At 51.5% G+C, this 115343-nt stretch carries 115 protein-coding genes (1 of these 115 running past the window's edge); 107 read left to right on the forward strand and 8 right to left on the reverse strand.

Going from position 1 to position 115343, the window contains the following annotated elements:
• A protein-coding gene (locus MKY64_RS07945) for a toxin C-terminal domain-containing protein (protein ID WP_340952114.1) crosses the window boundary here: on the reverse strand, positions 1–106 show its start. 290 nt of this gene lie to the left of the window's left edge; 106 of the gene's 396 nt are visible here — the first part of the coding sequence; the start codon lies at positions 104–106; its stop codon lies off the left edge, out of view.
• 42 nt (positions 107–148) lie between these two features.
• Positions 149–1054 (reverse strand): hypothetical protein, encoded by a 906-nt coding sequence (locus tag MKY64_RS07950; RefSeq protein WP_340952116.1) that lies wholly within the window; start codon positions 1052–1054, stop codon positions 149–151.
• A 602-nt stretch (positions 1055–1656) separates the two neighbouring features.
• On the opposite strand from MKY64_RS07950, the gene MKY64_RS07955 reads away from it, so the two are divergent.
• The gene (locus MKY64_RS07955) at positions 1657–3162 is read left to right on the forward strand and encodes a zinc ribbon domain-containing protein (protein WP_340952118.1); all 1506 of its coding nucleotides are present in this window, start codon (positions 1657–1659) and stop codon (positions 3160–3162) included.
• Between the two features lie 173 nt (positions 3163–3335).
• On the opposite strand, the gene MKY64_RS33390 is transcribed toward MKY64_RS07955, so the two are convergent.
• Both MKY64_RS33390 and MKY64_RS07960 read right to left on the reverse strand, forming a co-directional pair.
• Positions 3336–3419 carry a putative holin-like toxin gene (locus MKY64_RS33390; protein WP_445321839.1) on the reverse strand — a complete coding sequence of 28 codons (84 nt, stop codon included), beginning with the start codon at positions 3417–3419 and terminating at the stop codon, positions 3336–3338.
• Positions 3420–3765: 346 nt separating this feature from the next.
• Complete coding sequence (locus MKY64_RS07960) at positions 3766–3960, reverse strand: hypothetical protein (RefSeq protein ID WP_036733564.1); 195 nt, start codon at positions 3958–3960, stop codon at positions 3766–3768.
• 228 nt (positions 3961–4188) lie between these two features.
• On the opposite strand from MKY64_RS07960, the gene MKY64_RS07965 reads away from it, so the two are divergent.
• Positions 4189–4446: a hypothetical protein gene (locus MKY64_RS07965; RefSeq protein ID WP_339249064.1), complete on the forward strand. Its 258-nt coding sequence runs from the start codon at positions 4189–4191 to the stop codon at positions 4444–4446.
• A gap of 75 nt (positions 4447–4521) precedes the next feature.
• Here MKY64_RS07965 and MKY64_RS07970 read toward each other — a convergent pair whose 3' ends face one another.
• On the reverse strand, positions 4522–5469 hold the full coding sequence (locus MKY64_RS07970; RefSeq protein ID WP_340952120.1) for a hypothetical protein: 948 nt from the start codon (positions 5467–5469) through the stop codon (positions 4522–4524).
• A gap of 189 nt (positions 5470–5658) precedes the next feature.
• Here MKY64_RS07970 and MKY64_RS07975 point away from each other — a divergent pair, with 189 nt between their 5' ends.
• From MKY64_RS07975 to MKY64_RS08025, 11 genes are all read left to right on the forward strand, one after another.
• The gene (locus tag MKY64_RS07975; RefSeq protein ID WP_209869367.1) at positions 5659–6042 is read left to right on the forward strand and encodes a hypothetical protein; all 384 of its coding nucleotides are present in this window, start codon (positions 5659–5661) and stop codon (positions 6040–6042) included.
• A gap of 146 nt (positions 6043–6188) precedes the next feature.
• Positions 6189–6533, forward strand: a complete 345-nt coding sequence (gene rplS, locus MKY64_RS07980) for a 50S ribosomal protein L19 (RefSeq protein ID WP_036701215.1) — start codon at positions 6189–6191, stop codon at positions 6531–6533.
• Positions 6534–6789: 256 nt separating this feature from the next.
• Positions 6790–7410: a signal peptidase I gene (gene lepB, locus MKY64_RS07985; protein ID WP_036733573.1), complete on the forward strand. Its 621-nt coding sequence runs from the start codon at positions 6790–6792 to the stop codon at positions 7408–7410.
• Between the two features lie 38 nt (positions 7411–7448).
• Positions 7449–8312 carry a ribosome biogenesis GTPase YlqF gene (ylqF, locus tag MKY64_RS07990; protein ID WP_036733575.1) on the forward strand — a complete coding sequence of 288 codons (864 nt, stop codon included), beginning with the start codon at positions 7449–7451 and terminating at the stop codon, positions 8310–8312.
• Positions 8313–8678: 366 nt separating this feature from the next.
• Positions 8679–9296 (forward strand): ribonuclease HII, encoded by a 618-nt coding sequence (locus MKY64_RS07995; protein ID WP_339314898.1) that lies wholly within the window; start codon positions 8679–8681, stop codon positions 9294–9296.
• Positions 9297–9463: 167 nt separating this feature from the next.
• Positions 9464–11764, forward strand: coding sequence for a hypothetical protein (locus tag MKY64_RS08000; RefSeq protein ID WP_340952122.1), 2301 nt, complete (start codon positions 9464–9466; stop codon positions 11762–11764).
• The gene (locus tag MKY64_RS08005; RefSeq protein ID WP_036724639.1) at positions 11761–12063 is read left to right on the forward strand and encodes an EscU/YscU/HrcU family type III secretion system export apparatus switch protein; all 303 of its coding nucleotides are present in this window, start codon (positions 11761–11763) and stop codon (positions 12061–12063) included. Before MKY64_RS08000 ends, MKY64_RS08005 begins: the two co-directional genes overlap by 4 nt.
• Positions 12060–12446 (forward strand): YraN family protein, encoded by a 387-nt coding sequence (locus tag MKY64_RS08010; RefSeq protein WP_036724640.1) that lies wholly within the window; start codon positions 12060–12062, stop codon positions 12444–12446. The genes MKY64_RS08005 and MKY64_RS08010 overlap by 4 nt, the downstream gene beginning before the upstream one ends.
• Positions 12447–12714: 268 nt before the next feature.
• Positions 12715–12996: a hypothetical protein gene (locus MKY64_RS08015; protein WP_083677976.1), complete on the forward strand. Its 282-nt coding sequence runs from the start codon at positions 12715–12717 to the stop codon at positions 12994–12996.
• Positions 12997–13030: 34 nt separating this feature from the next.
• The gene (locus MKY64_RS08020) at positions 13031–13540 is read left to right on the forward strand and encodes a metallophosphoesterase (RefSeq protein WP_036724641.1); all 510 of its coding nucleotides are present in this window, start codon (positions 13031–13033) and stop codon (positions 13538–13540) included.
• A 210-nt stretch (positions 13541–13750) separates the two neighbouring features.
• A complete protein-coding gene (locus MKY64_RS08025; protein WP_340952126.1) occupies positions 13751–15448 on the forward strand; it encodes a YifB family Mg chelatase-like AAA ATPase in 1698 nt (565 codons plus the stop codon).
• Between the two features lie 104 nt (positions 15449–15552).
• On the opposite strand, the gene MKY64_RS08030 is transcribed toward MKY64_RS08025, so the two are convergent.
• A complete protein-coding gene (locus MKY64_RS08030; RefSeq protein WP_036724643.1) occupies positions 15553–15981 on the reverse strand; it encodes an organic hydroperoxide resistance protein in 429 nt (142 codons plus the stop codon).
• A gap of 148 nt (positions 15982–16129) precedes the next feature.
• Here MKY64_RS08030 and MKY64_RS08035 point away from each other — a divergent pair, with 148 nt between their 5' ends.
• From MKY64_RS08035 to MKY64_RS08425, 79 genes are all read left to right on the forward strand, one after another.
• Positions 16130–16600, forward strand: a complete 471-nt coding sequence (locus tag MKY64_RS08035; RefSeq protein ID WP_036724645.1) for a MarR family winged helix-turn-helix transcriptional regulator — start codon at positions 16130–16132, stop codon at positions 16598–16600.
• A gap of 414 nt (positions 16601–17014) precedes the next feature.
• The gene (sucC, locus tag MKY64_RS08040) at positions 17015–18172 is read left to right on the forward strand and encodes an ADP-forming succinate--CoA ligase subunit beta (protein WP_036724647.1); all 1158 of its coding nucleotides are present in this window, start codon (positions 17015–17017) and stop codon (positions 18170–18172) included.
• A gap of 35 nt (positions 18173–18207) precedes the next feature.
• Entirely contained in the window at positions 18208–19137 is a 930-nt protein-coding gene (sucD, locus tag MKY64_RS08045) for a succinate--CoA ligase subunit alpha (protein ID WP_036692470.1), read from the forward strand.
• 251 nt (positions 19138–19388) lie between these two features.
• Positions 19389–20507 carry a DNA-processing protein DprA gene (gene dprA, locus MKY64_RS08050; RefSeq protein WP_340952130.1) on the forward strand — a complete coding sequence of 373 codons (1119 nt, stop codon included), beginning with the start codon at positions 19389–19391 and terminating at the stop codon, positions 20505–20507.
• Between the two features lie 99 nt (positions 20508–20606).
• Complete coding sequence (gene topA / locus MKY64_RS08055; protein WP_340952133.1) at positions 20607–22703, forward strand: type I DNA topoisomerase; 2097 nt, start codon at positions 20607–20609, stop codon at positions 22701–22703.
• Between the two features lie 23 nt (positions 22704–22726).
• Complete coding sequence (gene trmFO / locus MKY64_RS08060) at positions 22727–24115, forward strand: FADH(2)-oxidizing methylenetetrahydrofolate--tRNA-(uracil(54)-C(5))-methyltransferase TrmFO (RefSeq protein WP_340952134.1); 1389 nt, start codon at positions 22727–22729, stop codon at positions 24113–24115.
• A gap of 49 nt (positions 24116–24164) precedes the next feature.
• Positions 24165–24707: an ATP-dependent protease subunit HslV gene (hslV, locus tag MKY64_RS08065; RefSeq protein WP_036724650.1), complete on the forward strand. Its 543-nt coding sequence runs from the start codon at positions 24165–24167 to the stop codon at positions 24705–24707.
• Between the two features lie 33 nt (positions 24708–24740).
• A complete protein-coding gene (gene hslU, locus MKY64_RS08070) occupies positions 24741–26141 on the forward strand; it encodes an ATP-dependent protease ATPase subunit HslU (RefSeq protein ID WP_076078606.1) in 1401 nt (466 codons plus the stop codon).
• Positions 26142–26517: 376 nt separating this feature from the next.
• The gene (gene flgB, locus MKY64_RS08075) at positions 26518–26925 is read left to right on the forward strand and encodes a flagellar basal body rod protein FlgB (RefSeq protein WP_036724652.1); all 408 of its coding nucleotides are present in this window, start codon (positions 26518–26520) and stop codon (positions 26923–26925) included.
• A gap of 6 nt (positions 26926–26931) precedes the next feature.
• Complete coding sequence (flgC, locus tag MKY64_RS08080) at positions 26932–27378, forward strand: flagellar basal body rod protein FlgC (RefSeq protein WP_036692480.1); 447 nt, start codon at positions 26932–26934, stop codon at positions 27376–27378.
• Positions 27379–27407: 29 nt separating this feature from the next.
• On the forward strand, positions 27408–27716 hold the full coding sequence (gene fliE / locus MKY64_RS08085; RefSeq protein WP_036724654.1) for a flagellar hook-basal body complex protein FliE: 309 nt from the start codon (positions 27408–27410) through the stop codon (positions 27714–27716).
• A 34-nt stretch (positions 27717–27750) separates the two neighbouring features.
• Positions 27751–29340, forward strand: coding sequence for a flagellar basal-body MS-ring/collar protein FliF (fliF, locus tag MKY64_RS08090; protein WP_036724657.1), 1590 nt, complete (start codon positions 27751–27753; stop codon positions 29338–29340).
• A 4-nt stretch (positions 29341–29344) separates the two neighbouring features.
• Positions 29345–30361, forward strand: coding sequence for a flagellar motor switch protein FliG (gene fliG / locus MKY64_RS08095; protein ID WP_036692485.1), 1017 nt, complete (start codon positions 29345–29347; stop codon positions 30359–30361).
• Positions 30354–31202, forward strand: coding sequence for a FliH/SctL family protein (locus MKY64_RS08100; RefSeq protein WP_076078608.1), 849 nt, complete (start codon positions 30354–30356; stop codon positions 31200–31202). Before fliG ends, MKY64_RS08100 begins: the two co-directional genes overlap by 8 nt.
• On the forward strand, positions 31195–32508 hold the full coding sequence (fliI, locus tag MKY64_RS08105) for a flagellar protein export ATPase FliI (protein ID WP_036692488.1): 1314 nt from the start codon (positions 31195–31197) through the stop codon (positions 32506–32508). Before MKY64_RS08100 ends, fliI begins: the two co-directional genes overlap by 8 nt.
• A gap of 6 nt (positions 32509–32514) precedes the next feature.
• The gene (gene fliJ / locus MKY64_RS08110; protein WP_036724661.1) at positions 32515–32958 is read left to right on the forward strand and encodes a flagellar export protein FliJ; all 444 of its coding nucleotides are present in this window, start codon (positions 32515–32517) and stop codon (positions 32956–32958) included.
• 18 nt (positions 32959–32976) lie between these two features.
• Positions 32977–33924: a MotE family protein gene (locus MKY64_RS08115; RefSeq protein WP_340952135.1), complete on the forward strand. Its 948-nt coding sequence runs from the start codon at positions 32977–32979 to the stop codon at positions 33922–33924.
• Positions 33925–33946: 22 nt separating this feature from the next.
• Positions 33947–35419 (forward strand): flagellar hook-length control protein FliK, encoded by a 1473-nt coding sequence (locus MKY64_RS08120; protein ID WP_339310152.1) that lies wholly within the window; start codon positions 33947–33949, stop codon positions 35417–35419.
• Between the two features lie 27 nt (positions 35420–35446).
• Positions 35447–35992, forward strand: a complete 546-nt coding sequence (locus MKY64_RS08125; protein ID WP_340952137.1) for a flagellar hook capping FlgD N-terminal domain-containing protein — start codon at positions 35447–35449, stop codon at positions 35990–35992.
• Positions 35989–36372: a TIGR02530 family flagellar biosynthesis protein gene (locus tag MKY64_RS08130; protein WP_076158282.1), complete on the forward strand. Its 384-nt coding sequence runs from the start codon at positions 35989–35991 to the stop codon at positions 36370–36372. Before MKY64_RS08125 ends, MKY64_RS08130 begins: the two co-directional genes overlap by 4 nt.
• 123 nt (positions 36373–36495) lie before the next feature.
• A complete protein-coding gene (flgG, locus tag MKY64_RS08135) occupies positions 36496–37314 on the forward strand; it encodes a flagellar basal body rod protein FlgG (protein WP_340952140.1) in 819 nt (272 codons plus the stop codon).
• 112 nt (positions 37315–37426) lie between these two features.
• Positions 37427–37651: a flagellar FlbD family protein gene (locus MKY64_RS08140; protein ID WP_036724671.1), complete on the forward strand. Its 225-nt coding sequence runs from the start codon at positions 37427–37429 to the stop codon at positions 37649–37651.
• On the forward strand, positions 37648–38115 hold the full coding sequence (locus MKY64_RS08145; RefSeq protein WP_076078616.1) for a flagellar basal body-associated FliL family protein: 468 nt from the start codon (positions 37648–37650) through the stop codon (positions 38113–38115). Before MKY64_RS08140 ends, MKY64_RS08145 begins: the two co-directional genes overlap by 4 nt.
• Before the next feature lie 39 nt (positions 38116–38154).
• Positions 38155–39153 carry a flagellar motor switch protein FliM gene (fliM, locus tag MKY64_RS08150; RefSeq protein WP_036692509.1) on the forward strand — a complete coding sequence of 333 codons (999 nt, stop codon included), beginning with the start codon at positions 38155–38157 and terminating at the stop codon, positions 39151–39153.
• Positions 39143–40477: a flagellar motor switch phosphatase FliY gene (gene fliY, locus MKY64_RS08155; RefSeq protein ID WP_340952142.1), complete on the forward strand. Its 1335-nt coding sequence runs from the start codon at positions 39143–39145 to the stop codon at positions 40475–40477. Before fliM ends, fliY begins: the two co-directional genes overlap by 11 nt.
• A gap of 26 nt (positions 40478–40503) precedes the next feature.
• On the forward strand, positions 40504–40869 hold the full coding sequence (locus MKY64_RS08160; protein ID WP_036692515.1) for a response regulator: 366 nt from the start codon (positions 40504–40506) through the stop codon (positions 40867–40869).
• A 9-nt stretch (positions 40870–40878) separates the two neighbouring features.
• Complete coding sequence (locus tag MKY64_RS08165) at positions 40879–41409, forward strand: flagellar biosynthetic protein FliO (RefSeq protein ID WP_339310149.1); 531 nt, start codon at positions 40879–40881, stop codon at positions 41407–41409.
• Positions 41406–42170 (forward strand): flagellar type III secretion system pore protein FliP, encoded by a 765-nt coding sequence (gene fliP / locus MKY64_RS08170; protein WP_076078620.1) that lies wholly within the window; start codon positions 41406–41408, stop codon positions 42168–42170. Before MKY64_RS08165 ends, fliP begins: the two co-directional genes overlap by 4 nt.
• Positions 42171–42192: 22 nt before the next feature.
• Complete coding sequence (gene fliQ, locus MKY64_RS08175; RefSeq protein WP_036692523.1) at positions 42193–42462, forward strand: flagellar biosynthesis protein FliQ; 270 nt, start codon at positions 42193–42195, stop codon at positions 42460–42462.
• A 4-nt stretch (positions 42463–42466) separates the two neighbouring features.
• Positions 42467–43258, forward strand: coding sequence for a flagellar biosynthetic protein FliR (gene fliR, locus MKY64_RS08180; RefSeq protein ID WP_036724682.1), 792 nt, complete (start codon positions 42467–42469; stop codon positions 43256–43258).
• Between the two features lie 22 nt (positions 43259–43280).
• Complete coding sequence (flhB, locus tag MKY64_RS08185; protein WP_081751116.1) at positions 43281–44375, forward strand: flagellar biosynthesis protein FlhB; 1095 nt, start codon at positions 43281–43283, stop codon at positions 44373–44375.
• A gap of 20 nt (positions 44376–44395) precedes the next feature.
• Positions 44396–46429: a flagellar biosynthesis protein FlhA gene (flhA, locus tag MKY64_RS08190; protein WP_036724686.1), complete on the forward strand. Its 2034-nt coding sequence runs from the start codon at positions 44396–44398 to the stop codon at positions 46427–46429.
• Entirely contained in the window at positions 46426–47844 is a 1419-nt protein-coding gene (gene flhF, locus MKY64_RS08195; protein WP_340952145.1) for a flagellar biosynthesis protein FlhF, read from the forward strand. The genes flhA and flhF overlap by 4 nt, the downstream gene beginning before the upstream one ends.
• Positions 47841–48722 (forward strand): MinD/ParA family protein, encoded by an 882-nt coding sequence (locus MKY64_RS08200; RefSeq protein WP_036724690.1) that lies wholly within the window; start codon positions 47841–47843, stop codon positions 48720–48722. Before flhF ends, MKY64_RS08200 begins: the two co-directional genes overlap by 4 nt.
• A gap of 35 nt (positions 48723–48757) precedes the next feature.
• Complete coding sequence (locus MKY64_RS08205; RefSeq protein WP_340952147.1) at positions 48758–50149, forward strand: protein-glutamate methylesterase/protein-glutamine glutaminase; 1392 nt, start codon at positions 48758–48760, stop codon at positions 50147–50149.
• Positions 50150–50183: 34 nt separating this feature from the next.
• Positions 50184–52274, forward strand: a complete 2091-nt coding sequence (locus MKY64_RS08210; protein ID WP_076078627.1) for a chemotaxis protein CheA — start codon at positions 50184–50186, stop codon at positions 52272–52274.
• 27 nt (positions 52275–52301) lie between these two features.
• A complete protein-coding gene (locus tag MKY64_RS08215; RefSeq protein WP_036692546.1) occupies positions 52302–52763 on the forward strand; it encodes a chemotaxis protein CheW in 462 nt (153 codons plus the stop codon).
• A gap of 3 nt (positions 52764–52766) precedes the next feature.
• On the forward strand, positions 52767–53393 hold the full coding sequence (locus tag MKY64_RS08220) for a chemotaxis protein CheC (protein WP_036724698.1): 627 nt from the start codon (positions 52767–52769) through the stop codon (positions 53391–53393).
• Entirely contained in the window at positions 53386–53883 is a 498-nt protein-coding gene (locus MKY64_RS08225; RefSeq protein WP_036724701.1) for a chemotaxis protein CheD, read from the forward strand. The genes MKY64_RS08220 and MKY64_RS08225 overlap by 8 nt, the downstream gene beginning before the upstream one ends.
• 2 nt (positions 53884–53885) lie before the next feature.
• Positions 53886–54296, forward strand: a complete 411-nt coding sequence (locus tag MKY64_RS08230) for a hypothetical protein (protein ID WP_209879044.1) — start codon at positions 53886–53888, stop codon at positions 54294–54296.
• 78 nt (positions 54297–54374) lie between these two features.
• Positions 54375–55163 (forward strand): FliA/WhiG family RNA polymerase sigma factor, encoded by a 789-nt coding sequence (locus tag MKY64_RS08235; RefSeq protein ID WP_036724703.1) that lies wholly within the window; start codon positions 54375–54377, stop codon positions 55161–55163.
• A 30-nt stretch (positions 55164–55193) separates the two neighbouring features.
• Complete coding sequence (locus tag MKY64_RS08240; protein ID WP_340952153.1) at positions 55194–56597, forward strand: DUF342 domain-containing protein; 1404 nt, start codon at positions 55194–55196, stop codon at positions 56595–56597.
• A 69-nt stretch (positions 56598–56666) separates the two neighbouring features.
• On the forward strand, positions 56667–56975 hold the full coding sequence (locus MKY64_RS08245) for a hypothetical protein (protein WP_339310134.1): 309 nt from the start codon (positions 56667–56669) through the stop codon (positions 56973–56975).
• Positions 56976–57043: 68 nt separating this feature from the next.
• Positions 57044–57616 (forward strand): hypothetical protein, encoded by a 573-nt coding sequence (locus MKY64_RS08250; protein WP_339310133.1) that lies wholly within the window; start codon positions 57044–57046, stop codon positions 57614–57616.
• Positions 57613–58215, forward strand: coding sequence for a hypothetical protein (locus MKY64_RS08255; RefSeq protein WP_339310131.1), 603 nt, complete (start codon positions 57613–57615; stop codon positions 58213–58215). The genes MKY64_RS08250 and MKY64_RS08255 overlap by 4 nt, the downstream gene beginning before the upstream one ends.
• Positions 58216–58376: 161 nt before the next feature.
• Positions 58377–59078, forward strand: coding sequence for a 30S ribosomal protein S2 (gene rpsB / locus MKY64_RS08260; protein WP_036692565.1), 702 nt, complete (start codon positions 58377–58379; stop codon positions 59076–59078).
• Between the two features lie 145 nt (positions 59079–59223).
• Positions 59224–59874: a translation elongation factor Ts gene (tsf, locus tag MKY64_RS08265; RefSeq protein WP_036724710.1), complete on the forward strand. Its 651-nt coding sequence runs from the start codon at positions 59224–59226 to the stop codon at positions 59872–59874.
• Between the two features lie 102 nt (positions 59875–59976).
• Positions 59977–60705 carry a UMP kinase gene (gene pyrH, locus MKY64_RS08270; RefSeq protein WP_036692582.1) on the forward strand — a complete coding sequence of 243 codons (729 nt, stop codon included), beginning with the start codon at positions 59977–59979 and terminating at the stop codon, positions 60703–60705.
• A complete protein-coding gene (gene frr / locus MKY64_RS08275) occupies positions 60706–61260 on the forward strand; it encodes a ribosome recycling factor (protein ID WP_036724711.1) in 555 nt (184 codons plus the stop codon).
• A gap of 78 nt (positions 61261–61338) precedes the next feature.
• On the forward strand, positions 61339–62106 hold the full coding sequence (locus tag MKY64_RS08280; protein ID WP_340940097.1) for an isoprenyl transferase: 768 nt from the start codon (positions 61339–61341) through the stop codon (positions 62104–62106).
• 20 nt (positions 62107–62126) lie between these two features.
• Positions 62127–62930 (forward strand): phosphatidate cytidylyltransferase, encoded by an 804-nt coding sequence (locus tag MKY64_RS08285; RefSeq protein WP_076078640.1) that lies wholly within the window; start codon positions 62127–62129, stop codon positions 62928–62930.
• 23 nt (positions 62931–62953) lie between these two features.
• The gene (locus tag MKY64_RS08290; protein WP_340952158.1) at positions 62954–64093 is read left to right on the forward strand and encodes a 1-deoxy-D-xylulose-5-phosphate reductoisomerase; all 1140 of its coding nucleotides are present in this window, start codon (positions 62954–62956) and stop codon (positions 64091–64093) included.
• A 147-nt stretch (positions 64094–64240) separates the two neighbouring features.
• A complete protein-coding gene (rseP, locus tag MKY64_RS08295) occupies positions 64241–65515 on the forward strand; it encodes an RIP metalloprotease RseP (protein WP_076078643.1) in 1275 nt (424 codons plus the stop codon).
• A gap of 94 nt (positions 65516–65609) precedes the next feature.
• Positions 65610–67058 carry a proline--tRNA ligase gene (gene proS, locus MKY64_RS08300; RefSeq protein WP_340952161.1) on the forward strand — a complete coding sequence of 483 codons (1449 nt, stop codon included), beginning with the start codon at positions 65610–65612 and terminating at the stop codon, positions 67056–67058.
• Positions 67059–67188: 130 nt separating this feature from the next.
• Positions 67189–71520, forward strand: coding sequence for a PolC-type DNA polymerase III (locus MKY64_RS08305; RefSeq protein WP_036724720.1), 4332 nt, complete (start codon positions 67189–67191; stop codon positions 71518–71520).
• Between the two features lie 191 nt (positions 71521–71711).
• On the forward strand, positions 71712–72179 hold the full coding sequence (gene rimP, locus MKY64_RS08310) for a ribosome maturation factor RimP (RefSeq protein ID WP_340940101.1): 468 nt from the start codon (positions 71712–71714) through the stop codon (positions 72177–72179).
• A 26-nt stretch (positions 72180–72205) separates the two neighbouring features.
• The gene (nusA, locus tag MKY64_RS08315; protein ID WP_036724723.1) at positions 72206–73303 is read left to right on the forward strand and encodes a transcription termination factor NusA; all 1098 of its coding nucleotides are present in this window, start codon (positions 72206–72208) and stop codon (positions 73301–73303) included.
• Positions 73304–73333: 30 nt separating this feature from the next.
• The gene (gene rnpM / locus MKY64_RS08320; protein ID WP_036692616.1) at positions 73334–73642 is read left to right on the forward strand and encodes an RNase P modulator RnpM; all 309 of its coding nucleotides are present in this window, start codon (positions 73334–73336) and stop codon (positions 73640–73642) included.
• Positions 73635–73958, forward strand: coding sequence for a YlxQ family RNA-binding protein (locus MKY64_RS08325; RefSeq protein ID WP_036724725.1), 324 nt, complete (start codon positions 73635–73637; stop codon positions 73956–73958). The genes rnpM and MKY64_RS08325 overlap by 8 nt, the downstream gene beginning before the upstream one ends.
• Complete coding sequence (gene infB / locus MKY64_RS08330) at positions 73951–76608, forward strand: translation initiation factor IF-2 (RefSeq protein WP_209879032.1); 2658 nt, start codon at positions 73951–73953, stop codon at positions 76606–76608. Before MKY64_RS08325 ends, infB begins: the two co-directional genes overlap by 8 nt.
• An 18-nt stretch (positions 76609–76626) precedes the next feature.
• Positions 76627–76974 (forward strand): 30S ribosome-binding factor RbfA, encoded by a 348-nt coding sequence (gene rbfA / locus MKY64_RS08335; protein ID WP_036692621.1) that lies wholly within the window; start codon positions 76627–76629, stop codon positions 76972–76974.
• Positions 76975–77000: 26 nt separating this feature from the next.
• Positions 77001–77978, forward strand: a complete 978-nt coding sequence (locus MKY64_RS08340) for a DHH family phosphoesterase (protein WP_340952163.1) — start codon at positions 77001–77003, stop codon at positions 77976–77978.
• Positions 77975–78889: a tRNA pseudouridine(55) synthase TruB gene (gene truB, locus MKY64_RS08345; protein WP_036724730.1), complete on the forward strand. Its 915-nt coding sequence runs from the start codon at positions 77975–77977 to the stop codon at positions 78887–78889. The genes MKY64_RS08340 and truB overlap by 4 nt, the downstream gene beginning before the upstream one ends.
• Before the next feature lie 36 nt (positions 78890–78925).
• Positions 78926–79873, forward strand: a complete 948-nt coding sequence (locus MKY64_RS08350) for a bifunctional riboflavin kinase/FAD synthetase (protein ID WP_036724731.1) — start codon at positions 78926–78928, stop codon at positions 79871–79873.
• Positions 79874–80022: 149 nt separating this feature from the next.
• Positions 80023–80292 (forward strand): 30S ribosomal protein S15, encoded by a 270-nt coding sequence (gene rpsO / locus MKY64_RS08355; RefSeq protein WP_019910460.1) that lies wholly within the window; start codon positions 80023–80025, stop codon positions 80290–80292.
• 224 nt (positions 80293–80516) lie between these two features.
• A complete protein-coding gene (gene pnp / locus MKY64_RS08360; RefSeq protein ID WP_036724732.1) occupies positions 80517–82619 on the forward strand; it encodes a polyribonucleotide nucleotidyltransferase in 2103 nt (700 codons plus the stop codon).
• A gap of 263 nt (positions 82620–82882) precedes the next feature.
• The gene (locus MKY64_RS08365; RefSeq protein ID WP_209879023.1) at positions 82883–83869 is read left to right on the forward strand and encodes a polysaccharide deacetylase family protein; all 987 of its coding nucleotides are present in this window, start codon (positions 82883–82885) and stop codon (positions 83867–83869) included.
• A 79-nt stretch (positions 83870–83948) separates the two neighbouring features.
• Positions 83949–85214 carry a M16 family metallopeptidase gene (locus MKY64_RS08370; protein ID WP_036724735.1) on the forward strand — a complete coding sequence of 422 codons (1266 nt, stop codon included), beginning with the start codon at positions 83949–83951 and terminating at the stop codon, positions 85212–85214.
• Positions 85186–85638, forward strand: a complete 453-nt coding sequence (dut, locus tag MKY64_RS08375; RefSeq protein ID WP_036724736.1) for a dUTP diphosphatase — start codon at positions 85186–85188, stop codon at positions 85636–85638. Before MKY64_RS08370 ends, dut begins: the two co-directional genes overlap by 29 nt.
• A 199-nt stretch (positions 85639–85837) precedes the next feature.
• Positions 85838–86734 carry a dipicolinate synthase subunit DpsA gene (gene dpsA, locus MKY64_RS08380; RefSeq protein WP_036724738.1) on the forward strand — a complete coding sequence of 299 codons (897 nt, stop codon included), beginning with the start codon at positions 85838–85840 and terminating at the stop codon, positions 86732–86734.
• Positions 86735–87331 (forward strand): dipicolinate synthase subunit B, encoded by a 597-nt coding sequence (locus MKY64_RS08385; protein ID WP_036724740.1) that lies wholly within the window; start codon positions 86735–86737, stop codon positions 87329–87331.
• Between the two features lie 218 nt (positions 87332–87549).
• Positions 87550–88770 carry an aspartate kinase gene (dapG, locus tag MKY64_RS08390; protein ID WP_036692638.1) on the forward strand — a complete coding sequence of 407 codons (1221 nt, stop codon included), beginning with the start codon at positions 87550–87552 and terminating at the stop codon, positions 88768–88770.
• A gap of 16 nt (positions 88771–88786) precedes the next feature.
• Positions 88787–89662 (forward strand): 4-hydroxy-tetrahydrodipicolinate synthase, encoded by an 876-nt coding sequence (dapA, locus tag MKY64_RS08395; protein ID WP_036724741.1) that lies wholly within the window; start codon positions 88787–88789, stop codon positions 89660–89662.
• A 624-nt stretch (positions 89663–90286) separates the two neighbouring features.
• Positions 90287–91972, forward strand: coding sequence for a ribonuclease J (locus tag MKY64_RS08400; protein ID WP_036724742.1), 1686 nt, complete (start codon positions 90287–90289; stop codon positions 91970–91972).
• Between the two features lie 153 nt (positions 91973–92125).
• Positions 92126–92623 (forward strand): RNA polymerase sigma factor, encoded by a 498-nt coding sequence (locus tag MKY64_RS08405; RefSeq protein ID WP_036724743.1) that lies wholly within the window; start codon positions 92126–92128, stop codon positions 92621–92623.
• Positions 92620–93639 carry an anti-sigma factor gene (locus MKY64_RS08410; protein WP_051477966.1) on the forward strand — a complete coding sequence of 340 codons (1020 nt, stop codon included), beginning with the start codon at positions 92620–92622 and terminating at the stop codon, positions 93637–93639. Before MKY64_RS08405 ends, MKY64_RS08410 begins: the two co-directional genes overlap by 4 nt.
• Before the next feature lie 182 nt (positions 93640–93821).
• Positions 93822–94616, forward strand: coding sequence for a ClpP family protease (locus MKY64_RS08415; protein ID WP_036724744.1), 795 nt, complete (start codon positions 93822–93824; stop codon positions 94614–94616).
• Positions 94613–94828 carry a YlzJ-like family protein gene (locus tag MKY64_RS08420; protein WP_036724745.1) on the forward strand — a complete coding sequence of 72 codons (216 nt, stop codon included), beginning with the start codon at positions 94613–94615 and terminating at the stop codon, positions 94826–94828. The genes MKY64_RS08415 and MKY64_RS08420 overlap by 4 nt, the downstream gene beginning before the upstream one ends.
• Positions 94829–94925: 97 nt before the next feature.
• On the forward strand, positions 94926–97598 hold the full coding sequence (locus tag MKY64_RS08425; RefSeq protein ID WP_036724746.1) for an FtsK/SpoIIIE family DNA translocase: 2673 nt from the start codon (positions 94926–94928) through the stop codon (positions 97596–97598).
• A 139-nt stretch (positions 97599–97737) separates the two neighbouring features.
• Here MKY64_RS08425 and MKY64_RS08430 read toward each other — a convergent pair whose 3' ends face one another.
• Positions 97738–98283 carry a DUF402 domain-containing protein gene (locus tag MKY64_RS08430; protein WP_036724748.1) on the reverse strand — a complete coding sequence of 182 codons (546 nt, stop codon included), beginning with the start codon at positions 98281–98283 and terminating at the stop codon, positions 97738–97740.
• Positions 98284–98470: 187 nt separating this feature from the next.
• A complete protein-coding gene (locus MKY64_RS08435) occupies positions 98471–100447 on the reverse strand; it encodes an AraC family transcriptional regulator (protein ID WP_036724750.1) in 1977 nt (658 codons plus the stop codon).
• A 172-nt stretch (positions 100448–100619) separates the two neighbouring features.
• Between MKY64_RS08435 and sleB the strand changes: the two genes are divergently transcribed.
• The 15 genes from sleB to MKY64_RS08510 all read left to right on the forward strand — a co-directional run bounded on the left by sleB (position 100620) and on the right by MKY64_RS08510 (position 115311).
• Complete coding sequence (gene sleB / locus MKY64_RS08440; RefSeq protein ID WP_036724779.1) at positions 100620–101471, forward strand: spore cortex-lytic enzyme; 852 nt, start codon at positions 100620–100622, stop codon at positions 101469–101471.
• 145 nt (positions 101472–101616) lie between these two features.
• Positions 101617–102897 (forward strand): EF-P 5-aminopentanol modification-associated protein YfmF, encoded by a 1281-nt coding sequence (gene yfmF, locus MKY64_RS08445; RefSeq protein WP_036724751.1) that lies wholly within the window; start codon positions 101617–101619, stop codon positions 102895–102897.
• Positions 102898–102899: 2 nt separating this feature from the next.
• Entirely contained in the window at positions 102900–104180 is a 1281-nt protein-coding gene (gene yfmH / locus MKY64_RS08450) for an EF-P 5-aminopentanol modification-associated protein YfmH (RefSeq protein WP_340952182.1), read from the forward strand.
• The gene (gene ymfI, locus MKY64_RS08455; RefSeq protein ID WP_036724753.1) at positions 104180–104947 is read left to right on the forward strand and encodes an elongation factor P 5-aminopentanone reductase; all 768 of its coding nucleotides are present in this window, start codon (positions 104180–104182) and stop codon (positions 104945–104947) included. Before yfmH ends, ymfI begins: the two co-directional genes overlap by 1 nt.
• A 132-nt stretch (positions 104948–105079) precedes the next feature.
• Entirely contained in the window at positions 105080–105340 is a 261-nt protein-coding gene (locus tag MKY64_RS08460) for a DUF3243 domain-containing protein (protein WP_036692667.1), read from the forward strand.
• Positions 105341–105472: 132 nt separating this feature from the next.
• Complete coding sequence (locus tag MKY64_RS08465; protein WP_036724755.1) at positions 105473–106255, forward strand: DUF3388 domain-containing protein; 783 nt, start codon at positions 105473–105475, stop codon at positions 106253–106255.
• Between the two features lie 48 nt (positions 106256–106303).
• Positions 106304–107251 carry a RodZ domain-containing protein gene (locus MKY64_RS08470; protein WP_339249024.1) on the forward strand — a complete coding sequence of 316 codons (948 nt, stop codon included), beginning with the start codon at positions 106304–106306 and terminating at the stop codon, positions 107249–107251.
• A gap of 83 nt (positions 107252–107334) precedes the next feature.
• A complete protein-coding gene (locus tag MKY64_RS08475) occupies positions 107335–107496 on the forward strand; it encodes a hypothetical protein (RefSeq protein WP_179090467.1) in 162 nt (53 codons plus the stop codon).
• Between the two features lie 231 nt (positions 107497–107727).
• The gene (locus tag MKY64_RS08480) at positions 107728–108219 is read left to right on the forward strand and encodes a YajQ family cyclic di-GMP-binding protein (RefSeq protein WP_036724757.1); all 492 of its coding nucleotides are present in this window, start codon (positions 107728–107730) and stop codon (positions 108217–108219) included.
• 149 nt (positions 108220–108368) lie between these two features.
• Positions 108369–108956 carry a CDP-diacylglycerol--glycerol-3-phosphate 3-phosphatidyltransferase gene (pgsA, locus tag MKY64_RS08485; RefSeq protein WP_036724758.1) on the forward strand — a complete coding sequence of 196 codons (588 nt, stop codon included), beginning with the start codon at positions 108369–108371 and terminating at the stop codon, positions 108954–108956.
• A gap of 58 nt (positions 108957–109014) precedes the next feature.
• A complete protein-coding gene (locus MKY64_RS08490; RefSeq protein WP_340952183.1) occupies positions 109015–110304 on the forward strand; it encodes a competence/damage-inducible protein A in 1290 nt (429 codons plus the stop codon).
• Between the two features lie 297 nt (positions 110305–110601).
• Positions 110602–111666, forward strand: a complete 1065-nt coding sequence (recA, locus tag MKY64_RS08495) for a recombinase RecA (protein ID WP_036724761.1) — start codon at positions 110602–110604, stop codon at positions 111664–111666.
• A 115-nt stretch (positions 111667–111781) separates the two neighbouring features.
• Complete coding sequence (locus MKY64_RS08500) at positions 111782–112519, forward strand: regulatory protein RecX (RefSeq protein ID WP_340952186.1); 738 nt, start codon at positions 111782–111784, stop codon at positions 112517–112519.
• A gap of 309 nt (positions 112520–112828) precedes the next feature.
• Entirely contained in the window at positions 112829–114370 is a 1542-nt protein-coding gene (gene rny, locus MKY64_RS08505) for a ribonuclease Y (protein WP_036724766.1), read from the forward strand.
• A 146-nt stretch (positions 114371–114516) separates the two neighbouring features.
• Complete coding sequence (locus MKY64_RS08510; protein WP_036724768.1) at positions 114517–115311, forward strand: TIGR00282 family metallophosphoesterase; 795 nt, start codon at positions 114517–114519, stop codon at positions 115309–115311.
• Positions 115312–115343 lie beyond the last annotated feature (32 nt).

The following is a 115343-nucleotide window of genomic DNA, read 5'->3' on the forward strand; positions in this document are numbered from 1 at the left end:
AATTAAGTATTAAATTTACTGTAGTTTTAAATATATAACTAATTTTGGCTGGTAGAGTAAATAGCTCAAAGCATGGAGGAGACTGATTTTTTACTAAAATGGTCATAATAAGGCCTCCGCAAATTATTCTTTGTATAATTTACAATTGTTATGATTTTCTTTTATTCGAATTATTGCTTTTACTTATTTTTTTCTGCAATGTTGAAATGTCTTTCATAAATATAATCTTTTTTAGATCTTCTTTAACGCTACTTTTAGAATCAATGCTTTTTAAAAAATTCTTTAAACTATATAGTGATGTATATCTCCCTTTAAAAACCCAGACGCCATTCGCAATTTTATAGGTAATGTCATTGTCTAAATCCTGTACTTGAACCATTAAGTCGTAATTTTGTATATCCTCAATAACGCCCGCTCCAGTTAGAAATTTTACTATATTATAAATCCTCTCATCATCAATATTTTTTGATCTTTCGGTAGCTACGTTTAGTGATGTGCCGTTACTATTACCATGAACCAATAAATTGAAAATAAAGCTCTGAGTATCTTCTTTAAATTCATGAATATTATCAATGCAATACGATATTTCATTCAATTCTTTTTGAACTTCCTTTTTTGAGTACTCACAACCTTTAAGCCATTTAATAAATCCTTTAGCCGAAGAAAGGTCGATACTAGTTTCGTTCTCTCTGAGATAGTCTTGGAAGCCTTTCACGATACTATCTACAACTTTCTTACTTGATTTTTTGATATTATTTTCATGATCACTTTTCATTTTTATTAGCAATTCAACTGTGTAGTGTTTAGGTTTGCGATCTATAATTCTATGATGTTTTCTACACATAAACATAACGTTAGCCGCACCATTTCTTTCTTTGTCAGTTTGTTTCGGATTATACCTTGGCCCATCAGAACTTTCAGCTTCAATATGTGCTAGTTCACCAAGGAAAAGACCTTCTTGTTCATCGTAAATAAATTCATCACATCCTGGAAATGCACACTGATTACCGCTCTTTAAAGCCACATTTCGGGTCACTTCTTTATTTGCTGGCATTTTCAATCTCCTTGTTCCTAATATTGTAACTCCTACATTATATTATAAGGGGAATGTAACTGGTGTACAATTGCGCGAGGGAGTACTATACTCTTTTTACTACACAAAAATAATAAATAAAGCTACCGTAAAGACGGAAAATAAGACAATTTAGATATATTGAACTCGATTAAGTAAGAATATAAAGTGTGTAATACGAAAAAACGATAGGAAAGAAATTATTTTATGCTTACATGTAGACGATGTGGTGGGGTACTTACTGTTATAAGAATTGAGATTCCTCCTGAAAGCTTAACAAAGCAAGAACGATTAATTTATGATCGTCTTTGTGATGTACAATGCTTGGAATGTAAAGAAATATACTATTCACAGCCGTATGATTATGGTAAGCCTATCAATGCCGTTCGGAACATTGAATAGATTGACTCACTAAAGGTACTCTGAATAATTATATCAGAGTACTTTTTGTTTTTGGATGATACTATTTTACATAAAAATCCCCGATTTTTTAACAATTATAATTCTATATTGGAAGGAAATACGTCGTCCTATGGCGAAAATCAATACTTTAGAACCAGAATATGGACACAGGAGCTAATTTCGTGGAGCGAGCAGTAATGCTTGGTGAACTTGTAAAAGAAGTTTTAGGACCTCGGCAAGGGGCTTATGAATCTCTTCCTCTTGATATGGACCCTAGAAATGAATATATAGTGGGGGTACTTGGTCCTAAAGAAGCCAAAAACGAACGTGATATAGATGCTGAAGCAGAGTTAGTTGATAATGAAGACGGAGAAATGGGTGAGGATGAAAAAATTGATACCACTGAAGCAGTCATTTCTGGTTCTCCGTCACTTGATCCAAAATCTCTGCCAAAATCAATGGGGTTTTCCTTTATAGTTAAAACGACTGGTGATAACCCTCAATTGGATGTCTGTTTTACTTGGGCAAAGTATTATTCTAATGGGCAGGAGTGGACAAGACAGCCTTACTTTCATTATGAATTATTCAAGGTTGGTTCCTCATGTCATTCGGTAGATAAAGATAATACAAACGTTGCTTTTTTTATACGTTCTTCTTTTTTAAGAGAAAATCATTATAAGGTGTCGGTGTTTCTTGTTAACAGCCTGGTTCTGAACTCAGAGATTAAACCGTCTACCCCTGATTTTATATTTCAGCCTGAGATCAGATTAAATATTGTAGCAGATTGCGAAATTTGTCCTATTGAGGATAACCAAATAGAGTTTGATGATTCCCAAGAAAGTATAGAGGAAGCATCACTTAAACTTCTTTATAAAAATAGAAATGCTTACGCAAGAGGACACCTTGTTGGGGTTACAGTTAAAAATACAACAAACAAACATGTTGGAAATCAAAAATATCATTATTTACTGAAATCGCTCCTGAAGTGCGCACATTGTGGTCGGTCCTGGGATGCAACAACATATTCAGGACGAGCAGACAAAGACACGGGGCTCCGTGAGAAGTACAGATGTTATCGCTGTCCAAACTTAAATCCGAAAAAGTACGGACCAGAATTAAGTAAATGCCCGAGCCAAATGATACGGGCAGAACTACTCGAAGAATTTGTTTGGAGTGAAGTTACTCGATTTGTTACTGATCCAGAGTATTTTATTAAGCACATTCAAGGTAGGAATGAAAGTGGCATTGACGACATTAGGGAACGGATCAAAATCATACAACAACAGTTGGAAACAAAGGAGAAGGAAAAAGAGAAGTTGAAAATCATGTTCAAGCGGGATGTTATTACTGAAGAAGAAATGGTGCGGGAAATGAAACAAATAAACAATGAAACGATTGTCCTAAATGATGAACTCAACAGGTACAATAATCATATTGCAGCACAACAAAAAGAACAGTTAGAGACTGAACATATTTTAAATCTTGTTAACCAGATTAGCGTAAAGCTAAGCAACCCTGATGATATAGATTTTGATTTTAAACGGCATATTATCGAAATGCTGTTTGAGCAAATATTGATCAAGTGCGAAGATAACAATGAAATCAGCATCACTTCGGTAGGTACCTTCGATAAACTTCTGGGCAAGAATGACGTGCGACTTTGTTCACAACGTCAATTCAAACTGTAATACAAAGGTGTAATACATGTATTACAAAGTAAAACAAAACGTGATATACTATAGTCAACAAAAAGAGCCGTGCGGTCAACACGACTCCCCTGCGCAATAGAGCCGCTTTTAAGGGCGGTCAGCTTTAGTGGAATGACGGATACAAATAGACCGATTCCTAACCGGGGCGCGGTCTATTTGCGTTTATGGAATGAAAGTATTAGAACAACCAGAGTCGCAAATGAGATCATTAGCGTTAAAGTGTCTTTAACTTCCACAAGGCATCCCTCCCTTCTAGAGAGGTAGCCGACACGCCCCTATAAGCCTATTCTATTGCTTCTGTGATTATATCATATTTTTAGATGAGTGGCAGATATTACCACTCTTTTTTGCGTTGTTTTAAAGTCAAAAAAGGTATGAACACGTATACCACAAGACAAGTTTTCAGATGTGTTTTTAGCGACAAAAAGAGTTGAGCCGTCCAATTAACATTACAACACAAACAAACACTATTAGTATTGATGAGACGTTACAAATAACTTACATAAAAAAACACTTCCGTCAGCGTAGCACGCTCTGTAGGAAGTGTTTTTATTTTGAGGATAAGACCCATGTGCGGTTAAGCTAGAACCTGCCCCTGTCACCATCCCGGCGGGTAAGCATGATGACTCCCGTGACCAGTGAATACAAGCCAACAACCATGAGCAATACAATGGCCCAAGTATAATTGCGCACCGTGTAGGTGAGCGAAGCGAAGATGATAAACCAGGCGATCCGCAGTACTCCTTCATTAATAAAACGTCTGCCTGCTGTACTCATGATTCCTGCCTCCTTATGGATTGTAGAAGATTGTTCACAACCGTAAGCGGTTCATTGATTTTGTTACTTTAATATTACCCCTTTTTACACAAAATTGATACACAATGTTCACAAGTTCTTCAATTCACAACTATTTTACATATAGACAATTGCTGCGTGACGATAGCCGTTACCGGCTTATCCCTCCCCTCATAAGATACAGAACCACGATTAAGGAGGAAACAGCAGATGGAAGCTTATTATAATTGTCTCCATTGCAAGGATAAGCGTGTACGCATTATGACTACTGACGGCAAACGCCATGAAGGAATTATTGTAGATGTGGACCGGAATAATGTGTATCTGAAAACAAAAGGCAATGGCAGAATGCAAACTTCGGCCTTCTATCCGGGCGGTTCAGGAAACTACTATGGCGGACACTATGGTTACGGAAGTCAGATCCTTACCTTGAGCCTGTTCACGCTTCTGGCGATTGCGTTAATCTGACGATAGCCTGAACAACACAAAAAGTGGGCTCCTGGAAGTCAGGAAGGCCCACTTTTTGCGTGACTATAGGATGATCTAATTAACAGATATGGCTCCGATCTGCGTGGTTAACGATACCAGCGGACCGCCGCCGTTATAATCCTTGGGTATACCGTTGTCGGCGCCGGAGATGTGGCCGAGCTCACTGCGGGCTTTGACCGTACATGCGGTTGATGCTGACAGATCGGCGGAGATTCCTCCAATATCGCTCTTGGCCTTGAGGCTGCTGCCCTGCTTCATACTGGATACCCCAAGCTCAATACTCCCCGTATTTGACTGCACACTGGACTTGCCTGTGAACACGGTGTCTTGAAGGATGATGCTGCCGACATTGCTGTTAATCTCAAAAGTCCCCTCAAGCCCGCGGAGCTGGACGGTGCCTACATTATTATCAATCTCAAACCGGTCAACGGTCTCTGGAATCCCGATTACATAATTAATGCTGAAGTTGGAATCCCCATACTCATGCTGCGCCCATTCCCAGAGATTCCTCTTCGAATTGCCTTCACCATGAGCAGAGACGATTAGCGCGTCTCCTTTATGTTCAATAGAGACTTCCGTATGATCCAGCACTCCGGATACCAGCTTGTGGCCTGTCTGCTCATGGACAATGACGGTGGCCTGCACTGTGATCTCATCACCTGAAGCGGGTACTACTTCAACTTCCCCCACCGCATTATCTAGCTTAAGGACGGAAGCCGAAGCAATCGGCAGGGAGGTGGAGAACTCCCGGCTGACTCCGCTAGTATTCATCTGCTCTTCAATCATACCTGCTGTGTTCTGGATGGCGTCACCGACAGCAGCACTGGCATCGCTGAGACTCTGCTTCACGGCTTCTGCCGCCTCCTGCTTGAAGCTGCCGGAGATCGTCTGCTCCAGTTGGTTATCTGCCGCTTCCTTGCCGGGAAGCTCCCGGCAGCCGGTAAGTGCAATAGAAAACACGGCCATGGCTGCAATAATTGCTGTACTGTGATGTTTCTTCATTATATAGGCCCTCCTAAAGGCATGATTATTTGCTTATGTATACTCAGTATTATATATTATGGGAAAACACTGGATAACAGCCTGGCGGCGGGTTGTTCTACTGGACTATAGTCCAGGAAGCTTAGCTACTACATTTTAGAGAGGCATTATGGTACACTGTCGTTAGATGAAGGACCGGAAGAATGAAATGTGACAGCTGGAGGGCCGGCACGGAAGCAGACCCAGGAGACGGTCTGTTTACTATTTGGACTGAACAAGTCAGAGGGGCGGATGAGCCAAATGCAGTATGCAGCATTCCTGATCGTTGTGTTGGTGGGTGCAGTTGTCTATACCGTGTACCGCAGCCGGATAAGCCAAGAACAGTCTGAAGCGCCGAAGCAAGGGAAGGCCAGTAATGTGATTTCTATGGAAGGGCACCGTAAGGCCAAGCAGAATGCTGCGGATCAGCAGTGCTCCTCCTGTAAGAAGAAGAACGGCAAGCTGATTTTTTATGCCCAGGATGACGGAAGTGTGGTCGGACTCTGCAAGGATTGCAAGGTGAAGGCGAAGAAACGGGATATGCTGCCGCTTTAAATAATAAATATATGTTGCATGAGCCTGTCTTTTATGATAATATTACTTCTGTTGTGTGGAATACGGTGGTCCTCTGCGGATAATGAGGGAGAGCAATGGCTCTCCGGAAGAGGCAAGAACACCTGTACGGAAGGAGGAAGTCCTTAATGAATATCCTACAAGCAATTACACAAGAGCAACTTCGTAAAGATATCCCGAGTTTTCGCCCGGGTGACACTTTGAAGGTGCATGTAAAAGTTATCGAAGGAACTCGTGAGCGTATCCAGCTGTTCGAAGGCGTTGTAATTAAACGTCGCGGCGGCGGTATCGGTGAGACTTTTACGGTTCGTAAAATCTCTTATGGTGTTGGTGTGGAAAGAACATTCCCAGTCAACTCCCCTAAACTCGAGAAAATCGAAGTGGCTCGCCGTGGTAAAGTGCGTCGTGCGAAGCTGTATTATCTTCGTGACCTGCGCGGTAAAGCTGCAAGAATTAAAGAAATTCGTCGCTAGAATAGTGACAAAGGAAAGGGGCTTGAATTCAAGCCCCTTTCGTTTATTTCTTGTGATTAAAGAATTGTGGATCCCCGCAAAGTACCTGAGTAAGCACGAAGTTAAAGCATCACTTTGTGGGGTTTTTAGACATATGTGCCTTAGGAACAGCTTCTCCGAAAAGGCCTCCTGAAGGAGTAATCGCGGGGGAGTTTTTGGCAGGAGCTTTTTTGTATTGTATAGTGGAGATAACAACTGATGGAGAGGACGGTGAACTATGCAGCAGGATTTGCAGCAAGGGCAAGGCGAAGTGATTGATTCTAACGGCCAGAGCCCCCGGAAGCCAAAGAATGAAGTCCTGGAATGGATTAAAGCGATAGCGATTGCATTGGTTCTGGTTATTCTAATACGCTGGCTTTTGTTCAAACCGTTTATCGTAGACGGCCCTTCCATGAAGCCTAACTTCCATACCGGAGAACGTGTGATTGTTAATGAAATTCTCTACGATATCCGCAAGCCGGAGCGCGGGGAAGTCATTGTGTTCCATGTGCCCTCTGAGGGCCGGGATTTCATTAAGCGTGTCATTGGTGTGGCAGGCGATACAGTCACAGTTGAAGGGGATGTCGTTACAGTTAACGGAGAGCCTGTGAACGAGACGTATATCCAGAGCGCGATTGATGATGCGCATAATAACAACATCTTGTACAACAATAAGAACTTCCCGAATGAGCAGTTTACGGACAACAAGGTGCCGGAAGGCCATGTGTTCGTAATGGGGGATAACCGCTCTGACAGTACGGACAGCCGGATGATCGGTTATGTGCCGCTGGGGGATATTGTCGGCCGTGCAGACCTTATTTTCTGGCCGGTGAAGAATATCTCATTGATAAATCATTAATTATTTTAAGCTGACAGAAGTCAAAGGAGGTGACGGCATTGGCCATTCAATGGTTTCCTGGTCATATGACGAGGGCTAGACGGCAAATCGAGGATAAGCTGAAGCTAATTGATGTTGCAATAGAACTGCTTGATTCCCGTCTGCCGATCTCGAGCCGCAATCCGATGATTGACGATATTTTGCGGGACAAGCCAAGGCTGATTATTCTGAACAAAGCGGATCTGGCCGATCCGGAAGCTACACGCAAGTGGCTGGCTTACTTCAAGGCGCAGGGTCATGTTGCCTATCCGGTAGATGCTTCTACTGGCACCGGGATTAAAGAAATTCCGGAGCAGGTGAAGCTGCTGCTGAAGGACAAGATCGACCGGCAAATTGCCAAGGGCATGAATCCGCGTGCGATGCGGGCACTGATTGTGGGCATTCCCAACGTAGGCAAATCGACTCTCATTAACCGGATGGCTGGAAAAAATATTGCGATTACCGGTGACCGTCCGGGGGTTACCAAGGGCCAGCAATGGATTAAGACCGGCGGCAGTCTGGAACTGCTGGATACGCCAGGGATTCTCTGGCCGAAATTCGAGGACCAGACGGTAGGCTATAAGCTGGCAGTAACCGGGGCCATTAAGGAAGAGATCCTGAATATTGAGGATATCGCTTATTATGCGGTGAAGTATCTGGTGAAGGATTACGGAAGCCGGTTCCAGGAACGCTTCGATATCAGTAAGCTGCCGGAGGACTTAGAGAACCCGGACGAAATCGTGGCTGTTATGGAAGCAGTCGGGCGTAAGCGCGGTTGTCTGATGAGCGGTGGCCGAGTAGATCTGGAGAAGGCTTCACGCGCGCTGCTGCATGAGCTTCGTGCAGGGAAGCTTGGACGTTTCACGCTGGAGACACCTGAATAGTAGAATGTAATGTGGAATGGAAGAGCCATCCGTGAATGTGGGGTGGCTCTTTTTTTGCGTGTAGGTGGGGAATAGGGCGGCGTAGCAGATGTGATGTATGAAATGCAGGAATGTTCTCGTTTAGGCAGCTTGAGGGAAGAGAAATGCTGTTATTCATACAACTTTTTTGGATTTGCGCAGTATTAATGAAGGGATTGTTGTATTCAGTGCAGAATTTTAAGATTCTGAGACTGGGATTGGATGGAAATGAGTGCAAGTTCGAAGTTCTTATGGAATTCGAATTCTGTCATATATTCGTAGGAAGATCATAGATGTAGCTTACTTTATTTTTAATGGGCAGGTGGAGAGACAGTGATTGAGATCGATATGCTTGGGTATGAAAAAGAAGGCTGGGGACAATCCTTCCGTCACATCGCAGGTGTGGATGAAGTGGGGCGGGGCTGTTTGTTCGGAGATGTGGTGGCCGCAGCGGTAATTTTGCCGGCTGGGCTGATTATTGAGGGTGTGGATGACTCCAAGAAGCTGACGGCCAAAAAGCGGGATGCTCTGTATGAGACCATTATGGAGCAGGCGCTGGCGGTAAGCTTAGGGCATGTGGAGGCGGCGGTGATCGATGAAATTAATATTAAGCAGGCTTCGCGTCTGGCGATGCGCCTGGCGGTAGAGGGATTAAGCCAGCAGCCGGACTATATGTTGATTGATGCGGAGAAGGTGGACTTGCCCTTGCCGCAGCGTGCCATCATTAAAGGGGATGCCAACAGCCAGTCGATTGCTGCCGCCTCCATTGTAGCCAAGGTGACACGTGACCGGCTCTGTGAGGGCTTGTGGGAGGAATTATACCCGGATTACGGGATCAAAGTACATAAAGGATATGCTACCAAGCTGCACCGTGAACAGATCAAGGCACTGGGTGTAACTCCGATGCACCGGCGCAGCTTCATCGGCAATATTCTTGCCGAGCAGGAACAGTTGTCTTTATTCTAAAAATATAAGAATGTATGGTTTCACGTCTACATTATCCTTCTATTTCTCGCTGAAACGGTGCCGTCCTCTAAAAGGATGGCATAGCAGTTTCCACTTGGCGTATCATCCCGATAATCACAAATGAAGGCGAAATACCGATATAAATAGAAAGAAGGGAGGCGGACAACATGAACATTGGATCACTGGTTCGCGGTTTGCTTGGCGACAGCAAGGCGGGGGATGCCAAATCTGTAGAGCTTAAGGAAGGTCAGGTTGTTCGCGGCGTTGTGCTAAGCGTATCCGATTCCGGAAAAGAAGCTGTGGTGCAGATTCAGGGAACGCCGGTACGGGCTGAACTGGAAACACCGCTGGCAGCCGGTCAGACGCTGAACCTGCAGGTGGGTGCACCAGGAGAAGGCGGCTTGCCGGTGCTTAAGCCGGTCTCTCTGGGGGAGGCGGCTATGGTCTCGCCGCAGAGTATGGGCGAGGCACTGGAGTCGCTTGGACTTGCCAATTCCAAGGCGGGACGGGAGATTGTTCAAGCGATGCAGGCCGGAGGGCTAGCCTTCACCAAGGAGACTGCAGCGAAGCTGGACGCAGTCATGAATGCCAAACCTCCCGGTGTCCCTGCCTCAGAGTGGCTGGAGGCGGCTGTAATATCAGTGAAGCGCGGTTTGCCTGTAACGGCTGAGACGGTGAAGGGGCTGCAGCAGGCTGTATTCGGACCGAAGCTGCATGATCTGCTGGCGAAGCTGGAGACTGCGCTGAACGTCTGGGTGCAGCAAGGGGAAGACGGCGATGGATCAGGTCAAGCTGCGGGGAATAGCAGACCTGCGGGTGGGCTGCTGGCAGGCGGAGCCAATGCCGGTCTGGCTGGTAATACTCCAGCAGCCGGTGCTCTTCCGGGAGGAGCTGCCGGGGTGAATACTCAGGCAGGAGTAACCGGTAATGCGGGGACTTCGCAGGCTGCTGGCAGTGCCAACGGACAAGCTGCGTTAGTACCGACGGGAGATGCGGAGCCGGCAGGAAGCGGGAATGCGGTTGGAGCGCGAGAAGGTTCTGGGAATACGGCTGGATCGGGTGCTGTAGCGGGAACGCGTGGCGAAGGAGCGGGGAACGCAGCTGGAGTGCGCGAAGGAGCGGGGAACGTGGCAGGAGCGCGTGATGGTGCGGGAATTGCGGCTGGAGTGCGTGAAGGTGTGGGGAACGCAGCTGGAGTGCGAGAAAGCGCAGGGAACGCGGCAGCGGTGCGTGAAGGAGCAGGGAACGCAGCTGGAGTGCGCGAAGGAGCGGGGAACGTGACAGGAGCGCGTGATGGTGCGGGAATTGCGGCTGGAGTGCGTGAAGGTGTGGGGAACGCAGCTGGAGTGCGAGAAAGCGCAGGGAACGCGGCAGCGGTGCGTGAAGTAGCGGGGAACGCAGCTGGAGTGCGAGAAAGCGCGGGGAACGCGGCAGGAGTGCGTGAAGGTGCGGGGAACGCAGCTGGAGTGCGAGAAAGCGCAGGGAACGCGGCAGGAACGCGTGAAGGTGCGGGGAACGCAGCTGGAGTGCGAGAAAGCGCGGGGAACGCGGCAGGAGTGCGTGAAGGTGCGGGGAACGCAGCTGGAGTGCGAGAAAGCGCGGGGAACGCGGCAGGAGTGCGTGAGGGCGCGGGAGTTGCCGCGCAGGCGCAAAGCGCTGCGGGGCCGGCCCTGCTCGCGAAGCTGCAGGGCGTGCTCTCCGAGCTGCGCGGCACTCTGCCGCAGCTCGCCGAAGCGCCGCCCGCCTCCGGCGCGGCGGGCGGCAGTGCAACCCCTGCGGCGGCGCAGCCGCAGGGGGAACCCGCCGCCACCCAGGGGACAGACCCCTGGGTGGGGCGGATCTTGAAGCTGCTCGGTGCGGAGCACGAGCAGCAGATCCTGCGCGGCGGCGGGGCGCACACCGCGCAGGCAGCGTCCGGCGGCGCAGAAGATGCCGCCGGTACGCTCAAGGGCGTGCTGCTGCAGGTACTGGGCAGCAGCGAGGCCCCGCCCGCGGTGAAGGAAGCCGCGGGCCAACTGGTGCAGCAGCTTACAGGCCAGCAGCTGCTGCTGAATACAGACCGCACCGCGCCGTTCGCGCAGGTGACGATGTTCCTGCCGTTGCACGGTCCGGATGGCCGGGAGACGGCCTCTGTCCAGATCCAGTCGCGGCGCGGCAGCAAAGGGGAGCTCGACGCGGCGAATTGCCGCTTGTGGTTCGATCTGGACATGAAGCAGCTCGGCCAGACGATGGTCGATGTGCAGGTGGTCGACCGCATCGTCAGCCTGAAGCTGCATAACGATGAACCTTGGGTACTGGAGCTGCTGGAGGGCCGCCGCGAGGAGATGAAGGCAGCGGTCGAAGGCATAGGCTATCAATTGTCCAGCCTGCGTACGGAAGCATTGCCGGAACGGAGCGTGGCCGCTGCTGCGGTGAAGCCGTCCGATTATGCTCCGCAGGAGTACAAAGGAGTAGATTACCGCATATGAGTGAGTCTGAGCAGAAGGTTCCGCAGAATCTCAAGAAGGCAGTGGCGCTCAAATATATTCCGGGCCAGAGCGATGCGCCAGTGGTTGTCGCTAAGGGGCAAGGCTCGGTAGCGGACATCATCCTGCAAAAGGCAAAGGAAAACGGAGTAGCGGTGCAGGAGGATGCGGCGCTGGTAGAAGTGCTGTCGAAGCTCGATCTGGACCAGCAGATTCCGCCTCAGCTCTATCAGCTGGTGGCTGAGATTCTCAGCTATGTATACCAGAGTGACCGGACAGCTGGTGAACGGAGACAGAAGTGAGCCATAACGGAGACGGCAGAACCTACACCCGTCAGGAGAAAGGCGCTGCTGCCGAGCAGGCGGCCCGAATGTATCTGACTTCGCGGGGCTACCTCATCCGGGATTATAACTGGCGCTGCCGTAGCGGAGAGCTGGATATTATCGCGGAGTATGAAGGCGCTCTGGTCTTCATTGAGGTGCGCAGCCGGAGCGGCTCAGCCGTGCAGGGCACTGCGGAGGAATCGGTCGATGCACGCAAAATCCGTCAGGTGAGAGAGACAGCCCGGGTCTACCTGCACATGCAGGGACTGCAGCCGGCTGCAATTGCTTTCGATGTGATTGCTGTACAGCTTCAGCCGGATTTAAGCATCGCCTCCCTGCGGCATCTCCGGGAAGTCTTTTAGCTGTCTCTGTTTTGCAAAAACCGTGTAAAATTTAACAATTATCCTTGACAGATGCCGGACTTCATGGGTCATTTCTCAAAAGAAGTGGGTAAACATTAGTGTAACTTTTAATGCCACCATGAGGAGGGCTGCCGGAATGAGGAATCAATCAATGAATATACAGGTAAGCTTTACTTGCCAAAATTGTGAGCATAATATAGTAGCGGAACTTGGCGCAGAGCCCTTATCCGTTGTATGCTGCAGTAATTGTAATAAGACATTTACCGTTATGCGGCCTGCAATAGCGGAAGAGATATTGATTGACTGGGAGAATGAAGCGTTATTCCACAAGATGCGTGCTGAGAAAACCCAAGACAGCAATAGCAGCCTCTTGTCACTGGTCATCAATGTGATTGAGCTGCTGACCTGGCGTGACAAGGGTAACGGCCAAGTGGAGGCCATTAAGGAAATGCGTAAATGGCTGATCGAACACGAGGAAGCTCCGCCGGTGGCGGAATTAATACAAATGGATGTGAACCGGCGCGGAGCCAAACGGAAGTGGAATGAATAAGCAATCCAGCACTTAGCGAAAGCGGGGAGCGATCTTGTCCAACGTATTTTTTACCTCAGATCATCATTTTGGCCACAAGCTGATCATTGATTTTGAATCGCGGCCTTTTGCCAGTGTGGAAGAGATGGACAAGGTGATGGTAGCGAACTGGAATGCAGTCGTAAGAGAGGAGGACACGATTTTTCATCTGGGTGACTTTTCTTTCAGGAATCAAGAGGATACCCGTAGCATTGTGTCTGCCCTGAACGGGTACAAAATACTGATTCTTGGCAATCATGACCGTGGACGCGGACGAGGCTGGTGGCTGGAAGCCGGATTTGATGAGGTCAGTGAGTATCCGCTGATATACAAGGAGTTTTTTCTGCTCTCGCATGAGCCGATGTATATGAACAAGCATATGCCTTACGTGAATGTGCATGGTCATATTCATGGACAGAAATATGAGGGCAATCATCACTTTAATATTTGTGTGGAGCACTGGAATTACACCCCGCTGTCCTTTGAACAGATAAGGGATTCGGTGGTAGCCAGCGAAGAAGGCTGAATAAAATGATTCTTTGGTCATAGTTGCATATTTATGCAAGACGATTAAAAGCTGATTTTTGTGCAGCACTATATGCGCAATAACCTTGCATGTTGTGTAGGGTTTTAGTTATACTGAGTGTAATTGAGCTTACGGAAAAAGAGGAAGCACCTTTTTTCCTGGAAACGAACGCCCGTTGCGGGTGTATTTCTGGAGAAGAGGTGCTTATTTGTGTACGGAAAAATGCATAGCGCATGCCTGTATGGCATTGAAGGTGTAGTGATCGGAGTGGAGGTGGATCTGGCTAACGGCTTGCCGCAGACCCATATTATCGGCCTGCCGGATTCGGCAGTCAGGGAAGCGGTGGAGCGAGTACGGTCCGCCGTCAAGAATTGCGGTTACAGCTATCCCCAACAGCGGGTGACGATTAATCTGGCCCCGGCGGACCTGCGCAAGGAGGGCTCGGCGTTTGATCTGGCGATTGCCCTGGGGATACTGACGACCAGCGGCCAGCTTGTTATGCCGGAAGCCGGGCAGATGCTGCTGATTGGTGAGCTTGCGCTCGACGGAAGTCTGCGGCCGGTAAATGGGGTATTATCCATGGCCCAGGCTGCGCGGCAAGCCGGGATTCATGCTGTTCTGGTACCGCCCGGCAATGCGGCTGAAGCTGCGTTGATCGCAGGAATGAAGGTGTACACTGCCGGGCATTTGCGGGAGCTGCCTCAGCCTGGTCAGCTTCCTCCGCCGAATCCGATTGAACAGTCTGAAGCAGCCGGATCAGACTTGCCCTTGCCGCAGGCTGATTTACCGTTTCCGGTATCGGTATCTGTAAGCGCTGAAGCGACCTCCAGGAAGCGTCCGCCCGTTCTGGCGCTGTCCCTGGACCATTTGAGATACCATTCTGAGCCAGCGCAGAATATTCCCTCCCTGCTTGCGGTGAAGCAGCCAATGAATGAAGATTACAGCGATGTTATCGGCCAGAATCATGTGAAGCGTGCCCTTACGATTGCGGCAGCGGGAATGCACAATATTATTCTGATCGGCCCTCCAGGTACGGGGAAGACTATGCTGATTAAGCGGTTACCCGGAATTCTTCCCGATCTTAACGATCAAGAATCGCTTGAGGTGATGAAGATATTCAGTGCTGCCGGGAAGCTTAGGGACGGAGGGAGCGGGTTGCTGCGTGACCGCCCGTTTCGTTCACCGCATCATACCATCTCGGCAGCCGGATTGATCGGCGGGGGCGGAATTCCGAAGCCGGGGGAGGTTAGTCTCGCACACCGCGGTATTCTCTTCCTGGACGAGCTGCCCGAGTTCTCCCGGACTGTGCTTGAAGTGCTCCGCCAGCCGCTGGAGGATGGGGTTGTCACCATCAGCCGGGCTCGGGCATCCTTCACCTTCCCTGCCCAGTTCCTGCTCGCTTGCTCCATGAATCCCTGCATGTGCGGATTTCTTGGTAGTGGCAACACGCATCAGCGGTGCAGCTGCAGTCCGGCCAAAATCGCCCAGTACCGGCGCAAAATCTCGGGCCCGCTGCTGGACCGGATGGATATGCAGGTTGATGTGCCGCATCCAAGAGAAGGCGACAGGAGTGTACCTCCGGTCTCGACGGCACAGATGTGCTCTCAGGTTCTGCGGGCTCAGGCGATTCAGGCGGAGCGGTATAGCATCCTGCCGATCTCCTGGAACAGCGAGCTGTCCGGGGCGGCGCTTCGCCGTTATGCTGCACTGCGGCCGGAAGAGGAGATGCTGCTGGACAGTATTCTCGAGAGTCTCGGGCTCAGCATGCGGGCGCATGACCGGATTATTAAGCTGGCCCGCACGATTGCCGATCTGGAAGCGGCGGAGGAGATTGGCGCTGCGCATCTGGCCGAAGCGGTCCAATACCGCAATCTGGACAGGCAGGTCATGGTGGAGGAGGAAGCCTGACACGCCAAAACCCCCGTCCGGGGCCGCCGGGCAGGGGAGGGCATGCTGAAACGGTATCGTCCTTTAAAAGGACGGCAATGCCGTTTCCACTTGTGAAGCTATTCTTACAGCACGTTCAATTCTACTTCGATGTTACCACGGGTAGCACGGGAGTAAGGACATGCGCCATGAGCTTCTTGTACCAGCCGTTCAGCGGTCTCACGGTCAACACCCTTGACCAGAACATCCATCTTCACGGCAATGCCGAAGCCGCCGTCTTCCACTTTACCGAAGCTGACGGTAGCCGTTACTTCAGAGCCTTCGATCTTTACCTTGCCCATACGTGCAACCATGTTCAGTGCGCTGTCGAAGCAAGCGGAATATCCGGCTGCGAAGAGTTGCTCAGGATTCGTGCCTTCACCGCCGGAGCCGCCCATTTCGCGTGGTGTGCTGATCGCAAGATTCAGCTTAGGGCTGTCGGATTCAATAGAACCCTGTCTGCCGCCTACGGCTTTTACTGTTGTTTCGTACATTTTCTGTTGGATGGTCATCATATTAAATCGCTCCCGTTCGTTTTCAAATTGTATTGTACACAACTTAATTTAACACAATTAAAATAAAAGTCAATCTATTTCCCGCTATTAACATGATATTATGGATGAATTGTGATAAACTAATGTCACAAAGGCAGGTGAAGAAGAAATGCAAAAAGAATCCACTACAACCCCTGAGCTTATGCTGGAGAACCAGCTCTGCTTTACGATTTATGCCTGTTCACGTGAATTTACGAAGCTATACCAGCCTCATCTGGATAAGATCGGATTAACGTATTCGCAGTATCTGGTTATGCTGGTCCTGTGGGAGAGACAGCAATGTACAGTCAAGGAGCTGGGAGAAGCTTTGTTCCTCGATTCAGGCACGCTGACTCCGCTGCTCAAGCGGCTGCAGGCTGCAGGACTAATTTTGCGTGAACGTTCTTTGCAGGATGAGCGGAAGGTGCTGATTTCATTAACACCCCAAGGCTTGGCGCTGCGGCAGGATGCTATGGGCATTCCCGGCAAAATGGCAGAAGGCACGATGCTCTCTCCGGTAGAGTTCATAGATTTGCTGGGACAGTTCAAAAATCTCCTGAACCGGGTGCATGAAGCTAACGTTAGCAATTCGAAATCGTAGTCTCGCTCCCATATAAGAGTATAGGTTTCACCGTCCTGAATAAGGGCGGTAAAGCCGTTTTACGCATGAATGTCAATGCAATCGTTCGCATTCCGGCATGAAACCGAGCGAAAATGTATGTATAAATAGTGAAAGTTTTTAAGGAAAGCGCTTATAAAACATGTTACAATATTCTGGGTTTCACATTCTGGCATATAGGTAATTATAGATATCACTATTGTGATAGGTTCTATATGCTACTTGCAGAGAACTGTACCGGTTGCAGCGTATGCTTCAGGTGCCGGCGCTCTGCTTGTACCGGGATATTGCCGGTTAACAACCGGTCTGGCCCCGGCTTTGGACAATCAAAACGGAATGCGGAATGACCGCAGGCTGCCTGCACAGGTCACCGCAACACTTTAGGAGGCTTCCGGAATGAATATCCACGAGTATCAGGGAAAAGAAGTACTTAAGAAGTATGGCGTAGCCGTACCGAACGGAAAAGTTGCTTATACAGTGGACGAAGCCGTAGAAGCTGCCGCAGCGCTGGGTACACCTGTGGTTGTAGTCAAAGCGCAGATTCATGCTGGCGGACGCGGCAAAGCCGGCGGCGTCAAGGTGGCGAAGAACAGTGATGAGGTTCGCGCGTATGCGTCCGAGATCCTCGGCAAGACACTGGTGACCCACCAGACGGGACCCGAAGGCAAGGTAGTAAAGCGGCTGCTGATTGAAGAGGGCTGTCAGATTGTCAAAGAATATTATATCGGTCTGGTTGTGGACCGCGCTTCCGGACGGGTCGTCATGATGGCATCCGAGGAGGGCGGTACGGAGATTGAAGAGGTGGCAGCTACACATCCCGAGAAGATTTTCAAGGAAATCGTTGATCCAGCGGTTGGGCTTCAGACCTTCCAGGCGCGTAAACTGGCTTACAGCATTGCCATTCCTCCCGAATTGGTGAACAAAGCGGTCAAGTTCATGCAAGCGCTATATCTGGCTTTTGTGGATAAAGATTGCTCAATTGCAGAGATCAACCCGCTGGTCGTTACTGCAGACGGTAATGTGATGGCGCTTGATGCCAAGCTTAACTTCGATTCCAACAGTTTGTTCCGCCACAAGGATATCCTGGAGCTGCGTGATCTGGACGAAGAGGATGCCAAAGAAATCGAAGCGTCCAAATTCGACCTTAGCTACATCGCACTTGACGGCAACATCGGCTGTATGGTGAACGGGGCGGGCCTGGCGATGGCGACTATGGATATCATTAAATATTATGGCGGCGAACCGGCCAACTTCCTCGATGTAGGGGGCGGTGCGACGACTGAGAAGGTAACGGAAGCTTTCAAAATCATCCTGTCCGATGACAAGGTGAACGGTATCTTTGTTAATATTTTTGGCGGCATTATGCGTTGTGATGTCATCGCTACCGGTGTAGTCGAAGCGGCAAGACAGCTTGGCTTAACCAAGCCGCTGGTCGTACGTCTTGAGGGCACGAATGTGGCACTGGGCAAGGAGATTCTCGCCGGCTCCGGACTGAATATCGTTGCTGCTGATTCCATGGCGGATGGTGCCCGCAAAATCGTTGCTCTTGTGTAATATTCGACAATAAAAGTGAGGATGTGACCTATCGCATGAGCATTCTTGTAGATAAAAATACGAAAGTCATTACCCAGGGAATTACCGGTGCTACGGGTTTATTTCATACAAAAGGCGCGCTGGACTACGGTACTCAGATGGTTGGCGGTGTAACACCGGGCAAGGGGGGCACTACGGTTCAGATTACCCTGGACAACGGTACCGAGAAGAGTCTGCCTGTCTTCGACACGGTTGTTGCCGCCAAAGCAGCCACTGGTGCAACTGCAAGTGTCATTTACGTTCCGCCTGCTTTTGCCGCAGATTCGATTATGGAAGCGGTGGATGCGGAGATGGACCTGGTCATTTGTATCACAGAAGGCATTCCGGTGCTGGATATGGTCAAAGTGTCCAGATACATGGAGGGCCGCTCCACAGTGCTGATCGGTCCCAACTGTCCGGGTGTCATCACGCCTGGAGAATGCAAAATCGGCATTATGCCGGGTTATATTCATAAGCCGGGATATGTCGGTGTAGTCTCCCGGAGCGGGACCTTGACCTATGAAGCTGTGCATCAGCTGACGGAGCGCGGAATCGGCCAATCCTCAGCGGTAGGCATCGGGGGCGACCCGGTGAAGGGCTCGGAGTTCATCGACATCCTGAAGCTTTTCAATGAAGATCCGGGTACCAAGGCTGTCATTATGATCGGTGAGATCGGCGGGACGGCAGAGGAAGAAGCTGCACTGTGGATCAAAGAGAACATGACCAAGCCTGTAGTGGGCTTCATCGGCGGGGTTACGGCACCTCCGGGCAAACGGATGGGTCACGCCGGGGCAATTATTTCAGGCGGTAAAGGGACGGCGAGCGAGAAGATCGCTGTGCTGGAGTCCTGCGGCATTAAGGTAGCGCCAACGCCTGCTGAAATGGGCTCTACCCTCGTCAGTGTGCTTGAGGAACGCGGCATCCTGAATGCCTTCACCACCCACTAGGGCGCTTCTTACGCTAGTTCGAAATGTTTTGGGGTCCCCGCAAAGTACCTGAGTTATCATCGAAGCTAAATCTCCACTTTGTGGGGTTGTTTTGTCACAGCTTTTCCTGCCGAAGCAGGTATAATGAATGTTGAAGGTAAGCAACCTTTTGTCCCGGATTACGCGGATGAAAGGTTGCTTTTTTTGGTTTAAGTCAATTTGGTTTAAGACAATAAGGAAGGCTGGCCCTTCCGCACGGGGAGAGAATACATATGGAAATTCGGGAGCTGTTGTTCGGTCTGCATGAGATGGAAGGGATTGGCTGGAAAAGTATCGACAAGATCCGCCGGGCAGGTCTTTTGACGAATGCTGTCTTCTCCTGTTCTGCCGAGGAGTGGGAACGGGCTGGAATCAGCGGTGTAATATCCGCCCGGCTGGCGGCAGACTTCAATGAAGCATGGGTGCTGAAGCGCCGCTCTTTAATGGAAGAAAGCGGTGTAGCGATGGTCACTATTCTGGATGATCACTACCCAGTACAACTGAGGGAAACCCCTCAGCCGCCTTGGGTATTGTACTATCGTGGCCGTCTGGATTTGGCTTCCCGTCCCTCTGTTGCTATGGTGGGGACCCGGGTGCCTACCGCTTATGGGCGCAGGGTGGGGGAGATGCTGGCGGGACAGCTAAGTGCAGCCGGTCTCACGGTTGTAAGCGGCCTGGCGAGGGGGATTGACAGTGTCTGTCATGAAGCGGCGTTAGGCGGAGCAGGAGGGACCATTGCGGTGGTGGCAACCGGCTTGGACAAAGTCTATCCTCCGGATAACCGTGAGCTGGAGCGGCAGATTTCTCGGGAAGGGCTGGTTCTTAGCGAATATCCTATCGGAACTCCGAGTCATCCCGGATTATTCCCGCAGCGCAACCGGATTATCGCTGGCTTGTCGCTGGGAACACTGGTGGTGGAGGCAGACAGCCGCAGCGGGTCCCTGATCACCGCCGATGCTGCGCTTGAAGCAGGCCGGGATGTGTTTGCCGTGCCGGGGCCGCTGACCTCTCCCAAGAGCAGAGGGGCACTGGAGCTGATTAAGCAAGGTGCGAAGCTGGTAACCTGTGCCTCAGATATTGTGGAAGAATACGTCTCCAGCCTGCCTTCCAAGGGGGCTGCATCAGCTTCAGCAGGCGCTGTAGAGCGGGAGAGTCCAGCCGATCTGATGGAAAAGAAATTGACAAGTGAGGAGCTGCACCTTTACCATATACTGCATCAAGGCCCGTTTACACTCGATGAGCTGCTCGCGTCAACGAGGTGGGATTTTGGACATTTGCATTCAGTTCTGTTATCTTTAATCATAAAAAAAGCGGTAACACAATTACCGGGTGCAATTTATAAGGTAATTTAATATAGAAGTAACTGTGGTAAGCATAGACTTCCTGGTACAGCCGGGTCCGATGACTGGTTCAGGAGGTGATCTGCTTACGAACTTTTGGGAGGAAAACCTATGGCAGATGCGTTGGTTATTGTAGAATCACCATCAAAAGCGAAAACGATTGGTAAATATCTGGGCAGCAAATATATTGTTAAGGCATCAATGGGGCATATCATAGATTTGCCAAAAAGCCAGATCGGTGTGGATGTGGAGAATCAGTTCAATCCCAAATATATAACGATCCGCGGCAAGGGCTCTATCTTGAAGGAACTTAAGGATGCCAGCAAAAAAGTGAAAAAAGTCTATCTCGCAGCTGACCCGGACCGCGAAGGGGAAGCTATTGCCTGGCATTTGGCAAATGCGCTGAATTTGGACAACACACAGGAATGCCGCGTGGTCTTCAATGAAATTACCAAGCAGGCGGTGAAGGATGCCTTCAAGACACCGCGCAAGATTAATATGGATCTGGTGAACGCCCAGCAGGCGCGGCGGATTCTGGACCGGCTTGTCGGTTACAAGATTAGCCCTCTATTATGGAAGAAAGTCAAAAAAGGCCTCTCCGCCGGACGGGTACAATCGGTAGCGGTTAAGATTGTTATGGACCGGGAGAATGAAATTTCTGAATTCATTCCTACAGAATACTGGAGCATTACTGCCCGGCTAGCGATTCGGGATTCTGAATTCGAAGCCAAGTTCCACCGCCTGAACGGCGAGAAGAAGGAACTGGGTCAAGAGAGCGATGTGCAGGAAGTGCTGGAAGCGATTAAGAACGCGGCCTTCCAGGTCAAAGAAGTGAAAGAGAAGGAGAGACAGCGGCATCCATCCGCTCCGTTCACGACAAGCTCACTGCAGCAGGAGGCTGCCCGTAAGCTGGGCTTCCGCGCGTCCAAGACGATGTCTGTTGCACAGCAGCTCTATGAGGGAGTGGAGCTGGGCAAGGAAGGCACTGTCGGGTTAATCACTTATATGCGTACAGATTCCACGCGTATATCCACTACGGCCCAGGATGAAGCCAAGGAGCTGATCCAATCCAAATACGGTGAGAAGTTCATTCCCGAGACGCCGCGTCAATATTCCAAGAAGGCTGCGGGCGCCCAGGACGCGCATGAAGCGATCCGTCCGACCTCTGCGCTGCGTGAGCCGGATACGGTCAAGGAATTCATGAGCCGTGATCAATTCCGGCTGTATAAGCTGGTATGGGAGCGTTTTGTGTCCAGTCAGATGTCTTCCGCGCTGCTGGATACGTTGTCGGTAGATATTACAGCCGGTACAGCGATATTCAGAGCGGTAGGGTCCAAGGTCTCGTTCCCGGGCTTCATGAAGGTGTATGTGGAAGGCAATGACGACGGCACAACAGACGAAGAGAAGTTCCTGCCGCAGCTGAAGGCGGGCGATGAGCTGGAGAAGCGCGAGATTGAGCCGAAGCAGCATTTCACCCAGCCGCCGCCAAGATATACAGAAGCCCGTCTCGTCAAGACGCTTGAGGAATTGGGTATAGGCCGTCCAAGTACGTATGCGCCGACCTTAGAGACGATCCAGAAGCGCGGGTATGTGGCGATTGAAGAGAAGAAGTTCATGCCGACTGAGCTTGGAGAACTAATCATAGAGCAAATGGAAGAGTTCTTCCCGGAAATTCTCAATGTGGAATTCACCGCCCATATGGAAGGGGACCTTGACCATGTGGAGGAAGGTGCAGAGGATTGGGTGAAGGTGCTGGCCGAGTTCTATGAATCCTTTGAGAAAAGACTCCTATATGCGGAAGAAGAAATGAAGGAAATCGAGATTGAAGATGAGGTCTCTGATGAGCTGTGTGAGAAATGCGGCAAGCCGATGGTCTATAAGCTGGGCCGGTTCGGCAAATTCCTGGCCTGCTCCGGATTTCCGGAATGCCGCAACACCAAGCCGATCATTAAGGATATCGGTGTAAGCTGTCCGAAATGCCATGAAGGCAAGGTAGTGGAGCGGCGCAGCAAGAAGGGGCGTGTCTTCTACGGCTGCGACCAATATCCGGGCTGTGACTTTGTCTCCTGGGATAAGCCGTCAGTGAAGCCGTGTCCGGCTTGCGGCTCCTGGATGATCGAGAAGCGCAACAAGCAGGGAACCAAGCTGCAGTGCACCTCATGCGATCATACAGAGGCTGTAATCGAGAGCGATGAGTTAGCAGAATAATAGGGTCACAGGAGGAACGGAAATTGACAGAAAAAGCACAAGTAACCGTTATCGGAGCAGGTCTGGCCGGAAGTGAAGCCGCCTGGCAGATCGCTTCGCTCGGAGTTCCGGTCAGATTGTATGAGATGCGTCCGGTCGTAAAGACACCGGCGCATCATACAGATCAGTTCGCCGAGCTGGTCTGCAGCAACTCACTGCGGGCGAATGGCCTCGGAAATGCAGTGGGTGTACTTAAGGAAGAAATGCGGCGTCTGGGCTCTCTGGTACTGGGTGCAGCCGACAGGCATGCCGTTCCGGCGGGAGGCGCTCTTGCTGTGGACCGGGACGGATTCTCCGGTGAAATCACCTCCATGCTGCATAACCACCCTTTGGTGGAAGTCATAAACGAAGAACTTACGCATATACCGGAGGAAGGGATTGTTGTTATTGCCACCGGGCCGCTGACTTCACCCTCCCTGTCCTCGGAGATCAAGGGACTGCTTGGCGAAGAGTATTTTTATTTCTATGATGCAGCGGCTCCGATTGTAGAGAAAGACAGCATCGATATGAGCAAGGTCTATCTGGCCTCCCGCTATGATAAAGGCGAAGCCGCCTATCTGAACTGTCCGATGACGGAAGAGGAATTCGATATTTTTTATGATGCGCTGATCTCGGCTGAGACGGCTGCACTCAAAGATTTTGAGAAAGAGATTTACTTTGAAGGCTGTATGCCGATTGAAATTATGATGAGACGCGGCAAGCAGACGGCATTGTTCGGCCCTATGAAGCCTGTAGGACTGCTCAATCCTCACACGGGCAAGCTCCCTTACGCGGTTGTGCAACTGCGCCAGGACAATGCTGCCGGTACGCTGTATAATCTGGTCGGCTTCCAGACCCATCTGAAGTGGGGCGAGCAAAAACGGGTATTCTCACTCATTCCTGGCCTGGAGCAGGCGGAATATGTGCGTTATGGGGTCATGCATCGCAATACCTTTATTAATTCCCCTAAGCTGCTGCAGCCCACTTACCAGATGAAGGGCCGGGAGAGACTGTATTTTGCCGGCCAGATGACCGGGGTGGAAGGGTATGTAGAATCTGCGGCTTCCGGTATGATCGCCGGTATGAATGCAGCGAGAGCAGCGCTTGGCGAAGAGAGCCTGATCTTCCCCGAGGACACGGTGCTGGGCAGCATGCCCGCCTATATTACTTCGGCAGATCCTGAACACTTCCAGCCGATGAATGCCAACTTTGGCCTGCTGCCGAAGCTTGAGACACGGTTCCGCAGCAAAAAAGAAAAGAACGAACGTCTGGCTTACCGGGCGCTTGACAGCCTTGCTGCTTATGCTGCAGCCCATGAATTGAAGTATGCTGAGCCGGAGCCGGTGGATGCTGATCCGGCAGAAGCGGATAGTCCTGCACAACCGGCACAATAGGCACAATTGGTTCAGACCTGTATTACCTAATCTGAGGAGGGTGCTCATCATGTTACCCAGCTTTCATGCAACTACGATTTGTGCGGTAAGACATAACGGCCATGCGGCGATTGCCGGTGACGGCCAGGTTACATTCGGAGAGAGTGTCATTATGAAGACGACGGCCAAGAAGGTCCGCCGCCTGTACAGAGGTCAGGTCATTGCCGGTTTTGCAGGCTCTGTAGCTGATGCGATTACGCTGTTCGAGAAGTTCGAGGGGAAGCTTGAGGAGCACCACGGCAATCTGCAGCGGGCAGCGGTGGAGCTGGCCAAGGATTGGCGCCAGGACCGCATTCTGCGCAAGCTGGAAGCGCTCATGATCGTAATGGATAAGGAAGGCATGCTGCTGATCTCCGGCAATGGTGAAATTATCGAGCCGGATGATGATGTACTGGCGATCGGCTCCGGCGGTAACTTTGCGCTGGCTTCCGGGCGGGCGCTCAAGCGCCATGCCTCCCATCTGGGTGCCGGTGACATTGCCAGAGAAGCGCTGCAAATTGCCTCCGAGATCTGTGTATATACCAATTCCAATATTATTGTCGAAGAGTTATAGGCAAGGTGCCATATATAAAGGGAGGAAGTCACAATGGTGAATCAATCGCTTACGCCACGCCAGATCGTAACAGAGCTTGACAAATATATCGTAGGTCAAAAGCAGGCCAAGAAATCAGTGGCCGTTGCCCTCCGCAACCGGTATCGGCGCAGTCTGTTGTCCGAGGAGCTGCGGGATGAGGTTGTGCCGAAGAATATCCTGATGATCGGCCCTACCGGTGTAGGTAAAACAGAGATCGCCCGGCGTCTGGCTAAGCTTGTTAATGCCCCGTTTATCAAAGTCGAAGCGACCAAATTTACGGAAGTCGGCTACGTGGGGCGTGATGTGGAGTCGATGGTCCGGGATCTGGTAGAGACCTCTATCCGTATGGTGAAGCTGGAGCGCACCGAAAAGGTGAAGGACCGCGCAGAAGAGCTGGCGAATGACCGGATTGTGGCAATTCTGGTCCCTTCCTCCTCGAAGGGGAAATCGCAGCGCAATCCGTTTGAGATGATTTTTGGCGGAAACACCGGCGGGGCGGAGGAATCCAAGGAAGAGCCGGAGGATGGAAGTCTGAGCGAACGCCGCAGAGGGATCAAGTTCAAGCTGCTTGCAGGCCAGTTAGAGGATGACGTCATTGAGATTGATGTCGAGGACACGACGCCTTCGATGATGGATATGTTCGCTGGGCAGGGCAATGACCAGATGGGCATGAACATGCAGGAGATGTTCGGGAACCTGCTGCCGAAGCGTACGAAGAAGCGCAAGCTGCCGATCCGTGAAGCCCGCAAGGTGCTGATTCAGGATGAAGCGGCCAAGCTGATTGACACAGACGACATGATTCAGGAGTCGGTAGCCCGCGCAGAGCAATCCGGGATTATTTTCATCGATGAGATCGACAAGGTGGCCAGCCAGGGCAAGGGCTCCGGTCCCGATGTATCCCGTGAAGGCGTGCAGCGTGATATTCTGCCCATCGTCGAGGGATCGACAGTCATGACCAAATACGGGCCTGTGAAGACAGACTACGTGCTGTTCATCGCCGCAGGCGCTTTTCACATTGCCAAGCCTTCAGATCTGATCCCTGAGCTTCAGGGGCGCTTCCCGATCCGTGTAGAACTGAGCAGTCTAACACTTGAGGACTTTGTATCTATTCTTACGGAGCCTGAGAACGCACTTACGAAACAATATGTGCATTTGCTGCAGACGGAGAACATTGAAATCCAGTTCCAGAAGGAAGCTATTCAGGAAATTGCCAAGATCGCGGCCTCCGTGAATCAGAATATGGAGAACATCGGGGCACGGCGTCTTCATACGATCCTGGAAAAGCTGCTGGAGGATCTATCGTTCGAGGCACCTGAGCTGACGCTCGACACAATGGTTATCACTCCGGAGTATGTTCGCGAAAAACTGGCAGGAATCGCGCAGGACCGCGACTTAAGCCAATATATTCTGTGAGAAGGCAGAGCTATAAAATCATCAATATAGGTAATTCGAATTATGGTTATACAAATTTGAATCTAAATTCATGCATGAAAAGTTAAAAAATTCTATAATAAAGCAGAAAATGTAATTTAAAAGGAAAATAATTGTAAAAACATGCTTTAAGCCCTCTCTTTTCTGAAAAGATAGGGCTTATTTCTTATTGTAATAATATACAAATTCTAAGAGAATCAATGTATGTGAGATTGACATAAGAATCATTCATCGACATGGTTCGACTTTAAGACGAATATGTTGTGAAAAAAATGACTTTATTTGTCGAAAATAAGCAGGGATTTGAACAAAGTTGTGGAATTCTTTTCATTATGATAGGTTTGGAAGGGGGATTACTATGGGTTTGCTGAACAGTGTCAGTTTTCAAAGATTACAAGGAGGCCTAGATGCCGCCACCAAACGACAAAGTGTTCTGGCTAATAATGTAGCAAATAATGATACACCAAATTTTAAACGTTCAGATGTTAGTTTTGAGAGCTTCCTGAGAGATCAGGAGAGCGGACTTAAAGCCACACTGGGTGCGAAAGTATCAGACTCCCGTCATTTCCGCTTCGGGACAGTGACCGGCATGCCGGCCGCTGTGGTCAGTACCGATGAGACTACATCTATGAATAACAACGGCAATAATGTGGATATGGATCGAGAACAGGCGCTGAGCGCCGAGAACCAGCTGAGATACAACTCTTATGTTGAACAGCTGAACAGTCAGATCACAATGATGCGTACAGTTGTACAGGGAGGGTAATCAATAATGAACTTTGGCAGCAGCTTTGGTATTAGCGCATCAGCTTTAACCGCCCAGCGTCTGCGGATGGATGTGATCTCCTCCAATATCGCCAACGCCGAGACCACAAGAGCCTCCGTGGTGGACGGCAAAGCCGTACCTTACCGCCGTAAGCTCACAGTTCTGGAAACTACCCAGGCTGACAGCTTCGCGAATATACTAGGCTCCAAGATGAGCGGCGGCAATGATGGCGTCAAGGTAAAATCGATTATCGAGGATTCTTCTCCGCTCAAGCCGGTGTATAATCCGAGCCACCCTGATGCAGACGCTGACGGTTATGTATATATGCCGAATGTGGATGTGACCAAGGAAATGGTGGACATGCTGTCTGCCTCGCGTTCTTACGAAGCGAATGTAACGATGCTGAACGCATCCAAATCCATGGTGACCAAGGCGCTTGAAATCGGCCGGTAGAATGAATTGACTGTCTAGGAGGAGAAGAATTGATACAGAATTTATTGATCGGGAACCAGGCGGTTCAGCCGCTGGCTATGAAGTCCGTAGCTGCAGAATCCTCAGCCGTGCAAGAGCCGGGACAGAGCTTCGGTTCATACCTGGAGAATGCGCTTAACCAGGTAGCAGATCAGGAACAGCAGGCGAAGGACATGAGTAACAAATTTGTACTGGGAGAGGTCAACATTGATGAGGCTATGATTTCGTCCCAACAGGCATTGCTGAGTTTGCAGCTGACTACACAAGTCCGGAACAAAGTGATTGAAGCCTATCAGGAAATTATGAGAACTCAAATCTAAATAATCCTAGCTACGTTTCGGATGGGGTGACACTGTGAATGAAAGATTGGCCCAGTACCGGGAGAAGATAACCCAGTATTGGAACAGATTCAGCGGTAAACAGAAGATAATGTTTTTCTCCACTCTGTTTATTATCATTATAATAATCGTAGTTACGACCATGCAGTTATCGAAGGTGGAATACGAGGTTGCTTTTCAGGACCTGGACAGTACCGATTCAGCGGGAGTTATGAGTTATTTGGATACATCAGGGGTGTCTTACCGTTTAAGCCCGGATGGCAAAAGTATCTCAGTCCCCAGCACGGATGCTGCACGTATCAAGATAGCTGTTGGTTCTCAGGGAATCGTTCAGCAGGGCTCGATCGGATACAAGGTATTCAATGAATCCTCGTCCATGATCGGTACTACAGACAGTGAATTCAATGTTAAATACAACAATGCGCTTAATGGTGAAGTTGAACAGCTGATGAGAAGGATGCAGGGGATTAAAGACGCCAAGGTTCTCATTACCCTGCCAAAGGAGACGGTATTCGCCTCACAGGAGGATCAGGAGAAAGCGCAAGCTTCCGTGGTGATGAGCTTCAATCCGGGATTCAGACCTTCCCAGGAGAATATTGATGGCTACTTCAATCTCGTGAAGACCGCTGTCCCGAATCTTCCCATCGACAACATTACAATCACCAACAACGAGGTGGAGCTGAAACCGACGGCCAAGGGCGGCCAGGCGGGAATCTCCAGCCAGGTTGAAGAGAACTTCGCACTCAAGAAGAAATTCGAAGACGATGTCAAGAAAGATGTCAAGCAATTCCTGAGTACCCTCACAGGTCCCGATAAGGTTGATGTCCTGGTGTTCTCCAAGCTTAATTTCGATAAGGAGAACAGAAAGGAAGATGTTGTAGTACCGGTGGATGCTGAGAATATGAAGGGGATTGAGATCAGCTCGCAGATTATCAGCAAAACATTCTCGGGCCAAGGGAACACTTCCGGAGGAGTCGCAGGTACAGGATCTGAAGATGTTGCAGGTTATCCTGCGGGGGCTGACACAGGTGCTTCTTCTTCTGAGGAATCATCGGAGACAAGGAACTATGAAGTTACTAGAATCACTAAAGATATCATCGCAAGTCCATATACTGTAAAAGATTTAACCATAAATGTCGCGGTTGAACCACCTGCAGGACAAACAACTTTGGACGAGGCTACTTCAGGAGCGATACAGAACATTCTGGTGAACATTGTCCGTGCGTCCCTGGCAGATTCAGGTATCACTTATACAGACGCAGACCTGACCAAAAAAGTTTCGGTATTCTCGCAACAATTTGGAGGTGCTACTGCCGAGAACGCATCAGGCGGACTGGCAACCTGGATGATCTGGGCCATCGGTGCGGCTGCTCTGCTGGTCGGTGCAGGCGGAGGTTATCTGATCTACCGCAGCCGCAAGAACAAGCAGGAGGAAGAGGTCGAAGAAGATATTCCGCTGCAGGTTCCTACCGAGTTCCCTTCAATTAATATGGATAGCGTGACGAATGAAAGTCAGGTCCGTAAGCAGCTGGAAAGTCTGGCGAAGAAGAAGCCGGATGAATTCGTAAATCTGCTCCGCACCTGGCTTGCTGAAGAACAGAGGTGAAGAGATGGCAAAAGCTAGCCAGCAGGGACTCAGCGGCCGTCAAAAGGCGGCGATCCTGCTTATCACACTAGGGCCTGAAGTATCGGCACAAATATTTAAGCATCTGCGGGATGAGGAAATCGAACAGCTGACGCTGGAGATTGCGAATGTACGCAAAGTGGACAGCGGGGAAAAAGAGTCGATCATGTCCGAATTCCACCAGATCTGTCTCGCACAGGAATATATCTCGCAGGGCGGTATCAATTACGCCAAGGAGATTCTTGAGAAAGCTCTCGGCTCGGCCAAGGCGCTCGAAGTCATCAACCGCCTGACAGCAACGCTGCAGGTAAGACCTTTCGATTTTGCCCGCAAGGCAGATCCGAACCAGATTCTCAACTTCATCCAGAACGAGAATGTACAGACCATTGCACTTGTACTCTCTTATCTGCAATTTGAACAGGCGGCCTCCATTCTGTCTTCCCTGCCTCAGGAGAAGCAGGCGGAGGTAGCCAGAAGAATAGCGATTATGGACAGCACCTCTCCAGAGGTGGTCACCCAGATCGAACGTGTCCTGGAACAGAAGCTGTCTGCTACAGTAACACAGGATTACACGAATGCAGGCGGTATTGAATCGATTGTGCAGATTCTGAACGGCGTAGACCGCGGTACAGAGCGTACTATTCTCGATTCCCTGGAGATTCAGGACCCGGAGCTGGCCGAAGAAATCAAGAAGCGGATGTTCGTCTTCGAGGATATCGTCAATGTGGACAACCGTTCCATTCAGCGGATTATCAAGGATATCGACAACGCGGACTTGCAGCTTGCGCTCAAGGTGGCCAGCGAGGAAGTACGGGATGTGATCTTCCGCAATATGTCCAAGCGTATGGCCGAGACCTTCCGCGAGGAAATGGAGTACATGGGACCCGTGCGGCTGCGTGATGTGGAAGAAGCACAGACCCGCATCGTAGGCACGATCCGCAGACTCGAAGAGTCTGGTGAAATTATCATCGCCCGTGGCGGAGGAGATGACATTATTGTCTAAGCTGATCAAGCATTCTCAATATATTCCGGTAGATGTGCTGAAGCGTCTTGAACAGGCCAGACATCATGCAGGCCTGACTGAAGAGCCGGCTCCAGAAGAGCCTCCGGGTGAAGTCCACTACCAGGACCCCGCCAGGGAGGCAGCGGAGCAGTCCCGCAAGCAAATGCTGAAGGATGCTCAGGAGTTCGCGGAGAGTCAGGTCCGCAGCGCCTCCGAGGAAGCGGAGAATATTGTGGAATCAGCACGGACTGAAGCTGAAGAATGGTGGCGTGAGCGCAGGGAACAGGATGAGCTGTTGATCGAAGCCGTCAAATCCGAGGGCTATCAGCAGGGGTATCAGGAAGGTCTGGCTCAAGCAGAGCAGGAGATGTCCCTGCGTCTTGCCGAGATGATGGAAGAAGCGCGGACCGTGCTTCAGGAAGCATACCGGGCAAGAGATGTAATTATACAGGAGGCGGAACCGTTTCTTGTAGAGCTAAGCTGCGATATTGCTGAGAAAATCGTGGACAAGCAGTTGACCGTTGAACCGAAATTTGCGATGGATCTGATCCGTAAAAACCTGGCCCGCAAACGCGAGCAGGGGCTGATCTCACTCTGTGTGTCTCCTGCACAGTTTGCTTTTGTGAATGCGGCCCGGGAAGAGCTCTCGCTTGCTGTGGACTCACAGGCTGAGCTGCAGATTCTGCCGGATTCAACGGTCAGAGATCTGGGGTGTGTAATCCGGTCTTCCTTCGGCAGTATCGATGCCCGTGTCGATACCCAGCTTGCCGAAATTAAAAAAGAACTGCTAAGAATCGCTCTGGACTCGGATGAACACAGAAATGGGGACGACGATGCTTGACAGCAGAAGATACAAAGATCAGCTGCGTAACTTCGATCCGGTAAGGATTAATGGCAAGGTTACGCAGGTTATCGGGCTGATGGTGGAGTCGGAAGGGCCTGACGCCAGCATCGGTGATGTGTGCTATATCTATCCTGCCAAAGGAAGTAAGCCGCTTCAGGCAGAGGTTGTCGGGTTTCGTGATAACAAGGTACTGTTAATGCCGCTTGGCGAACTGCAGGCCATCGGGCCTGGCTGTGATGTGGTGGGCACCGGCAAGCCGCTGAGCGTTCAAGTCGGCTCGGAGCTGCTCGGGAAGGTTCTCGACGGTCTGGGACAGCCGCTGGATGGTTCACTGATACCGGCCAGAATGCCGCATAGCTCTACCTTCAACATTCCGTCCAATCCGCTTAACCGCCCGCGGGTCGCCGAGCCGATCAGCATTGGAGTCCGGGCTATCGATGGACTTTTGACGATCGGCAAGGGGCAGCGCGTAGGGATTTTTGCCGGCTCGGGTGTGGGGAAGAGTACCCTGATGGGGATGATTGCCCGCAACACCTCGGCAGATGTCAATGTGATTGCGCTGATCGGTGAACGGGGCAGAGAGGTGCTTGATTTCATTGAGCGCGATCTGGGGCCGGAAGGCCTTCAGCGTTCGGTAGTCATTGTGGCCACTTCCGATCAGCCTGCGCTGATCCGGATTAAGGGGGCACTGATCGCTACTACGATTGCCGAGTACTTCCGCGACCGTGGTCTGAATGTCATGCTGATGATGGACTCGGTAACACGTTATGCGATGGCGCAGCGTGAGGTAGGGCTGGCAGTCGGCGAGCCTCCGGCGATGAGAGGGTATACACCTTCTGTATTCGCCAGTCTGCCTAAGCTGCTGGAACGGGCCGGAACGGGGCCTACAGGCTCAATCACCGCGTTCTACACGGTGCTGGTTGACGGTGACGATATGAACGAGCCGATAGCAGACGCTGTACGCGGTATTTTGGACGGGCATATTGTTCTGAACCGGAATATAGCCAACAAAGGACATTTTCCGGCGATCGATGTTCTCGCAAGCATCAGCCGGGTGATGAAGGATATCGCCCCGGAGGAGCAGATTGCAGCAGCCGAGAATGTGAAGCGCCTGATGGCGGTGTATAAGGATTCCGAGGATCTGATTAACATCGGAGCTTACCAGAGGGGCTCTAACGCGCAAATCGATGAGTCGATGCATTACATCGACAGCATCTGGGATTTCACCAAGCAAAAAGTGAACGAGAAGGTAACCCTTAGCGAAGTGCAGCAGACTTTAATTTCACAGTTCTCGAGGAGTTGATTGATCATGAGATTCCATTATACTTTTCAAAAAGTGGTGGACTTGAAGGGTAACGAAAAAACACAGGCAGAGTGGATGCTCTCAAGCGCGCTCGGAGAACTGCAGGCACAGGAAAAAAGCCTTGATGAATTAATCGGCCAGCGCAGTACGCTGATGTTGTCCCTGCAAAGTGCAGCACAGCAGAAGACACCGATGGCTAAGCTTCGCGAAATGCAGGATTACGTAGATTATCTCGACAAATGCATTGCCCGCAAGCATTCCGATATCAGTCTTGCACATGTTGAGGTTCAGAATAAGCAGGATCACCTGAGTACTAAGGTTCTGGATGAGAAGGTATGGCTTAAGGCCAAAGACAAAGCACAAACCGCATTTCTGCAGAATATGAGTTTACGGGAACAAAACGAACTGGATGAGATGGCTACCGTCCGCTTCGCGATGAAATCCCTCTAACCCGGGAGGTTTCCGCTAGTGGCAAATAATCAGATGGAACTTGAAGATGAAGGGTCGGCAGGCAAATTAGAGCGTTTTTTGTTCTTGATGATTCCAATCATTTTCACGCTTGTACTGCTTGGGGTACTGCTCACCCTATTTAATATGGATATCCGTAACAACGTGCTGGCGATTGCCAACAAAATTCCTGTTATAGAGAAATGGGTGCCTGATCCCCCGCCGGACCCGGCAGCGCCAGGTGAAGCCGCAGAGAATCCGCCGGCTGAGAGCAAGGAGCAAGCCGCCAGCTCCGCGAGCACGATCAAAGAACTCAAAGCACAGCTTACCGCTCAGGAGGAGAAGCTGAAGAAGGCTGAGGAAGACAAGGCGGCGGAGACCACCAAGGCCGAAGCGCTTCAAAAGCAGGTTGAAGAGTTAAAGACTGCCGCTGAAACGGCCGCAGCCACCGAGGAAGAGGAAGATCCTTATCTGAAGAAAGTGACGGATCTGGCCAAACTCTACGCCGGCATGAAGGCCTCCAAAGCGGCACCGATTATGGAGAATTTGACTACCGATGAGATGGTTCAAATCTTCAGTGTCATGAGTAATGCCAGCAAAACGGCCATCCTGGAAAAAATGGATGCCAAAAAAGCGGCAGATGTCTCCATAAAGCTAAAAGAAACCACAAATTCAACCGATATGGCTATTGCAGCCCTGCAATCCCGGCTGAAGCAGGAGGCGGGTACCGCTACTCCCAAGCCTTCAGCTAATCTGGATCAGGAGAAGCTAGGCCAGACCTTTACCAGTATGCCCGCTGCGGATGCGGCAGTGCTGCTTGGCTCCATGTACAGCCTTAGTCCGGATAAGGTTATCACGGTGCTGAATACGGTCAGTGATTCGGTCCGCTCCTCGATTCTGGGGGAGATGACCAAGAAAGACAGCAAACAGACAGCCAAAATTGTCAACCGTCTGATGGGCGGGAAATAACCTTTGAAGGGAGGTGAAAAAGATGAGTATTATTCTACAAACCTTAACCGCAGGCAATCTGGCTGCTTCCGGCGGCACAACGCAGGGAACAACCGGAACGGTTAATCCGGCGACGCCATTTGCCCAGACGCTTGTGCAGAGCATGGTGGGAGTTACCGCTGTCAAAGGCACTGAGACTCCTGCAGCCGGTAATTTGGCTTCATTATTGCAGGGACTCCTGAGTGCTGTTCAGGCTAAGGGAGAAGAGACAGGCAGCGCAGATGTCAAGCAAACGAATCTGCTGGAAGGTCTTGTGCAGGATATTGAGAAGCTGGACACCAGCCTTGCGGCTGATCCGGCGCTGATTGCAGCGCTTCAAGGCTGGCTGCTTCAAGTATCTGCTTTTGTGTCCGGCAATCCCTCTACAGGTTCACAGGATGCCTCGGCTACTGCTGCTGATACATCCATCAGCTTGTCGCCGCTTGCCAAGAACCCTGAAACCCTGCGCTTTGCCGTTCAAGATGAACTGAACAGCCTGCTTCAACAGGTTCAGACGGCAGCTGTCAGCGGGGATCAGGAGACTGCTGCCAAAGGAGCGGCGCTGCTGAATCAATTCTCGGCTATTATGGCGGAGAGTGCGCCTGTTAATCACAAGTCCATGGCTAACAAGGCTCCAGCAGTTGTGGATGCTCCAGCGGTGTCGCTTAAGCAGGCAACGGAAAGCGAGCCCAAGGTGGAAATGTATAGCAAAGCAGATTTGGCAACGGATGTCCGTAGGTTGTTAGGGGCTTCAGCTAGCACTCGTTCCATGTTGGATGCAGCAGCAGCCGGTACCGCCGAAGCTGTAATTGCAGATGAGGGCTCCACTCCTGTTCTTGCAGGAATGGCAGCTTCGATGAAGAAGACCGTATCAGCCGAGGAGGCTTTGCCCGCTGGCGAAGCAGCGACCGCAGAGCCGGAGGTTGTAACGGCCGGCCAATTATCCCTGCGGCACGGAATTACTGCACCGCTCAAGGCGGAAGCCGCGCCAGTGCCGGTTCAGCAATTCGCCCAGGAGATGAACACCTTCATCAGCGGCAAGCTTGAGATTGTCAAGAAGGGTGGAGTGGCTGAAGCTACGATTACCTTATTCCCGGAGAATCTGGGACAAGTGGATGTGAAGATTTCCATGCAAAACGGTAATCTGGTGGCACAGTTCATGACCCAGCATGCCGGAACCAAGGATATGCTTGAGCAGCAGATGAGTCAGCTTCGATTGGCCTTGCAGTCCCAGGGACTTCAAGTAGAGCGCCTCGAAGTGACGCAGAACAACAGCTCCCCTCAGTCACAGTGGACCGGAGGTCAGGGTCAGCAGACAGGCGCGGGCGGACAGCAGCAAGGCAGACGTTCACGGGAACGCCAGGAAGAATCGGCAGATGCCGTGCTTGCCGCAGAGCTTAATGGAGAATGGAAAGACTGGGTATCAGCAGCTCAGCAGGACAGTAACCAGAGCGGCGGATTCTCAACCAAGATTTGATCGATAGGATAAGCGAGGTGAAATGATATGGCAACAACTCCCGTGTCTAACAGCAACCAATGGAATTATGTAGCGAATGATAAGACACCCAAGACCACAGGCACCTCTACACTGGGCAAGGATCAGTTCTTGAAAATACTGATTACCCAGCTGCAGAATCAGGACCCGATGCAGCCGATGGAGGATAAGGAATTCATCGCTCAAATGGCTCAGTTCTCATCTGTAGAGCAGCTTATGAACATATCCACCCAGCTTACAGCACTGAATCAGTCCCTTGGCTCTGTGTCAGGATTGATCGGGAAGGATATTACCTGGACGGATGCCGAGACGAAATTGCCGAAATCAGGCAATGTTGAATCGATTGTTGTCAGCAGCGGTGTGCAATATGCAGTGGTAGGCAAGGAGCGGATTGCTCTGACGGATATTACGCAAATTCAGAATGCCGGCACTACACCTGCAGCGGGTAGCGAGACTCCAGCGGGTAGCGAGACTCCAGCCGGTAGCGAGACACCAGCGGCCAGTGAGACTCCGGCAGCCAGCGAGTCTGAAACAAGCGGCGGGGAGACATCATGAGTGACAGAATAACTATCGGACAATTATATCCGGCAGCTGTACATCCTTCCGCCTTGCAGCGTCAGCAATCTGTTAAGGGCTCATCAAGTCCTGAGGCGTCGTTCGAGAGTGTGCTGCAGAAGAATATGCTGAAGTTCAGCAATCATGCAGCCAAGCGTCTGGAGCAGCGGGGAATTGAGCTTGGCAGCCGCCAGTTGGATCAGATCTCCTCTGCGGTAGATAAAGCAGCCGCTAAGGGCAGCAAAGAATCTCTGATTCTTATGAAGGACATGGCATTGATTGTAAGTGTAAAGAACCGGACAGTGGTTACAGCGATGGACGGCAATTCAATGAAAGACAATGTATTCACGCAGATTGACAGTGCGGTAATTATATCTTGACCTCGGCTGGTCCTTACTGGAGAGCCGAATGTGGCTGCCGACCGACTGACGCGGCCACCGCTCCAGCTTCATCTTTCAATTCTTAAGAGTCAGAAGACTCTATAACCGGGAGGACGATTAATAATGTTAAGATCTATGTACTCAGGGGTTTCAGGTATGCGCGGATTCCAAACCAAGCTCGATGTTATTGGTAATAATATTGCGAATGTCAATACCATCGGCTTCAAGTCAGGACGCGTGATGTTCAAGGATATTATGAGCCAGACTGTCTCCGGGGTTACAGCACCCGGAGAAGAGGGACAAGGCGGTGTCAATGCCAAGCAAATCGGTCTTGGGGTATCCATTGGTTCCGTTGACACTTTGCACACAGCTGGTAGTGCGATGACAACGAATAACCCTACAGATCTGCGAATCGATGGAGACGGATTCTTTCTGGTGAAGCTTTCGGGTGATCAGGAGGTTCCATTCCTGACCCGTGCCGGAGATTTTCATGTGGATGCGGGCCGCAATCTGATTACATCGGATGGTCTGCATGTCGTTGACTCCGGAGGCGGACCCATTCAGATCGCTGACGATGTTACGGCATTCTCCATCTCCAGTGACGGAACGATTGTGCAGACAATGGCAGACGGCACTACTGAGGCTGGTGTACAGATTGGCATGGCTAAAGTCAGCAATCCGCAGGGGCTTGAGAAAATCGGCGGAAATCTGTACCGGGTGACCTTAAATGCAAATGATGGAGGTGCACTGGAGCCGACAACTGCCAATGATCCAGAAGCCGGGACAGGTACTATCGTTACCGGCCAGCTGGAAATGTCCAATGTGGATTTGACCGGCGAGTTCACAGAAATGATTGTTACCCAGCGTGGATTCCAGGCGAATTCGCGGATTATCACCACTTCCGATGAAGTATTACAGGAAGTAGTTAATCTGAAGCGTTAAGCCTGAACCGTAATATGTAACTTGCTGAATAATAACGTTTTGCCTGCAGCGGAAATGTTATTGCAGTCGTGGGGGAGGAGCTCCTCCCCCTATTTAGGTTAGGAGGCCTGTCATGATTTCGGTAACAAGATTGAACGGGGCGGGGATGTGGCTGAATGCCCTGCTGGTTGAAATGGTTGAAGAATCACCGGACACGTATATTACGCTGGTTACCGGCAAAAGGCTGATCGTGCTTGAGAAGGCCGATGAAGTCATTAGCAAGATCAAGGAATATAACAGGGACATTGGCACACACGCTGCCACCATTAAAGTCCAGTCAATGGAGGAGCTTTCATGAAAAAGATGCTGCCATGGCTCATCACGATATTGCTGGCCGTTACACTTATCGTAGTTGCTGCATTCTTGCTGATGGACAGATTTTTCCCGGGTGACGGGAATGAAGTGAACAAGGCTGTCCAGAACGTGGAGACGAAGAAGATGACTGCTGATGAAATTGTTAAGATGACGGCCGAAATCCAGGATATCAAAACTAATCTCGCCGATCCCGATTACATCCTTTCAGTTGACATCGCGCTTCAATTAGATTCAGCGGCGTCCAAGGAAGAATTCGAAAAGATAAAATCGATTAAAATAACACCGCTGATTATCAAAGCGATTGCCGATGCCAAACCCGAGGAGCTGAATGGGGCCAGCGGCAAAGATCAGTTCAGCAGCAAACTGGTGAACATCATCAACAAAAACCTGACAGAAGGTTCGATTACCCAGATTGAATTCACCAAATTCATAATGGCACCAATGTAGCTGCAGGCGGGTCAATTCTTTGATGGGGGGGTGATTGAATTGGTTGATGTACTATCACAAAACGAAATTGATGCTCTGCTTGCTGCACTTTCATCCGGTGAAATGGATGCCGACGAACTTAAAAAAGAAGAAACTACTAAAAAGATCCGCTCTTATGATTTCAAACGGGCCGTACGCTTCTCCAAAGATCATATCCGCAGCTTAACCCGGATTCATGATAACTTTGCCCGCTACCTTACAACGTACTTTTCGGCCCAATTGCGCACCTTCGTGCAGATCAATGTCGTTCAAGTAGAGCAGCTCCCTTATGACGAGTTTATCCGCTCCATTCCCAAAATGACGATATTGAATATTTTTGAGGCCGAGCCGCTGGAGGGCCGGATGGTGATGGAGGTGCATCCGAATATTGCTTTTGCCATGCTGGACCGTCTGCTTGGCGGCTTCGGAACGGCACCCTCCAAAATCAACGCATTGACTGAAATCGAAACGACCATTATGGAGAGGATTTTCAGCAGATGCTTTGAAAGTCTGCAGGAAGCCTGGAAGACGGTGCTTGATATCCATCCCCGGATGGAGGCGCTGGAAACGAATCCGCAGTTTATGCAAATTGTATCGCCTAATGAAACGATTGCCCTGATCTCCCTCAGTACCAAAATAGGAGACACAACGGGGATGATCAATCTCTGTATCCCGCACGTTGTGCTGGAGCCGATTATGTCAAGACTCTCGGTGCACCAGTGGTTTGTCTCTGAGAAAAAGGTGCGGGATGAGGTAGAGCTCGAAGCCATCCGGGCAAGAGTGCACCGGGCGCAGCTTCCCATCGTGGCTGAGCTGGGCGAATCGAATTTATCCATTGCTGAATTTCTCGGGCTCAGCATCGGCGACGTGATTTCTCTTAACAAGACGGTGGATTCCGGTCTGTCGATTAAGGTGGGGGACAAGCTGAAATTCATTGGAAGTCCGGGGATGATCAAAGAACGTGTGGCTGTGCAAATAGACGAGATTGTCAGCGAAGGGGTTGAAGAGTTTGACGAGTAAAGATTATTTGTCCCAGGAAGAGATAGATGCTCTTCTTAGACAGTCTGCGGAAGGCAATTTGGCTCCTTCACCGAAGACCGTGGATGATTACTTAACACCTTTTGAACAGGATGCATTGGGAGAGATCGGCAATATCACCTTCGGAAGTGCGGCAACCGCACTCTCCACCTTGCTGGGTAAGAAGGTAGACATTACTACCCCTAAGGTATCCATTATTACACGCGGAGAGTTCGAGGAAGCCTTTCCCAAACCTCATGTAGCTGTTCACGTACAGTATGTTGACGGTTTCCAGGGAATTAATTCTCTGGTGATCAAGATCCGGGATGCACAGGTCATTGCCGACTTGATGCTTGGCGGGGAAGGAGATCCCAAAGACGAGGAACTGAACGAGATTCATATCAGTGCCGTGCAGGAAGCGATGAACCAGATGATGGGCTCGTCCGCTACCTCAATGTCAACGATCTTCAACAGATTCGTCAACATTTCTCCGCCTGGCATTGATATTCTTAACATGTCCAGCGGAGAAGGTGTAGGCAGCCTGCCGGATGATGAGACTCTGATCCAGATTTCCTTCCGCCTCAAGATCGGTGATCTGATTGATTCCACGATCATGCAGCTGCTGCCTGTACAATTTGCCAAGGATATGGTGACCATGCTGCTAGGCGATGTCAGTCAGGCTGACCAGGAAGCGGCAGTCTCCTCTGCGGAAGCTACACCGCCTCCGGCTGCGGCAGCCTCACCAGCACCTGCACCGGAACCAGCGCAGGCGCCGCCTGCAGCTCAGCAGCAGATGCCAGCGCCGGAGGCGGGAGGGTACCCGCCGCAATATCCGCCGCAGGGTCAGGGCATGCCGCCTTATCCGGGAATGCCGGAAGGGGGATATTATTATCCTCCGGCAGGGATGCCGGCGTATGGGATGCAGGGCATGCCGCCTTACGGAATGCCGCCGCAAGGCACGCCCTATCCGCAGGCTCAGCCGCAGAATCCGGCACAGGGCCGTAATGTAAATGTGCAGCCTGTGCAATTTGCGAATCTGAGTGCAGGGGCTTTTGGCAATATTGACGAAAATAATTTAAATTTATTAATGGACATACCACTGAAGGTAACCGTAGAATTAGGAAGGACCCAGAAGCAGATCAAAGATATTCTGGAAATGTCGCAAGGTTCAATTATTGAACTGGACAAGCTGGCAGGTGAGCCTGTTGACATTCTGGTTAACAACAAGCTCATTGCCAAGGGGGAAGTCGTAGTTATCGACGAGAACTTCGGTGTCCGCGTTACGGATATCGTCAGCCAGTGGGACCGTATACAAAAATTACAATAAGCATACTTAGGGAGGATTTTGTAAAAATGGCTAACCGAATTCTAATCGTGGACGATGCAGCATTTATGAGAATGATGATCCGGGACATTTTGTCGAAGAACGGATTTGAGGTAGTGGGTGAAGCCCAGGACGGTTCACAGGCTATAGAGAAATTTAAGGAACTGCGCCCGGATCTGATCACGATGGATATCACCATGCCTGAAATGGACGGAATCGCCGCCCTTAAGGAGATCAAAAAAGTAGATGCCAATGCCAAAGTCATTATGTGTTCAGCCATGGGTCAGCAGGCTATGGTTATTGATGCAATCCAGGCCGGTGCCAAGGACTTTATTGTGAAGCCTTTCCAGGCAGACCGTGTCATTGAAGCCATCAATAAAACGCTGGGTATATAGGAACGAGGTATGTTATTTGCTTCCGGAACGCTCGGAGACAGTAGTAATGCCCTGCTGAATTTATTGAAGGTTGTTTTTTTTCTGGCAGTCATTGTTATTCTTATCGTGCTGCTGATCCGTTTTCTGGGACGCCGCAATCAGACTCTGATGAGCGGCCGTTCCATCCGTACGCTGGGTGCGCTGGGGCTGGGTCCGAATAAGTCAGTTCAGGTCATTGAGCTGGGCGGCAGCCTCTATCTGATCGGAGTGGGCGAGGACATCACCATGATGGATAAGATCACCGATCCGGCAGAGGTGGCGCTGATTATATCCGCTTTTGAAGACCAGGCCTCAGGAACGGACAACTTCATGGCACCGCTTATCGCCAAAATCAAGTCCAAGCTGCGCGGTGAAGTGCCGTCCCAGGAAATTGAGATTCATGAGACTTCGTCTTTCTATGAGACGCTGCAATCCAAGCTAGCCCTGGCGCCAGAGCGCAAAGAGAAGCTGGAGGAACTGCGCAGGGATGAGGATCTCAGGAAAGAGTCGGAGGATTTATGAAAAAAAAGCTGATTCTTTCTTTTATGCTGCTTGGTATTTTCAGTGTGCTGCTCCTGCATCCGGTTCATGCTGACCCGATTCCTAATATCAATATCTCGGTGGGGGACAACGATGCCTCAAGCGGGGGGACAAGCTCCATCTCCATCCTGCTGCTGGTAACGGTGCTTAGCATTGCTCCTTCATTCCTGGTGCTGATGACCAGCTTCACGCGGATCGTGATCGTACTTGGGTTCGTAAGAACCTCACTGGGTACACAGCAGATGCCACCGAATCAGGTGCTTGTAGGACTGGCTCTATTCTTAACCCTGTTCATTATGTCGCCGACGCTGGCAACCGTGAACGAGACGGCCTTACAGCCCTATATGAAGGGGACTCTGACCCAGAGTGAAGCACTGAACAAAGCGCAGGAGCCGATTAAGGAATTTATGTTCAAGCAGACGAACACGAAGGACCTGCTGCTGTTCATGAACTATACCGGCAATAACGCTACAGTAAAGCCAGCCAGCTATAATGATATTCCTTTAACAGTAATGGTACCTGCTTTTGCAATCGGCGAGATGAAGAAGGCGTTTACCATGGGCTTTATGATTTTTATTCCTTTTCTTATTATTGATATTGTGGTGTCCAGCACCCTGATGGCCATGGGGATGATGATGCTGCCGCCGGTCATGATATCTTTGCCTTTCAAAATTATGCTCTTTGTGCTGGTGGACGGCTGGTACCTAGTAGTCAAATCACTGCTGCTGAGTTTTAACACCTGACTTGTAAGAGGAGGCACATGGGATGAATGCGGAGTTTATTATCGGTCTGGCCGGCCAAGCCGTATATTTAGTGCTGGAGACCAGCGCCCCCATGCTGATTCTTGGTCTGGTGGTAGGACTGATCGTCAGTATTTTTCAAGCCACAACCCAGATTCAGGAGCAGACCCTGGCGTTTGTTCCCAAAATCGTTGCCGTACTGCTTGCTTTACTGCTGTTCGGTCCGTGGATTATAACGAAGCTGGTGGATTTCACCAGCCAAATTCTGGGCAGTCTCTATATGTATATCGGTTGAGACTATGAATATAGAGACCCTGCTGCAAAGTTTTCCTGTCTTTCTGTTGATTTTTTGTCGAATTACCGCCTTTTTTGTTGTCGTTCCTGTCTTTTCGTCGCAAAGCGTGCCGACAACGTTCAAAATTGGTTTGTCTTTTTTTGTGTCCATGGTCATCTTCAGCTCAGGCAGCATGAATATTACGGTTCCGCAGGATCTGGGGTTTATCCTCCTGATTATCAGGGAGGCATTAATCGGGCTGTTGCTTGGGTTTATCGCCTACCTGATGTTTATGACGATTCAGACTGCGGGCTCTTTTATCGATATTCAGATCGGGTTCGGGATTGCGAACGTCATTGACCCGATGACCGGGGCCTCGGCGCCGATTATCGGTAACTTCAAGTATATGATTGCACTGCTGCTGTTCCTGAGCATGAATGGCCACCACTACCTGCTGGATGCTATTGTATACAGCTATAAATGGGTGCCGATAGATAATGATCTGTTCCTCAAAATGATCGGCGGAAGCTTGTCTGAGTTTCTGATCCGCACCTTTGCACAATCCTTTATGCTGGCCTTCCAAATGTCGGCTCCGCTGGTCGCTGCTCTGTTCCTGACGGATGTAGGCCTGGCCTTCCTGGCCAGAACGGCTCCGCAATATAATGTGTTTGTCATCGGTGTTCCGCTCAAAATCATTATCGGTCTGGCGCTGCTTCTGATACTGATGCCGGGGCTGGCTGCGCTGTTCCAGAATCTCTTCGAGATTATGTTCGAGTCCATGCACAATCTGCTTGGCCTCATTGGGAAGAGTCCTTAGGCTTCGGTAAGGAGAGATTGTCTTGGCAAAACAGGCAAGATACAAACTGAACCTTCAGCTGTTCGGGGGAGATAAGACAGAGAAGGCTACTCCGAAGAAACGGCAGGATGCCCGCAAGAAGGGGCAGGTTGCCAAAAGTGCTGAAATGTCAGGTGCAGTGGTCCTCTTCTCGGCGCTGCTGTCACTGAGCGTCTTCGGCGGCTTCATGAAAGAACGGTTTATCAAGCTGTATACAGATGTGTTCCAGAACCGGATGATGCTTGAGGTAACACCAGAGAATATCTCGGCGCTGTTCAACCAGTACGGGCTGCAGATCCTCATTCTGCTCGCTCCGCTGCTGGGCATCACCTTCCTGCTGGCGCTTGTGTCCAACTTCGCACAGGTAGGCTTTATGGCTTCAGGCGAAGGAATTACGCCTAAGTTCAGCAAGATCAACCCCATCAAAGGCTTCAAAAATATTTTTTCCATGCGTTCCGTAGTAGAGTTCCTCAAATCTGTCTTCAAGCTCATCCTGATTGCCTATCTGGTCTACAGTACGCTTTGGGGACAGAAGGAGAGCTTTGCACGCCTCTCGCATGTCGATGCGGAAGGGACATACAGCTTCGTTGCGAAGCTGACCATGAGCCTGGGCATCAAGATTGCAGCGGCTCTTTTTATAATGGCTGTACTGGACTATATCTATCAGAAATACGAGCATGAGAAGAGTCTCAAGATGTCCAAGCAGGACATTAAGGATGAGTACAAAAAGATGGAGGGCGACCCCATCATCAAAGGCAAGATCAGGGAACGTCAGCGCAGAATGGCGATGCAGCGGATGATGCAGGAGGTCCCCAAGGCCGATGTTATCATCACGAACCCGACCCACTTTGCAGTCGCCCTGAAGTATGACGGTTCCACAATGGAGGCTCCTCAGATTATAGCCAAGGGTCAGGATTATGTGGCACTCCGCATTAGGGAACTGGCCAAGGAGCATGGTGTTGTAACGATGGAGAATAAGCCGCTGGCACGGGCATTGTTCCAGAGAGCGGAGATCGGTGATGTAGTGCCGGCCGATCTGTTCCAGGCAGTTGCCGAAGTGCTGGCCTATGTATACAAGCTTAAAGGCAAGAGGAGATAAGCCGGGGGAGGTTAAGGACATTGAAAGCTAAAGATCTAACAGTTCTACTGGGCATTATCGGTATCGTGCTGATGATGATTCTGCCCATCCCTGTCTGGCTTTTGGATGTACTGTTAATTGTCAATATCTCGATAGCCCTGACCATTATATTGGTCGCTATGAATACCAGAGATCCGCTGCAGTTCTCAATATTTCCTTCACTGCTCCTGATCACAACGCTGTTCCGCTTAGCGCTGAACCTGTCAACAACCAAGCTGATTCTGGCTGATGGCCATGCCGGGGAGGTCGTAGCGACCTTCGGAAGCTGGATTGCCAGGGGACAGATCGCGATCGGGTTCATTGTCTTCCTGATCCTGGTGGTGGTTCAGTTCATTGTTATCACCAAGGGTTCTGAGCGCGTGGCCGAGGTAGGCGCCCGTTTCACACTGGATGCGATGCCCGGTAAGCAGATGAGTATTGATGCGGATCTGAATGCGGGGATGATCAATGAGCAGCAGGCACGGGAACGCCGCCGTAATGTCGAACGCGAGGCGGATTTCTTCGGAGCTATGGATGGTGCGAGTAAGTTCGTCAAAGGTGACGCCATTGCCAGTATCATCATCCTCATTATCAACCTGATCGGCGGCTTCATTATCGGTATGACCGTTCACGGTATGTCGTTCCAGACAGCACTCTCAACCTACTCTGTATTGACCATCGGTGACGGTCTGGTCAGCCAGATTCCGGCCCTTCTGATCTCCACGGCTTCCGGCCTGATCGTTACCCGGGCAGCTTCGGAAGGCAATCTGGCCGAGGATCTGACCGGACAATTGCTGTCTTATCCGAAGCTTCTATACATAGTGGCTGCGACAATTGCGTTTCTGGGTTTCTTCACCCCGATTACGATTATGTCCACGCTTCCTTTGGCAGGGCTGATGGCTTACGCGGCTTACAGTATGGGGCAGAAGGCCAGCAGGCAGCAGATTGCCGATGAACAACTGGTCGAGGAGAAGCAGATTGAAGAGGTACGAAGTCCCGAAAGTGTCATCAATTTGCTTACGGTGGACCCGATCGAATTCGAATTTGGTTATGGTCTGATTCCTTTGGCGGATACGGGGCAGGGCGGCGATCTGCTCGACCGTATCATCATGATTCGACGGCAATGTGCGCTGGAGATGGGTCTTGTCGTGCCGGTTATTCGCATACGCGACAATATTCAACTAAAACCGAATGAATATGTCATCAAAATTAAAGGAAATAACGTTGGCGGCGGTGAATTATTACTTAATCACTATCTCGCCATGAGCCCCGGTTATGATGATGAGTCGATTAGCGGGATTGAGACTATTGAACCATCCTTCGGGCTGCCTGCCCTATGGATCGATGAGTCGGTGAAAGAGCGGGCTGAATTATCCGGTTATACCGTGGTTGACCCGCCTTCCGTTGTAGCCACACATCTGACCGAGCTGATCAAACGGTATGGACACGAATTGCTGGGCCGTCAGGAGACGAAGCAACTGGTCGACAACCTCAGGGAGAATTACCCTGTGCTGGTGGACGAGCTGATCCCTTCCATTCTTGCTGTCGGGGATATTCAGAAGGTGCTGGGCAAGCTGCTGCGGGAGAAAATATCCATCCGCGATCTGGTCACCATCTTCGAGACGCTTGCCGATTACGGCACGTATACCAAGGACCCTGACATTCTGACTGAATATGTGCGGCAATCCCTCTCCAGACAGATTACCCAGCAGTTCTCTCAGACGGGGGAGACCCTGCGTGTCATTACTGTAGGCCCCGGACTTGAGAAAAAAATTTCCGAGAGCGTGCAGCAGACGGAGCAGGGCAGCTACTTGGCGCTTGATCCGGTGTCTACCCAAACCGTCTATCAGCGGCTTACGGAGCAGATCAACCGTCTCCTGCAATCTGGCCAGCAGCCGATTGTACTAACCTCTCCAACGATTCGCATGTATTTGCGCCAGGTGATTGAGCGAACCATGCAGGATATCCCGGTGCTCTCCTACAGCGAGCTGGAGCCAAACATTGAAATTCAAAGCGTCGGGGTGGTGAACTTATGAGAGTGAAGCGTTATGTGGTCGATACGATGCCTGACGCCATGCATTCGATCCGCAGCGAGCTTGGAAGCGATGCCGTTATTTTAAGCACCAAAGAAATAAAGGTTGGCGGATTCATGGGCATGTTCTCTAAAAAGAAGATTGAGGTTGTGGCTGCTGTGGAGAACGGTGCAAAGGCAGCCGCGCAGGAGAAGATTCCTGCACCGCCAATGAATGTACCACGAAATGCAGTGCCCGAGGCCTATCAAAAGGCTGCCTCAGCCGCTGCTCCTCCTCTCCCGCCGCCTGTGACGGTAAGAGATGCGGCAGCAGCCAAGTCGTTTGCCGAGATTGCCGCAGCGCTGGCTGATCCGCTGGAGCAGGGTGGGGGTGTCGCTGTGATGCCGCCTTTAGTCAAGACGGAGCCGCCGGATATCCGCACTGAGGATATTGCAGCAGGCCAGCCGGCTGTACCGCAGCCGGAGGAGAGCCGGAAGAAACTTGCTGCCATCTATGAATCGCTTGCTGCAGAACAGCCTGAACCTGATACTGCCGCTGCAACTGAGAGTGATGTCCTGCGGGAGATCCGGGATATGAAGCAATGGATGGAACGTATCGCACGTTATTCCTCAGGGGCAGCCGAGCTGCCTGATGCGCTGGAATCCTTACGCAGCCGCCTGATTGACCAGGAGACTGACGCTGTTCTCGTAGAGGAATGGATCGGACATGTTCTGGAGCGTTACCGTGAGGAAGGAAGCAGCTGGGGGCCGGAACAATTCGAGGCTGTGCTCAGAGAGCAGATTGATGAATTTCTGTCAGGACGCATTGCCGGCGGTATTGCCCCGGATACCCGGATTGTATATATTGCCGGGCCGACTGGGGTCGGCAAGACGACAACGATTGCCAAGCTGGCAGCGGAGCAGCTGTTCAAGCAGGGCCGTAAGGTTGGGCTGATTACCTCGGATACTTACCGGATATCTGCCGTTGAACAGCTCAGAACCTACGCTTCCATTCTCAACATGCCGCTGGAGGTGGTCCAGTCGCCGGGAGACCTGCAGCGGGCGATGTTCCGGCTGGAGAGCTGTGATCTGGTGCTAATGGATACCGCCGGACGGAATTACCGCAATGAAATGCTGGTGGCTGAACTGCAGAGCCTGCTGGCCAAGGAGCTTAAGAGCGAGACCCTGCTGGTGCTGAGCCTCACCTCGAAGAGCCGTGATATGAAAAAAATCGCGGAGCACTTCGGCAGATACCAGTTGGATAAGGTTGTATTCACGAAGCTGGATGAAACGGGGAGCTACGGCCCGCTGTTCAATGTCCTGAATGATTATCCGCTGAAGCTCTCTTATATTACCAACGGACAGAATGTTCCTGATGATCTTCTTATGGCCACAGGGGAGCAGATTGGCGACATGCTGCTGGGAACAGGGGGCGGGTGATGGACCAGGCGCAGGCATTAAGACGGCTGGTCTCCAGCCAGGATACAAGGCAGGCTCCCGGAAGCGGTGCCTCCGCCCGGATCATCACGGTATGCAGCGGTAAGGGGGGAGTCGGAAAGTCGAATTTCACCCTTAACTTCGCGCTTGCACTGAAGGCCATGGGACGGAGAGTTCTTCTGTTCGATGCCGATATCGGCATGGCCAATATTGATGTCCTTATGGGTGTCTCCTCCAGATACAATCTGTACCACCTGCTCAAGCGGGAAGCGGATATCGGACAGATCATTCAGCTCGGACCGGAGGCGCTGCCCTTCATTGCAGGGGGCTCCGGGATGGACGAGCTGTTCACACTCTCGGAGGCGGATCTGAATTACTTTACCACACAGATTGCAAGCATTGCCGATACCATGGATTTCATCCTGTTCGACACAGGGGCGGGGCTGTCCAAGGAAACGATGAAATTCATCACTTCTGCTGATGACTGCCTGGTGGTGACCACGCCTGAGCCTACCGCAATTACAGATGCATATGCGCTGATGAAGGTTGTTCATAATTCGCATCCTGAGGTTTCGTTCAGGCTGATTGTCAATCAGGCAGGGGATGAACGGGAGGCACGGGCCACCAGTGACAAAATCCGGATGGCGGCCAGCCGGTTCCTGCAGCTTGAGCTTCCCTTTCTCGGTTACATCAGCAGTGATCCGCATGTAGTACAGGCCGTTAAGAAACAAATTCCATTCTCAGTGGCTTTTCCGAACAGTATTGCAGCCAGGGATGTGCAGAGGCTTGCGCAGAGCTATCTGGCTGTGGATTCAGTAGAAACCGCTAAAGTTCAAGGCATCAAGGGATTCATCAGCAAGTGGTTGAAACGAAACAGATAATTGTTCTGAATTTGAGGGACAGAGGTGGAAAAGCTATGAGGCCATATAAAGTTCTGGTTGTTGATGATTCAGCATTCATGCGCAAGATTATTTCCGATTTAATAGAGAATGATGCCGACTTTCAAGTCACAGCGACAGCTGCCAACGGACGCGAGGCGATTGAGAAGGTTAACGAGCTTCGTCCGGATCTCGTAACCATGGATGTGGAGATGCCTGAGATGAATGGCCTGGAGGCGCTCAAAAGTATCATGGCCCAGCGTCCGCTCCCGGTGATTATGCTGTCCGGTATTAATGAAGAGGGTATGAAGGAGACGATTCTGGCCTTGGAGTGGGGGGCTTTCGATTTCATCCGAAAGCCGTCCATTTCAAACTCCCAGGATATCATCGCTGTCGGAGAGTCCCTCCGGGAGCAAATGAAGGAAGCGATGCTGGCGCGCGAGCGCCGTGAAGCCCGCGCTTCCGCCGTCAAATCGCCTGAGCCTCCTCCTCCCGCTGCTGAACCGCCTGCTCCGCGGGCTGTTGTGGAACCGGTAAGAAGGAAGCTGGAGCCGTCCAAGAAAGAAGCGGATAAAGCGCCGCTTCAAGGCACGGAGAAGCCAAGGGTCAGGGCGCCGCTTGAACCTCCCGCTGACAAACGGAAGCCGGAGACCGGCACTGAGCCGGCGGCTGCGAAGCGGGTAGCCAAGCCTGCGCCGGCAGTGCATAAACCGGCTCCCGACAGGTTGAAAGGCCGCTCCCAGGAGGCGCAGGGCGCCGGAAGGGCTGTACAACGTGCGGCTTCTGAAATTGCTGCAGGCTCGTTCGTTGAACCTCCTGCAGCAACAGGAGGCCAGGCAAGCGGAAGCCGGAGCGTGCGTAAGCTGGTTGCTGTAGGCTGCTCAACCGGAGGTCCGAGAGCGCTGAAGGCATTCCTGGAGAACATCCCCGGTGACTTCCCGGCACCGATTGTCATTGTCCAGCATATGCCGCCTAACTTCACCAAATCGCTGGCCCAGCGTCTGAATACCTTCAGCGCGCTGGAGGTCGCGGAAGCGGAGCACGGTATGATTCTCCGGCAGGGTGCGGCGTATATTGCCCCCGGGGGTTATCACCTGACAGTGGTTCCTGCGCCTGGCGGCCAATACATGATAGAGCTTACTAAGGAAGAGGTCCGTAATGGACATCGTCCTTCTGTAGATACACTGTTTGAATCGGTATTGCAGCTTACCTCGCTGGAACGTCATGCCGTCATTATGACGGGGATGGGCAGCGACGGGGCCCGTATGATGAAAGCACTCTATGATTCGGGGGTGACATCAACCTTTGCAGAGAGTGAAGAAACCTGTGTGGTATACGGAATGCCGAGGTCTGCAGTAGAGTTGAAGTGTGTAAGACACATCCTGCCTTTGCAAGAAATTGCTCCAAGGCTGGTACAAGCCGTTAAATAATGGAATAGCGAACTCGAAGGGGAGGTACCCGCTCATGGACATGAACCAATACTTATCCATGTTTATTGATGAGTCAAATGATCATCTGCAGTCTTTGAACGAGAGCATGATGGGGCTGGAAGCGAATCCGGAGGATCTGAGTATTGTTCAGGTGATTTTCCGCTCCGCCCATACCTTGAAAGGTATGGCGGCTACAATGGGGTTTGAAGATTTGGCTTCGCTTACGCACCAAATGGAGAATGTGCTCGATCTGGTGCGCAATAACAAACTGCGGATGCAGGACTTCATTTTTGATACCCTGTTCAAAAGTATTGACGCTCTGGAATCCATGGTGGAGGATATCACCGGCGGGGGAGCGGGCAAGGCCGATGTAACAGAGATTGTCTCTTCCCTGCAGGCCATCGTACGCGGAGAGGTTCCTTCTGCCGGCAATGCTTCTGCTGAAGTCACTGCTGCTGCGTCCGGCAATGCCAGCGCGGCCCAGGTGTTCCTGGATGAATTCCAGTACTCAGTGCTGGAGCAATCCCTTCAGGAAGGCCATCAGGTGTTGTATGTGGATGTGGCGATCCGCAAGGACTGTCAGCTCAAGGCTGTACGTGCCTACATGGTCTTCGACCTTCTGGAGCGTTCAGGAGAAGTCGTGAAATCCTTCCCTTCGGTTCAGGACATAGAGCAGGAGAAATTCGATTACGGATTCTCCCTCTACTACATAACCCAAAAGGATGCCAGCGAGATTCAGAAGATGATTCTGAATCTGTCAGAGATCGAAGCGGTTACTGCTGTGGCGCTTGATCAGGAGTCACTTCGCCAAATGGGGCAAGACACTGCGGCAGCTACAGCCGAAGCGCCCGCTCCGGCTCCGGTGCAGGAAGCTGCTCCCGTTGCTGCCGGTAATGCTTCCCCTGCGGCTTCTCTGCATCCCAAGGAAGAGAACGGCAAAGCAGCCCCGGCCCGGGCAGGAGGGTCGCCGTCACCTTCCCGGACCATCCGTGTGGATATTGAGCGGCTGGATGTGCTGATGAATCTGTTCAGCGAGCTGCTTATTGACCGTGTCCGGCTGGAGCAGCTGGCCTCCGAGGTCCAGAACGGGGATCTTACCGAAACGGTCGAGCATATGGGCCGGGTGAGCGGAGATTTGCAAAATATCGTAATGAAGCTCCGCATGGTTCCGGTAGACACCGTATTTAACCGGTTCCCGCGGATGATCCGCGATCTGGCGAAATCGCTGGACAAGAAGGTGGATTTAATCATCACTGGAGCAGATACAGAGCTTGACCGTACCGTGATTGATGAGATTGGCGATCCGCTGGTCCATCTGCTGCGCAATGCGGTTGACCACGGGATTGAATCTATTGCAGACCGGATTGCGGCTGGAAAGCCGGAGACCGGAACCGTCCAGCTCCGGGCCTTCCATAGCGGCAATCATGTGTTCATCGAGATTGAAGAGGATGGCAAGGGCATCTATCCGAAGAATGTCTTAGCCTCTGCTGTCAAAAAGGGTGTGATTACCCAAGAGCAGGCGGGCACGATGACAGATGACGAAGCGTACCAGCTGCTCTTCGCGCCTGGATTCAGTACAGCTGAGGTCATCTCTGACGTATCGGGCCGGGGCGTGGGTCTCGATGTGGTCAAATCCAAAATCTCTTCCCTGGGCGGTAACGTCACCATCTACTCTACACCAGGCAAGGGCACGAATTTCTCCGTTCAGCTTCCGCTGACCCTGTCGATCATTGCAGCGATGCTGGTTCGGCTTGGCTCAGAGAAATATGCCATTCCGCTCTCTTCCATCGTGGAGACTGGAATTGTGAAGCAATCCCAGATCCGCACCATTCACGGCAACCGGATGCTGGAGTTCCGGGGCAGCCATATTCCGCTGGTCTCCCTGAGCAAGATCTTCTCCATTCCGGACTATGATGAAAGCACGGAAGAGGAGACGGAGATCGTGGTTGTCCGCAAGGGAGAACGGCTGGTTGCCTTGGCTGTGCAGGACTTCATTGGCCAGAACGAAATTGTAATCAAGAACCTAGGCAAGTATCTCCCAGAGGTGCAGGGAATTTCCGGAGCCACGATTCTTGGAGACGGACAGGTAGCGCTTATTATCGATCCGAATGCTTTTATCAAATAATCAGGTTAGAACAGGGAGGGTCATTCCATGGCTGAAGATATCAAAGTAATTGTATTCAAGCTTGGCACTGAAGAATACGGCATTGAAGTAGAGAAGGTCCAGACGATTGAACGTATGATGCCGATTACCCGCGTACCGAAGACCTATTCCTTTATCAAAGGTGTGATCAATCTGCGCGGTGTCGTGATTCCGGTTATCGATCTGCGCGGACGGTTCGGCATCGAGGAAGCGGAGCACACCGACCAGACCCGGATCATCATCGTCAATGTGAATGAGATGGAAGTGGGCTTCATTGTTGATTCAGCCAACGATGTCATTGATCTGAACCGTGACATTATTGATGTACCGCCGGATGTCGTGGGCGGAATCAAGGCGAAGTATCTGGACGGGGTGGCCAAAATTGGTGATGACCGCCTGCTGATTATGCTTAACCTGTCTGAAGTGCTGAACAAGAGTGAAATCGTGCAGCTGGAAAGCCTGGAGGGCTAGCCTATGGAGCTATTCAAGAACTTCAAAGACTTCAAAATGGATGTGCTTAAGGAAGTCGGAAATATCGGGGCCGGCAATGCTGCCACCGCCTTATCTCAACTGCTTAATAAGCCGATTGATATGGCGGTTCCGAAGGTACAGCTGCTCAGCTTCGAGGAGATCACTGATAAGGTGGGCGGAGCGGAGGAACTGGTATATGCGGTATTCCTGCGTGTGGAAGGTGAAGCCCCGGGCAACCTGTTCTTCATTCTTACCCCGGAGGCGGCAAGCAACCTGCTCAGCCGGATTGCCGGTATTGAAGTCTCCGGCGGCGATGAGCTGAGTGAGATGGAGTTATCCGCACTAAGCGAGATCGGCAATATTCTGGCCGGCTCTTATCTCTCTTCCCTGGCGGACTTCACCTCCCTGACCATGTATCCGACAGTGCCGGCGCTTGCAATGGATATGGCCGGAGCCATTCTTGGCTACGGGCTGCTGCAGTTCGGTCAGATGGGCGATGATGCGCTGCTGATCGATACGACTTTTTTAGAAGGCCAAAATGAAATTGAAGGACAATTCTTCCTTATTCCCGATCCGGAATCGTTCCCCAAAATATTCAAGGCTTTAGGAGTACCGTTCGACAATGATTGAAGAGCAGAGCATCATTAAAGTAGGTATGGCGGATCTGAACGTAGGCAGCCAGGACAGCCTTATTCGTACGACCGGTCTTGGCTCCTGCGTAGGTCTGACTCTGTTTGATCCCGGTAAAAAGCTGGCGGGGATGGCTCATGTCATGCTGCCCTCTTCAGAGATTGCCAGGGAGGGACAGCTGAATATCGCCAAGTTCGCAGATACTGCTGTGCCTGAGCTATTGGCCCGCCTGCTGGGGCTGGGGGCGGTTAGAAGCCGGATTGTGGCCAAGATGGCCGGAGGCTCGCAGATGTTTGCTTTTGCCGGAGGGAGTGACACCATGAGGATCGGGCCTCGGAATGTGGAATCCTGCAAGCTTGCTCTTGAGAGCCTTCATATTCCGCTTATCGCGGAGGACACGGGCGGCAATTATGGGCGCACGATAGAAATCTCCTGCAATACCGGAGTGATTTTTATCCGCAGCGTTCAAAAAGGCCCGAAGGAAATTTAGCCATGAGCAGGAAACTATTGCTGAATATTGTGGCCGGACTGATCGGATTTGTACTAACCTTCCTTGCGAACAACGGACAGAACCTGCTGGGTACCAGCCTGATCCGGGGCATGTACGGATTTATTATCTGGTTTGTGCTTGCTTTCTTCCTGAGATGGGTATTGGGTTTTATTATCGGAAAAGAAGCCTCAGACCCGGAAGCCGGTTTGTTCGATAACGGAGAGTCTCTTGGCGGGAAGCTTGATATTAGTACACCTGAAGAGGATCAGGAGCTCAAAGACTTGTTAACCCCAAAACGGGAGGCGGTCAGTGAAGAGCCCGGGGGGTTCACGCCTTTGCAGCCTCCGAAGCTAGTCTCTATGAAAGATCCTGAAGAATTGGCCAAGGCCGTTCGTCACCTGAAAGAAGAATAAGCGAGTACTGCGGCGAAAGTCCGTCATCTTGCGCCGCATGTTTGCCCGCTGACTAAACTTTGGGAAGGGTGAAAGCCGTTGAACGAGCGTAAAGCAGCTCAGTCGGAAACAGACCTGCTTTGGGAGCAGTGGAAAGAGCACGGCGATCCTGAAGCTAAAAAAAAGCTGATTGAGAGTTATCTCCATATTGTTGATTACGTGTCCAGCCGTCTGGCAGTAGGGTTGCCCAAAAACGTCTCCAAGGACGATTTGGCCAGCAACGGTGTCATGGGACTCATTGATGCGATCGAAAAATTCGACTACAAGCGGGGGCTTCAATTCCAGACCTATGCTTCGTGGCGGGTTCGGGGAGCAATCCTTGATTCTCTGCGGCAAAGTGACTGGGTTCCCAGATCCGTACGCGAAAAAGCGAAAAAAATCGAGGATGCCTACCAGCAGCTGGAGCAGAAGTATTTGAGATCGGTAAGTGACGATGAAATGAGCAAGTATCTGAATATTTCGGAAACGGAGTTTCAGACGATGCTGCAGGATGTCGCAGTAATGTCGCTCTGTTCATTGGAAGATCCTATACGTGAAGAAGAATCAGAGACACGAATGTCCATATTGGTAGATGACAAGGCCAAGAATCCGGACCGTAAAGTGAATGAGTTCTACCTGCGGGATACGCTAACCAAAGGCATCGAGAAACTAACAGTGAAAGAACGGACCGTCGTGTCCCTTTTATATTATGAGGATTTATCTTTAAGCGAGATTGCGGAAGTGATGTCACTGTCTCCTTCGCGAATCTCCCAGCTTCATTCCAAAGCTATTTTGCGGCTAAGAGGAACACTTGAGAAGAACCGGGACCTTCTGATGCAAAATGATTAACCGGGTGACGGTGACAAGGGGGAGCAGAAATTGATCGGTCAATATGTATTGAGCCAATACCTGAGCATTACTTTTTCGGAGGATAAGGGGATTGCTTACCTTCAGTTCACCAAGAAGGATGAGAATTTCACTTGTTCGGTCGAGGACCTTGAGAGCTTCCTGTCCAGTCACAATATTCGTTTCGGTATCCAGCATGATATTGTGCAGCGGATTAGCAGCAACCCGGAAGAATACTTCTGGAACCGGGTGCCGATCGCGATTGGACAGCCTGCTGTCAACGGTAAGGATGGCCGTATTGTGCTGACCGTTGATATGGAGGAGGACCGCAAGCCTCTGGAGAAAGAGGATGGCAAGGTGGATTACAAAGAGCTGGTCCGGCTGCATAACGTAAGGAAGGGCCAGCTTATTGCCAAGGTTATTCCGGCAGAGAACGGTGTGAGCGGCAAAACGGTAACCGGGGAGGAGCTTCCGTTCCGGGCAGGGAAGGAGGCTCATTTCAAGGTAGGCAAGAATGTGGTGGTGGATCAGGAAGAGACCTCCATGTATTCGGCGATTGACGGATTGGTCACGCTGACAGACAAGGGCAAGATCAATGTATTTCCGGTGTATGAAATCAATGGGGATGTGGATTACAGCACGGGCAATATTGATTTCGTGGGCACGGTGGTCATCCGCGGCAATGTGCTTACCGGCTTTACCGTCAAATCCGCAGGAGATATCCGGGTGGTCGGCGGTGTAGAGGGGGCCGAGCTGATATCGGGCGGGTCCATCGAGATTACGGGCGGCATCATCGGATATAATAAAGGGCTCGTTCATGCCGGTAAAAATGTTAAGGTCTCGTTCATCCAGGATGGCAATGTTGTGGCCGGGGAGGATGTTATAGTCTCACAAAGCATCATGCATTCCAGCATACGGGCAGGCCGCGACGTGTTGTGCAACGGCGCCAAAGGCTTAATTGTTGGCGGTATTGTGCAGGCGGGTGAACACGTGATTGCCCGCACCATCGGCAATACCATGTCTACAGCTACAGCGATTGAAGTGGGCGTTGTTCCCGAGCTGAGAAATGAGATCAACGAACTGCGCCAGGAGCTTCGTCAGCTTCTTGAGAATGAGGACAAGACCAATAAGGCGCTGTATCTGCTTAATCAGCTGGCGAACAATGGCCAGCTATCGCCCGATAAGGTGGCGCTTCGCGTCAAGCTTAATGCAACCAAGCAATCCCATATGCGTGATGAAAAGAGAATTAAAGAGCGTGTGCTGGAGATCGAGCGCATGCTGGAGGACACCGGCAGAGCTAAGGTTGATGTCGTCAAGACGATCTATGGAGGCTCTAAGATCGTAATCGGCAGATATACCAGGTTCGTCAAGGACCCGACGGAGCGGGTATCCTTCATTTACAGTGAAGGGGATATATCCATAATACCGTATGTATAATCAGGCAGGCAGCTGAGGCGGCCTGCTATTCCTTGATTCTGTAACCAATGAGTGGAGAAGAGGGATCTTATGAGTCTGAAACCGGTGGAACTGCAAATTGCGTTGCCCCGTACCCATGATGCGGGCAAAGTTCAGAACAACCTTCAGCAGCGTCCTGCACTCGACCAGCAGCAATTGGCAGGCCAGAATATCAAGCATAGCCAGGAAATCTCGCTGCGCAGCACTGAGGTTGACGAGTCTGCCGAATCGGCGCTGCGGGATGGCGGCAAGGGGAGCGGCTCTGGCAGTCAGCCTCATCCGCGCAAGCCGGATAAGTTGGAGAACACCCATGCTGCCGAACATCCTTATAAAGGGCACCGTATAGATTTCAGTCTCTGATTGGGACAGAATAACCGCAAATGCAGTTAAGGCATCCTATGAATTAAACGCAGAAGGAGATTACACACTTGGAACCATGGGTATACATCGTGCTGGTAGGCGCAGTTGCTATTGTTTATGCCCTGCGGCTGCCGGCCAGAACGGGTAAGGAAGACTCGGAGAAGAAGAGCCTGAAGGAGACGGAGGCGGCTCTGGAGCTCTACATGGCCGATATCGAGCATGAGAACTCCGAGCTGCTGAAGCTGGTGGGCAGTATTAAGACACAGTCACAGAGCAATAAGGCGGCCCTGCAGGAAGAGATCGGTGTACTGCGGGAGCAGGTGGGCGAGCTGCAGAAGAGCCTGCTGCTGATGGATGCGCGGCTGACCGCAGAAGAGAAGGGACTGCTTCAGCTGTCAGCAACCTTCTCGCGGGAAGCCTCGTCCGGACACGCGGAGAAGCCCCAGGGCAGGGAGCAAGCTGCCGAGGCAGTGCCTCCTGTTAAGCCAAGACCCGTCAGCTCCATCAAGCTGCGGTATCCCCGGCTGTTCGAGCTGCATGAGCAAGGGAAATCAATTGATTCTATCGCCAAGACCGCCGGTCTGCAGCGGGGCGAGGTGCAGCTGATCCTGCAGCTTGCGCAGCAGGAGGAATCCGTATGATGAAGAACCGGTTCTTTATGCTGGGACTAGGGATCGGGCTGATCGCCGGCGCGCTGCTGCTGCAGCTGATGATAGCCGGACGGACGGCGCCTCTGACCAAAGAAGAGCTGATCCGGCAAGCGGCTAGCCTGAACCTGACTGTTGTAGATCCGGCAGAAGCTGGTGCAACAGCAACGCCGTCCCCGGAGGAAGCGGCCGAGGCCCAGGCTTCCGGGACGCCAGCAGTAACACCGGCAGCTACGCCTGCTGTCCCGCCCAAGCCGGCTGCAACGCCAAACGCCGCAGCGACACCGGGCAAGCCTTCGGCACCTGTGCAGCCGCAGAACACTGCGGAGCCTGTTACCCAAGCTCCGGCTACGCCTGAAGCGCCTGTGGCTGCGGTGGACGGGGTAATCTCTCTTAAGATTCCCACTGGAATTACGCTCACCCAGACGGCAGCTCTGCTTGCGGAAGCCGGGGTTATCGAGGATAAGAACAAGTTCCTCCAGACGGCAAACAGCCGTAAGGTGAACACTATCATTCAATACGGCAGCTACAGCTTCACCAAGGGAGAGAGCATCAACTCCATTATTGACAAGCTGATTACCGTAAAAAAGTAATCGTTGCATAGGCTGTTTTAATATGATATATTAATTGACGGTGTTAAAACACACGCCGGTTGATTTCGACAAGGGGTGCTTTCTTCTGAAGAAAGTCTTGCTGAAAGATGACGCGCGGCGGAGGAGACACACAATAAACCAAACTTAGGAGGTGTGTGAAGATGGCAGTAATCTCCATGAAGCAGCTTCTCGAAGCTGGGGTACACTTCGGTCACCAGACTCGTCGTTGGAACCCAAAGATGGATCGTTATATCTTCACTGAAAGAAACGGAATTTACATTATTGACTTGCAAAAGACAGTCAAGAAGGTAGAGGAAGCTTACAACTTTGTAAAGAGCGTCGCTGGCGACAACGGCACAATCCTATTCGTAGGAACAAAGAAGCAGGCACAGGATTCCGTAAAAGAAGAAGCTGAACGTTCGGGTATGTTCTTCATTAACCAGCGTTGGCTCGGCGGTACCCTGACTAACTTCCAGACTATTCAGAAGCGTATTGACCGCCTGAAGAAATTGGAAGCTTGGGAAGAAGACGGTACCTTTGCAGTATTGCCTAAGAAAGAAGTTATCCTTCTCCGCAAAGAGAAAGATCGTCTTGAGAAATTCCTGGGCGGTATCAAGAACATGAAAGGTCTTCCAAGCGCGCTGTTCATCATTGACCCGCGTAAAGAGCGCATTGCAGTAGCAGAAGCTCGCAAATTGGGTATTCCTATCGTAGCTATCGTTGATACTAACTGCGATCCGGATGAAATTGACTACGTAATCCCAGGCAATGACGACGCAATCCGCGCCGTGAAGCTCTTGACTGGTAAGATGGCTGATGCTGTTGTTGAAGCTCATCAGGGCGAAGACACAACTACAGCTTAAGTAGTAACCGGAACATAAAACATAAACTCAAATGAAAAGGGTGGTTGGCAGGTGGATAACCTCTCACTGCCCTTTTTTTAAAATGCAAGCAAGTATCGCTTTATGCCCGCGTATGACAACGACTATGACCCTGGAGGGAATAACAATGGCAGTAGATGCAAAAGCAGTGAAGGAACTTCGTGAAAGAACAGGGGCAGGAATGCTCGATTGTAAGAAAGCGCTGGAAGAAGCAAACAACGACATCACCAAAGCAGCAGAATTGCTTCGTGAAAAAGGTCTGTCCGCAGCAGCGAACAAGGCCGGACGTATTGCTACTGAAGGTACTGTAGAATCCTATATCCACGCTGGCGGCCGTATTGGCGTTCTGGTGGAAATCAACTGCGAAACTGACTTCGTAGGCAAAACGGATTCCTTCAGAGAATTCGCGCGCGACATCGCTATGCAAATCGCAGCAGCAAACCCGCTGTATGTCCGCCGTGAAGAAGTACCTTCTGCAGACGTAGAGAAGGAAAAAGAAATTCTTAAGGCGCAAGCGCTGAACGAAGGCAAGCCTGAGAAGATCGTTGAAAAAATGGTGGAAGGCCGCATCAGCAAGTTCTATGAAGAATACTGCCTGATGGAGCAATCCTTCGTTAAAGACCCGGACAAGACAATCTCCCAGCTGCTGAATGAAAAAATCAGCACCATTGGCGAGAACATCACCATCCGCCGCTTTGTTCGTTTCGAACTGGGTGAAGGTCTTGAGAAGAAAGTCGACAACTTCGTAGAAGAAGTTATGGCACAAGTAAAACAATAATAACTGCATGACATTGAATAAGAACTGAATACAGGCAAGCATCAAAAGAGCGGAACACATACAAGTAGTGTTCCGTCTTTTGTAGAAAGTGAGGGTATATAATTGGAACAACCGGTATTTAAGAGAGTAGTCCTTAAGGTAAGCGGTGAATCGCTCGCCGGACAGAATGGCTATGGCATCGATGCCGATACGATCATCTCTATTGCAGAGCAGGTCAAGGAAGTCGTGGAGCTTGGAGTTCAGGTTGCGATTGTATGCGGCGGTGGCAACATCTGGCGCGGAATCGCCGGAAGTGCAAGCGGTATTGACCGGGCAACAGCCGATTATATGGGAATGCTGGCAACAGTGATGAACTCGCTGGCATTGCAGGACGCTCTGGAGCAGATCGATGTCCCTACCCGGGTTCAGACCTCTATCGCCATGCAGCAGATTGCTGAGCCCTATATCCGCCGCCGGGCGATCCGGCATCTGGAGAAGGGCCGCGTAGTTATTTTTGCCGCAGGGACAGGGAATCCGTTCTTCTCGACAGATACTACGGCAGCGCTTAGAGCAGCCGAGATTGAAGCCGAGGTTATCCTCATGGCCAAGAATAAGGTAGACGGCGTCTACTCAGCAGATCCGTTCAAGGACAGCACAGCCGTGAAATACGAGCAGCTTACTTACATGGATATTCTGAACAAAAACCTGGGGGTTATGGATTCTACCGCTTCCTCACTCTGCATGGATAATAATATACCGCTCATTGTGTTTGCTATTACAGAGCAAGGCAATATTAAACGCGTCGTTCTCGGCGAAAAGATCGGGACGATCGTTAAAGGGAGTGTAAATTAAATGCCACAATCGGTTAAGAAGAATGCCGAAGAGCGTATGGAAAAAGCGATTCTCTCGCTGAAACGCGACTTGGCAACACTGCGGGCAGGACGCGCTTCGACGTCGCTGCTGGATCGCATCCAGGTTGAGTATTACGGTGCTCCAACTCCGATCAATCAGCTGGCTAACATCAGCACACCGGATTCCCGGACCCTGCTGATCCAGCCGTGGGACAAAACTTCAATGTCAGACATCGAAAAGGCGATTATGAAATCCGACATCGGGATTACACCTGCCAATGACGGTACGATTATCCGCCTGTCGATTCCTCCGCTTACCGAAGAACGCCGCACTGAGCTGGTGAAATTCACCAAGAAGTTCGGTGAAGAAGCTAAGGTAGCGATCCGCAACATCCGCCGCGATGCCAACGATGACATCAAGAAGATGGAGAAGAACGGCATTTCAGAAGATGAATCACATGGACATCAGGAAGATATCCAGAAATCAACGGATAAGTTCATAGCTGAAGTCGACAAAGTGCTCTTGTCCAAAGAAAAAGAGATTATGGAAGTATAACGAAATTCATGAGACTTCAGGCCCCTCCGTTAATGGTGGGGTTTGTCTCTTTCTGATAAGAGCTTGGAGGAAACGGAAATGATCAAACGGATTCAAGAATGGCTGAGCCGTAAAGACAGGCAGGAGCCAGTCGAGATTTCACCGGATAATATTCCCCGGCACGTAGCGATAATTATGGATGGCAACGGGCGCTGGGCGAAACGGCGCGGTATGCCCCGGGTTGTGGGCCATCAGAACGGGATGAAGGCAGTCAAACGTGCTACCATTGCAGCGAATGACCTCGGAGTAGAATTTTTGACTCTGTACGCTTTCTCTACGGAGAACTGGACCCGGCCGAAGGATGAAGTGGATTTCCTGATGCGCCTTCCCGTAGAATTCCTGGCTATTGAACTGGATGAACTCATTGAGAAGAATGTACAGGTGCGCGTAATGGGCAACACGGAGGCTTTGCCTTCCCATACCCGCAAGGCGATGGAAGAAGCGGTCGCCCGCACACTAAGCAATACCGGACTTATACTTAATTTTGCTCTGAACTACGGCGGGCGCAAAGAGATTGAGGACTGTATGCGCGCTCTGGGCAAGGATATCCAGGCAGGAATTCTGTCACCTGAAGAGATCACTTCAGAGCTGATTGACAACAGATTGTCATCCAGCGGATTACCCGATCCTGACCTGCTCATCCGTACGAGCGGAGAGATGCGGCTCAGTAACTTTATGCTGTGGCAAATCGCCTATAGTGAATTTTGGTTTACGGATGCGTACTGGCCGGAGTTCGACAAGTCGCATCTGATGCAGGCTGTGGCTGAATATCAGCGCCGCACACGCCGTTATGGTGGATTGAAGTAGCCTGATGGGAGAGGGATTCTTTGAAGCAGCGATTGATTACCGGAATTGTTGCCGGGGCCTTGTTTTTAGGGTTATGCTATTGGGGTGGCTGGCCGTATCAGCTGATGCTGACTGCGATGGCCCTCATCGGCTATTATGAATTTGTGAAAATGACAGGTACAGCCACCTTCGGGCTGACTGCTGTATTTGGTTATGCCTCTGTAGTAGGCTTTATGATTCCTTGGGATCTCCTGGGAACGAATAAGCTATTCTCCTGGGAACAGGGGATATGGCTGGTATTGCTGCTATTCCTGCTGGTCACTGTCTTCAGTAAGAATAAGCTTGATATCAAAATCACCGCGATGATGTTCACTGGCATTGTTTACATAGGAATGGGGTTCTCGTATATGGGAATCGCCCGCGGTGCGGGAGATGGCCATGGCCTCTTCTGGACGATCCTGCTGCTGTGCTGTATATGGGGCAGTGATGCCGGAGCCTATTTTGTCGGCAGAAGCTTCGGGAAGAACAAGCTGTGGCCTGCGATCAGTCCTAACAAGACTATAGAGGGCGCGCTTGGCGGAGTATTGATTTCTGCTGTCATATCGATTGTGTTTGCTATACTGGTTCCTGATCTGCTGACTATCGGACGCGCGCTGCTGATTGGAATTGCTTGCGCTGTGCTGGGTCAGCTTGGAGATCTTGTACAATCTGCCTATAAACGGGTGTACGGTATTAAGGATTCAGGCTCACTCTTGCCGGGTCACGGTGGCATCCTGGACCGCTGCGACAGCTGGATCATCGTATTTCCTTTCGTACATATCGTAATGCTGATGCCTTACTATTAACGACAGGGAGAAGGAAAGCAACTGTGAAAAGAATTAGTATTCTCGGCTCTACGGGTTCCATCGGTACCCAGACGCTGGATGTGGTAGCTATGCATCCGGAAGCTTTTGAAGTCGATGGACTGGCGGCGGGAAGTAATACTTCACTGCTGCTGGAACAGGTCCGCCGTTTCAAGCCTCGCCGTGTATCGGTATCCACGAAGGAGCTTGCAGAGGAGATCAGATCCAGTCTGCCTGCCGGTGTAGAGCTGTATAGCGGAAGTGAAGGTCTGGTGGAGATTGCTGCCGGAGGCGATGCACAGACAGTCGTAACTGCGCTTGTAGGCAGTGTAGGACTTCAGTCTACGCTGGCGGCGATTGAAGCCGGCAGACATATTGGACTGGCTAATAAGGAGACACTGGTGACCGCCGGACATCTGGTTACAGAGCTGGCTGAACGCAAAGGCGTGAAGCTGCTTCCAGTGGACAGTGAGCATTCGGCGATTTTCCAATGCTTAAACGGGGAGAACCGTGAAGATGTGGCTTCAATTACCATTACTGCCTCGGGCGGTTCATTCCGTGATTATAAGCGTGAACAGCTTACGAATGTTACCGTAGCGGACGCACTGCGTCACCCCAATTGGAGCATGGGGGCCAAGATTACTATTGACTCGGCAACCATGGTTAACAAAGGCCTGGAGGTTATTGAAGCCCACCATTTGTTCGCCCTTCCGTATGAGCAGATTGATGTGGTGCTGCATCCGGAGAGTATCATTCACTCCTATGTGGAGTTCTGCGACAGCAGCATTATTGCTCAGCTTGGGACTCCTGATATGCGGGTTCCCATTCAATATGCGCTCACCTATCCCGACCGCTGGCCGTCTCCTGCGAAGCGTTTGTCTCTGGCTCAGGTAACCAGCCTGACCTTCCGGGAGATGGATTATGAGCGCTATCCGGCGCTGAAGATGGCTATTGACTGCGGCATAGCGGGCGGCACATTCACAACAGCCTTCAATGCAGCCAATGAGGTCGCCGTGGCCCGCTTCCTGCGCGGTGAGATTCCCTTCCTGCGGATTGATGAGATTATTGATGAAGTGCTTCAGCGTCATCAGGGTGAGGCGAACCCCGGTCTGGAACAGATTCACAGTAGCGATATAGCTTCCCGGGAGCTTGCGGCTGTCCTGTAAAGGGATAAGAGGCCTTTGGAAACGGTGAATATGGCTGTACCCTGAAAAATAGGTGTGGACTGTTGATTCTCTTGTGCCCTGCCTTGGAATAATGATAAATTAAGAGGACATACTTCGGTCTTACACCTTAAGGGGGAATGTTGCGCTATGGAGATGGTAAGAGTTGTTTTTTTAACGGTGTTTATGTTCTTTGTTTTGGTGACTGTCCATGAATGGGGACATTATTATTTTGCCAAACGCGCCGGAATTCTTGTACGGGAATTTGCGATCGGTTTCGGTCCGAAACTGTTCTCTTATAAACGCGGTGAAACCCAGTTCACGCTCCGCCTGCTGCCCTTCGGGGGATACGCCCGTATGGCCGGCGAAGACCCGGAGATGGTTGAGATCGGCCCCGGGCAGACCATTGCTGTCCGGCTGGGCCAGGATAACAAGGTAAAGAATATCTACCTCGATTCCCTGGATACGCGCAGAAATGTTATCCGCGGCGAAGCGCAGTTCACGGATCTGGAGAATGAACTGAAGATCCGCCTTGATGTAGATGGTGAAGTGACCACCTATGATGTGAATCCGCAGGCGATGATGATCAAAGGCACCCAGCAGACGCAAATTGCGCCCAAGGACCGCCAGTTCGGCAGCAAAACCGTCGGCCAGCGCGCGATAGCGATCCTGGCCGGACCGGTGATGAACTTCATTCTGGCGTTTGTGCTATTTGCACTTCATCTGCAGATGGCCGGAATCCCGGTGGAGAATCCGACCTATGTGAAGATCGGTGACGTCAGCGTAGGAATGCCTGCACAGGAAGCAGGTCTTCAGAAGGGCGACATCGTCGTCACTGTGGACGGGCAGGCCATCGGCGGAGATTACCAGAAGATGATCAAGCTGACTTCAGCCTCCAAAGGCAAAGAAATGAACTGGACGCTGAAGCGCGGCGAAGAGACCTTGAATGTGACCATGATTCCCCGTGGAATGGAAGGGGAGCAAGGCGGCAAGGTTGGAATTACGCCGGAGCTTCCTACCCGCAAGGCCGGAGTGGGGGAGACAATTACCAAGTCCGGTACAGCGATGGTCGACACCACCAAGCTGATTTTTATCGGCTTCAAGCAGCTGATCAACAAATTTAATATGGATGATATCTCCGGGCCGGTAGGCACGTTCCAATTGACCGGGCAGATTGCCCAGCAGGGGATTCAGTATTTGACCTATTGGGCGGCTATTCTCAGCCTCTATCTGGGGATCTTCAATCTTCTGCCGATTCCTGCACTGGATGGCAGCCGGCTTGTATTCCTGGGTGTTGAGGCACTGCGCGGCAAGCCGGTGGACCCGAGCAGGGAAGGCATGGTCCACTTTGTAGGCTTTGCCCTGCTGTTCCTGGTGATGATCGCTGTTACGTATAATGATATTTTACGCCTCATAAGCGGCTGACGGATGTCATATCTTTTTTATCCCGCGATGCATTTGATTGGGCTTCACACCTAATGTGCAATCTGAGGGGCGAATAATAGGAGGATTTCTTCACATGGCCAAAGACAAGCAGTTCGTTACAGAGATCACGCCGCAGGGCGAGGATTTCTCACGCTGGTATATCGATGTTATCAAAAAAGCGGACCTGATGGATTATTCGCCGGTCCGCGGCTGTATCGTGTTCAAACCGGACGGCTATGAAATCTGGGAGCATATCCAGGAGGAAATGAACCGCCGCCTGAAGGCGACCGGTCACCGGAATGCCTACTTCCCGCTGTTCATTCCCGAGAGCTTTTTCCAGAAGGAGAAGGAACATGTGGAGGGCTTCAACCCGGAGCTGCCTTGGGTCACTGAGGCCGGAGGCGATGTGCTGGAAGAACGTCTGGCGATCCGCCCTACGTCCGAGACCATGTTTGGCCATATGTATTCCAAGTGGATTCAGTCTTACCGCGACCTTCCGGTGCTGATCAACCAATGGGCCAACGTGGTCCGCTGGGAGAAACGTACCCTGCCGTTTATCCGTACGACAGAATTCCTCTGGCAGGAAGGCCATACCGCGCATGAGAATGAGACGGAAGCACGCGAAGAAACGATGAAGATGCTTGATAACTACCGCGACTTCGTGGAGACCTTTCTGGCTATTCCGGTAGTGACCGGACAGAAGACGCCATCCGAGCGGTTTGCCGGTGCTGTGGATACGTATTCCATTGAAGCGATGATGAAGGATGGACGGGCTGTACAGGCCGCTACCTCACATTATCTGGGCACCAAGTTCGCGGTTGCTTTTGATATCCAATATCTGAACCGGGAGAATGTACTGGAACATGCACATACCACCTCGTGGGGCTCTACCACGCGTCTGATCGGTTCCCTCATCATGGTGCATGGTGACGACCGTGGACTGGCTCTGCCGCCGAAGGTAGCGCCTACGCAAGTCATTATGATTCCAATCGGACCGCCTAAGACCCGCGAAGCAGTCATCGGACGTACCGACGAACTGTTTGGTGAGCTTAAGAGCGCCGGAATCCGCGTGCGTGTAGATGACCGTGCGGATGTAACCCCGGGCTGGAAGTTCAATGAATATGAAATGCGCGGCGTCCCTGTCCGTCTGGAGCTTGGACCGCGTGATATGGAGAATGGCGTCTGCGTGCTTGTATCCCGGATCAGCGGCGAGAAGAAGGTCATTCAGCAGGAGAACCTGGTTGAAGAAGTGAATGCGATGCTTGCGCAGGTCCATCAGGAAATGTACGAGCGGGCACTGAAATTCCGTGAGGATCATTTCTATTCCGTAGACACTCTTGAGCAGATGAAGGATTCTATGGAAGAGAAACGCGGCTTTGCGCTTGCAGGCTGGTGCGGCTCTGAGGATTGTGAAGATAAGGTCAAGGAAGAGACCGGCGCAGGCAGCCGTAATATTCCGTTCCACCCGTCAGAAACGAAAGAGACCTGTATTTGCTGCGGCAAGCCTGCTCAGCATACGGTTGTATTTGCCAAAGCATATTAATCGGCAACCTTATATTTGTTATTTTTTTATATCAGCTTCTGGCGAGAGGAGTCGGCGGGCCGCAAGTACCCAATGCTTTTTAAGCTGGAGGCTTTTTCTTACAAATATTGCCGAGTTAGGTGGGGAATGCATGGAGCAGAACGTGGAGAGAAGAAAGAGATTTGAGCTGTTGATGAAGCAGGGGGAGATTCCGCCTGCCATGATTGATCCTTATTTTGTAGACGGACAGATTGAACGGGTGGAGATTAGCCGCGGCAACCATGACTGGCATATCGTGATTGCGAAGACAACCCTGATTCCCGCCCAGACCTACCGGGCATTTATCCTTAGAATGCGTGAGAAGCTGCAGCATATTGCCAAGGTCAGCTTCTTGTTCCTATATGATGATACTGTAAGCAGAGCTGATATTGTACAGGAGTACTGGGGCATGTTCCTGGAGTGGGTCCAGCGTGAGATTCCGTCCGTCAACGGTTGGCTGACGCGCTCCAGCCAGGAGCTGCAGGACGGCACGCTCATCCTAAGCCTGAACGATTCCATGTCGCTCGAACTGGCCCGCAAAAAGGGTATCGAAGCCGCCATTATTAAATATTATGATAAATACTTCGCGCTCCCTCTCAAGGTCAAGCTGCAGATGTCCGAGGATGAGACCAAAAACAAAGCGGATGCCTATGAGGAATTCCAGCAGAAGCTCCAGCAGGAGCAACGTGAGCTGGTAGAGCTGATGATGATGAACAGTGAGCCGGACGAGCCTGAAGAAGCGGGGGACCCGGGCGAGGTCATTAAGCTTCAGATCGGGAATGACATTAAGGAGCAGGCCGTCTCCATTCTGGAGATTCAGGATGAAGAGAAGAAGATTACAATCCAGGGGACGATCTTCGGGCTGGACAGCAAGGAGCTGCGTAACGGGAATACGCTGTTCACCTTCTGCATCACAGACTTTACAGATTCCCTGCAGATGAAGATGTTCGCGAAGACCAAGGAAGAGCTGAAGATCATGGGTCAGCTGGCTAACGGCAAATGGGTCCGGGCGCGCGGCAAAGTGGAATATGACCGGTTCATGCAGATTCCCGAGCTGGTGATGATTCCTTCGGATCTGACCGAGGTGTCGGCACCGCCTGCACGTAAGGACAATGCTAAGGAGAAGCGCGTGGAGTTCCACCTGCATACGACCATGAGCACGATGGATGCGGTAGCACCGATTGATGCCTATGTCAAAACAGCTGCGAAATGGGGCCACCCGGCACTTGCAGTTACCGACCATGGCAATGTTCAGAGCTTCCCGGATGCGAATCATGCCGCCCATAAGCATAAGCTCAAGATGCTCTACGGTGTGGAGGCCAATGTCGTCAATGACGCGGTCAATATCGTGGAGAATGCACAGCCGCTGGAGCTCAAGACGGCAACCTATGTCGTTTTCGATATCGAGACCACGGGGCTGTCCATCACACGCAATAACATCACGGAGCTTGCGGCGATCAAGATGTGCGAAGGCAAGGAGCTGGACCGCTACACCACCTTTGTCAATCCGCATGAGAAAATTCCCTACCACATCCAGCAGCTGACGAACATTACGGATGAAATGGTCAAGGATGCCCCGGATCTGGAACCGGTACTAAAGGAATTCGTGGAGTTTGTAGGAGACAGCATTCTCGTTGCGCACAATGCGCGGTTCGATATGGGCTTCATTCAAGCTTCTCTGAAGAAGCTGGGGCAGCCGGAGCTGCCGAATCCTTCACTGGATACGCTGGAGCTGGCGCGTCTGCTCTTCCCCAAAATGAAGAACCACCGGCTCAATACGCTTGCTGACAAGTACAAGGTACTGCTGGAGAGCCATCACCGTGCGGTGGATGATACGATAGCACTGGGCGGGATTCTGAACGGTCTCTTGGCCGATGCGGAGAAGATGAAGGGGATGACCCGGCTGGACCGGCTGAATGATTATGTAGGCAATGACCTGTCGAATGTGCGGCCGTTTCACTGCGGCATCTATGCACTGAATCCCATCGGCAAAAAGAACCTCTACAAGCTGATCTCCATGTCGCATACCGAGTACTACAAGCGGGTACCCTGCATCCCCAAATCGAAGCTTGAAGAGCATCGTGACGGACTGCTCGTCATATCCGGCTGTGAGCGGGGCGAGTTCTTCGAGGCTGTGCTGAACAAGACCGTAGAAGAGGCGATTGAGGTTGCCCAGTTCTATGATGTGCTGGAAATCCAGCCGCTGACCATGTACATGCATCTGGTGGATAAAGGGTTCGTAGCGAGTCCAGAGGACCTGCGGGGAGTTGTACGCAAAATCTGTGAGATTGGCGAGCAGATAAACAAGCCGGTGATAGCCACTGGGAATGTGCACTATCTGGAGCCGCGCGATAAACTGTTCCGCGATATTACGATCCACGGGATTACCGGGTTCAGTCCGCTGAAGGACCAGAACAAGCCGGATGCCCACTTCCGTACAACCGATGAGATGCTTGCCGAGTTCGAATACCTGGGTGCAGCCAAAGCGAAGGAAGTCGTGGTAACGAATACTGTTGAGCTGGCTGAGCGGTTCGAGGAATACGATCTGTTTCCAAGCGATCTCTTCACACCTATTATTGAAGGTGCGGATGATGAGATCCGCAATACCTGCTATGACACTGCCAAATCGATCTACGGCGAGGAGCTGCCGGAGGTTGTGGTTGCCCGTCTGGAGAAGGAGCTTGCCCCGATTATTAAATACGGGTTCTCCGCCAACTATCTGATCTCGGAACGGCTGGTCAAAAAGTCGAACCAGGACGGTTATCTCGTCGGTTCCCGTGGCTCGGTAGGCTCGTCGGTAGTGGCAACATTCCTTGGAATATCGGAGGTTAATCCGCTTCCGGCCCACTATATCTGCACCAATTCCGAATGCCGGCACAGCGAATGGTTCCTGGACGGAAGTGTGCCGAGCGGCTTTGACTTGCCGGATAAGGACTGTCCGGATTGCGGCGGCAAGCTTAAGGGAGAAGGGCAGGATATTCCGTTTGAGACCTTCCTGGGCTTCAAAGGGGACAAGGTTCCCGATATCGACCTTAACTTCTCCGGGGAGTATCAGCCGAACGCCCATAATTTTACCAAAACAATGTTCGGTCCGGACAATGTATTCCGCGCGGGAACCATCGGTACAGTGGCGGAGAAGACCGCCTTCGGCTTCACTAAGAAATATGAGGAGCATCACCAGAAGCGCTGGCGCGGCGCGGAGGTTGGACGGCTTGCCGCCGGCTGTACCGGTGTGAAGCGCAGTACGGGGCAGCATCCCGGCGGTATCGTTGTTTTGCCGGACTACATGGAGATCGAAGATATCACTCCGGTGCAGTTCCCGGCGGATGATGTTACAGCCGAGTGGAAGACTACCCATTTCGACTATCACGCCTTCGATGCCAACCTGCTCAAGCTCGATATTCTCGGCCACGATGATCCGACGATGATGCGGATGCTGCAGGATCTGACTGGCGTCGACCCGACGACCATTCCAATGAATGATCCGAAGGTGATGAGTATGTTCAACTCTACGGATGCGCTCGGGGTAAGGCCGGATCAGATCCGCACCCCGGTAGCCACTTATGGAGTGCCCGAGATGGGGACGAAGTTCGTCCGCCAGATGCTTGTCGAAGCGAAGCCGTCCAGCTTTGCCGATTTGCTGCAGATTTCGGGGCTGTCCCATGGAACCGGCGTGTGGCTGGGAAATGCCCAGGAGCTGATCAAGAACAACACCTGCAACATTAAGACGGTAATCGGCTGCCGTGATGATATTATGCTCTATCTGATCTATAAGGCGGGCATGGATGCCAGTCTGGCCTTCAAAATTACGGAGAGCGTGCGTAAAGGGAAGGGCTTGCCGCCGGAGTGGATTGAAGAGATGAAGAATTGCAAGGTGCCGCAGTGGTACATTGATTCCTGTCTCAAAATCCAGTATATGTTCCCGAAGGCCCATGCCGCGGCTTATGTTATTTCAGCGGTGCGAACAGCCTTCTTCAAGCTGTATCATCCGATAGAATACTATGCGACTTACTTCTCGGTCCGCGCGGCGGATTTCGATATCGAGCTGTGCTGCAAAGGCTACGAAGCCATTGCGCGCCAGCTGGTAGAGATCGAAGCCAAGGGCTTCCAGGCGCTGCCTAAGGAAAAAGCCATGCTTCCGGTCCTGGAGATGGCCCTGGAGATGACCGCACGCGGCTTCACCTTCAAGAACATTGATCTGTACCGCTCGGACGCTACCAAATTTACGGTAGACGGTACGAGCCTGATTCCTCCATTCTCCTCGCTTGCGGGAATCGGGGATAATGCTGCGATTAATATCGCTGCTGCCAAGGACGCAGGAGAATTCCTCTCCATTGAGGATTTCCAGCAGAAATCCAAGGCCAGTAAAACGGTGATTGAGCTGCTCACGGGAATGGGCTGCTTCCGGGGATTGCCGGAGAGCAACCAGCTTTCACTGTTCTAACAACCGGCTTAAGTGATAGCATATAGAGTCCTTTAAAAAGGGGAGTCAAGGGCTGGTACTTGTCAGTGCTGCCTCACTATGGTATAATTTTTTTGGTAATAATGAGATAAGTCCGTTGTGTAAAGAGTGGGGAAACCCACTCTTTATCTTTGGTATATAGCAAAAGACAAGTTCGTGGAGGTAATCTTCTTTTGAGCACACCCAAATCCAAAATTAAACAAACGGTAGAGCAGCTGCTCGGGTCCTATCTCGAGGACAATGGTTTCGAACTGGTGGACGTTGAATACGTGAAGGAAGGCTCCAACTGGTTTCTGCGCGTATTCGTAGACAAAGAGGGCGGCATCGATATCGATGACTGCGGGTCCATCAGCGAATATATCAGCCAGAAGCTGGATGAGAATGATCCGTTCTCCGAAGCGTATTTCCTTGAAGTCTCCTCGCCGGGAGCTGAGCGTCCGCTCAAGAAAGCTGCGGATGTCGCCAAGGCAGTGGGCAAGGACGTATATGTAACGGTCTATGAGCCGATTCAAGGACTCAAAGAATTCGAAGGCCGGTTGCTCTCGTTCGAGAACGAGGAACTGCTCATCTCCGCGGGCAAAAAAGAACATGTGGTACCTTACGCCAAGGTCGCCAGTGCGAGATTGGCCATTATTTTTTAACGTCTTGAAAGGGGGACCGGAATTTCATGAGTATGGAGTTTATTGAAGCTATGAATGAACTGGAAAGGGAGAAAGGCATCAGCAAGGATGTGCTGTTCGAAGCCATCGAAGCGGCGCTGATCTCCAGCTATAAACGCAATTTCAATGCGGCGCAGAATGTGCGTGTGGATATGAACCGCAACACAGGCGTAATCAAGGTGTTTGCCCGCAAGCTGATTGTGGAGGAGGTTCTCGATGCACGGACTGAGATCTCACTCCTGGCTGCCCGGGAGATCAACCCGCATTTCCAGCTGGAGGACATCGCTGAGCAGGAAGTCACGCCGCGTGATTTCGGCCGCATTGCCGCCCAGACTGCGAAGCAGGTGGTTACCCAGCGTATCCGTGAAGCGGAACGCGGCCTGATCTATAACGCTTTTATCGACAAGGAAGATGATATTGTTACCGGCCTTGTACAGCGTCAGGATATGCGCAATATCTATGTGGATCTTGGCAAAATCGAGGCGGTTCTTCCGCTGAGCGAGCTGATGCCTGGAGAGAAGTTCAAGCAGAGCGAGCGCATCAAGGCTTATATCACCAAGGTGGAGAACACGACCAAAGGACCGCAGATCATGCTGTCCCGCAGTCATCCGGGTCTCCTGAAGCGTCTGTTCGAGCTGGAGGTGCCGGAGATTTTTGACGGGGTGGTGGAGATTCGTTCCGTTGCCCGCGAAGCCGGCTTCCGCTCCAAGATCGCCGTGTTCTCACGCAATCCTGAAGTTGACCCGGTGGGCTCCTGCGTAGGACCGAGAGGCACGCGTGTACAGACCATCGTGACTGAGCTTCGTGGTGAGAAGATTGATATCGTCAGATATTCCGAGCTGGTGCAGGAGTACGTAGCCAATGCTCTTAGCCCGTCCAAGGTGCTTGAGGTTCAGGTCTTTGAAGCTGAGAAAATGGCCCGCGTCATTGTTCCTGACTATCAGCTGTCGCTGGCTATCGGCATCAAGGGGCAGAATGCCCGTCTTGCCGCCAAGCTGACCGGCTGGAAGATCGATATCAAGAGCGAGACGCAGGCGGAGCAGGAATACGGTAGACCCAGATCGTCCAATGATGAAATGCATCAGGATTCCGTCTCCATCGATTAATGAATGCTGACTGACGGGAGGTGCTTTGTTATGAAGCAAAGAAAGGTGCCGCTGCGTAAATGCGTTGCCAGCCAGGAGATGATGCCCAAGAAAGAGCTGATTCGCGTGGTGAGAACGCCTGAAGGCGAGGTGCTGATCGACCTGACAGGCAAGAAGTCGGGCCGTGGCGCTTATATCTGCGGTAAACTGGAATACTTTAAGCTAGCACAGAAGACCAAAGCACTTGACCGGGCATTGAAATGTCAGGTCAGTCCTGAAATCTATGCCCAGCTTGCCCGGGATTTTGCATCCGTGGAGGAGCAGTTTTTGGCAGCGAAGGATAGTGAGGACAATGAGTAAGACACTTTCTTATTTAGGGCTTGCGATGAGAGCAGGCAAGATTGTCACCGGCGATGAGGCTGTGCTTAAGGCAGTGCGGTCTTCAGAGGCGAAGCTGGTCGTCCTGGCAGGTGACGCTTCAGATAATACCCAGAAGAAGTTCCGCGATAAATGCGGAACCTACGATATTCCACTAGTAATCGCATTTCACCGGGATGAACTCGGTGCAAGTATTGGTAAGGACCAGCGCGTGGTGCTGGCCGTTACGGATAAAGGATTCGCGGAAATGATCTCCAGAACGCTTGGAGATACTGTCGGAGGTGGAGTTATTGACTAAAGAAGATAATAAGGATAAGCTGCGCGTATACGAATATGCCAAGTCTTTGAACATGAGCAGTAAAGAAATTATTACCATTCTGAAGCGTTTGGATGTCCCGGTGAATAATCATATGAGTGTCATGGAGAATGGCTCCGTGAACAAAGTTGAACAATTCTTCAAGGACATCAAGTCAAACGCTGCAGCCAAGCGGGACAACGGCACCAGCAGCCGTCCGGTAGTGACTACCGGTGCGGTAACCGCCGAAGTACGCAGTGCTCAGAATACCAACAAAATTCATTCGGAAAAGCAGGTAGGTATGAACAGTAACCAAAACAACAACCAATCGACGACGTCCCCAAGGCCCCAAAGCGGACAAGATTCCCGCAGAACACAAACATCAGGCTCCGCTCAGAATTCCCGCCCGCAGGGCAGTTCAAGCAGCAGCCGTCCGCAAAGCAGTTCGACTGGCAGCCGCCCGCAAGGCAGCTCCACCGGCAGCCGCCCACAGGGCAGCTCCACTGGCGGAAGCCGTCCACAAGGCAGTTCTACTGGCGGAAGCCGCCCACAGGGCAGCTCCACTGGCAGCCGTCCGCAAGGCAGCTCTACTGGCGGAAGCCGTCCACAAGGCAGTTCTACTAGCGGAAGCCGCCCACAGGGCAGCTCTACTGGCAGCCGTCCGCAAGGACAAGGCGGCGCACCACGTACAGGTGACCGTCCGTCAGGTCAAGGCAATGCAGGCGGAGGTTTCTCACGCAATGACGGCCCTAAGAAGAATACCACTGGCGGCAGACCTGGCGGCAACAACAGCGGCCAGAAACGTTACGACGACAACAAGGGCGGCAACTATCGCGGCCGTGGCGGCAAGAACAACCGCGGCAGAAACCAGCCGACCGTATATCGTGAGAAGATTGACAACACACCTAAGAAGATCATTGTCCGTGGCAGCATGACCGTGGGTGAAACCGCGAAGCTGCTTCACAAGGATGCTTCGGAAGTGATTAAGAAGCTGATCTCGATGGGGGTTATGGCCACCATCAATCAGGAGCTTGATATCGATACGATTCTGCTGCTGGCCGGCGAATTCGGCGTAGAAGTAGAAGTGAAGATTCCGGTTGACGAAGACAGCTTCGAGACCGTTGAAGAGAATGATTCCGAAGACGATCTGATGACACGGCCACCGGTTGTAACGATCATGGGTCACGTTGACCATGGTAAAACAACCTTGCTCGATGCTATCCGTTCCACGAATGTATCCGGCGGCGAAGCAGGCGGAATTACGCAGCATATCGGTGCTTATCAGGTTGAGATTAATCATAAGAAAATCACATTCCTTGATACTCCGGGCCATGAAGCGTTCACCGCAATGCGTGCCCGTGGTGCCCAGGTTACAGATATGACGATTATCGTTGTAGCGGCAGATGACGGCGTAATGCCTCAGACTGTAGAAGCGATCAACCATGCCAAGGCAGCCGGACTTCCGATCATTGTAGCAGTTAACAAGATCGATAAGCCGGGCGCAGACCCTGACAAGGTGAAGCAGGAGCTTACAAGCTATGAGCTGGTGCCGGAAGAGTGGGGCGGCGATACAATCTTCGTCAACCTGTCGGCTAAGCAGCGCATTAACCTTGAAGAGCTGCTGGAAATGATCCTGCTCGTTGCCGAAGTGAATGAGTACAAGGCGAACCCGGACAAACGGGCACGCGGTACTGTTATAGAAGCTGAGCTTGACAAGAACCGTGGACCGGTTGCCCGTATTCTCGTACAGAACGGTACACTGAAGGTCGGAGACGCATTTGTAGCGGGTAACTGCTTCGGCCGCGTACGTGCCATGGTGAATGACAAGGGACGCAAAATCAAGGAAGCGGGACCTTCCACTCCAGTGGAAATTACCGGTCTGACCGAGGTGCCGCAGGCGGGCGATCCGTTCATGGCCTTCGAAGATGAGCGTAAAGCACGCGCAATCTCTGACAGACGTTCTACATCGCAGCGCCAGTCTGAGCTGAACACGAACACCCGCGTTACGCTGGATGATCTGTTCAAGCACATCAAGGACGGCGAGATCAAGGATCTTAACGTAATCATCAAGGGTGACGTTCAGGGTTCGGTAGAGGCGCTTAAGGGCTCCTTGGCCAAGATCGAAGTGGAAGGCGTACGCGTGAAGATCCTTCACAGCGGTGCCGGCGCGATTACAGAATCCGATATTACCCTGGCAGCAGCTTCCAATGCTATTGTGATTGGCTTCAACGTTCGTCCGGATGCCCAGACGAAAGCGGCAGCTGAGCAGGAGAAGGTGGATGTGCGTCTGCATAACATCATCTACAATGTCATTGAAGAGATTGAAAGTGCCATGAAGGGCATGCTTGATCCTATCTTTAAAGAGAACGTTATCGGCCACGCTGAAGTGCGCAACGTATTCAAAATCAGCAAAGTGGGCAGTGTCGCAGGTTGTATGGTTACCGACGGCAAAATTACCCGCAATGCTGAAATGCGCCTGATCCGCAGCGGTATCGTTGTCTTCACAGGCAAAATCGACACCTTGAAACGTTTCAAAGATGATGCAAAAGAAGTGGCACAGGGTTATGAATGTGGCATAACTTTGGAACGCTATAATGATGTCCTTGAAGGCGACATCATCGAAGCATTCATCATGGAAACGGTAGAGCGCTAAGCGAAGAGGTGAAATAAGATGTCTAAAATCAGAGCGGGACGGGTTGGCGAGCAGATTAAGAAAGAGCTGAGCCAGCTCATCCAGAGCGGACTGAAGGACCCGCGTGTCGGGTTCGTAACTGTAACTGGCGTAGATGTGACGAACGATCTGTCACAGGCCAAGGTATACCTGAGCGTATTCGGGGACGAGGAGCAGAAGTCAGACTCGCTTAGAGCGATTGAGAAAGCTAATGGCTTTCTCCGCTCGGAGCTTGGCAAAGCGATCCGCCTGCGCCATACGCCTGAGCTGATCTTCAAGATTGACGAATCCGTTGCTTACGGAAGTCATATTGAGAAGCTGCTCGGCGAAATCGGCAAAAACGAATAGGCTACGGAACATAAAGGAGACGGCGAATGCAGAGCTATGAACAAAGTCTCCAGCAGACGCGTAAGTTTCTGCTGGAACACGACGATTATCTTGTAGTGTCGCATGTTCAGCCGGACGGAGATGCAGTCAGCTCCACCCTCGCGGTGGGCTGGCTTCTCTCATGTCTGGGCAAAAAATATCTGATGCTGAATGAAGGCCAGATTCCGCAGCGGATGGAATACTTATGGCATGCCGATCAGATTGTCAATCTGTCTGAAGGTTCTTTGCCCCGCCAGTACGGCCATGTGATATGTGTTGACTGTGCGGATTTCCAGCGTGTAGGACTGACACAGCAGCATTTCACCAGTGATGCCCTGATCTTGAATATAGACCATCATCCAACGAACAACGGCTACGGCGCGGTGAATCTCATCAAGCCGGATGCGGCAGCGACAGCAGAGATTCTGTTCGATCTGCTGAAGACCTTTGAATTGGAATGGGATATTGATATTGCCACAGCCATTTATACCGGGCTGTTGACGGATACCGGCGGTTTCCGTTACAGCAATACTTCTCCTAAAGTGATGGCGGCGGTATCCGAGCTGCTGGCACTGGGTGTGAATGGACCGGACCTGGCAGAGACCCTGCTGGAAGAGATGACGCTTCCCCAGGTTAAGGTGCTCAACCGCGCACTTAGCACATTACAGCTTGGTCCTGAAGGAGATATAGCCTGGGTGTATGTTACACCTCAGGATATGCTGGACTGTGGAGCGGCCAATGAGGATCTTGAAGGGATTGTCAACTATCCCCGTAATATCCGCGGGGTAGAGGTAGGCATTCTGTTCAAGGTCATTGATGACCATGCGGTGAAGGCCAGCCTGCGTTCAGCAGGTAAGGTGGATGTGGCGCTACTTGCGCAAGCCTTCGGCGGCGGCGGACACACCCGGGCAGCGGGCGCGCGTATTAATGGAAGTCTGGAAGAAGCTGTGGCACAGGTGCTTGAGGAGGTCAAACGTCATTTATGAGTGAGCTTACAGGAGTTCTGGCTGTATATAAGCCGGCAGGGTTCACTTCACATGATGTTGTGGCCAAGGCGCGGCGCATTCTGGGCATGAAACGGATTGGACATACCGGGACACTTGATCCTCAGGTAACTGGTGTATTGCCGCTCTGTCTGGGACGGGCTACTAGAGTAGTTGAGTATATCCAGGAGCTGCCCAAGGAATATGTTGCCACACTGCGGCTGGGAATGGCCAGCGATACAGAGGACCTGACCGGCACGATTACGGAATCTGTTGAGGAGGTTCATATCACAGAAGCCGAAGTGCTGGCTGTGCTGAACTCCTTTCAGGGCGTGATCTCACAGGTACCGCCGATGTATTCCGCAGTGAAGGTGGACGGCAAGCGTCTGTACGAGCTGGCCCGGGAAGGCAAGACCGTAGAGCGCAAGAGCCGTGAAGTGGAGATTTATGAGATTGAGATGCAGGAAATGGTCTGGAACGGCAACTATCCGGAGATCACTTTCCGGGCGTTATGCTCCAAGGGAACCTATATCCGCACCCTCTGTGTAGATATCGGACGGAAGCTTGGTCTTCCCGGTGTGATGGTGAAGCTGGAGCGGACGATGTCGGCCGGGATCTCGGCCAGTCATTGCCTGACTCTGGAGCAAATCGCTGAATACAAGGAAGGCGGCACACTGGATGAGCATCTGATTGCTGCCGACGAGGCGATTTCACATTTACCCAGACATACCGTTGCGGCAGAGAAGAAGAAATCAGCCCTGCAGGGGCAGCGTCTGTCGTCCCGTTTTGTAATGCCGGAAGTGAAGCAGGCCGGAGATTTCCGTCTCTATGATCAGCAAGGGGAGTTCCTCGGTATTTATGCTTTGGAGGCTACCGGAGCTATTGCACCTGTCAAGGTGTTTGCCCAGGTCTAAACTTTAATTTATTTGCGAATGTAGGTGAGAAACAGCGTGAGAACCGTAACGTTAAGCTATCCGATGCTGCCTGAGGCGGCAGCACAGTACGCGCAGCCTCAAGTAGTTGCTCTGGGACAGTTCGATGGACTGCACCTCGGGCATGCCAGTGTCATCACATCAGCTGTTGCTCTTGCCCGCGAGGCAGGTGTACCCGCTGCGGTGATGACCTTCTACCCCCATCCCAAGGATGTTATGGGCAAGGGGGATTATGAGGGATATTTAACCCCTTCTAAGGATAAGCAGGAGCTGCTTGCCGGGATGGGTGTTGAGCTTTTATATATAATTGAATTTAATGAAGAGCTCTCCCGGGTGAGTCCGGCGGATTTTGTCTCTGTAATGCTGCTTCCGCTGCAGATTATAACTGCAGTTGTTGGGTTCGACTTCCGCTTCGGCTACATGGGCGGGGGAGATGCGGACACGCTTGCGGAGCTGGGACAGGGTGCGATGAAGGTAGAGACGGTCGCCCCGTTCCTGCTTGAAGGAGAGAAGGTCAGCAGCTCGGGTATCCGCAAGAGCTTGCTGAGCGGGGAACTGGATAAGGCCAATGCCTGGTTTGGACGTTGTTATCACCTGCGCGGTATCGTCGGTCACGGGGAGAAGCGGGGCCGGACCATCGGCTTTCCGACCGCGAACCTGCAGCTCGAAGACCGCTATGTGATTCCGGCCAAGGGCGTTTACGCCGTCAAGGTCTTTTACCGGGACGAGGTCTTGTACGGGGTGATGAATGTCGGCGTGAAGCCAACATTTCACGAAGGCGTGACCACTCCGAGCTTTGAGGTTCACCTGTTTGATTTTGCCTCAGATATCTATGGGCAGGAGCTTAAGGTGGAGCTGGTCTCCTATATCCGCTCAGAGCGCAAATTTGAGTCTATCCAGGCCTTAATTGCACAGATCGGCGCAGATGCTGAGACGGCCAAAGGGATGCTGGGATATCATTCCTAATCTTTCCGGACAAGCCGTTTACTTTTGCCTGTGAAGGTGCTATACTGATTAACGTTGCTGGAATGACAGCATGTGAACCTTAGCTTGGTTACTTGTTCTCACCGACGGTGACGAGGCTACTGGCGATTATAATGAAGGAGGTGAACAGGATGGCATTGACTCAAGAACGTAAACATCAATTGATCGACGAGCACAAAACTCATGAATCCGATACCGGATCCCCTGAGGTGCAAGTTGCTATCCTTACGGAGAACATCGTTAATTTGACTGACCACTTGCGTACGCACAAGAAGGATCATCATTCCCGCCGCGGACTGCTGAAGATGGTTGGACAACGTCGTAAACTGCTGGCGTATTTGAAGAACAAAGACATCAGACGTTACAGCGCCCTGATCGAAAAACTGGGATTGCGTCGTTAATTTTCCATAAGCTAAGCCCAAAAGCAGCCTGGTTGTATACCGTATGTCCTTCTTACGAGCGACAGCGGGACAGCCGGGTTGCTTTTTGAAAATTTAGGGTAAACTTTTACAGTTGACAAGTTGATAGCATTCGCAAAAACGGCTATAGCACTTCTGCGGAGGACAAGCCGTTTTTGCTTGTAGAACATACAGGAACGTATTATTACCATTCAAGGAGGGGTTTTATGGAACAACGTGTGGAAATGCAGCTGGGCGGAAGACGCCTTGTGCTGGAAACAGGCCGTCTGGCCAAACAAGCGAACGCAGCCGTGATGGTGCGTTACGGAGATACTTCAGTATTGTGTACGGTTACAGCTTCCAGTGAGCCTAAAGATCTGGATTTCTTCCCGCTTACAGTGAATTATGAGGAAAGATTATATGCAGTAGGCAAAATCCCTGGCGGATTCATCAAACGTGAAGGACGTCCGAGCGAGAAAGCGATTCTGTCCAGTCGTCTGACAGACCGTCCCATTCGTCCATTGTTCCCGGAAGGATTCCGTAATGACGTTCAAGTCTTGAACCTGGTAATGAGCGTGGATCAGGACTGTGCGCCTGATATTGCTGCCATGATCGGTACTTCCGCTGCGCTCAGTATTTCCGATGTGCCGTTCAACGGACCAATCGGCGGCGTGGCTGTCGGCCGGATTAACGGAGAATTCATCATCAACCCTGATCAAGCCCAGCAGGCAATCAGCGATATTTATGTGGTTGTGGCCGGTACGAAGGATGCCATCATGATGGTGGAAGCTGAAGCCAATGAAGTGACTGAAGAAGTGATGCTTGAAGCGATCATGTTCGGTCATGACGAGGTCCGCAAGATTGTGGCTGTGATTGAACAGCTCGTAGCCGTTGCCGGTAAAGAGAAGATGGCTGTGAAGCTGCATGCGGTTAATGCGGATGTCAATACAGAGGTTCGTGCTTTTGCAGAGAGTCGTCTGGTGGAAGCCGTAAGAATTGCCGAGAAGCATGCCCGTCAGGATGCTATCGATCTGGTGAACAACGAAGCGGTGACGTATTTCGCAGAGAAATACATAGAAACCCCAGAGCTTCTTAAGGATGTTAAGGAAGCCCTGCATGATATCGTGAAGGATGAAGTTAGACGACTGATCACGCATGACAAGGTTCGTCCGGATGGACGTAAGCTGGACGAGATCCGTCCGATCGAATGTGATACAGCGCTGCTGCCGCGTACGCACGGTTCCGGTCTGTTCACACGCGGCCAGACACAGATCCTCAGCGTATGTACACTGGGTGCACTGGGCGATGTGCAGATTCTGGATGGTATTGATCCGGCTGAAACCAAGCGCTTCATGCACCATTACAACTTCCCTCCGTTCAGCGTTGGGGAAGCCCGTCCGCTAAGAGCACCGGGACGCCGCGAGATCGGCCACGGGGCACTCGGTGAACGCGCATTGTCCAAGGTGATTCCAAGTGAGACTGAATTCCCGTACACCATCCGTCTGGTATCCGAAGCGATTGAATCCAATGGCTCCACCTCCCAGGCAAGTATCTGTGCCAGCATTCTGGCGATGATGGATGCAGGGGTACCTATCAAGGCGCCTGTAGCCGGTGTAGCGATGGGTCTGATCAAGGACGGGGAGCATGTGTCCATCCTGACCGATATTCAAGGCATGGAAGATCACCTCGGCGATATGGACTTCAAGGTAGCAGGTACAGCAGAAGGAGTAACGGCGATTCAGATGGATATCAAAATCGACGGCATCGACCGCAAAATTCTGCATGAAGCGCTTGAGCAAGCCAGAGAAGGCCGGATGTTCATTTTGGGTAAAATGAATGAAGCGATTGCTGCTCCAAGACCGAGCCTGTCTAAATATGCTCCGAAGATCATTATCATCAATATCAATCCGGACAAGATCCGTGATGTGATCGGTGCTGGCGGTAAAATCATCAACAAGATCATTGAAGAAACCGGCGTGAAGATCGACATCGAACAGGATGGCCGCGTATTTATCGGTTCTTCTGACGAAGCTATGATCCAGAAGGCCCGTGGCATCATCGAAGGAATTGTGAAGGAAGTAGTGGTTGGTGAGATTTATGTGGGAACCGTTAGACGCATCGAGAAATTCGGCGCTTTCGTTGAATTGATCCCTGGTAAAGACGGCCTCGTGCATATCTCCCAGTTGTCCACTGATCGTGTAGCTAAAGTGGAAGATGTTGTAGCGATAGGCGACACCATTACCGTGAAGGTAACGGAGATCGACCAGCAAGGCCGCGTCAACCTGTCGCGCAAAGCAGTTCTGACTTCTGAGAGCGGAGCGAAGGCGTAATTCTTACGCCGCCGCTTCACCGATATTCCAACTATAGAGATGAAGAAGAGACAGAAGCAGGACGGTTCTGCCTCTTTTTTTTGGAAAAGTATACGCAGCAGTACCGTCCTGACTGACGGTTATACCATACCCGCTTGAAGGCGGCATTGACGAGTATGCATAATTTGCACCCTTCATACATAGGCTGGGACAAAGCGTCCCCGCACGGCTTGACCCTGGTGCGGAGACGGAACAGACCGTTTGTGCCGGGGAGGTATAACGTCATGAAGACGGACAAGGCGGCGCTCGTGCTGGCTTGCATCGCAGTAGTCATTGGAATTGGCAGCACGAATGGACCCGTGAAAGAGATGATTGCCGGGCTTAAGCCTCAGGCGGAGGCCACCGTGATGAGCTATGCAATGAATCAGGCGGAGGATGATCTGCGCGCGCAGATTACCCGCCGTGCCGAGGCGCTGAATGCGCAGCCGGTGAATGCTGTTGTGGACCGGGTATGGAAAGCCATACCAGGGTATAACGGGCTGGAGGTCGATGTAGAGGCAACCTACCGGAGCGCGCTTTTACGGGGACCCGAAGCAGGCCTTAAGCTATTGTACCGCCAGATTAAGCCTAAGGTATCACTGGATGATCTGGGAGCGCAGCCGATTTACCGGGGGAATCCGGCGAAGCCGATGGCCTCGCTGATGATTAATGTGGCCTGGGGGAATGAGTATATCCGTCCGATGCTGGACATTCTGGATGCAGAGAAGGTGAAGGCTACCTTTTTTCTGGACGGAAGCTGGTTAAGCCGCAACAAGGAGCTTGCAGCAGAGATGCTGAAGCGTGGGCATGAGGTGGAGAACCATGCGTATACGCATCCTAAGATGAGTAGTCTAAGCCGGACACGTGCTACTGCCGAGATTGAGAAGACGCAGAAGCTGCTGAAGGAAAGCCTGGGTGTGACGAACAAGTGGTTTGCTCCGCCGTCAGGCGACTTTAACCAGCAGACGGTGGAGATCGCCGCCTCACTGGGACTGAAGACGGTGCTGTGGACGCTGGATACGGTCGATTGGCGCAATCCGTCCCCCGAATCGGTTGTTGCCAAGATCAGCAGCCGGGTAGAGCCGGGAACGTTAATCCTGATGCATCCGACAGCATCCTCCTCGCAAGCGCTGAGAGGGATGATCCGGGGGATCAGAGCCAAGGGCCTGCAGCTGGGAACCGTCAGTCAGACACTCTCCGCTGAGCGTATCATGACTGCGGAAGTTGAGTGAACGCCCTATTTCTGATAGGATAAGAGGCGCGAATAACAAATACAGACAGAACCAGGGGCTGTGCCAGGAGGATTACACATTGGACAAAATATTATTATCGAACGGACTCCGGGTGGTGACCGAGAAGATCCCGACCGGCCGGTCCGTATCTTTCGGAATCTGGGTCAAGACGGGCTCCCGTAATGAGAACCCGCTGAACAACGGGATTTCCCATTTCATCGAGCATATGCTCTTTAAGGGGACTGACCGCTATAGCGCCAAGGATATTGCCGAACAGTTCGATGCCATTGGCGGGAACGTCAATGCGTTTACCTCGAAGGAATATACATGCTTTTATGCGAAGGTGCTGGATGAGCATCTGCCGATTGCTGTGGATGTGCTGGCAGATATGTTCTTCCGCTCACGGATGGATGCCGAGGAGCTGGCCAAGGAGAAGAATGTAATCCTGGAGGAAATCGCCATGTGCGAGGACACGCCGGATGATCTTGTCCATGAGCTGATGTGTGCTGCCGCTTACGGTGAGCACCCGCTGGCCTATACGATCCTCGGGCTGAAGGAACGCCTGCTGGAGATGACGCCGGATGATCTGCGTGCTTACATGAAGGAGCAGTACACCATCGAGAATACAGTGATCAGCGTAGCCGGTAATATTAACGACGGTCTGATTCCGCTGCTGGAGCAGCATTTCGGTTCCTTCACGAATCATGGTGAAGCGCCGGTGCTGACTGAGCCTGCATATCAGGGGGAGCTGGTGTTCCACAAAAAGAAGACCGAGCAGAATCACATCTGCATCTCCTTGCCGGGCGTCCGCAGCGGCGGGCCGCTGCAATATCCGATGGCACTCCTCAACAATGCGTTCGGCGGCGGCATGAGCTCCCGGCTGTTCCAGGAGATCCGCGAGAAGCGCGGTCTGGCCTATTCCGTCTTCTCGTACCACAGTGCCCAGGCTGACAGCGGCTTGTTCACGGTGTATGCCGGGACAGCGCCGAAGCAGACCAAGGAAGTGACAGAGCTGATCAAAGAGATGCTGCGTGATCTGGCTGTGAACGGTCTGAGCGAGGACGAACTGCGTAAAGGCAAGGAGCAGCTCAAGGGCAGCCTGATTCTCAGTCTGGAGAGCACGGGCAGCCGGATGAACCGGATGGGCAAAAATGAGCTGATGCTTGGCCGTCAGGATACGCTGGATGAAATGATAGCTAAAATCGGAGCTGTAACCATGGATGATATCAATGCTCTGCTGGACTTTATGTTCGCACAGCCGTTGTCCCTGGCGATGGTAGGCTCCACTGATAAAGCGATAGCCAATGTTAGGAGAGATGATCTTGCCTCATTACGTTCAAATTAACAAACTACCGGGGAATGAGGATGTGCTGCTGCCCTGCAAAATGTCCGAGCAGGCCTCGGGATATGACCTGTATGCCGCTGTAGGAGAGCCTGTGGTGCTTGCTCCGGGCGAGCGGACGCTGATCCCCACCGGTATATCCCTGGCGATGCCAGGCGGGCTGGAGGCGCAGATCCGTCCGCGCAGCGGGCTGGCCTTGAAGCATGGCATCACCTGCCTGAACACACCGGGCACCATCGATGCGGATTACCGGGGCGAAATTAAGGTGCTGCTGATCAATCTGGGGCAGGAGCCATTTGCGATTGCCCGTAACGAGCGGATCGCCCAGATGGTATTCCAGGCGGTGCCTGAAGTGACTCTGGTGGAAGTGGATGAGCTGTCTGACACAGCGCGCGGAGCCGGCGGCTTCGGGCATACTGGCAAATAAGCGTCCTTAACTCATAGCTGTACTATTAAGCTTGCGGAAATTGTACCTTCGGGTGCAGCCGCAAGCTTTTTTTATTAGTTTAGTTAAGTGCATAGGTATTGTTGGTAATTAGAATTCCTCTCCGCTCTTCACCCATCGGCGGCTTCCGGCATAAGATGCTCTATAGTCGAATGTGGTTGTGGAAAGGAGCGTCATCCCTATGCTTACTGGCATCAGGATCGTGTTCCTGGGCGGGGACGCGAGACAAATTGAAGTGATTCGGAAATGTGTGGAATTGGATGCGGCCGTAAGCGTTGCCGGATTCGATACATGGGATGCCCCATGCCCGGGGGTAAGCCTGGAACTGTTGTCGCCCGAGCTGCTAGGTGAAGCGGATGTGCTGGTGCTGCCGGCGGTCGGCTGCGATGATGAGGGTTACATTAATGCGCTGTATTCTTCGGAACGCCTCCAGCTGCGGGAGGAGCACATCGCGGCACTGCCGTCCCGGGCATTGGTATACACCGGCATGGCTAAAAGCTATTTGCGCGGCCTGTGTGCCGGTCATTCGCTGAAGCTGGTGGAGCTGCTGAACAGGGATGATGTGGCGATCTACAACTCTATTCCGACAGCGGAGGGAGCTTTGGTGATGGCCGTACAGAACACGGACTTTACCATACACGGCTCCACATCGATGGTGCTGGGGATGGGCCGGACCGGCTTCACCATGGCCAGAACCCTCCAGGGAATGGGGGCAACGGTCAAAGTAGGCGTCAGGAAGCAGGAGCACTTTGCAAGGGCGGAGGAAATGGGCTGGAAGCCTTTTATGACAGAGGATTTGCTGCTGCATGCGCCTGAGGCGGATCTGATCTTCAACACCATACCCGCTATGATTATCAACGCACAGGTCCTGTCCCGGCTTCAGCCGCACTGCGTGATCATCGATTTGGCGTCCGCACCGGGCGGATGCGACTTCCGTTATGCCGAGAAGCGCGGGATCAAGGCGATGCTGGCACCGGGCCTGCCCGGGATTGTTGCCCCCAAGAGCGCCGGAATCATTATGGCAGGTGCGCTGGTACAGTCGATATCGGACGAGACTTTAATCAGGGGGGATGAATGAATGGATTGGCACGGAAAAACAGTAGGTTATGCCATTACCGGCTCACACTGTACCTTCGCTGAGGTGATGCCGCAGATTCAGCGGTTCATGGACTCAGGAGCGAATGTGGTGCCGATTGTGTCTGCTTCGGTACTGAACACGGATACCCGCTTTGGAACCTCGGAAAATTGGTTAAAACAGTTGAAAGATATAACAGGGAATGATATCATTTCTACAATTGTTGAAGCGGAGCCGCTGGGTCCTTCCAAGCTGCTGGATGTGCTGACGATTGCTCCCTGCACAGGGAACACAACAAGCAAGCTGGCGAACGCGATGACGGACAGTCCGGTGCTGATGGCAGCCAAATCGCAGATGCGCAACGGGCGTCCGCTGGTGCTGGCGATCTCGACGAATGACGGACTTGGGCTTAACGCTGCGAATATTGCGAAGCTCCTGGTAGCCAAACATATTTATTTCGTCCCGTTCGGACAGGATAATCCCGAGGGGAAGCCGAATTCGCTGGTGGCGCAGATGGATCTCATTCCCGAAGCCTGTTACGCCGCCCTGCAGGGTCACCAGTTACAGCCTATGTTAGTACAACGATTTCATTCTGCATAGCTTATATAATCAGTACAAGATTGGCCCGGAAGAGCGAAGTTTAGCTGACGGACCCATAAGCTTCATTTCTGCCGTCCTCATCCCGGGGGCGGCACGAACAATTTTACGCTATAATAAGAGTCAGGTTATCGCAGCTACGAACACTTCTGCCTCGCGGGGTGATTTATTTCACGTAGGGTTCAGTAAGTCTGCTGAGAGAAGCAATGGAGGAATTATACATGGGTATTTTGGTGCAAAAATTCGGCGGAACCTCACTCTCCACACCAGTGGCCAGAGAACACGTAATCCGTCATGTCAAACGGGAGCTGGCCAGCGGGTTCAGCCTGGTGGTCGTAGTCTCGGCTATGGGCCGCAAGGGGGAGCCCTATGCTACCGATACACTGCTTGATCTGGCGGTTCAGAGCGGGAATTCACTGCCGGACCGGGAACGGGATTTGCTGATGTGCTGCGGGGAGATCATCTCGGCGGCCAATCTGTGCGGTCTGCTGGAGCAGGAGGGCATTCGGTCAACGGTGCTGACAGGAGCGCAAGCCGGATTCCTGACCGACAACAGCTATGGCAATGCCAGAATCCTGGACGTGCGCACAGAACGCATTCTACGGGAACTGCGTGAGCATAAAGTAGTAATAGTAACCGGTTTCCAGGGTCAGACTGAAGCGGGTGATTTCACCACGCTGGGCCGCGGAGGAAGCGACACCTCAGCTACAGCCCTTGGGGCTGCGCTGCGTGCGGATATGGTAGACATCTATACGGATGTGGACGGAATACTCACTGCTGATCCGCGGATTGTTGAAGATGCAAGACAGCTTACTTATGTCAGCTACACCGAGATTTGTAACATGGCGTATCAGGGAGCCAAGGTCATTCATCCACGGGCTGTGGAGATTGCCATGCAGGCGCAGATTCCGGTGCGTGTACGCTCGACCTTCTCCGAAGCGGAAGGGACGCTTGTGACCCATCCCGAGGGCTTCAGTGATGTATCCCATGGAGTGGTGGACCGGTTCGTCACAGGGGTTGCCTATGTCAGCAATATTACGCAGATCTCGGTGGAATGTCCGGAGGGCAATGGAACCGGGGTGCAGCTGCAGATCTTCAAAAGCATGGCCGATAACGGAATCAGCGTGGACTTCATCAATGTGACACCGACCGAGGCCGTATATACCGTGTTCGATGACAAATCGGAGCAGGCGATTGCTGCGCTGCAGGAGCTGGGCCTGCGTCCCAAGAGCTTGTCCGGCTGTGCCAAGGTATCCGTCATCGGCGGGGGCATCAACGGTGTTCCGGGAATTATGGCACATATCGTCGAGGCGCTCAGCTCGCAGAACATCCAGATTCTGCAGTCTGCTGATTCCAACACAACGATCTGGGTTCTCGTGAAAAAAGAAGATATGGTGCAGTCGGTTCGCGCCCTGCATGCCAAGTTTGAATTGCACCGCTGACAAGGAGGAATTCAAAGTGGATTTCGGAAGACTGATCACCGCAATGGTTACCCCGTTTGACGGGGAAGGAGAAATCAACTGGGAAGCAACTTCAAGGCTGGTCGATTACCTGATCGAGGAACAAAAGTCCGCTGCGCTCGTAGTCTGCGGAACCACCGGCGAATCGCCGACCCTAACCGATAAGGAGAAGCTGAAGCTGTTCTCCTTCGTGAAGCAGCAGGCAGCCGGACGCTGTAAAATTATTGCCGGCACCGGCAGCAACAGCACCAGACATTCCACCGAGCTTACTAAGGAAGCCGAGAAAATCGGCGTGGACGGTGTGCTTCTGGTCGTCCCTTATTACAATAAACCGAATCAGGAAGGGCTCTACCAGCATTTCTCTGCAATTGCTGCTGCGACTTCACTGCCATGCATCTTGTACAATGTGCCAGGACGAACGACAGTAAGCATGAGTGTAGCTACCACCCTGCGTCTGGCGGAGATTCCTAATATTGTGGCTACGAAGGAATGTGCTTCGGTAGACCAGATTACATGGATTGCCTCAGCTTGTCCTGAAGACTTCCATGTCTACACCGGAGATGATTCCGCCGGTCTCGCGACGCTTGCTGTGGGAGGACACGGTATTATCAGTGTGGCCAGCCATGTTGTCGGAGCACAGATGTCAGAGATGATCGAGGCCTTCACCTCCGGGAATGTCCGCCGTGCAGGCGAGCTTCACCGGCAGCTGTTTCCGGTCTTCAAGGGACTGTTCGAGTGTCCGCAGCCGCTGCCGAACCCCTCGGCCGTGAAGTATGCGCTCGGGCTGCGCGGGATGGATGTCGGCTCGGTCCGCCTGCCGCTGGTTTCACCGACGGAAGAAGAGGCGGCATTCATTGCTGCCCTGCTCAGATAAGTTAGTCCAGGCATGGATAAGTGAATAGGCGAAGATAGGTACAACGGCAACCGGCCGCTCTTATGGAGCGGCCGTTTTTTTACGTTACGGACTTCTGGCTGCCGCAGATCGCATATGGTAATTATTTCTCCAGGATTAACTCTATGTTAAAAAAGTCAGGCATTGCAGCGTTTTTTGCTTGTCTTTTCCTTAAATATTGGCTGTTTGTTAAGGAAAGAATAGGACCAGGTACAGGGTGACTTGTCTTTTGCCAAAAAAATCATGTATAATGAACTTAAGTGACTTGGTGCGGTTAATTGAATATGCGGTAATCTTCCGGCAATGCGGATTTGTTGCATTGTAAGACAGGATAGGTCCTTGAATAAGTCTGTGCTAAATATGCCGGATTTACGCGCGAGGGGCGCGGTGGTGGAATTTTGAGGGCATTTGCCCGCTTCAAGAGGATATTACTGCCCGGATTCGGGAGTTTAGACCTGTGCAAGTATACAGACTTACCGGGAATTCCTTGTCGAAATAAGGAGTTAACAGCAATTTGATGTATATTACAGCGCCGCTGAAATATTGAAGCTCATTGTTAACAAATAAAAAGTATGACGTCCAACATCATAGGAGGGTTAGATTCATTTGTCCAAAAAAAACAATAACAACAACGACAAACTGACGATATTCGCACTTGGCGGAGTCGGTGAAATTGGTAAGAACATGTACGTAGTTCAGTATGGCAACGACATTGTAGTCGTAGACGCCGGTCTGAAATTCCCTGAAGAAGATATGCTGGGTATTGATATCGTAATACCGGATATCTCCTACCTCACCGAGAACCGTGACAAGGTAAGAGGGATTGTTCTTACGCATGGCCATGAGGATCACATTGGCGGCTTGTCTTATGTGCTTAAGAACCTGAATGTTCCGGTATACGGAACAAGACTTACCCTGGGTCTTGTGGAGAACAAGCTCAAGGAAGCGAACCTGCTGGGTGAAACTAAGCGGATTCTGATTAACGAGGATTCCGAGGTTGAACTGGGCACATCGCTTAAGGTAACCTTCTTCAGAACGAATCACAGTATTCCGGATTCTGTCGGGGTATGCATTGAGACACCAGAGGGCAACGTTGTCCATACCGGTGACTTCAAATTCGACCACACGCCAGTCAACGGTCAATTTGCCAATCTGCACCGCATGGCTGAGATCGGATCGAAGGGCGTTCTGGCCCTGCTGTCTGACAGCACCAATGCCGAGAAGCCGGGCTTCACGCCTTCGGAGAAGAATGTCGGCATCGTGCTGGAAGATATTTTCCGCAAAGCTGAACAACGTGTGGTAGTAGCAACCTTCGCTTCCAACGTGCATCGTATTCAGCAGGTAGTGAACGCTTCTGAAGCAACCGGACGTAAAATTACCGTTATTGGACGAAGCATGGTTAACGTAGTATCCATTGCTTCCGAGCTTGGCTATCTGCATATCCCTGACGGCATGCTCATTGAGCCTGAAGAGATGAACAGAATGGCAGGCAACCGTGTGGTAGTACTGTGCACAGGCAGCCAAGGCGAGCCAATGTCGGCGCTGACACGCATGGCGCGTTCCAGCCACCGCAAGGTAGACATTATGCCGGGCGACACCGTTATTATTGCGGCTACACCGGTACCGGGTAATGAGAAATATGTAGGCCGTACCATTGATGAATTGTTCCGTCTGGGTGCCAATGTTATCTACAGCGGCTCCAACTCCGGCGTTCACGTATCCGGTCACGGCAGCCAGGAAGAGCTGAAGCTGATGCTCAACCTGATGAAGCCGAAATACTTCATGCCGATCCACGGTGAATACCGGATGCAGCGCAAGCATGCACTTCTGGCGGAGTCTGTTGGCGTAGAGCCAAGCAATATCTTCATCACCGAGCTGGGTGAAGTGATTGAGATCTCCGGTGGAGCTGCACGCAGAGCGGGTAAGGTAACTGCCGGTAACGTACTGATCGACGGGCTGGGTGTCGGCGATGTGGGTAACATTGTATTGCGTGACCGTAAGCTGTTGTCGCAGGATGGTATTCTGGTGGTTGTGGTTACCCTCAGCAAGCAGAACGGAGCGATTGTCTCCGGTCCTGACATCATTTCACGCGGATTCGTATATGTACGGGAATCGGAAGGCCTCCTGGATGAAGCAAACCGGATTGTTGCGGGTACGCTGCAGCGTCTGATGAGTGAGAAGGTCAATGAATGGGCTTCCCTGAAGACCAGTGTCAAAGACTCCCTCGGCCGTTTCCTCTATGAGCAGACACGCCGCAGACCGATGATCCTGCCGATTATTATGGAAGTATAAGAGAAGCATTTCTTAACAATATAGCTTTGGCAATAGCCTCTTTTCCCGGAAATATTGGACGGTTTCCTGGGGAAGGGGGCTTTTTTATGTTTTTTTCACTGCACAAAACAACATTTGGGCAACCTGACCGTTATACAAGCAAGGAGGTGCAGCATGGAGCCAAGAGACTTGGAGAAGGTGCTCCAACCCAAATTGGCGGAGATCCGCCGCTACTTGATCCGCCTCGGTGCCGGGACCTCAGATGCAGAGGATATTGTGCAGGACACTGTGTACAAGGCGCTGCTGTATCTGGAAGCGATCGATGAGCGCAAATTCAGTGCCTGGTTGTATAAGGTTGCGATCAACCGGTATTTTGACCTGTGCCGCAGGAAGAAGAAGTTCCAATACAGCGAGGAAGTGGAGGTTCATCCTGCGCCTGAGCATGAGCTCCCGGAAGCGGTGCTGCTGCGCCGGGAGCGCAAGGAGAAGATTGAAGAGGTGCTGGCCGGTATGATTCCAGCCAACAGGCAGCTGATTCTGCTGAAATATGAAATGGAGCTGTCCTACAAGGAAATTTCCGCCATGCTCGGCATCACGGAAGGAACAGTGAAGGCTACGCTCTACCGGGCGCGGCAGCAATTTCAACAATTATATGGAGGTGAGGGCGAATGACTGCCCCATGGGAAGAAGCAGAAGACCAGAATATTATGACCACCCTGAAAAAAACCAAACGGAAGAGTATGATACGCAGTATCCTGATTTCACTCGGAGTCAGTATACTTACGCTGCTGATCGTATTCTATGGAGCAGCGCAGCTTGTAGGTCATCTATCCATGAATGCCCACTATAGCGAGCAGCAGTATATGAGGATCAGCAGTCCCAATGAATTCGATTCCGGCTACAAGGATAACCGCGGCTTTTTGTCAGGCGTCCTGGAAATGAATACCTACAAGATTGTCGATGACGTACCTATCCCCTGGAAAACCAGATGGCTCAATTACAATCCCTGGTGGTTCCCCTTCACAACGGGGGCGTACGGCGGCGTGTCAAACCTGACTGTAGAAGATCCGCGTATGAAGCAGGAGGGGTACGAGTATTACCGGAATTACAATTCCGACAATGGACAAAGAGAAATGGCCTTCTATATTCCGGGCGTCGATTATGGCGGGAGAATTCTAAATGATCTTCCCGAGCTGGATAAGATGAACGAAGACAAGCGAGTGGAACTGGCCGTGTCTTTTGACAAGGATTATTCGTTCGAAGAGGTGGAAGGCCTGCTGCCCGCAGGCGCAAAGCCGGTCTGGTACTGGGTCGATTCGTATGATGACCGCGAGGGGTTCAACTTCAAGCCGTATCCAAATGAGAATGATCCCGCTAAAATGAACTATCCGACCCCGATGAGTGCGAATTACGGAGTCTACGGGTTCGGCGTCCAGCCGGACTGGGATCAGGCGAAGCCCGAGGATTTCATCGGCGCAGTACAGATTGGGGTAGACAAGAAAGACAATCACCACAGTGAGTATCAGCGTATCTTCAATTATTTGAAAAAAGACAAGCCTGCACCGGAGGCCGGGGATGTACGGATACTGGGGGTGGTTGTGACCGGGACGGCGGACGGGTTAAAGAGCCTGAAAGGTCAGACCTACGTGCGCGGAGCAGCGCTGGGTGCGGTGGTGGACAAATACTAAAATATGAAATACAGAGGGCGGCCCTTTAAAGAGAGGGGCTGCCCTCTTGAATTAGCAGCAGAAAAATACAAGTGCAATTTATATAGTGCATAAGGGAGTCCCCCGGAATGTCATACTAATAGAAATCAGAATCCTGAAGCACACGGACGGGTGTTGCAGGCAGAAGGGGAGCGCTGTGTACGATGGAAATCACAGAAGCAAGCAAGGCGGGCGGAGGGCGTAACGAAGAGATCCTGCCAGGGGAGATTAAACCAGCAGTAAATGAGCCGGTTCCTCCAGGAATGCCGGGACCTGTGGGGGTGCTGAAGGAGCTGGGGCAGACGGCGGTGCCGACAGGGGAGCCGGATATTTTTTGCATGACGATTATAGGACAAATTGAAGGGCATTTCGTCTTGCCGCCGCATAACAAGACCACGAAATACGAGCATATCATTCCCCAGCTCGTTGCAGCTGAACAGAGCAAGACCATTAAAGGGCTGCTGATCATTCTCAATACGGTCGGCGGGGACGTAGAGGCTGGACTGGCCATTGCCGAGATGATCGCTTCCTTGTCGAAACCTACGGTAACAGTTGTCATCGGCGGCGGTCACAGCATCGGTGTACCTATAGCGGTATCCTCCACGTATTCCATTATTGCTGAAAGTGCCACCATGACGATCCATCCGATCCGGATGAACGGTCTGGTGATCGGCGTGCCGCAGACCTTCGAGTACATGGAGCGTATGCAGGAGCGGATGGTGAAATTCGTGACCTCTCATTCCCGCATCACGGAAGTGCAGTTCAAGGATCTGATGTTCAAGACCGGAGAGCTGAACCGCGACATCGGTACCGCAGTGGGCGGGCAGGATGCCGTCAGGTATGGTCTGATGGATGAAGTGGGCGGGATAGGTGCCGCACTCGCCCATTTGAACCGGATGATTGCTGCTGCCCCCACTCTGACAAATGAGACACTTCCGCAAGGAGGGCTGCCCCAATGACCTTTTATACCATTTTGCCGATGGAGCAGGTATTCGAGGGGGCACTGAGTTATGCCTCTCCCGTGCAGGAGATGACTATTCAGGGCATGCTGATGCAGGTAGAGCTGCTGGATGGAGGTCAGGCGAAGGTGGTCCGGCTGCTGCAGTGTCCGCTGGATAAATATCTGGATGCGGCCTTCTCCCCGGGTGCAATCGTTCAGCTGGACCGCTAAGTACGAACAACCCCCCTAAAGATGCATATTCTGACAAAAGAGAACATAGGTACGCCACGCCATTATATGGTATAATGTTGACTCGGGGGTGGCTGGCGTGGCTAAACGGAGAAGAAAGAAGAAGAAAGCGCTGCTGGGCAGTGTTTTAAAATATGAAATCTACGGAATTCTGCTGATTACGATTTCCGTCATTGCTTTGTCGGGGGAAGCGGCTGTCGGCCGCTCGCTCTCAAGCATGGCAGGTTATTTGCTCGGCAGATTCTATTTTGTGCTGCCGCTGGCGGGAACCTTTTATGGTCTGATGGTAATGATTCACAGGAAATGGCCGTCCACCTGGAACAGCCGCTATACCGGCGGCCTGCTCCTGCTGTTGTCCATGTGCCTGATGAGTACCATATCGGCGATGCAGCAGAAGCTGGGCCCGCTTGGGATGCTGCATCCGGGCAATGTACTGTCTCAAATACATAATGATCTATCCGGCGCACTCTCACCGGGCGCCGGCGACAGCAGCGTGTACATGTTGGGCAAGGACATCAGCGGGGGGTACATCGGTGCGCTTGAATACGCTGCGCTCCTGTGGCTGTTCGGCAATCTGGGCGCTAAGCTGCTGATGATTGTATTGCTGGCCATCAGCTTCATGCTGATTACCAATCTCTCCTATGTAGAGCTGTTTACCTTACTCCGGGTAAGGGCCGTCAAGCTGATTGAAGGAATTAAGCTCCGGGCGGCGAACCGCCCGGCTGCCGTTCCAGTGGTCAACAGCAGACCGGCCAGAGCCAGCAGAGTTACAACGCCGGAACCTGCGGATGATGACGATTACTTTGAAGAGGACGACAGATCGGGTCAGCAGCTGCCAAGACGCGGACAGTCGAAGCTGCTGGGCAGAATTACCGGATGGTTCAGCGGGGCTGCCCGCCAGAATCAGCAGGAAGTCATGGATGATCTGGAGGAAGAACTGCCGGATATTATCATTACTGATCCGCGGGGTGGTCCGGTCATCTCCGGAATGACAGCAGAGGGAGGTGTTCCTCTGGAGGAGTATGGCGAGGAGGACTTCCCGGATGAGGAGCTTGAGCCTGTAACGCCGATCATCCGGGACTTCTTCGAGCATATCCGCTCGGAAGGGCTGAATGCCGAGGACCGGGAGGAATGGAGCGAATTCTCACCAGCGGCACGTGGTGGTGCTGTAACCGGAATAGGTGCTGCTGAGCTTACGAGAGCGGGATCAGATTCTGTTCCGTCAGGGGAATCCGGGGAGGGTATACTGCCTGTAGAGCTGGACGGGCTGCCGGGAACGGCAGAGGAGGGCGAAGCGGCTCCAATTATACCGCCTCCACCTCCGCCCAAGCCGTACAAGCTGCCGTCCTTCCGTTTGCTGGCTAAGCCGAGTAACGGGGCGAAGGCGGGCGATCAGAATGATTATATGCAGACGGCACGCAAGCTGGAGGCTACACTGGAGAGCTTCGGTGTAAGGGCCAAGGTGCTGGAAGTGGTTCGTGGACCGGCAGTGACCCGGTATGAGATTCAGCCGGATATCGGCGTGAAGGTCAGCCGGATTGTCAATCTTACCGATGATATTGCCCTGGCACTGGCAGCCAAGGATATCCGTATGGAAGCGCCGATTCCCGGCAAATCAGCCATCGGTATCGAAGTGCCGAATTCGGAGGTCTCGGTCGTCACCATGCGTGAAGTGATGGAGACACAGATTTTCCAGGAGGCGGATTCACGGCTGTCCATTGCCTTCGGGCGGGATATCTCCGGCCAGACGATTATCGGCAATCTCGCCAAGATGCCCCATCTGCTGGTAGCAGGAGCAACCGGCTCCGGTAAATCGGTCTGCATCAACGGTATTATTACCAGCATTTTATATAAGGCTAAGCCGAATGAAGTGAAATTCCTTATGGTTGACCCTAAGATGGTCGAGCTGAATGTATATAACGGCATTCCGCATTTGCTGGCTCCGGTAGTGACAGACCCCAAGCGTGCCAGTCTGGCCTTGAAGAAGATTGTGGTGGAGATGGAGAAGCGGTACGAGCTGTTCTCCAAATCAGGCACACGCAATATGGAAGGCTATAACAACCTGATGAAGGATAATCCGGCAGCAGTACTGCCCTATATTGTTGTCATCGTGGACGAGCTTGCCGATCTGATGATGGTTGCGGCCAATGATGTAGAGGATGCGATCTGCCGGCTGGCCCAGATGGCGCGGGCGGCGGGAATTCATCTGATTATCGCCACACAGCGTCCTTCGGTTGACGTTATCACCGGCCTGATCAAGGCGAATATTCCTTCGCGGATCGCCTTCGGCGTCTCTTCGAATGTGGATTCCCGGACCATTCTGGATATGCCGGGTGCCGAGAAGCTGCTTGGACGCGGTGATATGCTGTTCCTGCCAATGGGGGCTTCCAAGCCGATTCGTGTCCAGGGCGCTTTCATGAGCGATCAGGAAGTAGAGACAATTGTACAGTATGTCAGCAGCCAGGGGGAAGCGAATTACGATGAGTCGCTTGTGCCTGAGGTGGACGACACCATGAGCGAGGATCAGGAGCCGCAGGACGAATTGTATGAACAGGCCGTCCAGATTGTCCTGGAAGCCAAGCAGGCCTCTGTATCGCTGCTTCAGCGGCGTATGCGCGTCGGTTACACCCGTGCCGCACGCTTGATCGACTCGATGGAGGCCAGAGGCGTAATCGGCCCTTACGAGGGCAGCAAGCCGCGTGAGGTGCTGATGTCACTGGAGCAGTATCAGCAGAACAGACTCAGTTCATAAATGTAAAAAGCTGTCCCGCAAGCCATGAATGGCTGATTGGGACAGCTTTTTATTAGAGGTTCTTTTCGATAACGTTGATGTTATGTGTCCCGAACAATCCCAGTATAAATGGGTGAGGTTGTTGATTTTTTTATCAGACTTACTTTTGGAGCATATGTAAAAGAATATCTTGATGTTGCTCTGAAAGCTGCAACAAGGTGAATTTCCCGTCTTTGATAAGGGAATTAATTAAGTCTGCCTCTTGTCTTGCGAGGTTATATAGAGAGCTGTCAATTCTGCCCTGAAGCAATGCTTCATCGAGTTCTTCCGAATCCTTTTGGATTACTGCACCTGACGGCAAAACGACAATATCTAAGAACAAATCGTCCATCCAAGGCACGTTATCCTCACTTACACCATTTCTATAGCATATATCAATATACCACTGTACAATCTGCCCTTGCTCGTCAAACATTGTAGTCACTGAATGATGCTTATCAAGAGGGAATTGTTGAAGCCACGAATACCCATCATTTACAATGCAAACCTTTTGGTCAAAGTATTTTACGTACAACGGCTCTTTAACTTTGGCAATCTTCAGAAGTGATAAGTAGCCTTTAAAATTATCTGTTTCAAGATATGACTGGACATATTCTCTTTCCAATACACGTTTCCAATCTGAACGGTCCCCATATTTTCTCTTCAAATGTATAGCTCCCTTCACCTAAGAAGTGTTCTTTCCTAATTGTATCAAAGCGGAGAATCAGCAACAATATTGAACCTGATTATAGGTTGTTTTACATCTAAAAACAGAGCAGCGCTTCTCCAATATAGGGGAGCGCTGCTCTGTTTGGATTGTGCCTAACTTTATTTTGCGAATGGTGCCATTGGTATTACTTCACCCGGGGAGCTGCAAGCAGAGCATCAACCATGTAATCAAGCTGCGCATTTAGGGAGTAGATATCATTGTAATACGATAATCCGAAGTCGATATTCATTAACCGGCCTTCCTTGACTGCCGGAATACTGTTCCAGATCGGGTCTCCCGTCAGGTCAGTCATTCCGTCATAAGAGGAACGGAAGATATAATCTCCGCTGTAATCGGTAATGACTTCAAAGGATACAGACTCCCCGCCGACATCGGTCTTGCTATCTATTTTTTGCTGAATCTTCTCCGGTGCCTTCATGCCAAGATATTCATATAAGACCTGCGAACCCCGGCCATACTGTTTGCTCATAATCACTAACATACTGCGTTCTCCGCCGCCTTCCATGATGGAGATGGTCGAATCTAGAATTCCCGCTTCCTTCAGCTTCAGCTTACTGTCCTCCACTTTGGCATTGAAATCATTTAATAGGCTGGTGGCCTGATCTTCCTTATTAAGAGTGTGTCCAATAAAGCTGACCCGCTCAGCGGTTGTCATTTTCTCATAAGGCACCAATACGGTGGGTGCGATATCATGCAATGCATTGTAAGTTTCCTCGGAAGGAACGATAATCAGATCGGGATCAAGCGATAAGACAGCTTCCGGGCTGGCCTCGAACCAACTTCCCAACTTCTGTACATCTTTCAATTCGTTCTCGAAGGCAGCACCTTCATTTACACTAGAGACACCTACGGGCTTAATGCCCAGCGCCAGAACATCGCCCAGCAAGTACAACACAACGACACGCTGAGGATTGGCAGGCACCTCAATATCCCCTTTTATTGTAGAGATTGTCCGGGTCTGTGCCTCGGCTGCAGTGTTGTCAGGGGACGTTGTAGAGGATGCCGTCGCAGCAGGCGAAGAGGTTGGCGTATTGCTGCCGTTGCCCGCCGTCGTTGTTGTGGCAGTTCCTGAGGAACAGGCACTTAACACTATGGTGAAGCATAACAACAAGGTTAACATTAGGGATGGCTTAGACGTTCTGAACATGGATGACGCTCCTTTTAGATCATATTGATAATGATTATCATCATCAATATATCCGAGAGTGCCTTCACGGGCAATGTCATTTGCAGACAGCGCAGATATCATATCCCGCCACGGGGAAGCGGCCTGCACAGAATTTTTGTACCTTACTGGTGAGTTTCCGAAGTGCTTTTTGAACATTTTTCCAAAAGAATACGCATCCGGATAGCCCACAGCAGCTGCAATATCATGCAGTGTGGCTTCTGTGCCCAGCAATAGCTCACGTGCCTTGTCCATGCGAATCTGAACCAGATATTGGGCGGGGCTGCTCTGAAGCCGCATGCGGAATAACCTCGATAATGTCCTCGGGCTGGTGCCCAAAGTGTCGGCTAGTGTATCCAGGGTGAACGGCCTGCTGTAAGAATCATGCATATAGCGTACAGCCTGGTCGAGCACATCTGCTCTAAGCGGGTGCAGCTCCTGCCCCTGCATCTGATGAAGCAGCTCATGGACCCACTGATAGAACAGGGCTTTGACATGCAGATGCTCAAGGTCGCGGCCTGTCTGCCACTCCCCATACATCTGGTCTAGAAGCTCATACAGCGGCAGGGGATGGGCCGGAGTGCAATGATATGACGCGGTAAAAGGCTTGCTGCGCTCCAAAAGCGCTGTAAGATTGCGGCGCGCAGGCAGGGTTAACGTTGTACGGTACATAATAAGGTAATATTCCAGAATTTCATGTGTTTTTAGCAATTTAATCGTAGTGCCTTTGCCCCCGTGAAAGACAGTTGCGCCGCTGATTTCATATCGGCTGTCATCTATAAGCAGACTTGCGCTGCCGCGAACGATATACAGGTATGTACTAGCCGGAAGGCGATACTTCAGCGGAGGTTGTCCAGAAATGAATGAGGCCTTGCGGATATCGATAACTTCTACAGCAGCATGGTTCCACAGTACAATATGGTCCTTAAAATCCATGTTTCTTCTCAACTCCTGTTGTTTCATAACCCAAGTATAGTTGATAATCGTTCTCAGTTGCAATGAATTTACGGTTCCTTGATTTGCGGTCATGCATAGGAAGTCCTGCCAGTCGTCATAATAACTTTAGCCATTCATGCAGAACTTCCAAGAGAAAGGTAGAGCGAATCCCATGACAAAACATAAGCAGTGGATCATTGCCGCCGTTACCCTTGCCCTTGCAGCTGCACCGTTTGCCGGTGCAGTCTTCAAAGATCATGATTTGATCTATGCCAAGCCATATGCAGCAGAACAGGTTGCCGCAGATAGCCCTGATGAAGGGGAGGAAGCCATGCCCGTGTTCGGCACAACTCCGCTTAAGGTCGGCTCCTCCGGGCAGGATGTCTATGAGTTGCAGGGAAGATTGAAGTACCTTGGTTATTTTAACGGGAAGATTGACAGCCAGTTCGGGACCAAGACGAAGAATGCTGTCACCTGGTTCCAGTGGAAATTCGGCCTGAAATCCGACGGGGTAGTCGGGGCCAAGACGAAGCTTAAGCTATACAATGCGACTACAGCCTGGAAGCCGACAGCGCCCGAGACGTCTACCGCCCAGAAGAAAGCGCCCTCCGGCGCAGCTGCAGCCAAAACCAATACGGCTGAACTGTCCTCCGGCAATACCATGGGCTTGTCCGAAAACGATCTGAAGATCATGGCTAACGCGGTTTACGGCGAGTCACGCGGCGAACCTTTTGAAGGACAGGTGGCTGTAGCCGCAGTCATTCTTAACCGTGTAAAATCCCCAAGCTTCCCAAATACGCCTTCGGGCGTCATTTTCCAGCCGGGAGCCTTCACCGCCGTTGCTGACGGACAGATCTATCTGGAGCCTAATGAACAGGCACGCAAGGCAGTGCAGCAGGCACTGAGCGGCTGGGACCCGTCGGGCGGCTGTATCTATTACTTCAATCCCAAGACGGCGACTTCCAAGTGGATTTGGTCCCGTCCGCAGGTGAAGACGATCGGCCAGCATATTTTCTGCATGTAGCTTACTGTGTCTGTATACAACCCTCCGTAAGAGCAACCGGTACGCTGTCCTCCGGTTGCTTCCTTACTTTGGAATGGTTTAGAATGGATAATACTTCATAAACTTGTTATAGAGCATCCATCCACGCTGCAAAGGAGTTTTGGACTTGACTAATAATGCATTTCAACATGGCCATGCCGCAGGCATGCGCATACATGTTCTGCCGACCAAGGCGTTCAAGACATTCGCCATCTCACTGTATGCAGGCGTTCCGCTTGAAGAAAGTACAGTGACTTCTACCGCACTGGTTCCGTTTGTACTCCGCCGGGGGACAGCGTCCTATCCGGAAACTACTCAATTCCGCGAGCGTCTGGAGGAGCTGTACGGTGCCGGCTTCGGCTTCGATATTTATAAACGCGGGGATTACCAGATTGTCCAGTTCCGGATGGATACGATCAATGATTCCTTTGTGCAGAGCAAGGAGAGCCTGCTTGGTGAATCCTTTGCTTTTCTGGGAGAGGTATTGACCCGTCCCCTGCTTGAGAATGGAAGCTTCCGGGCTTCTTATGTAGCTACAGAACGCGAGACGATCCGCAAGAAGCTGGAATCCATTGTGAATGACAAAATCCGCTACGCGGCAGAACGCTGCATTGAGGAAATGTGCCGCAACGAGCCTTACCGTCTCCATCCCCTCGGTCAACGGGCCGATCTGGATGCTATCACGCCTGAGACGCTGTACCAGAGCTATACCTCCTGGCTGAATGGAGCTACGCTTGATCTGTATGTTGTGGGCGATACCACACCTGAGGAGGTCGAGAAGCTGGTGATAGCTCATTTTGGCCGGGCCCATCACTCCGAAGCCGGAGGCTACACCTCGGACTTCACTCCGGTATCGGTTACGGAAGTGCGGACGGTAGAGGAGAAGCTGGATGTGAATCAAGGCAAGCTGAACATGGGGCTGCGGACCTCGATTACCTACAAGGATGACCGGTATGCTTCCGCGCTGATGTACAACGGTATTCTTGGCGGTTACCCGCATTCCAAGCTGTTCGTCAATGTCCGTGAGAAGGAGAGTCTGGCGTATTACGCCTCCTCCCGTTATGACGGGCATAAGGGCATCGGAACGATTCAATCGGGGATCGAGACCCAGAACTACGGCAAAGCCGTTGATATTATCCGCAAGCAGCTAGATGAGCTGAAGGCCGGCAATATCACTGACCTGGAGCTTAGCCAGACGAAGGCGATGATCCGCAACCTGCTGTCCGAGATTCAGGATTCGGCGTTTGAGATGATTTCCTTTGATTTCAACCGCCAGCTATCCGGCAAAGACCGTTCTGCCCAGGAGCTGATGGACCAGGTCGACGGCATGGGGGCGGCTGAAGTGAAGGCTGCAGCGGATACTTTTGAGCTGGATACGATTTATTTCCTGACAGGGAAGGAGGAATAGGGATGGAGAAGCTCCATTACGAACGGCTTCAAGAAACGCTTTATCACGAGGTTATGGATAACGGACTGCAGGTGTATGTGCTGCCGAAGCCGGCTTTTCTCAAAACCTACGCCACCTTTGCCACGAAATACGGTTCGGTAGACAATCACTTCAAGGTGGCGGGCAGCGAGGAGACTACAGTACCGGACGGAATTGCCCACTTCCTGGAGCATAAAATGTTCGAGGAGCCGGAAGGCGACATTTTTGCCACCTTTGCGTCGAATGGCGCATCGGCCAATGCCTTCACCAGCTTCGACCAGACGGTCTATCTTTTCTCGGCCACGGAGAACATTGAGCAGAATCTCAGCACGCTGGTTGATTTTGTGCAGCGTCCTTATTTTACCGATGAGAACGTGGAGAAGGAGAAGGGAATTATTGGGCAGGAAATCAATATGTATGCCGACAATCCTGACTGGCGCGTCTATTTCGGGCTGATTGAAGCCATGTATGCTACTCACCCGGTTCACATTGATATTGCCGGAACTATCGAATCCATCTCAACCATTACGAAGGAAACGCTGTACACCTGCTACAACTCCTTCTATCATCCCAGCAATATGCTGCTGTTCGTTGTCGGCGGAGTGGACCCTGAGCAGGTATTTGAACTGATCCGCAGCAATCAGCAAGGCAAGAGCTATGAGAAGCAGGGTGAAATTACGCGTATCTTCGCGGAGGAGCCTGAGCAGGTAGCCTCGAAGCATGTGGAGAGCCGACTTGCTGTCTCCATTCCCAAAATGATGTTCGGATTTAAGGAAAAGGTGGATGGTCTGATCGGTGAAGCGGCGGTGCGCCGTGATCTGACCACGAAGCTGATGCTGGACCTGCTGTTTGGCAGCAGTACGGCATTGTATCAGAAGCTCTATGACGAGGAATTGATCTCGGACAGCTTCGGCCATGAATTTAACAGCTCTGCGGAGTATGCCTTCTCGGCGATCGGCGGCGATACCAAAGATCCGGGTCTGCTGCTTGAACGGATTAAGGCAGAAGTTGGACGCATTCTGGAGACGGGCTTCGCGGAGAAGGATTTCGAACGGGCCCGTAAAAAGAAAATCGGCGGCTTCCTGCGGATGCTGAATTCGCCGGAGAGCATTGCCCATGAGTTCACCCGTTACCAGTTCCGTGGAGGAGATCTGTTTGAAGTGCTTCCCCTGTATGAATCGATCACTCTGGATGAAGTGAATGCCCGGCTCCATGATCATGTGAACTGGGAGCAGCTGGCCGTATCGCTGGTGGTGAGTCCTTAATGATGTTACCGGGAGAGGACAGCAAACCGATTGGCGAAATGACAGTGCTCATTACCGGAGGCAGCGGGGGAATCGGCGGCGCGATCGCTGAGCGTTTTGCTTCGGTGGGAATGAACATTGTGATTCATTATATGAATTCGCATGAAGCGGCAAATGATGTGGCCCGGCGCTGTCTGGCGCTGGGGGCGAAGGTAATGACCGTAGCGGCGGACATGAAAGACCGCAGTCAGCTCGTACGCATGGCCGAAAGGCTGGAGAGCAGCGGCATGATGCCGGATATCCTGGTCAATAATGCCGGTAAAGCTCATTATGGCATGTTAGCCGATCTGACCGAGGAGGAGTGGGACGATATCATGGCGGTGAATCTGAAGGGCACCTTCATGTGCAGCCAGATTTTCATGCCTTATATGGTCACGCAGCGTTACGGCCGGATCATTAATGTGTCTTCTGTGTGGGGAATCTCGGGTGCCTCCTGTGAAGTGGCTTATTCGGCCAGTAAGGGCGGAGTTAATGCTTTTACCAAGGCGCTTGCCAAAGAGCTGGCCCCCTCCAAGGTCACTGTGAACGCTGTAGCGCCTGGAGCAGTTCACACGGCCATGCTGTCCAATCTGCAGGCGGATGAACTGAAAATGCTGGAGGAGGAGATCCCTGCGGGGAGGCTGGCTACCCCTGAGGATATATCCTCGCTTGTTTATTTTCTGGCACTGCCTGAGTCCGGTTATATTACGGGTCAGGTCATCAGTCCGAACGGCGGCTGGATTACGTAATAACCGGTATAATGCCAGGAACCATGAGCCTGCTCTGGAGAAATGCTCCAGCATAAGACCTTCCGGCTTGAGACATATTATAACTGTTGCTTCTAAATCTCAATATCATTACAAACCTGAGGAGGATTTAAGATGTCAACAGATTCCGTAGTGAAGAACTTTGATACCTGGAAAAGTTTTTTGGGCGACCGGGTCATTCAGGCTGAAAAAATGGGGATGAGCGACGAGACCATCACCAAGCTGGCGTTCGAAATCGGGGAATTCCTCGATAAGAAGGTCGATCCGGGCAACTATTCCAACCGGGCCATCAAAGAGCTGTGGGATGTCGGAACGGATGATGAGAAGCATACCATTGCCGGACTCATGGTCAAACTGGCGAAGAAAAACGCATAGGTACGCGGAAGAAGCTCCCCTTGCGGGAGCTTTTCTGCAATTATTACAATCGTGTCCTTGCCTTTCAATTTTTTTTTATATATCATTAACATGACCCGTGTATCTGAAACAACATGCAGGGAAAAGGAATCTATGAGGTGCGCACAAGTGGAATATAAACAATGGTATATGGAGTATAAGATACATAAGAACAGACCCGGTCTGTTAGGCGACATTGCTTCCATGCTGGGGATGCTGGAAGTCAATATTCTGACGATTAACGGCGTGGAAGGCAAGACGCGCGGAATGCTGCTGGAAACCAGCGACGATGAGAAGATCATGCTGATGGGCGAAATGCTCAAGAAAGTTGATAATATAACGGTTACGGCACTCCGTACACCGCGGCTTGTGGACCGGCTGGCGGTCCGGCATGGACGGTATATCGACCGGGATTCGGATGACCGCAAGACCTTCCGCTTCACCCGCGATGAGCTCGGGCTGCTGGTCGATTTCCTGGGCGAGCTGTTTAAGAGAGAAGGCAATCAGGTTATAGGACTACGTGGCATGCCGCGGGTAGGCAAGACAGAATCGATTATTGCCGGCAGCGTCTGTGCGATGAAGCGCTGGACGTTTGTCTCCTCTACGCTGCTGCGCCAGACCGTCCGCAGCCAGCTCGCCGAAGACGAGATGAATCCGCATAATGTATTTATCATTGACGGGATCGTCAGCACCATCCGCTCGAATGAGAAGCATTATAACCTGCTGCAGAATGTCATGAGTATGGCAAGCACCAAGGTGATTGAGCATCCTGATATTTTTGTGCGGGAGTCCGAATTCACCTTCGATGACTTCGATATTATTATTGAGCTGCGCAATTCACCGAACGAAGAGATATTGTACGAGTCGTTTACGACAAGCTACAGTGAAGATCTTTAATATATTTCATTAAGAGCATTGCTCACACAACATTCAGGAGGTGATGGTATGTCGGAACTGGGCCGGCATTTGAAGGAGGCTCGTCTGCAAAAGGGGATGAGTCTTGATGATGTCCAGGAAGTAACAAAGATCCGCAAAAAATATTTGGAAGCCATCGAAGCAGGGGATTATAAAGTGCTTCCCGGCAGCTTTTATGTCCGGGCTTTTATCAAAACCTATGCCGAGGCGGTCGGGGTCAACCCGGATGAGCTGATGGAGGAGCACGGCAATGTGCCTGCTGCTCCCGTCGATACTACCATGGAGACCGTGATTCAGAAGCGCAGCCGCAAGCCTGAAACGGAGCGTAACGCCAAGTGGCTCCCGACCTTGCTGATGTGGACCTTCCCGGTGCTGATTCTGGTGGTCATCTACTTATATGCCTCTTCCACGATGAATAATGATTCGCCGGAGAAAGCGGATAATGCAAGCATGACTACCGCGACGCAAGATCCGGCTAAGGCTAAGCCTTCTCCTACTGCCGCTGGAGGCGGTGCAGTGCCTTCAGCGACAGCGGATGCGGCAGCTACACCTGATGCAGGAGCCGCGGCAACCACTGCGCCTGCTGCAACTCCAGAGCCGTCTCCATCGGCTTCTCCGGGTGCTGTCACCGTTACTCAGGACCGTAAATCGGGCAAGACAACGATCTATAAGGTCTCCGCGCCTGCCGGAAGCCAGGTTCAGGTCGTGATTGCCTCAACCGGAGTCAGCTGGCTTGAAGTGTACAAGGGCGAGAACTCCAAGGGGGAGAAGCTCAGCTTCGGGAACACTAAGGCCGGCGATAATCTCAGCTTCACGCTGGACAGCGAAGGCATGTATATCAAATCGGGATATTCACCGGCTACCGCGATTTCGGTCAACGGACAGGCTATTACCGACGGCAAAACCTCCTCGCGTCTGCTGCTTGAACTGGACAGCGGTACGGACGGCGCTGCTGGCGGGAGTACTACCGGAGAATAATACATCCGATGTATAGTCTTTGGCGGATTGGAGAACCTAGAAGTGTTTAACAGTTCTCTCGCCAAAGTGAGGTGTATTCTCTCATGACCGTCAGCTGGATTGTAACAGGGCTTGGCATTATTGTCAGTCTCCTGGGGTATTATTTGACACCGGGCGCCTGGGGATATGGTATTCTGGGCTTTGGACTGGCACATGTTCTGCTGGGGATTCTGGATATGTTCCGGGCTCCTGCACGCAGCAGATAATATTTAGAGGTGAGCGTCTCCTGGACAGGTTCCGGGAGGCGTGTTTTTAGGTGCAAATATAAGAATTTATATGTTTACGCTATAAATTATCCTTCTATTTCTCGCTGAAACGGTACCGTCCTTACAAAGGACGGAATGCCGTTTCCACTTGACTCTTTTCCAGTATTAGACTTAAGAGCCCCTATCTCATATAATAGGAACAGACTAATTGGAAGTAAAGGATGTGGAACCATGAGTTCAGAAAGTTCATTTGATATCGTATCCAAGATGGATATGCAGGAGCTGACCAATGCGGTTCATCAAACCGAGAAGGAAATTGATAACCGGTTTGATTTCAAGAACAGCAAGAGCAGCCTGAAGCTGGAGAAGGATGCGCTTGTCATCGCCTCAGAGGATGAATACAAGCTGAATGCAGTTATTGATATCCTCCAGACCAAGATGGTGAAGCGGGGAATCACGCTGAAGAATATGGATTTCGGCAAAGTGGAGCCGGCTTCGCTCGGCACGGTGCGCCAGCGGCTGGGACTGCGGCAAGGGATAGACCAGGAGAATGCGAAGAAGATCAATATTCTGATCCGCGATTCCAAGCTGAAGGTTAAGAGCACGATCCAGGGTGATCAGATCCGTGTGACTGGCAAAAGCCGCGACGATCTCCAGCAGATTATCCAGCTTTTACGCAAGGCTGATTTGCCGCTTGATTTACAGTTTAACAATTTAAAGTAAGATCATGTGCCCCGCAGTGTATACTTACCTTACTTGCGGGGTGCTTCATGTTTTTTTGACACTTATTTATGGCTATAATATACTAGCTAAGCAGTTTTGAAGAAAATGCTGGAATACCGGATTCGTATGGACTAGGGGAGGAAACTTCAGTGAATTTACCCAACCGCATCACATTAGCACGTATTTGCCTTATCCCAATCATGATGTTTTTTCTGCTGGTGGACTTCAGCTTCTATCCGGAACCGATACATTGGGGCTCCTTTCAGCTTTCAATTAATCACTTGGTCGCGGCAGTTATTTTTCTGCTGGCAGCCAGTACCGATGGAATTGACGGTTACATAGCCAGAAAATATAACATGGTCACCAATCTGGGCAAGCTGCTCGATCCGCTTGCGGATAAGCTGCTGGTCTCGGCCGTGCTGATCTCGCTGGTCGAGCTGGGAAGATGCGATTCCTGGATTGCCATTGTCATCATCAGCCGCGAGTTTGCCGTGACCGGCCTGCGCCAGGTGGCACTGCTGGAAGGGAAGGTAGTGGCTGCAAGCAAATGGGGAAAGGTAAAAACAGTGATTCAGATTGTTGCTATTTCCCTGCTGCTGCTTAACAATTTCCCGTTCCAGTTCGTCAGCATCCCTGTGGATGACATTGCCATCTGGGCGGCAGCCATCATTACCATTTACTCTGGCATTGATTATTTCGTGAAGAATAAGGATCTGCTGGATTTGAACAAAGCCTGAGAGGCTGGAACAGGCTGAACCTTGCAGGATACCTACAATCAGGAGGAGAACGTCAGCTATGAAAGCAGAGATTATTGCCGTTGGAACAGAACTTTTACTTGGACAAATCGTGAACAGCAATGCCCAGTTTCTTTCAGTCGAGCTGGCTGCATTAGGCATTGACGTTTATTTTCAGACCGTTGTGGGAGATAACAAAAGCCGCCTTCTGGAAGCGATCCGGATTGCTCAGAGCCGGGCGGATGTTATATTGTTCACGGGCGGCATTGGTCCGACCGAGGATGATCTGACCAAGGATGCGCTGGCTGCGGCGCTTGGCCGGACCCTGCACATCGACCAGCTGGCCATGGATCATGTGCAGCGCTTCTTCGATGACCGCAAGATTGTAATGACTGAGAATAACCGCAAGCAGGCGCTTGTCATTGAAGGGACGACTCCTCTGTCCAATGATACCGGCCTTGCGGTAGGGATTGCTTTTGCAGAAGAAGACAAATATTATATCGTGCTGCCCGGCCCGCCCCGGGAGATGAAGCCGATGTTCACGGATAAGGCCAAGCCATGGCTTCAACAGCATGCACTTACTGGTGAAATGCCGCTCTACTCGAAGATGCTGAAGTTCGCCGGGATTGGCGAGTCGCTGCTGGAGGACAAGCTGATTGAGCTGATCCGCAGCCAGAGCGATCCAACGATTGCCCCGTATGCGAAGGAAGGCGAAGTGACCGTGCGCATCTCCACCAAGGCGCCGTCCGAGCGGGAAGCTATGGTCAAGCTCGATGCTCTGGAGAAAACGATTGCGGACATTCTTCCGGAGAATCTGTATGCTAACATCGATGTGCCGCTGGAGCAGCTGATTGTGGACTGGATGGCGGATGCGGGACTCACTCTGAGTGCTGCCGAGAGCTGTACAGGCGGTCTGCTGATGGAGAGCATTACGAATATTCCGGGCAGCGCCTCCATGTTTGCCGGAGGGATCGTGTGTTATTCCAATGATATTAAGAAGAAACTGCTGAATGTGCCTTCCGCCATGCTTGAAGGTCCGGATGCCCCGGGAGCGGTGAGCCGCGAGGTTGCGGAGGTACTGGCTGAGCAGGTGCGTATGATCGGTGACACGGACTTTGGCTTATCGGTTACCGGTGTAGCCGGACCGGGATATTCCGAGCGCAAGCCGGTGGGTCTTGTGTTCGTAGGAATGGCTGAGCGGGGCTGCAAGACAGAGGTATATGAGCTGAATCTGAAGGGCACCCGTGAGAACATCCGGCTGCGGACCGTCAAGGCGCTGCTGTACCGGTTGTGGCGCCGCCTGGAAGAACGCAAGGTTGCTACTCCGCTGGAAGGCTCGGCCTTGCAATAACTGTACGGGCCGGTATATAATTCATGTATACGGAAGAACCGTGGCTTGAGCGATCATGCTGCGGTTTTTTGTTTTATATTAGGTATAATAAATTATCCTTTGGCTGTTCCTATTAACGTAAGAAGCGGAAGAGAAGCACCTGCTGAGTTTTGCATCCGGAAGGAGGTATGTATCTTACAATAAAAGGGAGTATTATCCCCGGGAGCAAAAAAAACGAATGTATGTTCTAAAAAAGACTTGGCAAGCCCTTCAAAACACGTTATGATAATACTATAAACAGTGAAGGAAGTGGTCTGATTGTCAGATCGTCGTGCAGCGCTTGATATGGCGCTTCGTCAAATAGAAAAACAATTCGGTAAAGGTTCGGTAATGAAACTGGGAGAATCCACTCACATGAAAGTGGAAGTTGTACCTAGCGGATCTTTGGCACTTGATATTGCACTAGGTATTGGCGGACTTCCCAAAGGACGTATTATTGAAGTATATGGACCGGAATCTTCCGGTAAGACGACGGTTGCACTTCATGCGATCGCTGAAGTACAGAAGCAGGGCGGACAAGCTGCCTTCATCGATGCTGAGCATGCGCTTGATCCCAAGTATGCCAAGGCGCTTGGCGTTAACATTGATGAACTGCTGCTGTCCCAGCCTGATACGGGTGAACAGGCCCTGGAAATCGCTGAAGCGCTTGTACGCAGCGGAGCAGTAGACATCATTGTAGTTGACTCTGTAGCAGCACTTGTGCCGAAGGCAGAAATTGAAGGCGACATGGGTGATTCCCACGTAGGCTTGCAGGCCCGTCTGATGTCCCAGGCCTTGCGGAAGCTGTCTGGTGCCATTAACAAATCCAACACTATTGCGATCTTCATCAACCAGCTTCGTGAGAAGATCGGCGTAATGTTCGGTAACCCTGAGACCACTCCGGGTGGGCGCGCTCTGAAGTTCTACTCCTCTGTCCGTCTGGATGTGCGCCGGGTAGAGAGTATCAAGATGGGTAACGATGTCGTGGGTAACCGCACGAAGATCAAGGTTGTGAAGAACAAGGTAGCGCCTCCGTTCAAGCAAGCGGATGTAGATATCATGTACGGCGAAGGAATCTCCAGAGAGGGAAGCCTTGTGGATATCGGTACGGAGATGGATATTGTCAACAAGAGCGGTGCCTGGTATTCCTATGAAGGCGAACGTCTGGGTCAAGGACGGGAGAATTCTAAGCAGTTCCTGAAGGAACATCAGGATATTGCTCTGCTGATCGAGAACAAGATCCGTGAGGCAAGTAATCTCACGACTCTGGTAGAGCCACCATCTGAAGCGGCTGTGGCTGCGGAGCAAGAGGAAGAAGAGAAGCTGCTGCTTGAGATTGAGTAATTAAGTACTCCTCTACTTCTAATTGAATAATGAAGTCAAGATGGATAGGCGCCCTGTGAAGATATAACAGGGTGCCTTTTCGTAAATATTTCAGCTTAAGTAGGTGAATGGCAGGATGGTTATACAATTGGATGAGGAATTCGAAGAACAGGATGAGCAGCAGGTGCTGGCGGATTTCCCGGCAGATCAAGAGCTGGTAATTACAAAGGTAGAGCGGCTTAAGAAGTCTAATTATCGTTATCTAATCCATTTCGGAGACTACAACATGACTGTTCATGAAGATGTCATGATTAAATACCGGATGATTACCGGGAGTGCTTTTGTAAAAGCGGATCTGGAGGATATCGTTGCCGCAGACGAGCGCCAGCGGGCGTATGTGGAGGGGCTTAGGTATCTGGAACGCAAGCCCAGAACCGCACAGGAGATGGCCCGCCGTTTAAGGGAGAAGGAAATAGGGGAGACTGTTATTGCCGAAGTTCTGCTCCGCCTGCAGGAGGAACGTCTGCTAGATGATCCCTTGTACGCCAAGCAGTGGGCGGAGCAGCGGATTGTGAATCAGCGTAAGGGCAAGATGTGGATCCGGCAGGAGCTGCGGGAGAAAGGGATTGATATGTCGCTGATTGCGGAAGCGCTGGATGAGATCACACCCGAGCAGGAGCAGGAGAGCGCGCTGCAGACCGGACGGAAGAAATGGAATACGATCCGGGGAGATGTGAACGACAAACGCCGGAAGACAGGGGCGTTCCTGATGCGCCGGGGATTCTCAGGAGAAATGGTGCGCCAGGTGATCGGGATTCTGCGGGATGAGCAGGATTCTGGGGGGGAAGAAGAGGAGTTTTACTTCCCGGATTGATTCTCTTGACTTTATTACGGTTATCGACTCTCTTGACAAGGTCTTTTTATAAATAATAAAATATAACATGAATCGGCATAAACTAAGAATCCTTTTTCCTTCCCAAAAAGCAGACTCTTATGTTCCGGTTCGCGTACAACTCATATGAAATGTAATCGCCGGATAAGGCGGGCAATGTGCATGTGCAGCATGTGCAGTATGGCAATCGGTGTATTACCGGTTTTTTGTATGGTGATGAACGGATAGTTTAACAACTGCACAAATACCCAAGGGAAGATCCTTGGAGGATATCAACGAGGAGGTGAACAGATGGATCCATTGATCTGGGTCATTGTCGTTCTCGTTGTAGCTGCAGCATTCTTTGGATTCGGTTATTTTATTCGTAAATCCCTTGCAGAAGCTAAGATTTCCAGCGCAGAGAAAGAAGCCGTAGTCATCGTGGAGAACGCGAAGAAAGAGGCGGAGGCGCTGAAGAAGGAAACGGTACTTGAGGCTAAGGACGAAGTTCATAGAATCCGTACCGAAGCTGAGAAAGAAACTCGTGAACGTCGGAATGAAATCCAACGGCAAGAGCGACGTTTGCTGCAAAAGGAAGAATCGCTGGATAAAAAAATGGAATCGCTTGAACGAAAAGAAGAACAAGTAGCTAACAAAGAGAAACGAATTGATGAAACCCAACAGCAAATTGATGTAATTTACAAGAATCAGGTTACTGAACTGGAACGTATCTCCAATCTGAGCATCGATGATGCCAGAAGTATCATTCTCAGCAATGTAGAACAGGAAGTTCGCCATGAAACTGCTCAGATGATCAAGGAAATCGAACAGCAAGCTAAGGAAGAAGCGGACAAGAAAGCCCGTGAGATTATCACCTTGGCGATTCAACGCTGTGCGGCTGATCATGTGGCGGAAACTACGGTATCTGTCGTTACCTTGCCGAATGAAGAGATGAAGGGCCGGATTATCGGTCGTGAAGGCCGCAATATCCGTGCGCTGGAGACTCTGACCGGGATTGATCTTATTATTGATGATACGCCGGAAGCCGTTATTCTGTCAGGATTTGATCCGATCCGCCGCGAAGTGGCCCGTACGGCACTGGAGAAGCTGGTCGCAGACGGACGTATCCATCCTGCACGTATTGAAGAAATGGTGGAGAAATCCCGCAAAGAAGTGGATGAACGGATTCGCGAATACGGTGAACAAGCTACCTTCGAGGTTGGCGTTCATGGTCTGCACCCGGATCTGATCAAAATTCTGGGCCGCCTGAAATTCCGCACGAGCTACGGTCAAAACGTACTGAAGCACTCCATGGAGGTTGCTTATTTGACTGGACTTATGGCCGGTGAGCTTGGGGAAGACATCGTGCTTGCAAAACGTGCCGGACTGCTGCATGATATCGGCAAAGCGCTTGATCATGAAGTGGAAGGTTCGCATGTTGAAATCGGCGTCGAACTGGCGAAGAAGTACAAGGAACATCCGGTGGTTATCAACAGTATCGCGTCCCACCATGGAGATTGCGAGGCTACCTCGGTTATTGCTATGCTGGTTGGTGCTGCTGATGCTTTGTCGGCTGCCCGTCCAGGTGCACGCCGTGAGACCCTGGAAACGTACATCAAACGTCTGGAAAAGCTGGAGGAGATCTCGGAGTCCTTCGAGGGTGTCGAGAAATCCTATGCCATTCAGGCGGGCCGCGAGGTTCGCGTAATGGTACAGCCTGAGAAGATTGATGATGCCGAAAGCTTCCGTCTGGCCCGCGATATTACGAAGATGATTGAGAGTGAGCTGGATTATCCGGGTCATATCAAGGTTACGGTAATCCGCGAGACACGCGCTGTAGAATATGCGAAATAAATAAGGAAATCGGCCCCCTTGCGGGGCCTTTTTTCATGCAGCACGCCGTGGAGTTTGGAATGAAGCAGAATAGGTGAAATTATACTTAAGCAGCGATTTATGGTTGGCAGAGCATACACAAACCCAAAATTTAGGAGGAGAAGATTATTAAAGTTTTATTTATCGGAGACATTGTAGGCAATACAGGCAGAAAAGCGCTGCGTGAAATGCTGCCTTCCCTGAAAAGCAAATATCAGCCGCATATCATCATTGCCAATGGTGAAAATGCCGCTGCCGGCAGAGGGATCACCGCTGCTATCGCTAACGAATTCTTTAACTGGGGTATCCACGGTATTACGATGGGTAACCACACCTGGGACAACAAGGATATCTTCGAGTTCATCGACGACGAGCCGCGGATCATCCGTCCGGCTAACTTTCCGCCGGGGACACCGGGCCGTGGATATACCGTTGTTAAGGGGAACGGCAAGCAGCTGGCGATTGTGAATCTGCAGGGCCGTACCTTTCTTCCGGCGATTGATGACCCGTTCCGGGTAGGCGAGGAGATTGTGGAGGAACTGCGCAGAGAGCATAAGTGCATTCTGGTGGATTTCCATGCGGAAGCAACCTCCGAGAAAATTGCGATGGGCTATTTTATGGATGGAATGGCTTCGATTGTAGTCGGCACACATACTCATGTGCAGAGTAATGATGATGTGATCCTGCCAGGAGGTACAGCGTATCTTACAGATGCGGGTATGGTTGGTTCAAGAGAAGGGATTCTGGGTATGGAAAAGGATGCGATCATCTATAAATTTACAACTCAGCTTCCCTCCCGGTTTGTAGTCGACGAAGGCAAATGGCAGCTGCATGGTCTATTCGCAGAACTTGATGAAGCTACAGGCAGAGCGACACGACTGGAGAAGATCCGGCTGCGTGAGGATGAATGGGTGATGAGCTAAGGACGGCAATGCCGTTTCTACTTGCAAATAGG

Origin of the sequence: Paenibacillus sp. FSL R7-0210 (assembly GCF_038009085.1) — a bacterium.
GTDB classification, from domain to species: Bacteria; Bacillota; Bacilli; order Paenibacillales; family Paenibacillaceae; genus Paenibacillus_AQ; species Paenibacillus_AQ silagei.

Coding starts and splice junctions, on each gene's coding strand:
- MKY64_RS08385 (WP_036724740.1), top strand. CDS start 86,735: ATGGATTGGCACGGAAAAACAGTAGGTTATGCCATTACCGGCTCACAC.
- MKY64_RS08145 (WP_076078616.1), top strand. CDS start 37,648: ATGAAAAAGATGCTGCCATGGCTCATCACGATATTGCTGGCCGTTACA.
- fliI (WP_036692488.1), top strand. CDS start 31,195: ATGCTTGACAGCAGAAGATACAAAGATCAGCTGCGTAACTTCGATCCG.
- flgB (WP_036724652.1), top strand. CDS start 26,518: ATGGGTTTGCTGAACAGTGTCAGTTTTCAAAGATTACAAGGAGGCCTA.
- dapG (WP_036692638.1), top strand. CDS start 87,550: ATGGGTATTTTGGTGCAAAAATTCGGCGGAACCTCACTCTCCACACCA.
- ymfI (WP_036724753.1), top strand. CDS start 104,180: ATGATGTTACCGGGAGAGGACAGCAAACCGATTGGCGAAATGACAGTG.
- MKY64_RS08460 (WP_036692667.1), top strand. CDS start 105,080: ATGTCAACAGATTCCGTAGTGAAGAACTTTGATACCTGGAAAAGTTTT.
- MKY64_RS08225 (WP_036724701.1), top strand. CDS start 53,386: ATGATTGAAGAGCAGAGCATCATTAAAGTAGGTATGGCGGATCTGAAC.
- MKY64_RS08030 (WP_036724643.1), bottom strand. CDS start 15,981: ATGATGACCATCCAACAGAAAATGTACGAAACAACAGTAAAAGCCGTA.
- MKY64_RS08420 (WP_036724745.1), top strand. CDS start 94,613: ATGACCTTTTATACCATTTTGCCGATGGAGCAGGTATTCGAGGGGGCA.
- MKY64_RS07970 (WP_340952120.1), bottom strand. CDS start 5,469: ATGAAGAAACATCACAGTACAGCAATTATTGCAGCCATGGCCGTGTTT.
- sucC (WP_036724647.1), top strand. CDS start 17,015: ATGAATATCCACGAGTATCAGGGAAAAGAAGTACTTAAGAAGTATGGC.
- MKY64_RS08490 (WP_340952183.1), top strand. CDS start 109,015: ATGAAAGCAGAGATTATTGCCGTTGGAACAGAACTTTTACTTGGACAA.
- MKY64_RS08140 (WP_036724671.1), top strand. CDS start 37,427: ATGATTTCGGTAACAAGATTGAACGGGGCGGGGATGTGGCTGAATGCC.
- sucD (WP_036692470.1), top strand. CDS start 18,208: ATGAGCATTCTTGTAGATAAAAATACGAAAGTCATTACCCAGGGAATT.
- MKY64_RS08230 (WP_209879044.1), top strand. CDS start 53,886: ATGAGCAGGAAACTATTGCTGAATATTGTGGCCGGACTGATCGGATTT.
- flgG (WP_340952140.1), top strand. CDS start 36,496: ATGTTAAGATCTATGTACTCAGGGGTTTCAGGTATGCGCGGATTCCAA.
- MKY64_RS08245 (WP_339310134.1), top strand. CDS start 56,667: ATGAGTCTGAAACCGGTGGAACTGCAAATTGCGTTGCCCCGTACCCAT.
- rpsB (WP_036692565.1), top strand. CDS start 58,377: ATGGCAGTAATCTCCATGAAGCAGCTTCTCGAAGCTGGGGTACACTTC.
- nusA (WP_036724723.1), top strand. CDS start 72,206: ATGAGTATGGAGTTTATTGAAGCTATGAATGAACTGGAAAGGGAGAAA.
- dut (WP_036724736.1), top strand. CDS start 85,186: ATGATCTTGCCTCATTACGTTCAAATTAACAAACTACCGGGGAATGAG.
- MKY64_RS08035 (WP_036724645.1), top strand. CDS start 16,130: ATGCAAAAAGAATCCACTACAACCCCTGAGCTTATGCTGGAGAACCAG.
- MKY64_RS07965 (WP_339249064.1), top strand. CDS start 4,189: ATGGAAGCTTATTATAATTGTCTCCATTGCAAGGATAAGCGTGTACGC.
- MKY64_RS08435 (WP_036724750.1), bottom strand. CDS start 100,447: ATGGATTTTAAGGACCATATTGTACTGTGGAACCATGCTGCTGTAGAA.
- MKY64_RS07960 (WP_036733564.1), bottom strand. CDS start 3,960: ATGAGTACAGCAGGCAGACGTTTTATTAATGAAGGAGTACTGCGGATC.
- MKY64_RS08210 (WP_076078627.1), top strand. CDS start 50,184: ATGGACATGAACCAATACTTATCCATGTTTATTGATGAGTCAAATGAT.
- MKY64_RS08165 (WP_339310149.1), top strand. CDS start 40,879: ATGTTATTTGCTTCCGGAACGCTCGGAGACAGTAGTAATGCCCTGCTG.
- topA (WP_340952133.1), top strand. CDS start 20,607: ATGGCAGATGCGTTGGTTATTGTAGAATCACCATCAAAAGCGAAAACG.
- hslU (WP_076078606.1), top strand. CDS start 24,741: ATGGTGAATCAATCGCTTACGCCACGCCAGATCGTAACAGAGCTTGAC.
- truB (WP_036724730.1), top strand. CDS start 77,975: ATGAGTGAGCTTACAGGAGTTCTGGCTGTATATAAGCCGGCAGGGTTC.
- MKY64_RS08280 (WP_340940097.1), top strand. CDS start 61,339: ATGATCAAACGGATTCAAGAATGGCTGAGCCGTAAAGACAGGCAGGAG.
- pnp (WP_036724732.1), top strand. CDS start 80,517: ATGGAACAACGTGTGGAAATGCAGCTGGGCGGAAGACGCCTTGTGCTG.
- lepB (WP_036733573.1), top strand. CDS start 6,790: ATGCAGCAGGATTTGCAGCAAGGGCAAGGCGAAGTGATTGATTCTAAC.
- MKY64_RS07950 (WP_340952116.1), bottom strand. CDS start 1,054: ATGCCAGCAAATAAAGAAGTGACCCGAAATGTGGCTTTAAAGAGCGGT.
- MKY64_RS08215 (WP_036692546.1), top strand. CDS start 52,302: ATGGCTGAAGATATCAAAGTAATTGTATTCAAGCTTGGCACTGAAGAA.
- fliG (WP_036692485.1), top strand. CDS start 29,345: ATGGCAAAAGCTAGCCAGCAGGGACTCAGCGGCCGTCAAAAGGCGGCG.
- MKY64_RS08325 (WP_036724725.1), top strand. CDS start 73,635: ATGAGTAAGACACTTTCTTATTTAGGGCTTGCGATGAGAGCAGGCAAG.
- MKY64_RS08365 (WP_209879023.1), top strand. CDS start 82,883: ATGAAGACGGACAAGGCGGCGCTCGTGCTGGCTTGCATCGCAGTAGTC.
- MKY64_RS08205 (WP_340952147.1), top strand. CDS start 48,758: ATGAGGCCATATAAAGTTCTGGTTGTTGATGATTCAGCATTCATGCGC.
- MKY64_RS08470 (WP_339249024.1), top strand. CDS start 106,304: ATGTCGGAACTGGGCCGGCATTTGAAGGAGGCTCGTCTGCAAAAGGGG.
- MKY64_RS08220 (WP_036724698.1), top strand. CDS start 52,767: ATGGAGCTATTCAAGAACTTCAAAGACTTCAAAATGGATGTGCTTAAG.
- MKY64_RS08120 (WP_339310152.1), top strand. CDS start 33,947: ATGAGTATTATTCTACAAACCTTAACCGCAGGCAATCTGGCTGCTTCC.
- rseP (WP_076078643.1), top strand. CDS start 64,241: ATGGAGATGGTAAGAGTTGTTTTTTTAACGGTGTTTATGTTCTTTGTT.
- fliR (WP_036724682.1), top strand. CDS start 42,467: ATGAATATAGAGACCCTGCTGCAAAGTTTTCCTGTCTTTCTGTTGATT.
- MKY64_RS08410 (WP_051477966.1), top strand. CDS start 92,620: ATGACTGCCCCATGGGAAGAAGCAGAAGACCAGAATATTATGACCACC.
- rpsO (WP_019910460.1), top strand. CDS start 80,023: ATGGCATTGACTCAAGAACGTAAACATCAATTGATCGACGAGCACAAA.
- MKY64_RS08000 (WP_340952122.1), top strand. CDS start 9,464: ATGAACATTGGATCACTGGTTCGCGGTTTGCTTGGCGACAGCAAGGCG.
- MKY64_RS08130 (WP_076158282.1), top strand. CDS start 35,989: ATGAGTGACAGAATAACTATCGGACAATTATATCCGGCAGCTGTACAT.
- MKY64_RS08005 (WP_036724639.1), top strand. CDS start 11,761: ATGAGTGAGTCTGAGCAGAAGGTTCCGCAGAATCTCAAGAAGGCAGTG.
- MKY64_RS08125 (WP_340952137.1), top strand. CDS start 35,447: ATGGCAACAACTCCCGTGTCTAACAGCAACCAATGGAATTATGTAGCG.
- rnpM (WP_036692616.1), top strand. CDS start 73,334: ATGAAGCAAAGAAAGGTGCCGCTGCGTAAATGCGTTGCCAGCCAGGAG.
- MKY64_RS08160 (WP_036692515.1), top strand. CDS start 40,504: ATGGCTAACCGAATTCTAATCGTGGACGATGCAGCATTTATGAGAATG.
- fliJ (WP_036724661.1), top strand. CDS start 32,515: ATGAGATTCCATTATACTTTTCAAAAAGTGGTGGACTTGAAGGGTAAC.
- MKY64_RS08305 (WP_036724720.1), top strand. CDS start 67,189: ATGGAGCAGAACGTGGAGAGAAGAAAGAGATTTGAGCTGTTGATGAAG.
- MKY64_RS08465 (WP_036724755.1), top strand. CDS start 105,473: ATGAGGTGCGCACAAGTGGAATATAAACAATGGTATATGGAGTATAAG.
- dpsA (WP_036724738.1), top strand. CDS start 85,838: ATGCTTACTGGCATCAGGATCGTGTTCCTGGGCGGGGACGCGAGACAA.
- hslV (WP_036724650.1), top strand. CDS start 24,165: ATGTTACCCAGCTTTCATGCAACTACGATTTGTGCGGTAAGACATAAC.
- MKY64_RS08500 (WP_340952186.1), top strand. CDS start 111,782: ATGGTTATACAATTGGATGAGGAATTCGAAGAACAGGATGAGCAGCAG.
- proS (WP_340952161.1), top strand. CDS start 65,610: ATGGCCAAAGACAAGCAGTTCGTTACAGAGATCACGCCGCAGGGCGAG.
- fliQ (WP_036692523.1), top strand. CDS start 42,193: ATGAATGCGGAGTTTATTATCGGTCTGGCCGGCCAAGCCGTATATTTA.
- frr (WP_036724711.1), top strand. CDS start 60,706: ATGCCACAATCGGTTAAGAAGAATGCCGAAGAGCGTATGGAAAAAGCG.
- fliP (WP_076078620.1), top strand. CDS start 41,406: ATGAAAAAAAAGCTGATTCTTTCTTTTATGCTGCTTGGTATTTTCAGT.
- flhF (WP_340952145.1), top strand. CDS start 46,426: ATGAGAGTGAAGCGTTATGTGGTCGATACGATGCCTGACGCCATGCAT.
- MKY64_RS08475 (WP_179090467.1), top strand. CDS start 107,335: ATGACCGTCAGCTGGATTGTAACAGGGCTTGGCATTATTGTCAGTCTC.
- MKY64_RS08255 (WP_339310131.1), top strand. CDS start 57,613: ATGATGAAGAACCGGTTCTTTATGCTGGGACTAGGGATCGGGCTGATC.
- tsf (WP_036724710.1), top strand. CDS start 59,224: ATGGCAGTAGATGCAAAAGCAGTGAAGGAACTTCGTGAAAGAACAGGG.
- MKY64_RS07995 (WP_339314898.1), top strand. CDS start 8,679: ATGCTTGGGTATGAAAAAGAAGGCTGGGGACAATCCTTCCGTCACATC.
- MKY64_RS08015 (WP_083677976.1), top strand. CDS start 12,715: ATGCGGCCTGCAATAGCGGAAGAGATATTGATTGACTGGGAGAATGAA.
- flgC (WP_036692480.1), top strand. CDS start 26,932: ATGAACTTTGGCAGCAGCTTTGGTATTAGCGCATCAGCTTTAACCGCC.
- sleB (WP_036724779.1), top strand. CDS start 100,620: ATGACAAAACATAAGCAGTGGATCATTGCCGCCGTTACCCTTGCCCTT.
- dprA (WP_340952130.1), top strand. CDS start 19,389: ATGGAAATTCGGGAGCTGTTGTTCGGTCTGCATGAGATGGAAGGGATT.
- rbfA (WP_036692621.1), top strand. CDS start 76,627: ATGTCTAAAATCAGAGCGGGACGGGTTGGCGAGCAGATTAAGAAAGAG.
- MKY64_RS08340 (WP_340952163.1), top strand. CDS start 77,001: ATGCAGAGCTATGAACAAAGTCTCCAGCAGACGCGTAAGTTTCTGCTG.
- yfmH (WP_340952182.1), top strand. CDS start 102,900: ATGGAGAAGCTCCATTACGAACGGCTTCAAGAAACGCTTTATCACGAG.
- MKY64_RS08415 (WP_036724744.1), top strand. CDS start 93,822: ATGGAAATCACAGAAGCAAGCAAGGCGGGCGGAGGGCGTAACGAAGAG.
- rplS (WP_036701215.1), top strand. CDS start 6,189: ATGAATATCCTACAAGCAATTACACAAGAGCAACTTCGTAAAGATATC.
- MKY64_RS08405 (WP_036724743.1), top strand. CDS start 92,126: ATGGAGCCAAGAGACTTGGAGAAGGTGCTCCAACCCAAATTGGCGGAG.
- MKY64_RS08480 (WP_036724757.1), top strand. CDS start 107,728: ATGAGTTCAGAAAGTTCATTTGATATCGTATCCAAGATGGATATGCAG.
- rny (WP_036724766.1), top strand. CDS start 112,829: ATGGATCCATTGATCTGGGTCATTGTCGTTCTCGTTGTAGCTGCAGCA.